112 protein-coding genes and 4 pseudogenes (2 of these 116 only partly in view) are annotated in these 110813 nt (G+C 71.7%); 54 read left to right on the top strand and 62 right to left on the bottom strand.

Translation table 11 applies throughout. From position 1 onward, the window contains the following. On the top strand, nt 1–1233 hold the 3' portion of the coding sequence (locus tag ASC56_RS03095) for a peptide-N4-asparagine amidase (protein WP_079102236.1). It extends 417 nt beyond the left edge of the window; the window shows 1233 of its 1650 coding nt (coding positions 418–1650); the start codon falls outside the window, past its left edge; its stop codon occupies nt 1231–1233. 62 nt (nt 1234–1295) lie between these two features. Here the strand turns inward: ASC56_RS03095 and ASC56_RS43040 are convergent, their stop codons facing one another. Continuing rightward, nucleotides 1296–1607 carry a hypothetical protein gene (locus ASC56_RS43040; RefSeq protein ID WP_159039586.1) on the bottom strand — a complete coding sequence of 104 codons (312 nt, stop codon included), beginning with the start codon at nt 1605–1607 and terminating at the stop codon, nt 1296–1298. Between the two features lie 19 nt (nt 1608–1626). Continuing rightward, nucleotides 1627–2094, bottom strand: coding sequence for a MarR family winged helix-turn-helix transcriptional regulator (locus tag ASC56_RS03090; RefSeq protein WP_055489536.1), 468 nt, complete (start codon nt 2092–2094; stop codon nt 1627–1629). Nucleotides 2095–2247: 153 nt separating this feature from the next. Between ASC56_RS03090 and ASC56_RS03085 the strand changes: the two genes are divergently transcribed. After that, nucleotides 2248–4050, top strand: coding sequence for an ABC transporter ATP-binding protein (locus ASC56_RS03085; RefSeq protein WP_055489535.1), 1803 nt, complete (start codon nt 2248–2250; stop codon nt 4048–4050). A 43-nt stretch (nt 4051–4093) separates the two neighbouring features. After that, complete coding sequence (mltG, locus tag ASC56_RS03080; RefSeq protein ID WP_055489665.1) at nt 4094–4927, top strand: endolytic transglycosylase MltG; 834 nt, start codon at nt 4094–4096, stop codon at nt 4925–4927. A gap of 80 nt (nt 4928–5007) precedes the next feature. On the opposite strand, the gene ASC56_RS03075 is transcribed toward mltG, so the two are convergent. The 5 genes from ASC56_RS03075 to ASC56_RS43035 all read right to left on the bottom strand — a co-directional run bounded on the left by ASC56_RS03075 (nt 5008) and on the right by ASC56_RS43035 (nt 9060). After that, a complete protein-coding gene (locus tag ASC56_RS03075) occupies nt 5008–6093 on the bottom strand; it encodes an NAD(P)-binding domain-containing protein (RefSeq protein WP_055489534.1) in 1086 nt (361 codons plus the stop codon). A gap of 80 nt (nt 6094–6173) precedes the next feature. Then, nucleotides 6174–7217: an ABC transporter substrate-binding protein gene (locus ASC56_RS03070; protein WP_055489533.1), complete on the bottom strand. Its 1044-nt coding sequence runs from the start codon at nt 7215–7217 to the stop codon at nt 6174–6176. 46 nt (nt 7218–7263) lie between these two features. Continuing rightward, complete coding sequence (locus tag ASC56_RS03065) at nt 7264–8019, bottom strand: ABC transporter ATP-binding protein (RefSeq protein WP_055489532.1); 756 nt, start codon at nt 8017–8019, stop codon at nt 7264–7266. After that, a complete protein-coding gene (locus ASC56_RS03060; RefSeq protein WP_055489531.1) occupies nt 7992–8870 on the bottom strand; it encodes an ABC transporter permease in 879 nt (292 codons plus the stop codon). The genes ASC56_RS03065 and ASC56_RS03060 overlap by 28 nt, the downstream gene beginning before the upstream one ends. Before the next feature lie 106 nt (nt 8871–8976). Further along, nucleotides 8977–9060: a putative leader peptide gene (locus ASC56_RS43035; protein WP_313884353.1), complete on the bottom strand. Its 84-nt coding sequence runs from the start codon at nt 9058–9060 to the stop codon at nt 8977–8979. 122 nt (nt 9061–9182) lie between these two features. On the opposite strand from ASC56_RS43035, the gene ASC56_RS03055 reads away from it, so the two are divergent. Further along, the gene (locus ASC56_RS03055; RefSeq protein ID WP_055489530.1) at nt 9183–9605 is read left to right on the top strand and encodes a secondary thiamine-phosphate synthase enzyme YjbQ; all 423 of its coding nucleotides are present in this window, start codon (nt 9183–9185) and stop codon (nt 9603–9605) included. Between the two features lie 190 nt (nt 9606–9795). Here the strand turns inward: ASC56_RS03055 and ASC56_RS03050 are convergent, their stop codons facing one another. Then, nucleotides 9796–10080 (bottom strand): hypothetical protein, encoded by a 285-nt coding sequence (locus tag ASC56_RS03050; RefSeq protein WP_055489529.1) that lies wholly within the window; start codon nt 10078–10080, stop codon nt 9796–9798. A 78-nt stretch (nt 10081–10158) separates the two neighbouring features. Beyond that, a complete protein-coding gene (locus ASC56_RS03045) occupies nt 10159–10419 on the bottom strand; it encodes a hypothetical protein (protein WP_055489528.1) in 261 nt (86 codons plus the stop codon). Nucleotides 10420–10675: 256 nt separating this feature from the next. On the opposite strand from ASC56_RS03045, the gene ASC56_RS03040 reads away from it, so the two are divergent. Next, nucleotides 10676–11158: a DUF5994 family protein gene (locus ASC56_RS03040; protein WP_055489527.1), complete on the top strand. Its 483-nt coding sequence runs from the start codon at nt 10676–10678 to the stop codon at nt 11156–11158. Nucleotides 11159–11324: 166 nt separating this feature from the next. Here the strand turns inward: ASC56_RS03040 and ASC56_RS03035 are convergent, their stop codons facing one another. The 8 genes from ASC56_RS03035 to ASC56_RS03000 all read right to left on the bottom strand — a co-directional run bounded on the left by ASC56_RS03035 (nt 11325) and on the right by ASC56_RS03000 (nt 16700). Continuing rightward, nucleotides 11325–11777 carry a DUF5994 family protein gene (locus ASC56_RS03035; RefSeq protein ID WP_055489526.1) on the bottom strand — a complete coding sequence of 151 codons (453 nt, stop codon included), beginning with the start codon at nt 11775–11777 and terminating at the stop codon, nt 11325–11327. A 248-nt stretch (nt 11778–12025) separates the two neighbouring features. Beyond that, nucleotides 12026–12403 (bottom strand): hypothetical protein, encoded by a 378-nt coding sequence (locus ASC56_RS03030; RefSeq protein WP_055489525.1) that lies wholly within the window; start codon nt 12401–12403, stop codon nt 12026–12028. Between the two features lie 52 nt (nt 12404–12455). Then, nucleotides 12456–12743 (bottom strand): SCO5918 family protein, encoded by a 288-nt coding sequence (locus ASC56_RS03025; protein ID WP_055489524.1) that lies wholly within the window; start codon nt 12741–12743, stop codon nt 12456–12458. A gap of 55 nt (nt 12744–12798) precedes the next feature. Then, complete coding sequence (locus ASC56_RS03020; protein WP_371330023.1) at nt 12799–13197, bottom strand: CBS domain-containing protein; 399 nt, start codon at nt 13195–13197, stop codon at nt 12799–12801. 93 nt (nt 13198–13290) lie between these two features. After that, a complete protein-coding gene (locus ASC56_RS03015) occupies nt 13291–14763 on the bottom strand; it encodes a DEAD/DEAH box helicase (RefSeq protein ID WP_055489523.1) in 1473 nt (490 codons plus the stop codon). Between the two features lie 215 nt (nt 14764–14978). Then, nucleotides 14979–15182 (bottom strand): cold-shock protein, encoded by a 204-nt coding sequence (locus ASC56_RS03010; RefSeq protein ID WP_055489522.1) that lies wholly within the window; start codon nt 15180–15182, stop codon nt 14979–14981. 219 nt (nt 15183–15401) lie between these two features. Then, a complete protein-coding gene (locus ASC56_RS03005) occupies nt 15402–15740 on the bottom strand; it encodes a MerR family transcriptional regulator (protein WP_055489521.1) in 339 nt (112 codons plus the stop codon). A 348-nt stretch (nt 15741–16088) separates the two neighbouring features. After that, nucleotides 16089–16700: a TetR/AcrR family transcriptional regulator gene (locus ASC56_RS03000; protein WP_107309161.1), complete on the bottom strand. Its 612-nt coding sequence runs from the start codon at nt 16698–16700 to the stop codon at nt 16089–16091. A gap of 277 nt (nt 16701–16977) precedes the next feature. Between ASC56_RS03000 and ASC56_RS02995 the strand changes: the two genes are divergently transcribed. From ASC56_RS02995 to ASC56_RS02980, 4 genes are read left to right on the top strand one after another with little or no spacing between them, the layout of a single operon-like run. After that, complete coding sequence (locus ASC56_RS02995; RefSeq protein ID WP_055489519.1) at nt 16978–17556, top strand: (2Fe-2S)-binding protein; 579 nt, start codon at nt 16978–16980, stop codon at nt 17554–17556. Further along, nucleotides 17553–18545: a xanthine dehydrogenase family protein subunit M gene (locus ASC56_RS02990; RefSeq protein WP_055489518.1), complete on the top strand. Its 993-nt coding sequence runs from the start codon at nt 17553–17555 to the stop codon at nt 18543–18545. Before ASC56_RS02995 ends, ASC56_RS02990 begins: the two co-directional genes overlap by 4 nt. Then, nucleotides 18542–20680 carry a xanthine dehydrogenase family protein molybdopterin-binding subunit gene (locus ASC56_RS02985; RefSeq protein WP_055489517.1) on the top strand — a complete coding sequence of 713 codons (2139 nt, stop codon included), beginning with the start codon at nt 18542–18544 and terminating at the stop codon, nt 20678–20680. The genes ASC56_RS02990 and ASC56_RS02985 overlap by 4 nt, the downstream gene beginning before the upstream one ends. Further along, nucleotides 20673–21815: an XdhC/CoxI family protein gene (locus ASC56_RS02980; protein ID WP_055489516.1), complete on the top strand. Its 1143-nt coding sequence runs from the start codon at nt 20673–20675 to the stop codon at nt 21813–21815. The genes ASC56_RS02985 and ASC56_RS02980 overlap by 8 nt, the downstream gene beginning before the upstream one ends. On the opposite strand, the gene ASC56_RS02975 is transcribed toward ASC56_RS02980, so the two are convergent. Together ASC56_RS02975 and ASC56_RS02970 are read right to left on the bottom strand one after the other, a co-directional pair. Further along, nucleotides 21759–22175 carry a hypothetical protein gene (locus ASC56_RS02975; protein WP_159039585.1) on the bottom strand — a complete coding sequence of 139 codons (417 nt, stop codon included), beginning with the start codon at nt 22173–22175 and terminating at the stop codon, nt 21759–21761. The two genes, ASC56_RS02980 and ASC56_RS02975, sit on opposite strands and share 57 nt — an antisense overlap. 28 nt (nt 22176–22203) lie before the next feature. Beyond that, nucleotides 22204–24081 (bottom strand): glycoside hydrolase family 15 protein, encoded by a 1878-nt coding sequence (locus ASC56_RS02970; RefSeq protein WP_055489514.1) that lies wholly within the window; start codon nt 24079–24081, stop codon nt 22204–22206. A gap of 272 nt (nt 24082–24353) precedes the next feature. On the opposite strand from ASC56_RS02970, the pseudogene ASC56_RS02965 reads away from it, so the two are divergent. The 7 genes and pseudogenes from ASC56_RS02965 to ASC56_RS02935 all read left to right on the top strand — a co-directional run bounded on the left by ASC56_RS02965 (nt 24354) and on the right by ASC56_RS02935 (nt 29793). Then, a pseudogene (locus ASC56_RS02965) lies at nt 24354–25148 on the top strand (SDR family oxidoreductase). Nucleotides 25149–25262: 114 nt separating this feature from the next. After that, nucleotides 25263–25598, top strand: coding sequence for a hypothetical protein (locus ASC56_RS41055; RefSeq protein ID WP_199835889.1), 336 nt, complete (start codon nt 25263–25265; stop codon nt 25596–25598). 255 nt (nt 25599–25853) lie between these two features. Then, nucleotides 25854–26531 (top strand): HemK2/MTQ2 family protein methyltransferase, encoded by a 678-nt coding sequence (locus ASC56_RS02955; protein WP_055489512.1) that lies wholly within the window; start codon nt 25854–25856, stop codon nt 26529–26531. Continuing rightward, nucleotides 26515–26766 carry a CDGSH iron-sulfur domain-containing protein gene (locus ASC56_RS02950; protein ID WP_055489511.1) on the top strand — a complete coding sequence of 84 codons (252 nt, stop codon included), beginning with the start codon at nt 26515–26517 and terminating at the stop codon, nt 26764–26766. The genes ASC56_RS02955 and ASC56_RS02950 overlap by 17 nt, the downstream gene beginning before the upstream one ends. Next, entirely contained in the window at nt 26763–27857 is a 1095-nt protein-coding gene (locus ASC56_RS02945; RefSeq protein ID WP_079102235.1) for an iron-containing redox enzyme family protein, read from the top strand. The genes ASC56_RS02950 and ASC56_RS02945 overlap by 4 nt, the downstream gene beginning before the upstream one ends. Next, the gene (locus tag ASC56_RS02940; protein ID WP_055489510.1) at nt 27857–28045 is read left to right on the top strand and encodes a hypothetical protein; all 189 of its coding nucleotides are present in this window, start codon (nt 27857–27859) and stop codon (nt 28043–28045) included. Before ASC56_RS02945 ends, ASC56_RS02940 begins: the two co-directional genes overlap by 1 nt. Nucleotides 28046–28329: 284 nt before the next feature. Continuing rightward, nucleotides 28330–29793 carry a ubiquinol-cytochrome c reductase cytochrome b subunit gene (locus ASC56_RS02935; RefSeq protein WP_107309171.1) on the top strand — a complete coding sequence of 488 codons (1464 nt, stop codon included), beginning with the start codon at nt 28330–28332 and terminating at the stop codon, nt 29791–29793. On the opposite strand, the gene ASC56_RS02930 is transcribed toward ASC56_RS02935, so the two are convergent. Together ASC56_RS02930 and ctaD are read right to left on the bottom strand one after the other, a co-directional pair. Next, nucleotides 29720–30109 carry a cytochrome c oxidase subunit 4 gene (locus tag ASC56_RS02930; RefSeq protein ID WP_055489509.1) on the bottom strand — a complete coding sequence of 130 codons (390 nt, stop codon included), beginning with the start codon at nt 30107–30109 and terminating at the stop codon, nt 29720–29722. The two genes, ASC56_RS02935 and ASC56_RS02930, sit on opposite strands and share 74 nt — an antisense overlap. Continuing rightward, nucleotides 30106–31779, bottom strand: coding sequence for a cytochrome c oxidase subunit I (ctaD, locus tag ASC56_RS02925; protein ID WP_055489508.1), 1674 nt, complete (start codon nt 31777–31779; stop codon nt 30106–30108). The genes ASC56_RS02930 and ctaD overlap by 4 nt, the downstream gene beginning before the upstream one ends. Nucleotides 31780–32062: 283 nt before the next feature. Between ctaD and ASC56_RS02920 the strand changes: the two genes are divergently transcribed. Beyond that, on the top strand, nt 32063–32425 hold the full coding sequence (locus tag ASC56_RS02920) for a DUF6479 family protein (RefSeq protein ID WP_234376821.1): 363 nt from the start codon (nt 32063–32065) through the stop codon (nt 32423–32425). Between the two features lie 92 nt (nt 32426–32517). On the opposite strand, the gene ASC56_RS02915 is transcribed toward ASC56_RS02920, so the two are convergent. Further along, on the bottom strand, nt 32518–32934 hold the full coding sequence (locus ASC56_RS02915; protein ID WP_055489507.1) for a DUF5997 family protein: 417 nt from the start codon (nt 32932–32934) through the stop codon (nt 32518–32520). Nucleotides 32935–32992: 58 nt separating this feature from the next. Here ASC56_RS02915 and ASC56_RS02910 point away from each other — a divergent pair, with 58 nt between their 5' ends. Then, on the top strand, nt 32993–33754 hold the full coding sequence (locus ASC56_RS02910) for a LysR family substrate-binding domain-containing protein (RefSeq protein WP_055489506.1): 762 nt from the start codon (nt 32993–32995) through the stop codon (nt 33752–33754). A gap of 116 nt (nt 33755–33870) precedes the next feature. On the opposite strand, the gene ASC56_RS02905 is transcribed toward ASC56_RS02910, so the two are convergent. Then, nucleotides 33871–34569 carry an HAD family phosphatase gene (locus tag ASC56_RS02905; protein WP_055489505.1) on the bottom strand — a complete coding sequence of 233 codons (699 nt, stop codon included), beginning with the start codon at nt 34567–34569 and terminating at the stop codon, nt 33871–33873. A gap of 62 nt (nt 34570–34631) precedes the next feature. Further along, nucleotides 34632–35108, bottom strand: a complete 477-nt coding sequence (locus ASC56_RS02900; protein ID WP_055489504.1) for an Lrp/AsnC family transcriptional regulator — start codon at nt 35106–35108, stop codon at nt 34632–34634. Between the two features lie 239 nt (nt 35109–35347). On the opposite strand from ASC56_RS02900, the gene ASC56_RS02895 reads away from it, so the two are divergent. Next, nucleotides 35348–36835 (top strand): FUSC family protein, encoded by a 1488-nt coding sequence (locus ASC56_RS02895; protein ID WP_055489503.1) that lies wholly within the window; start codon nt 35348–35350, stop codon nt 36833–36835. A gap of 94 nt (nt 36836–36929) precedes the next feature. Continuing rightward, nucleotides 36930–37952 (top strand): lactonase family protein, encoded by a 1023-nt coding sequence (locus ASC56_RS02890; RefSeq protein ID WP_055489502.1) that lies wholly within the window; start codon nt 36930–36932, stop codon nt 37950–37952. A gap of 153 nt (nt 37953–38105) precedes the next feature. On the opposite strand, the gene ASC56_RS02885 is transcribed toward ASC56_RS02890, so the two are convergent. From ASC56_RS02885 to ASC56_RS02870, 4 genes are all read right to left on the bottom strand, one after another. Beyond that, complete coding sequence (locus ASC56_RS02885) at nt 38106–39029, bottom strand: sirohydrochlorin chelatase (protein ID WP_107309160.1); 924 nt, start codon at nt 39027–39029, stop codon at nt 38106–38108. A 167-nt stretch (nt 39030–39196) separates the two neighbouring features. Then, complete coding sequence (locus ASC56_RS02880; protein ID WP_055489662.1) at nt 39197–40177, bottom strand: BadF/BadG/BcrA/BcrD ATPase family protein; 981 nt, start codon at nt 40175–40177, stop codon at nt 39197–39199. A gap of 47 nt (nt 40178–40224) precedes the next feature. Beyond that, nucleotides 40225–40902, bottom strand: coding sequence for a uracil-DNA glycosylase (locus ASC56_RS02875; RefSeq protein ID WP_055489500.1), 678 nt, complete (start codon nt 40900–40902; stop codon nt 40225–40227). A gap of 155 nt (nt 40903–41057) precedes the next feature. Next, entirely contained in the window at nt 41058–42143 is a 1086-nt protein-coding gene (locus ASC56_RS02870) for a sialidase family protein (RefSeq protein WP_055489661.1), read from the bottom strand. A 292-nt stretch (nt 42144–42435) separates the two neighbouring features. Here ASC56_RS02870 and ASC56_RS02865 point away from each other — a divergent pair, with 292 nt between their 5' ends. Then, nucleotides 42436–43035: a hypothetical protein gene (locus tag ASC56_RS02865; protein ID WP_234376820.1), complete on the top strand. Its 600-nt coding sequence runs from the start codon at nt 42436–42438 to the stop codon at nt 43033–43035. Nucleotides 43036–43239: 204 nt separating this feature from the next. Here the strand turns inward: ASC56_RS02865 and ASC56_RS02860 are convergent, their stop codons facing one another. Together ASC56_RS02860 and ASC56_RS02855 are read right to left on the bottom strand one after the other, a co-directional pair. After that, on the bottom strand, nt 43240–43569 hold the full coding sequence (locus ASC56_RS02860; protein ID WP_055489499.1) for a TfoX/Sxy family protein: 330 nt from the start codon (nt 43567–43569) through the stop codon (nt 43240–43242). Nucleotides 43570–43655: 86 nt separating this feature from the next. Then, a complete protein-coding gene (locus ASC56_RS02855; protein ID WP_055489659.1) occupies nt 43656–44732 on the bottom strand; it encodes an NADH:flavin oxidoreductase/NADH oxidase in 1077 nt (358 codons plus the stop codon). 97 nt (nt 44733–44829) lie between these two features. On the opposite strand from ASC56_RS02855, the gene ASC56_RS02850 reads away from it, so the two are divergent. Beyond that, on the top strand, nt 44830–45225 hold the full coding sequence (locus tag ASC56_RS02850) for a helix-turn-helix transcriptional regulator (protein ID WP_079102232.1): 396 nt from the start codon (nt 44830–44832) through the stop codon (nt 45223–45225). Here ASC56_RS02850 and ASC56_RS02845 read toward each other — a convergent pair. Continuing rightward, nucleotides 45145–46527: a nucleobase:cation symporter-2 family protein gene (locus ASC56_RS02845; RefSeq protein ID WP_055489498.1), complete on the bottom strand. Its 1383-nt coding sequence runs from the start codon at nt 46525–46527 to the stop codon at nt 45145–45147. The genes ASC56_RS02850 and ASC56_RS02845 overlap by 81 nt on opposite strands. Before the next feature lie 106 nt (nt 46528–46633). Next, the gene (locus tag ASC56_RS02840) at nt 46634–47977 is read right to left on the bottom strand and encodes an FAD-dependent oxidoreductase (RefSeq protein ID WP_055489497.1); all 1344 of its coding nucleotides are present in this window, start codon (nt 47975–47977) and stop codon (nt 46634–46636) included. A 214-nt stretch (nt 47978–48191) separates the two neighbouring features. On the opposite strand from ASC56_RS02840, the gene ASC56_RS02835 reads away from it, so the two are divergent. Continuing rightward, nucleotides 48192–48653: a DUF6214 family protein gene (locus ASC56_RS02835; protein WP_055489496.1), complete on the top strand. Its 462-nt coding sequence runs from the start codon at nt 48192–48194 to the stop codon at nt 48651–48653. A 49-nt stretch (nt 48654–48702) separates the two neighbouring features. Here the strand turns inward: ASC56_RS02835 and ASC56_RS02830 are convergent, their stop codons facing one another. Both ASC56_RS02830 and ASC56_RS02825 read right to left on the bottom strand, forming a co-directional pair. Then, nucleotides 48703–49386 carry a TetR/AcrR family transcriptional regulator gene (locus ASC56_RS02830; RefSeq protein ID WP_055489495.1) on the bottom strand — a complete coding sequence of 228 codons (684 nt, stop codon included), beginning with the start codon at nt 49384–49386 and terminating at the stop codon, nt 48703–48705. A 130-nt stretch (nt 49387–49516) separates the two neighbouring features. Next, nucleotides 49517–50209: an NAD(P)H-binding protein gene (locus ASC56_RS02825; protein WP_055489494.1), complete on the bottom strand. Its 693-nt coding sequence runs from the start codon at nt 50207–50209 to the stop codon at nt 49517–49519. A gap of 90 nt (nt 50210–50299) precedes the next feature. On the opposite strand from ASC56_RS02825, the gene ASC56_RS02820 reads away from it, so the two are divergent. Both ASC56_RS02820 and ASC56_RS02815 read left to right on the top strand, forming a co-directional pair. Further along, nucleotides 50300–50923, top strand: a complete 624-nt coding sequence (locus tag ASC56_RS02820; RefSeq protein WP_055489493.1) for a TetR family transcriptional regulator — start codon at nt 50300–50302, stop codon at nt 50921–50923. A 44-nt stretch (nt 50924–50967) separates the two neighbouring features. Next, nucleotides 50968–51213, top strand: a complete 246-nt coding sequence (locus tag ASC56_RS02815; protein WP_055489492.1) for a DUF2630 family protein — start codon at nt 50968–50970, stop codon at nt 51211–51213. Nucleotides 51214–51226: 13 nt separating this feature from the next. Here the strand turns inward: ASC56_RS02815 and ASC56_RS02810 are convergent, their stop codons facing one another. The 4 genes from ASC56_RS02810 to ASC56_RS02795 all read right to left on the bottom strand — a co-directional run bounded on the left by ASC56_RS02810 (nt 51227) and on the right by ASC56_RS02795 (nt 54322). Beyond that, the gene (locus ASC56_RS02810; protein ID WP_055489491.1) at nt 51227–51925 is read right to left on the bottom strand and encodes an HAD family hydrolase; all 699 of its coding nucleotides are present in this window, start codon (nt 51923–51925) and stop codon (nt 51227–51229) included. 32 nt (nt 51926–51957) lie between these two features. Next, nucleotides 51958–52674: a phosphatase PAP2 family protein gene (locus ASC56_RS02805; protein ID WP_055489490.1), complete on the bottom strand. Its 717-nt coding sequence runs from the start codon at nt 52672–52674 to the stop codon at nt 51958–51960. 65 nt (nt 52675–52739) lie between these two features. Continuing rightward, nucleotides 52740–53675: a M56 family metallopeptidase gene (locus tag ASC56_RS02800; protein WP_055489489.1), complete on the bottom strand. Its 936-nt coding sequence runs from the start codon at nt 53673–53675 to the stop codon at nt 52740–52742. A 101-nt stretch (nt 53676–53776) separates the two neighbouring features. Further along, on the bottom strand, nt 53777–54322 hold the full coding sequence (locus ASC56_RS02795; RefSeq protein WP_055489488.1) for a DUF5134 domain-containing protein: 546 nt from the start codon (nt 54320–54322) through the stop codon (nt 53777–53779). A 174-nt stretch (nt 54323–54496) separates the two neighbouring features. Between ASC56_RS02795 and ASC56_RS02790 the strand changes: the two genes are divergently transcribed. After that, a complete protein-coding gene (locus ASC56_RS02790; RefSeq protein ID WP_055489487.1) occupies nt 54497–56134 on the top strand; it encodes an FUSC family protein in 1638 nt (545 codons plus the stop codon). Further along, nucleotides 56131–56691 carry a MarR family winged helix-turn-helix transcriptional regulator gene (locus ASC56_RS02785; protein ID WP_055489486.1) on the top strand — a complete coding sequence of 187 codons (561 nt, stop codon included), beginning with the start codon at nt 56131–56133 and terminating at the stop codon, nt 56689–56691. Before ASC56_RS02790 ends, ASC56_RS02785 begins: the two co-directional genes overlap by 4 nt. 129 nt (nt 56692–56820) lie before the next feature. On the opposite strand, the gene ASC56_RS02780 is transcribed toward ASC56_RS02785, so the two are convergent. Further along, on the bottom strand, nt 56821–57585 hold the full coding sequence (locus ASC56_RS02780) for a VOC family protein (protein WP_055489485.1): 765 nt from the start codon (nt 57583–57585) through the stop codon (nt 56821–56823). Nucleotides 57586–57662: 77 nt separating this feature from the next. After that, entirely contained in the window at nt 57663–58055 is a 393-nt protein-coding gene (locus tag ASC56_RS02775) for a VOC family protein (protein WP_055489484.1), read from the bottom strand. Between the two features lie 73 nt (nt 58056–58128). Here ASC56_RS02775 and ASC56_RS02770 point away from each other — a divergent pair, with 73 nt between their 5' ends. Beyond that, entirely contained in the window at nt 58129–58692 is a 564-nt protein-coding gene (locus tag ASC56_RS02770; protein ID WP_055489483.1) for a GNAT family N-acetyltransferase, read from the top strand. A 3-nt stretch (nt 58693–58695) separates the two neighbouring features. Here ASC56_RS02770 and ASC56_RS02765 read toward each other — a convergent pair whose 3' ends face one another. Next, on the bottom strand, nt 58696–59379 hold the full coding sequence (locus tag ASC56_RS02765) for a glycerophosphodiester phosphodiesterase family protein (protein ID WP_055489482.1): 684 nt from the start codon (nt 59377–59379) through the stop codon (nt 58696–58698). Between the two features lie 488 nt (nt 59380–59867). Between ASC56_RS02765 and ASC56_RS02760 the strand changes: the two genes are divergently transcribed. The 5 genes and pseudogenes from ASC56_RS02760 (at nt 59868) to ASC56_RS02745 (ending at nt 64043) form a co-directional block, all read left to right on the top strand. Beyond that, entirely contained in the window at nt 59868–61265 is a 1398-nt protein-coding gene (locus ASC56_RS02760; RefSeq protein WP_055489481.1) for a DUF6421 family protein, read from the top strand. A 56-nt stretch (nt 61266–61321) separates the two neighbouring features. Then, nucleotides 61322–62074 carry an SDR family NAD(P)-dependent oxidoreductase gene (locus ASC56_RS02755; RefSeq protein ID WP_055489480.1) on the top strand — a complete coding sequence of 251 codons (753 nt, stop codon included), beginning with the start codon at nt 61322–61324 and terminating at the stop codon, nt 62072–62074. Beyond that, entirely contained in the window at nt 62071–63141 is a 1071-nt protein-coding gene (locus tag ASC56_RS02750) for a low specificity L-threonine aldolase (protein WP_055489479.1), read from the top strand. The genes ASC56_RS02755 and ASC56_RS02750 overlap by 4 nt, the downstream gene beginning before the upstream one ends. A gap of 79 nt (nt 63142–63220) precedes the next feature. Continuing rightward, a pseudogene (locus tag ASC56_RS41585) lies at nt 63221–63343 on the top strand (transglutaminase); the annotation flags it as partial. A 7-nt stretch (nt 63344–63350) separates the two neighbouring features. Next, entirely contained in the window at nt 63351–64043 is a 693-nt protein-coding gene (locus tag ASC56_RS02745) for a B3/4 domain-containing protein (RefSeq protein ID WP_055489478.1), read from the top strand. A 6-nt stretch (nt 64044–64049) separates the two neighbouring features. On the opposite strand, the gene ASC56_RS02740 is transcribed toward ASC56_RS02745, so the two are convergent. Further along, nucleotides 64050–64778, bottom strand: a complete 729-nt coding sequence (locus ASC56_RS02740) for a 1-acyl-sn-glycerol-3-phosphate acyltransferase (protein WP_055489477.1) — start codon at nt 64776–64778, stop codon at nt 64050–64052. A gap of 372 nt (nt 64779–65150) precedes the next feature. On the opposite strand from ASC56_RS02740, the gene ASC56_RS02735 reads away from it, so the two are divergent. The 4 genes from ASC56_RS02735 to ASC56_RS02720 all read left to right on the top strand — a co-directional run bounded on the left by ASC56_RS02735 (nt 65151) and on the right by ASC56_RS02720 (nt 68358). Then, nucleotides 65151–65561 (top strand): thioredoxin family protein, encoded by a 411-nt coding sequence (locus ASC56_RS02735; RefSeq protein ID WP_079102231.1) that lies wholly within the window; start codon nt 65151–65153, stop codon nt 65559–65561. A 289-nt stretch (nt 65562–65850) separates the two neighbouring features. After that, a complete protein-coding gene (locus tag ASC56_RS02730) occupies nt 65851–66360 on the top strand; it encodes a flavin reductase family protein (protein WP_055489475.1) in 510 nt (169 codons plus the stop codon). Nucleotides 66361–66553: 193 nt separating this feature from the next. Continuing rightward, complete coding sequence (locus ASC56_RS02725) at nt 66554–67339, top strand: electron transfer flavoprotein subunit beta/FixA family protein (protein ID WP_055489474.1); 786 nt, start codon at nt 66554–66556, stop codon at nt 67337–67339. 56 nt (nt 67340–67395) lie between these two features. Further along, nucleotides 67396–68358 carry an electron transfer flavoprotein subunit alpha/FixB family protein gene (locus ASC56_RS02720; protein WP_055489473.1) on the top strand — a complete coding sequence of 321 codons (963 nt, stop codon included), beginning with the start codon at nt 67396–67398 and terminating at the stop codon, nt 68356–68358. Between the two features lie 66 nt (nt 68359–68424). Here the strand turns inward: ASC56_RS02720 and ASC56_RS02715 are convergent, their stop codons facing one another. Then, the gene (locus ASC56_RS02715; protein ID WP_055489472.1) at nt 68425–69330 is read right to left on the bottom strand and encodes an endonuclease/exonuclease/phosphatase family protein; all 906 of its coding nucleotides are present in this window, start codon (nt 69328–69330) and stop codon (nt 68425–68427) included. A gap of 218 nt (nt 69331–69548) precedes the next feature. Here ASC56_RS02715 and ASC56_RS02710 point away from each other — a divergent pair, with 218 nt between their 5' ends. Continuing rightward, nucleotides 69549–70853: an aldolase/citrate lyase family protein gene (locus tag ASC56_RS02710; protein ID WP_055489471.1), complete on the top strand. Its 1305-nt coding sequence runs from the start codon at nt 69549–69551 to the stop codon at nt 70851–70853. Nucleotides 70854–71016: 163 nt separating this feature from the next. Here ASC56_RS02710 and ASC56_RS02705 read toward each other — a convergent pair whose 3' ends face one another. Then, on the bottom strand, nt 71017–72093 hold the full coding sequence (locus ASC56_RS02705) for a LacI family DNA-binding transcriptional regulator (protein WP_234376819.1): 1077 nt from the start codon (nt 72091–72093) through the stop codon (nt 71017–71019). Between the two features lie 220 nt (nt 72094–72313). On the opposite strand from ASC56_RS02705, the gene ASC56_RS02700 reads away from it, so the two are divergent. Then, on the top strand, nt 72314–73273 hold the full coding sequence (locus ASC56_RS02700; RefSeq protein ID WP_055489470.1) for an ROK family protein: 960 nt from the start codon (nt 72314–72316) through the stop codon (nt 73271–73273). Between the two features lie 171 nt (nt 73274–73444). Here ASC56_RS02700 and ASC56_RS02695 read toward each other — a convergent pair whose 3' ends face one another. Then, complete coding sequence (locus ASC56_RS02695) at nt 73445–75478, bottom strand: NPCBM/NEW2 domain-containing protein (RefSeq protein ID WP_234376818.1); 2034 nt, start codon at nt 75476–75478, stop codon at nt 73445–73447. Between the two features lie 372 nt (nt 75479–75850). Between ASC56_RS02695 and ASC56_RS02690 the strand changes: the two genes are divergently transcribed. Continuing rightward, on the top strand, nt 75851–76054 hold the full coding sequence (locus tag ASC56_RS02690; RefSeq protein WP_055489468.1) for a hypothetical protein: 204 nt from the start codon (nt 75851–75853) through the stop codon (nt 76052–76054). A gap of 152 nt (nt 76055–76206) precedes the next feature. After that, nucleotides 76207–77247 (top strand): NUDIX hydrolase, encoded by a 1041-nt coding sequence (locus tag ASC56_RS02685; protein WP_055489467.1) that lies wholly within the window; start codon nt 76207–76209, stop codon nt 77245–77247. 278 nt (nt 77248–77525) lie between these two features. Here ASC56_RS02685 and ASC56_RS02680 read toward each other — a convergent pair whose 3' ends face one another. Then, nucleotides 77526–78881, bottom strand: coding sequence for a dipeptidase (locus tag ASC56_RS02680; protein WP_055489466.1), 1356 nt, complete (start codon nt 78879–78881; stop codon nt 77526–77528). Between the two features lie 192 nt (nt 78882–79073). On the opposite strand from ASC56_RS02680, the gene ASC56_RS02675 reads away from it, so the two are divergent. Beyond that, nucleotides 79074–80306 (top strand): geranylgeranyl reductase family protein, encoded by a 1233-nt coding sequence (locus ASC56_RS02675; RefSeq protein ID WP_055489465.1) that lies wholly within the window; start codon nt 79074–79076, stop codon nt 80304–80306. Here ASC56_RS02675 and ASC56_RS02670 read toward each other — a convergent pair. Beyond that, nucleotides 80296–80757 carry a nitroreductase family deazaflavin-dependent oxidoreductase gene (locus ASC56_RS02670; protein WP_055489656.1) on the bottom strand — a complete coding sequence of 154 codons (462 nt, stop codon included), beginning with the start codon at nt 80755–80757 and terminating at the stop codon, nt 80296–80298. The genes ASC56_RS02675 and ASC56_RS02670 overlap by 11 nt on opposite strands. Before the next feature lie 283 nt (nt 80758–81040). Here ASC56_RS02670 and ASC56_RS02665 point away from each other — a divergent pair, with 283 nt between their 5' ends. The 3 genes from ASC56_RS02665 (at nt 81041) to ASC56_RS02655 (ending at nt 83722) form a co-directional block, all read left to right on the top strand. Beyond that, the gene (locus ASC56_RS02665) at nt 81041–81730 is read left to right on the top strand and encodes a TetR/AcrR family transcriptional regulator (RefSeq protein ID WP_055489464.1); all 690 of its coding nucleotides are present in this window, start codon (nt 81041–81043) and stop codon (nt 81728–81730) included. A gap of 91 nt (nt 81731–81821) precedes the next feature. After that, on the top strand, nt 81822–83060 hold the full coding sequence (locus ASC56_RS02660; RefSeq protein WP_055489463.1) for a sensor histidine kinase: 1239 nt from the start codon (nt 81822–81824) through the stop codon (nt 83058–83060). Beyond that, on the top strand, nt 83057–83722 hold the full coding sequence (locus ASC56_RS02655; RefSeq protein WP_055489462.1) for a response regulator transcription factor: 666 nt from the start codon (nt 83057–83059) through the stop codon (nt 83720–83722). The genes ASC56_RS02660 and ASC56_RS02655 overlap by 4 nt, the downstream gene beginning before the upstream one ends. A gap of 194 nt (nt 83723–83916) precedes the next feature. Here the strand turns inward: ASC56_RS02655 and ASC56_RS02650 are convergent, their stop codons facing one another. The 6 genes and pseudogenes from ASC56_RS02650 to ASC56_RS02630 all read right to left on the bottom strand — a co-directional run bounded on the left by ASC56_RS02650 (nt 83917) and on the right by ASC56_RS02630 (nt 91218). After that, complete coding sequence (locus tag ASC56_RS02650; protein ID WP_055489461.1) at nt 83917–85398, bottom strand: MFS transporter; 1482 nt, start codon at nt 85396–85398, stop codon at nt 83917–83919. 104 nt (nt 85399–85502) lie between these two features. Next, entirely contained in the window at nt 85503–86237 is a 735-nt protein-coding gene (locus tag ASC56_RS02645) for a maleylpyruvate isomerase family mycothiol-dependent enzyme (protein ID WP_055489460.1), read from the bottom strand. A 152-nt stretch (nt 86238–86389) separates the two neighbouring features. Then, nucleotides 86390–86905, bottom strand: a pseudogene (locus tag ASC56_RS37510) (cytochrome P450); the annotation flags it as partial. A gap of 48 nt (nt 86906–86953) precedes the next feature. Further along, on the bottom strand, nt 86954–88123 hold the full coding sequence (locus ASC56_RS02640; RefSeq protein ID WP_055489655.1) for an MFS transporter: 1170 nt from the start codon (nt 88121–88123) through the stop codon (nt 86954–86956). 119 nt (nt 88124–88242) lie between these two features. Next, nucleotides 88243–90078 (bottom strand): glycoside hydrolase family 15 protein, encoded by a 1836-nt coding sequence (locus ASC56_RS02635; protein ID WP_055489459.1) that lies wholly within the window; start codon nt 90076–90078, stop codon nt 88243–88245. 360 nt (nt 90079–90438) lie between these two features. After that, on the bottom strand, nt 90439–91218 hold the full coding sequence (locus ASC56_RS02630) for a DeoR/GlpR family DNA-binding transcription regulator (RefSeq protein ID WP_055489458.1): 780 nt from the start codon (nt 91216–91218) through the stop codon (nt 90439–90441). Nucleotides 91219–91353: 135 nt separating this feature from the next. Here ASC56_RS02630 and ASC56_RS02625 point away from each other — a divergent pair, with 135 nt between their 5' ends. Both ASC56_RS02625 and ASC56_RS02620 read left to right on the top strand, forming a co-directional pair. Continuing rightward, a complete protein-coding gene (locus ASC56_RS02625; protein ID WP_055489457.1) occupies nt 91354–92256 on the top strand; it encodes an SIS domain-containing protein in 903 nt (300 codons plus the stop codon). 12 nt (nt 92257–92268) lie between these two features. After that, nucleotides 92269–93147 carry a class II fructose-bisphosphate aldolase gene (locus ASC56_RS02620; protein ID WP_055489456.1) on the top strand — a complete coding sequence of 293 codons (879 nt, stop codon included), beginning with the start codon at nt 92269–92271 and terminating at the stop codon, nt 93145–93147. 193 nt (nt 93148–93340) lie between these two features. On the opposite strand, the gene ASC56_RS02615 is transcribed toward ASC56_RS02620, so the two are convergent. Continuing rightward, the gene (locus ASC56_RS02615) at nt 93341–94483 is read right to left on the bottom strand and encodes a methyltransferase (RefSeq protein WP_199835868.1); all 1143 of its coding nucleotides are present in this window, start codon (nt 94481–94483) and stop codon (nt 93341–93343) included. Between the two features lie 94 nt (nt 94484–94577). Here ASC56_RS02615 and ASC56_RS02610 point away from each other — a divergent pair, with 94 nt between their 5' ends. Then, nucleotides 94578–95267, top strand: a complete 690-nt coding sequence (locus ASC56_RS02610; RefSeq protein ID WP_055489455.1) for an alpha-ketoglutarate-dependent dioxygenase AlkB — start codon at nt 94578–94580, stop codon at nt 95265–95267. Further along, nucleotides 95264–96502 carry an ROK family protein gene (locus ASC56_RS02605; RefSeq protein ID WP_055489454.1) on the top strand — a complete coding sequence of 413 codons (1239 nt, stop codon included), beginning with the start codon at nt 95264–95266 and terminating at the stop codon, nt 96500–96502. The genes ASC56_RS02610 and ASC56_RS02605 overlap by 4 nt, the downstream gene beginning before the upstream one ends. Before the next feature lie 57 nt (nt 96503–96559). Here the strand turns inward: ASC56_RS02605 and ASC56_RS41570 are convergent. Continuing rightward, nucleotides 96560–96867, bottom strand: a pseudogene (locus tag ASC56_RS41570) (phosphotriesterase); the annotation flags it as partial. A 125-nt stretch (nt 96868–96992) separates the two neighbouring features. Here ASC56_RS41570 and ASC56_RS02600 point away from each other — a divergent pair. From ASC56_RS02600 to ASC56_RS02590, 3 genes are read left to right on the top strand one after another with little or no spacing between them, the layout of a single operon-like run. Continuing rightward, nucleotides 96993–97283 carry an SHOCT domain-containing protein gene (locus ASC56_RS02600; RefSeq protein ID WP_055489453.1) on the top strand — a complete coding sequence of 97 codons (291 nt, stop codon included), beginning with the start codon at nt 96993–96995 and terminating at the stop codon, nt 97281–97283. Further along, nucleotides 97280–98029, top strand: a complete 750-nt coding sequence (locus ASC56_RS02595; RefSeq protein ID WP_055489452.1) for an ABC transporter ATP-binding protein — start codon at nt 97280–97282, stop codon at nt 98027–98029. The genes ASC56_RS02600 and ASC56_RS02595 overlap by 4 nt, the downstream gene beginning before the upstream one ends. Then, on the top strand, nt 98026–100587 hold the full coding sequence (locus tag ASC56_RS02590; RefSeq protein WP_055489451.1) for an ABC transporter permease: 2562 nt from the start codon (nt 98026–98028) through the stop codon (nt 100585–100587). The genes ASC56_RS02595 and ASC56_RS02590 overlap by 4 nt, the downstream gene beginning before the upstream one ends. 50 nt (nt 100588–100637) lie before the next feature. Here the strand turns inward: ASC56_RS02590 and ASC56_RS02585 are convergent, their stop codons facing one another. Beyond that, nucleotides 100638–101162 carry an ATP-binding protein gene (locus tag ASC56_RS02585; protein WP_055489450.1) on the bottom strand — a complete coding sequence of 175 codons (525 nt, stop codon included), beginning with the start codon at nt 101160–101162 and terminating at the stop codon, nt 100638–100640. Between the two features lie 241 nt (nt 101163–101403). Beyond that, nucleotides 101404–101727, bottom strand: a complete 324-nt coding sequence (locus tag ASC56_RS02580) for a hypothetical protein (protein ID WP_055489449.1) — start codon at nt 101725–101727, stop codon at nt 101404–101406. Between the two features lie 393 nt (nt 101728–102120). On the opposite strand from ASC56_RS02580, the gene ASC56_RS02575 reads away from it, so the two are divergent. Continuing rightward, nucleotides 102121–103245: a PLP-dependent cysteine synthase family protein gene (locus tag ASC56_RS02575; protein ID WP_055489448.1), complete on the top strand. Its 1125-nt coding sequence runs from the start codon at nt 102121–102123 to the stop codon at nt 103243–103245. Here the strand turns inward: ASC56_RS02575 and ASC56_RS02570 are convergent. Together ASC56_RS02570 and ASC56_RS02565 are read right to left on the bottom strand one after the other, a co-directional pair. Further along, nucleotides 103213–103731 carry an SRPBCC family protein gene (locus tag ASC56_RS02570; protein ID WP_055489447.1) on the bottom strand — a complete coding sequence of 173 codons (519 nt, stop codon included), beginning with the start codon at nt 103729–103731 and terminating at the stop codon, nt 103213–103215. The two genes, ASC56_RS02575 and ASC56_RS02570, sit on opposite strands and share 33 nt — an antisense overlap. 82 nt (nt 103732–103813) lie before the next feature. Then, on the bottom strand, nt 103814–104644 hold the full coding sequence (locus ASC56_RS02565; protein WP_055489446.1) for a DeoR/GlpR family DNA-binding transcription regulator: 831 nt from the start codon (nt 104642–104644) through the stop codon (nt 103814–103816). A 391-nt stretch (nt 104645–105035) separates the two neighbouring features. Between ASC56_RS02565 and ASC56_RS02560 the strand changes: the two genes are divergently transcribed. After that, nucleotides 105036–107342 carry a hypothetical protein gene (locus ASC56_RS02560; RefSeq protein ID WP_234376833.1) on the top strand — a complete coding sequence of 769 codons (2307 nt, stop codon included), beginning with the start codon at nt 105036–105038 and terminating at the stop codon, nt 107340–107342. Here the strand turns inward: ASC56_RS02560 and ASC56_RS02555 are convergent. The 3 genes from ASC56_RS02555 to ASC56_RS02545 all read right to left on the bottom strand — a co-directional run. Further along, a complete protein-coding gene (locus tag ASC56_RS02555) occupies nt 107312–109750 on the bottom strand; it encodes a right-handed parallel beta-helix repeat-containing protein (protein WP_055489445.1) in 2439 nt (812 codons plus the stop codon). The two genes, ASC56_RS02560 and ASC56_RS02555, sit on opposite strands and share 31 nt — an antisense overlap. 123 nt (nt 109751–109873) lie before the next feature. After that, the gene (locus tag ASC56_RS02550; protein WP_199835866.1) at nt 109874–110479 is read right to left on the bottom strand and encodes a hypothetical protein; all 606 of its coding nucleotides are present in this window, start codon (nt 110477–110479) and stop codon (nt 109874–109876) included. A 255-nt stretch (nt 110480–110734) separates the two neighbouring features. Then, nucleotides 110735–110813 carry the 3' end of an MOSC domain-containing protein gene (locus ASC56_RS02545; protein WP_055489443.1) on the bottom strand. The gene runs 749 nt beyond the window's last position, so the window shows 79 of its 828 coding nt (coding positions 750–828); its start codon lies off the right edge, out of view — the gene reads right to left on this strand; it ends in the stop codon at nt 110735–110737.

Raw genomic sequence — 110813 nt, 5'->3', positions numbered from 1 at the left:
TGGTCCGTCGAGAAGGATGTCACCCGATACAGCGACACGTTCCGGCGCGACCGTGACGTCGAGATGCTCATCGGCAACGTCGTCGACGGCACCTACACCGGGGTCATCGACGTCAAGGTCACCCTGACGTTCTACCCGGGCAGCTCCGCCCGTGCCTCCGAGCACACGGGAAGGCCCGCCTCGGCTCCCGACCGCGTCCTCACCCTCCAGGACGGCACTCTGACCACCCCCCGCAACAGCGAACGCATCATCGCCGAGGTGTACGCCACCGGCTCGGGCGGCGGCTGCGAGGAGTTCTGGTACCTGACCGTGCCCGACTCGGCGCCGTACTCCTGCAAGGCGGCGGGCGGTCCCTATCGCGAGGTGCAGATCACGGTCGACGGCCGACTCGCCGGAATCGCGGCCCCCTTCCCGACCGTGTGGACGGGTGGCTGGTCCAACCCCTTCCTGTGGTACGTGATTTCGGGACCACGCGCCTTCGACGTCAAGCCGATCGAATACGACCTCACGCCCTTCGCCGGGATCCTCGACGACGGCCGCCCGCACCGGGTCGAGGTCTCCGTCGTCGGTGTGCCCGTGGGGCAGAGCGGCTGGTCCGTCCCCGTGAACGTGCTCGTCTGGCAGGACACGAAGAGCGCGCGTGTCACCGGGAGGCTCACCGTCCACCGGGCGGGTGACCTCACCAACTCCTCCGTCCACACGCCCGGTTCGGAACACCGGCTGAACACCGAGGGCGGTCACCGGCTGACGGTCGCCGGATACGTCGACACCTCGCACGGCCGGGTGACGACCACCGTGAGCCGGACACTGGCGAACACCTCCGTGCACCGCTGGACAGACGGCGAGAACTCGGACGGGCTCGACGCCACCTGGACGGACGACGAGTCGGTCACCGTCGACGGGTACGGGCCGGCCCGCACGAGCCGTACCCACCGCACGTACGCGATGGACGGCACCACGACGCTCGGGGCGGACGGCCGGCTGCGTACCGTGCTGACGCTCGGCGACCGCGCCACGGTCGTCGAGACCCACGACGGCCGGCGCACCGCGTGGTCACGGCTCGATGACACGTACACCGGAGACGCCGCCTACACGTCCAACGTGCCGCGTGAGCAGCGCCATGCGGTCGGCACGACGAGCGAGCGCTACCGGCTGTACGGCTCGGAGGGCTGCTACGACCGCCGGCTGACCACGGTTCAGGGGGTGCTCACGGAGGACCGCGACGGCTGGTGAACGGGACCGCGTGCGACGCGTCATGCGGTGCCGGCAGATCACCGTGGTCCTGGTGCTCGTGCTCAGGACTCGATGCGCGTCGCCACCGACCTGCTGGGCAACTGCGTCGCCGTCTTCGGGGTGTCGCGCTGGGAGGGCGCGCTGGACGCCGTACGGGCGAAGAAGGTCCTGGACGGTGAGACCGCGTTCGTACCGGAGGCCGAGGAGCCGGTGGCTGCCGCCGCCCCGAAGGTGGGGGTTCCCAGTCCGGGCGGCCAAGGAGCCCGCCCTCGAGGTCGGCTGACGGCATGCCACGGACGGGCCGCGCCCACCGCCCCCACCACCATGGAGCGGTGGTCGCGGGCCCGTCGTGGTGTTTCCGGGCGTCCTTCCATGCGGCGTGACAGGCCGCCGTCAGCAGTGCCGCTCCGGGGTGGCCGCCGGAAGTTCGCCGCCGTCGATCAACGTGTCGAGCAGACCGCCGAGGACCTCGCGCTGTTCATCCGTCAAGGGGGCCAGGATCTCCTCGGCCGCGGATCTGCGCGCGGCGCGCAGTTCGCGCAGCGCCTCCCGGCCCTCGTCCGTGATCTCGATCCGGATCACCCGCCGGTTGGTGGGATCGGGCACCCGGCGCACCCTGCCACTGGCCTCCAGGCCGTCGACCAGCGTGGTCACCGCCCGCGGCACCACCTCCAGACGCTCGGCGAGGTCCGCCATGCGGGGCGGTGAGCCGAAGTGCGCGAGAGTGCGCAGCAGCCGGGACTGGGCCGGCGTGATGCCCAGCTCGCGCCGCTCCAGATGGCGTTTCTGGATGCGGTGCACTCGGCGGGTGAGCCGCAGCAACTGCTCGGCGAGCAGGCCGTCGGGATCCGGGGTGGTCATGCGGGAACAATATCAGGACATCATTCATTGTGAGTATAGGTAACAATGAGCTAGGATCCGTGAATCATCGTTCTGTCATCGCCCGGCCGTCACCGGCGTGCCGTCCGCAGTGTCACCGATCGGTGTTCCGCTGCCTCACCTCCGTAGGAGCCCATGCATCCCGACCAACCCACCTGGACCCCGTCGCCCGGCGGCTCGCCGGAGCAGCCGCGGCAGGTCCGCCGCATCCTGCGCCTCTTCAAGCCGTACGGCGGCCGACTGGCGATCGTCGGCCTGCTGGTCGGCGCCTCGTCGCTGGTCTCCGTCGCGACCCCGTTCCTGCTCAAGGCGACCCTGGACATAGCGATCCCCCAGGGCCGGACCGGACTGCTGAGCCTGCTCGCGCTCGGCATGATCCTGAGCGCCGTCGTCACCAGCGTCTTCGGCGTGCTGCAGACCCTGATCTCCACGACGGTCGGCCAGCGCGTCATGCACGACCTGCGCACCGCCGTCTACGGCCGGCTGCAGCGCATGTCTCTCGCGTTCTTCACCCGCACCCGCACGGGCGAGGTCCAGTCCCGCATCGCCAACGACATCGGCGGCATGCAGGCGACGGTCACCTCGACCGCCACCTCCCTGGTCTCCAACCTCACCAGCGTGGTCGCCACCATCGTCGCGATGGTGGCCCTCGACTGGCGGCTCACCGTCGTCTCGCTGCTCCTGCTGCCGTTGTTCGTGTGGATCAGCCGGCGCGTCGGCAACGAACGCAAGAAGATCGCCACGCGGCGCCAGAAGCAGATGGCCGTGATGGCCGCCACGGTCACCGAGTCGCTGTCCGTCAGCGGCATCCTGCTCGGCCGCACCATGGGCCGCGCCGACTCGCTCACCAAGTCCTTCGAGAGCGAGTCCGAGGGTCTCGTCGACCTGGAGGTGAAGTCGAACATGGCGGGCCGCTGGCGCATGGCCGTCATCACCATCGTGATGGCCGCCATGCCGGCCGTCATCTACTGGACCGCGGGGATAGCTCTGCAGTTCGGCGGGCCGTCGGTCTCGATCGGCACGCTCGTCGCGTTCGTCTCGCTCCAGCAGGGCCTGTTCCGGCCGACGGTGAGCCTGCTGTCCACCGGCGTGCAGATCCAGACCTCGCTCGCGCTCTTCCAGCGCATCTTCGAGTACCTCGACCTGCCCATCGACATCACCGAGCCCGACGACCCGGTCCATCTCGACAGCGTCAAGGGCGAGCTCCGATTCGAGGGCGTCGAGTTCCACTACGACGACAAGAGCGGGCCCATCCTGGAGGACATCGACATCACTGTCCCGGCGGGCGGGAGTCTCGCCGTGGTCGGTCCCACCGGTTCCGGGAAGTCGACGCTCAGCTATCTGGTGCCACGGCTGTACGACGTCACGGGCGGGCGGGTCACGCTCGACGGCGTCGACGTACGGCACCTGGACTTCGACACGCTCGCCCGTGCGGTCGGTGTCGTCTCCCAGGAGACGTACCTCTTCCACGCCTCGGTCGCCGACAACCTGCGCTTCGCGAAGCCGGACGCCACCGACGAGGAGCTGTACGCGGCGGCGAAGGCCGCCCAGATCCACGACCACATCGCGTCACTGCCCGACGGGTACGAAACGGTCGTCGGCGAGCGCGGCCACCGCTTCTCGGGAGGCGAGAAGCAGCGGCTCGCCATCGCCCGCACCATCCTGCGAGACCCGCCGGTCCTCATCCTCGACGAGGCGACCAGCGCCCTCGACACGCGTACCGAGCGGGCGGTCCAGGAGGCCATCGACGCCCTTTCGGCCAACCGTACGACGCTCACCATCGCCCATCGGCTGTCCACCATTCGGAGTGCCGACCAGATCGTGGTCCTCGACTCCGGGCGCACGGTCGAACGGGGCACGCACGAGGAGCTGTTGGAGCTGGACGGCCGGTACGCGGCCCTGGTCCGGCGGGACGCCCAACTGGAGCCGACAAGATGAAGATATGCCGGGTTTGTCGCGTTTGGCGGGTTACCGTGCCCGCATGCAGACGAACCCTCCGCCACACAAGCCGGTCCACCTGACACGCCGCGGCCGGGTCGCGCTCGTCGCGACCGGAGCCTTGGTGGCGGCCACCGCTCTGGCCGTGCCGTTGCTGAGCCTGCGTCACGGCGAGGCGTCCCGCACCGCCTCGCTCCTCATCCCGGAAGGCTGGCGCGCGGGCCAGGTGTACCAGGCCGTCGACAAGGCCCTGCGACTGCCGCCGGGTGCCACCAGGAAGTCCCTGGCGAAGGCCCACCTCAAACTGCCGAACGACGCGCAGGGCAACCCGGAGGGCTTCCTCTTCCCGGCCACGTATCCGCTTCGGGAGGAGGCGACTCCGGAGTCCCTGCTGCGGTACATGGTCGACACGGCGAACAAGAGGTTCGGCGGCGGCAGGATCACTGCGGGCGCCCAGCGCCATGCGATGAACGTCTACCAGGCCGTGACGGTCGCGAGCATCGTGCAGGCCGAGGCGGCGACCAGGAGCGACATGGGCAAGGTGGCCCGGGTGATCTTCAACCGTCTGCAGCGGGGCATGCCGCTGCAGATGGACTCGACCGTCAACTACGCCATGAACCGCTCCACGCTGGACACCACCAGGGCCGACACGAAGATCGACAGCCCCTACAACTCGTACCGGCGCATGGGCCTGCCTCCGACGCCGATCGCCAACCCGGGCGAGGACGCGATGCGCGCCGTGCTCAACCCGACACCTGGGGACTGGCTGTACTTCGTCACGGTCAAGCCGGGCGACACACGGTTCGCGGCGAGTTACGAGGAGCACCAGAAGAACGTCGAGGAGTTCAACCGGCTGCGCGCGAACAGGCCCCAGTGATACGGGGACCGCGTACGGCCTCGCACGGGCCGTGGCGAGGACCGGAGCGCCACCTCATGCGACGGCGACCGGAGCCCACATCATGCGACGGCGGCCGATTCTCCCGCGAGCAGCCGCCTGATGTCCCGTACGGCCGCGCGGCCCGCCCGGTTGGCGCCGATCGTGCTGGCCGACGGGCCGTATCCGACCAGGTGGATCCGTGGGTCGGAGACCACCCGCGTGCCCTCGATCCGAATGCCGCCGCCCGGCGCGCGCAGCCGCAGCGGAGCCAGATGGTCGATCGCGGCGCGGAAGCCCGTCGCCCACAGGATCACGTCGGCGTCGACGTGCCGCCCGTCGTCCCACTCCACGCCGTCCGGCACGATCCGGTCGAACATCGGCTGCCGGTCCAGGACTCCGTCCGCGATCGCCCGGCGGACCGCGTCGTTGAGCGGCAGCCCGGTCACGGACACCACGCTCCTCGGCGGCAGCCCCTGCCGCACCCGCTCCTCCACGAGCGTCACGGCCGACCGCCCCACCTCCTCGGTGAACGGACCCTCGCGGAACACCGGCGGACGCCGGGTCACCCAGGTGGTCGCGGCGGCGTACGGGGCGATCTCCATCAGATGCTGGGTGCCGGAGGCGCCGCCACCGACGACGACCACCCGTTGTCCGGCGAATTCCTCGGGGCCGGGGTACTGGGCCGTGTGCAACTGCCGTCCCCGGAAGTCCTTCTGGCCGGGGTAGCGGGGCCAGAAGGGCCGGTCCCAGGTGCCCGTGGCGTTGATCAGCGTCCGCGTCGACCATGTCCCGGCCGACGTCTCGACCAGCAGCCGCCCGTCCGCACCCTCGTGCACGGTCCGGACGTCGACCGGCCGTCGTACGCGCAGCGCGAAGGTGCGCTCGTAGGTGTCGAAGTACTCGACGATGACCTCGGACGACGGGCGTGCCGGGTCCGCGTCCGTCAGCTCCATGCCCGGCAGCGCGTGCATCCCGTGCACCTTGCCGTACGTCAGAGACGGCCAGCGGAACTGCCAGGCCCCGCCCGGACCGGGGGAGTGGTCGAGGACCACGAAGTCGCGGTCCGGCTCGAAACCCGTGCGCCGCAGGTGATAGGCGCTGGACAGTCCGGCCTGACCAGCGCCCACGACGACCACGTCGACTTCGCGTACCCCGGTGTTGTTCACGCCTCCACCAACCGCACCGGGGCCGTGGATCTTCCCGAACGGTCAGCGCCCGCGGCGTCGAGCGCCGCTGCTCGGCCGAGTCACCGCCGGTCGAGCAGTTCCCTGGAGGCGCGGGGTGCCGACGTGGACGGTGGCAGGCCGCCGTTGAACTCGGTGTCCACGAAGTCCCCGAAGGTCACCTTGCGCGGGATGAGCTTCAGGCCGGTGAAGGTGTCCGCGATCTGCTGCTCGGAGGCGATCAGCGGCTTGTCCACCGCCACCGGGACCCGGGAGGCGTTGGTGCGCTTCACCGAGGCCAGCGCTACCTCATACGGCAGACCGGTGTCCTTCGCCCACACCTTGGCCCACGCCTCGGGGTGTGAGTGGACCCAGTCCTGGGCGCGGCGCAGTCGCCCCAGGTAGTCCTTGATGGCCCCGGCCTTGTTCCTGTCCTTCAGGGCGCTCGGTGCGGCCACCTGGAAGGAGAGACCGTTGGTCACGCCCTCGCCGGTGGTGAGGATCCGGCCCTGCTTGGCCTGCAGGATCTGCGAGGTGTACGGGTCCCACACCGCCCAGGCGTCCACCTTTCCGCTGGTGAACGCGGCCAGCGCGTCCGCCGGCTGCAGATACTCGACCTTCACGTCGCTCAGCTTGAGCCCGGCCTTCGCGAGCGAGGCGACGAGTTGGTAGTGCGCGGACGAGCCCTGCGCGACGGCGACGGACCTGCCCTTGAGCTGTTCGGGCCCGGTGAGCTTCGAGCCGTTCGGCACGAGGAGGGCGTCGCCCTTGGACGTGCCGTGCCAGGCCGCCACCACCGTGATCTTCGAACCGGCTCCTGCCGCGAAGACCGGCGGGGTGTTGCCGACGCCACCGATGTCGACGGCCTGGGCGTTGATCGCCTCCAGCAGTGGCGGACCAGAGGTGAAGGTGGACCACTTGATCTTGTAGTCGAGGTTCTCGAGCTCACCGGCGGCCCGCAGGACCGCTTCCGAACCACCCTTCTGGTCACCGACGTCGAGCGTGAGTGAGCCCTTGCCGTCGGTGCGCCCGCCCGTCGAGGTCTCGGCGGCCGAGTTCCCGCCGCAGGCGGTGAGCAGGAGGGCGAAGGGGAGGAGCAGCGCGGCGGGGACGAGGCGTCGTCGCATGGCGGATCCGTTCGTTGCGTGGGGATTCGGGGGGTTGCGGGGAGCGTCAGGCGGCTTCGGCGGCGGTGTCGACGCCGAGTCGTTCCAGCAGCCCGGCGCGCAGTTCGGCGAACCGGGGATCGGCGATGTCGCGCGGGCGGTGGAGGTCGATGTCCTGTTCGTGCGCGATGACGCCACCGTCCATCACCAGGACGCGATCGGCGAGCAGCACGGCCTCCTCGACGTCATGCGTGACCAACAGCACGGCACAGCCGCGGCGTTGCCAGAGTTCGCCCACCAGGCGCTGGGCCTTGATGCGGGTGAGCGCGTCGAGCGCGCCGAACGGCTCGTCGAGCAGCAGCAGGTCGGGCTCACGCACCAGGGCACGGGCCAGGGAGGCGCGCTGGGCCTCGCCGCCGGAGAGGGTCTTGGGCCAGGCGTCGGAGCGGTGGCCGAGCCCGACCTCTTCCAGGGCCCGTTCGGCGAGGGCCCGCTGGGGCTTGCCGGGAAGGCCGAGCAGTACGTTGCGCCACACCTTCTTCCACGGCATCAACCGGGGCGCCTGGAAGGCGACCGCCTTGCGGCGCGGCACGAGGACGGTTCCCTCGATGTCGCGGTCGAGGCCGGCGAGGATGCGCAGCAGCGTGGACTTGCCGCAGCCGCTGCGGCCGAGCAGGGCCACGAACTCACCCGGCCGGACGTCGAGTCGCAGGTCGTCGATGACGGCGCGGCCGTCGAAGGAGCGGCTCAGCCCCTGGACATGAACCGCCTGCGATGCCCGGGACGCCTGGGGGCTCACCGGCCGGTGAACGTCGGTCGCCATTGCAGCAGCAGCCTTTCGAGGGAGCGGACGATGAAGTCGGCGAGCAGACCGAGGAAGGCGTAGACGATCAGGCAGACCACGATCACATCGGTCTGCAGGAAGTCGCGTGCCTGCACCATGAGGAAGCCGATCCCGGCGTCCGCGTTGACCTGCTCGGCGAACACGAGCGCGAGCCAGGCGATGCCCAGGGAGTAGCGCAGACCGGTCATGGCGCCGGGCATCGCGCCCGGCAGGACGACATGCCGGACCAGCCCCCGGCGCGAGAGCCCGAGGGACTCCCCGGCCTCGATCAGCTGGGCGTCCACGCCGCGGATGCCGGCGTAGACATTGAGGTAGAGCGGAAACGTCACACCCAGGGTGATGATCGCGACCTTGGGGGCCTCGCCGATGCCGAACCAGATGATGAACAGCGGGATCAGGCCCACGAACGGGACTGTTCTGAGCATCTGGACGGGAGCGTCCACGAGGTCCTCACCGACGCGGAACAGCCCGGAGACGAGGGCGAGTCCGGTGCCGATGAGAGTGCCGAACAGCAGACCGAGGGCGACCCGTTGCAGTGAGGTGGCCATCGCGGACGGCAGGGAGCCGCTGCCGACGAGGTCGCTCGTGACCTGCGCGATCCGGCCGGGTGAAGCCAGGACATCGGTGGTCAACACCCCGGTGCTGCTGAGGAGTTGCCACAGGGCGAGCAGCAGAAGCGGGCCGGAGGTGCGGCGCAGCCAGCGAGGCACGACGGTGCGGCGGGCGGAGGCGGGAACGAGGGGTTCGAGCTCGGGCGGAGCCTGCTCGCTCTTGGATATAACCGAAATGTCGTCTTTGGGGGAGTCGGGTGGCGCATGGCTGATGCTCATGAGTGCTCCACGGGAGGAGAGCGGCCGGAGGGGGCACGCCTCGGCGCCGCCGCGTCAGAGTGGACTCGGACGTGCGGGTGGGGCGGGCGAAGGTGGGAGAAGGGCGTCAGCGGCCGCGGCGACACGCGGCGGAGGCCACCCGCAGCAGGTCGATGTGACCGCGCGTGGTGAGCAGGGCTGAACGCAACATGCCGGTGAAAGTAGCCAGATGGGCCATGCCAGGTCAACGGTGTCTCGCGCAGTGGACCCTCGGTATCACCGAGCGGATGGCCGGTCAGGTGTGAAGACGGTCGCCTGGGTGAGTATGGAGACATGTCCGATGCCTTCAGCACCCGAATCCTCCACATCGCCACCGGTTCCGCGGAGACGGTCGCCGATCTCACCCAGGAGTGTGAGGCCTTCGTCCGCGAGGTGTCTCATGGCCGCGACGGCCTTCTGAACGTCTTCGTTCCGCACGCCACCGCCGGAGTGGCGGTCATCGAAACGGGTGCCGGCAGCGACGACGACCTCCTCGCCGTGCTCCACACACTGCTCCCCGCCGACGACCGCTGGCAGCACCGTCACGGGAGCCCGGGCCACGGTCGCGACCACGTCCTTCCCGCCTTCGTGCCGCCGCACGCCACCCTGCCGGTGATCGGTGGCCGGCTGGAGCTCGGGACGTGGCAGTCGGTGTGCCTGGTGGACACGAACAAGGACAATCCCAACCGTCAGGTGCGGCTGAGCTTCCTTGGCTGATGCATGTGACGGAACTGCGGCGCCGAATTCCGGTCGCACCGAATACTCCTTGGCCCGTCAGCGCGGCTGGCGCTGGCCCAGGTCAGAGGCGAGGCTCCGAGGGTCTGGCACGGGGTGGGGAGGACCGGCTCGGCGAGCGGGTCGGCTCCCCGTCGTCTCCCGGGAGGTCCAGTGGGAGACGACTGGGCGCCTAGTCACCCTGAGGGGGTGCATCCGATTCTTCTTCTTCCTCCATGAAGCGGATGCCCTCATGTGTCAGCGAGACGGTGGCGGGGGTCTTGTGGGACGTCCAGTCGACGGTGATCAGACCCTCGCCGGCCAGATAGGCGCAGGCCGCGGAGAGGTCGTCGTCGGGCATGTCCAGTTCGTCGCGGAGCGTCGCTCCGCTGACCTCGGGCCGGTTGCGTTCGACGCCTCCGTACAGAGATCGGAGAACCGCTTTCCGATAGGTCTTGCGTTCACGGAGTGTCGTCATGGCTTTCGCTCTCGGGCTCGTGGCCGCCGGTGCGGGCACTGAGGGGATGGACGGGCGGCGCGGCTGATCACTGTCCGGTCACCCCTCGTCCGCGGGATCGTGGTCGTCGAAGGACGGTTCGGTGGATGCCAGCCAGGACCGCGCGGGCTGCGCGGCGTGCGTGGTGTCGATGGTGAGATAGAGCCGGGTCGCCCCTCCGCGGCCGGCCGGGTAGCTGCGCTGCTCGGTCGACGCGAAGCAGCACCGCAGCACCTGGGCGACACGACGCGCGACATCCGGCGTCGCTGCGACGATGCGGACGTCGGCGTGGCCGCCGGAGGGCAATGGCTCGTCATCCATGGCGTCGTACCTCCTGCGGGCGATGCTGAGGACGTGCGCGGCCGCCGCTTGGAACGTCCGAGGTCAGGGGTGCACGCCGCGCTTCCACGCTCGCCCCTTCCCTGAAGCGTATGCCCGCGTGTGTGGTCCCTGCCCCTCGAACCGGGCACCGGGATCATGGTGGTGCCGGAGGGGTCGGCACTCGGTGCACGCGGAGTAGCGTGGTACGAGCGAATCCCGGGTTCGCATCGAACTTCGAAGACGGGCGGTCCCCCTCATGACCGGTTCGGACACACAGTCTGGATCCCCGCATCTGCCCAGTGGCGTTCATCAGGCCGTGCGGCCAGGGTGCGCGCTGCTGAGGCTGGAGACGACGGAGTCGCGTGAGGGCGTTCTCGACGGTGCGTGGTGGCCGCGGTCGCGTGACCTCGGCGCCGAACTGCCCGCTCTGCTGAGCGCCCTCACCGAGCACCTCGGCCCCGTCACCCGCGTCGGGCTGGACGCCGGGGCGTGGGAAGCGCTCCCCACACGCATGGTCGTCGATGACCGCGTGGTGCACATCGACTCCTTCCCGGTCGGTGACGACACGGTCCTGATCACCCGAGGTGACGGGGACCTCTTCTCGCTGCTGGTGGTTCCACCGAACGCGAAGCCCGAGGCCGCACACGCCGCCATGGCCCAGGCCGTCCGTGCCGACAACATCACCCAGGCGGAACAGATCCTCATCGACACCGGAAGCGGGCGGGGGCCGGCGAACTGACGGACCCCGTCGGCCGGACCCGCCGTCGACCGGCCGGCGCCGTGGCATGCCCCGTTGGCAGGGCTGACCAGCCGACGCGTGCCACGGCGGCATGGACCACCATGAGGTCGCCTAGTGCCACGGCGGTCATGGACCACCATGGGGTCGCCTGTCCCTGCCAGGCATCTCAGACGATTCCGGACCCTCCTTCCGACTCCCAGGTGGCTTCCCTGTCCAGGTCGGTCTCGGCGAGAGCCAGCATCTGCGGGGCGGTGAGCGGGTTCCCGGGATCGGCGGCTGCGGCAAGCATTCGGGTGGCCGCTCCGCCAGGCTCGTCCGGCGGGATGACCAACAGCTCCCAGCGCCCCACGGTGCCGCAGTCCAGGGTGATGGCATGCGCCTCGGTATCGACGTCCGTCAGGACCACCTCGATCACGTGGTCGGGCGTCATGACCGTACGCGGGGCGTCGGGCCAGGCGGCGGTGTCCACGGTGACACGGGTGACGGTGCCGAAGCCCGGGTCCAGCGAGCCGACGAGCGCGGGCAGCTCCAGTTCCAGCGCGTCACAGCGTGGCCACCAGGCTCCGTCCAGCGGGCCGTGGCTCACGTCTCGCGTGAGGGCCAGGCGGGGCAAAGGCATCCGGTAGGTGTGTGCTCGACCGGGTGACGGGCCCTCGGCGGACACTCTTCCGACGTCCATCATGCGATCCGGTCCCGGGCGGTCTTCGGCTGCCCGTTTTCATGGTTCGCCGGGAACGGCACCGCCGTGGTCGCGCTGCGCGAAATGCTCTCGGTGAAGCCAGCGTACGTCCGACCGCAGGCGAAAGGCATTGTCGCGGCGGAGCCGCGCGCACCTGAACCCGCGAACGACACAGCCACAACTTCGGCTCACTGATCCGAGTAGCCGATGTCCCCGACGCTCCAGGCGCTCACATCCTTGAGAGCGACGCGGTACATGCCGCCCGTGTCGGGAATGCCGAAGCTGCCCTGGAGGATCCGGGCGACGTGGAAGTGGAGGTGCGTGGGCCGGCCCGCGGGCATCGGCGAGTCGCCGCCGCCGTCGGATGTGGTGAAGGCGGCCGAGAAGCGGCGCAGATGCTCGGAGTCCCGCAGGACTTCTGCCACGCGCTGCTTCCACATGACTTCGGGGGCCAGCCGTCCCGTGATGACGGCCCCGGGCACCACCACGGTCAACGACATCCGACTGCTTTGCTCCGACTCCACCATCGCGGCGACTTCGACGAGCAGATCATCAGGGTGTGACATGCCTGCGGAGCCTAGCCCAGCGGGGTGGCACCGCAGAGGAGGAAACGAGGGGTTACGAGCTCTGCGGACCGTGGTCGGCTCGTACATCCCATGTCGGCGTGCCCGCGGGAGCGTTGTGGCAGGTGAAGCCGAGCCGGGTCAGCGCCCTGCGCATCTCGCCCACGGTGAAGTCGCGGCGGTCCTGCTTGGTGATCACTTCCCCGACCTGCTTGACGGGGTAGGTGCGGCGGCCGATGGTCACGGACACTCCGATGACGGGTTCGGGCCTGACGCCCTCCATCGACTGCTCGACCTCGCTCTTGATCAGGTCGAAGGGGAAACGTGCGATGACACAGCGCATGATGCCTCAACAGGGGTTGTGGGGAGAAGCGGAGAGGCCTACCGCACGAAGGCGGTCAGGGCGTGAGAGCGAGAACGCCCAGGGCGTAGCCCTGCTCGTCGACCACGGGGGACACGTCCAGCGTCCGGACCCGCATGGCGGCCTCGGCGTCGCTGAGGACCGCCGCGGAGGAAGTGAACGGTCCCCGGTCCAGTGGGATGTCCCGCAGCCGTGTCCGGTCGCTGTACCACGAGCCCCCGCGGTGGGCGGTGAGCTGAGACCGGGTGACCAGGCCGGTGCACCGTCCGTCCTCGTCCCGCACGAGCAGGTGCGCGACACGGGCGCCGATGAGAACGGACAGCGCCACGTCGACCGCCATGTGGTCGTCGACCTGCGGTCCGGGAGCGTGCATCGCGTCACGGGCGGTCAGGCCGGTGCCGTCGGTGTGGTGGCACAGGGGCGGAATGGGCGTCAAGGGCTTCTCCTCTTCGATGGGGTTCGATGAAGGCAGGCATGACGAGCGGACGTTCGCCCGAACCGCTGGGCCGCGGAGATCCGTCAGAAGGGCCTAGGAAGGACGGCGGCTCCGTCCGCCTCGACCGCGGCCGGAGGATCCGGTGTGCCGGGGACGTTCGACGACCGGCGCGGTGACGGTGACGGGTACACCGGAGGGTGTCCGGGCGCCGGTGATGCGGTTCAGCTCGGCTTCGCCCGGGCGGACCCGTGAGGTCCGCGGGGTGATGCCGGCGTCGGCCATCAGGCGGTCCACCGCGCGACGCTGGTGCGGCAGAACGAGGGTGACGACGGTGCCGGACTCACCGGCGCGGGCGGTACGGCCGCCGCGGTGCAGGTAGTCCTTGTGGTCGCCGGGAGGGTCGACGTTCACGACGAGGTCGAGGTTGTCGACGTGAATACCGCGGGCCGCGACGTTGGTGGCCACCAGGACCGTGATGTGGCCTTCCCTGAACCGGGCGAGCGTCCGCGTGCGCTGAGGCTGGGACTTGCCCCCGTGCAGGGCCGAGGCGCGCACACCGACGGCCAGCAGATGCTTGGCCAGCCGGTCCACCGCGTGCTTGGTGTCCAGGAACATGATCACTCGACCGTCACGGGCGGCGATCTCGGTGGCGGTGGCGTGCTTGTCGGCGTCGTGCACGTGCAGCAGGTGGTGCTCCATGGTGGTGACGGCGTCCGCTGCCGGGTCGACCGAATGCACCACGGGGTCGTGGAGGTAGCGGCGTACGAGGAGGTCGACGTTGCGGTCCAACGTGGCCGAGAACAGCAGACGCTGGCCTCCGGGCCTCACCTGGTCGAGCAGCGCGGTCACTTGCGGCATGAAGCCCATGTCGGCCATCTGATCGGCTTCGTCCAGGACGGTGACGCCGATGCGATCCAGTCGGCAGTCGCCCCGGTCGATGAGGTCCTTGAGACGGCCGGGTGTCGCGACGACGACCTCGGCACCGTCGCGCAGAGCGCGCGCCTGCCCGCCGATCGACACACCACCCACCACCGTGGCGAGCCGCAGGCGCAGGGCCCGGGCGTAGGGCGCGAGCGCGGTGGTGACTTGCTGGGCCAGTTCCCGGGTGGGTACGAGGACGAGGGCGAGCGGCTGCCGGGGTTCGGCCCGCTGCCCGTCGAGACGGGCCAGCAGGGGCAGGCCGAAGGCGAGCGTCTTGCCCGAACCCGTGCGCCCGCGGCCCAGGACGTCGCGGCCGGCCAGCGCGTTCGGCAGCGTCGCCGCCTGGATCGGGAAGGGCACGGTCACGCCTTGGGAGCGAAGCGCGGTCAGCAGACGCCCGGGCATGTCGAGGTCGGCGAACGACTCGACGGCCGGCAGCGCTTCGGTGAGGGTGGTCGGCAGGGCGAACTCCCCGCGATGCGCGGCGGGCCGCGCTCCTTGGCCACTCTTCCGCCCGGCGGCCGGACGCGTGCCTTGGCGGCGAGTCTCCTGAGGACGGAAGCGACTGCCCCGAGCGGAGCCCGTGGAGGTTCTGTCCGCGCCGGAGCGGGCGGGGTTGTTGCCGGTGCGGCGGGCGCGGTGCATGGGGCGAACCTTCCTCGATGCGGCACGTATCGAGGAATTCCTCCCGGCGGTGGAGAGCCGCACGAGGAACGGCGGTGTGAGAGCCGCACGAGGATTCACAAGAATGAGCCGAAGATAATGCGAAAGAGTCGGGCCTGCTCAGTAGTGCAGGAAGACAACGGACTGGGGCCCGCACCCCAGGAGTGCGGGCCCCAGCCACATGGTTCGCGTCAGCGTCAGGCGGGAACGATATTCTCGGCCTGCGGACCCTTCTGGCCCTGCGTGACGTCGAAGGTAACCTTCTGGCCTTCCTGAAGCTCGCGGAAGCCGGAGGCGGCGATGTTCGAGTAGTGGGCGAACACGTCAGCGCCGCCGCCGTCCTGCTCGATGAAGCCGAAGCCCTTTTCCGCGTTGAACCACTTCACGGTGCCAGATGCCATATTGAATCTCCCTTTGGGGCAGTGCCGGAATCCGCACTTTGCGGACCCCGAGTCGCCGCGATGATCACCCCTCCGGAAAGACCCCGGAAAGCTCCGCAAAGAAACAAGTCTCTGGTAACCAAAACTGCAACTGGTGAGAGGCTAACACAGGTCGGTCGAAAACCCCATGCGCTCCGGAATGCTCATCCTGCCGGAGTGTGCGTTTCTACATCGGCGGCGCTAGATATTCGCGCCGCGGTCGTCCAGCTTCCTCCGCATCTCCTCGTTCAGGCGGAGGGCCTCGTCGAGTTGGTCCTCGAGGAGGATGATGCGGCACGCGGCTTCGATGGGGGTGCCCTGGTCGACGAGTTCGCGGGCGCGGCCGGCAATGCGCAACTGGCGGCGGGAGTAGCGGCGGTGGCCGCCCTCCGAACGCAGAGGGGTGATCAGCTCCGCCTCGCCGATGGCTCGGAGGAAGGCAGGGGTGGTGACGAGAATGTCGGCGGCTCGCCCCATGGTGTAGGCCGGGTAGTCGTCATCGTCGAGGTTGCCGACGGCAGGGGAGTTCTCAGCGGGCATAGCACCTTGGTTTCGGGGACGCGACGGGTGGCCGGGCGCGCTCGGCACCCGTGCTCCGAAGGCTTCAGCACCATCTGCCGGGTGCACCAACCCTAACTCCCGGGGCGCGGATATGTGCTCCGGCTGTGACAGATTCCCACCTGAGTGCGGGATCCGGGTGGTGCGCATCGATTCGTTCCCGGTCGGCCCGCCGGTCCGGGCATGCCTCCGAAGCTGTCCTGGGCTACGGCGGGCGTCGAAGCCCAAGGCGCTGAGTGTGCCTCGGCGCCTGCCCGTCGGGCGGCGCGGGTAGTTCGGCGTCAGGTCGTATGAACGGGGCGCCCTGCGCCGTGGGCGTGCGGACCGGTGTCAGTCCTGATCTCCGGCGTGGCCCGGGTGGCGCTCACCGCCGGGCGCGCCCGAGCGCAGCCCGTCCATGACGAGGTCCAGGAGCCGGTTGGTGCGGGCCTGCCACTCCTCACCGGGTTCGATCTGCCAGAGGCCGGCTATGGCGAGGAAGAAGTCGTCCGCGGTCACTCCCGGACGGATGGTGCCGGCCTCCTCGCCGGCGCGGAGCAGGCGTTCGGCCGCGGAGGTCACCGGGCCGTGGCCCGGTTTCGCCGGGCTTCCCGGTGTGCTCGTGGCCTGACGGATCGCGTCCGCCAGGCCGACCTTGGCGATGGCGAACTGCGCGAGGTGGTCCATCCATTGGCGCAGGGCGCGGTCGGGTTCCCGGCTCCGCAGCAGCTGGGCCGCGCTGTCGGCCACCTGCTGCACCTCGTGGCGGTAGACCTCCAGGACGAGCGCCTCACGGTTGGGGAAGTTGCGATAGAACGTCCCCTGTCCGACGCCCGCCTTCTTGGCGATCAAGCTCAGCGGGGCGTCCGCGGAGCGCGTCAGCTCGGCCAGTGCGACTTCCAGAATGCGCTCGCGATTCCGTTGCGCGTCCGAGCGCTGAGGCGGGTCCTTCTTCGCCTGCACGTGTCCTCCTCGCGGGCTCATGGCGCAAACCCGACCTTGCTAACCGGACAGCTGTCCGTTACGTTTTCCAGTAGCGGACAGCTGTCCGGTCAGGTCCACCATAGCGGCGGATGCGGTCGGCGCGGGCGACCGGTGACCGTCGTCACCGGCGCCGCTCCCTCGCATCCTGCATGTATCCCACGCGACATCGCTACGTACAGCGCCATCTCCCTGTTTCCCGCATCGTCTGTCCGCCGGATCCCCTCGACGCGTTCCGGCTACGCGAAAGAAGCTGATCATGGCCCCATCGACGTCCAGCGCCATCACCCTGAACATCAATGGCGAGAAGTACACGCTGTCCGTCGACCACCGCACCACCCTGCTCGACGCACTGCGCGAGCGCCTCGATCTGACCGGCACCAAGAAGGGCTGCGACCAGGGACAGTGCGGTGCCTGCACCGTCCTGCTCGACGGGCGCCGAGCCGTCTCCTGCCTGCAACTCGCGGTGGCGGCCGAGGGGCGCGAGATCACCACCATCGAAGGCGTGGCCGAGGGCGAGCGGCTGCACCCCGTGCAGCAGGCCTTCCTCGACCTCGACGGCTACCAGTGCGGCTACTGCACGCCGGGGCAGATCTGCTCGGCCGTCGCGATGATCGAGGAACACGCGGCGGGCTGGCCGAGCGCGGTCACCGACGACATACGGCCCGAAGCGGGGCCACCTCCGCTGACCGCCGAGGAGATCCGTGAGCGGATGAGCGGCAACCTGTGCCGCTGCGGCGCCTACGTGTCGATCGTCCAGGCGGTCGCCCGCGCGGCCGCGGGCGAGGCGGCGGCGAAGCCCGGTATCGAGGCCGAGGCCACGGAGGCGGCGGCATGAGGGAGTTCGGCTATCAGAGGGTGTCCGACGTCGCCGGCGCGCTGGCAGTGCTCGGTGCCGATCCGGACGCGCGCTTCCTCGGCGGCGGCACCAATCTCGTGGACCTGATGAAGACCGGCGTCGAGCGGCCCGCCCGTCTCGTCGACGTACGGGAACTCCCCCTGGACGGAATCGAGTCGACGAAGGACGGCGGCCTGCGCATCGGTGCGACCGTCACCAACAGCGAGCTCGCCGCCCACCCCGAAGTCCGCCGCCGCTACCCGGCGTTGACCCAGGCGGTGCTGGCCGGCGCCTCCGGGCAACTGCGCAACATGGCCACGGTCGGCGGGAACCTGCTCCAGCGCACCCGATGCGGCTACTTCGCCGACGTGACCAAGCCGTGCAACAAGCGTGCCCCCGGCAGCGGTTGTCCCGCCATCGCGGGAGAGCACCGCAACCACGCGATCCTCGGCGCCTCCGACCACTGCGTGGCCGTACACCCCTCGGACATGGGCGTGGCGCTGACGGCCTTCGACGCCGTCGTCTCGTACGAGACGACCACCGGGCCGGGGGAGTTGCCGCTCGCCGACTTCTATCTGCCCGTGGGCGACACCCCGCACCTGGAGACCGCCCTGCCGTCGGGAGCGTTGATCACCGGCGTCACCCTGCCGCCCGCTCCGGTCGCCGCCCTCTCGCGCTACCGGAAGGTGCGCGAGCGTGCCTCGTACGCGTTCGCGATCGGCTCGGTCGCCGCCGCGCTCGACGTCCGCGACGGCGTCGTACGCGATGTGCGCCTGGCCCTCGGCGCGGTCGCGTCCCGGCCGTGGCGGGCCCGCGCGGCCGAACGGGTGCTGGCCGGGGCGCCGGCCGACGGCGAGACGTTCGCCGCCGCCGCGGACGCCGAACTGGCGGCGGCCGAGCCGCTGCCCCACAACGGATACAAGGTGACACTGATGCGCAACCTCGTGGTGGCCGTGCTGACCGAACTCGCCGAGGAGGCCACCCGATGACCACCGCCACGACCGGGACCACGGCGGCGAAGGGTGCCGTCGGTACCGCGCACACCCGTGTCGAGGGCCGGGACAAGGTCACCGGAGCTGCTCGGTACGCGGGAGAGATCCCCTTCGCCGAACTCGCCCACGGCTGGCTGGTGCTGTCCACCGTCGCCCGCGGCCGCATCCGCTCGGTGGAGACCGCTCCCGTCCTCGGGATGCCGGGCGTTCTCACCGTCCTGCACCACCACAACGCCCCGCGTGTGGAGACCGACTTCGTCGGCATGCTGGGAGTCCCGCCGGACCAGACCTGCGCCGTCTTCCAGCACGACCGCGTGCCGCACTTCGGCTGGCCGGTGGCGCTCGTCGTCGCAGAGACCTCCGAGCAGGCCCGGGAGGCCGCCGAGGCGCTCGTGGTGCACTACGAGGAGGAACCGCACGACGTCACGTTCTCCGGCGAACACCCGGACGCCTACCCGCTGGACAGCCACATGCCGGCGGTGGCGGAGAAGGGGGACCTGGAGGCGGAACTCGCCGCGTCCTCCGTCGTCCTGGACGCCGAGTACACCACGCCGGAAGAGCACCACAACCCGATGGAGCCGCACGCGGCGACGGCCCGCTGGGACGGTGGGCGACTCGAAGTCGTCGACTCCAACCAGGGCGCCACCTGGGTCGTGGGCGAACTCGCGAAGCTGTTCTCGCTCGACCCGGCCTCGGTGCGGGTGCGGTCCGAACACGTCGGTGGCGGCTTCGGCAGCAAGGGTGTCCGCGCGCACCAGGTGGCCGCGGTGATGGCCGCGACCGTGCTCCAGCGCCCCGTCCGCGTGGTCCTCACCCGCCGCCAGATGTTCTCGCTCGTCGGCTACCGCAGCCCCACCACGCAGCGCATCAGGCTCGGCGCCCACGCCGACGGGCGGCTGCGCGCGCTGGAACACCGCTCGCTGAGCCTCACCTCGACCGTGCACGAGTTCATCGAACCGGCCGCCGGAGTCGCACGGGTGATGTACGACGCCGACGCCCACCACACCGCCAACCGCGTCGTGCGCCTGGACGTGCCGACCCCGACGTGGATGCGCGCGCCGGGCGAGGCACCCGGCTCGTTCGCCCTCGAGGCCGCGCTGGACGAACTCGCCGAGAAGTGCGGGATCGACCCGATCGAGCTGCGCCTGCGCAACGAGCCCGAGAAGGGCCCCGTCTCCGGACTGCCGTTCAGCAGCCGCAACTTGCGCGCCTGCTTCCGGGAGGGCGCCCGCAGGTTCGGCTGGGCGGAGCGGGACCCGCGTCCCGGACAGCGCCGCGACGGGCGATGGCTGCTCGGCACCGGCACGGCGGCCGCCTCCTTCGGCGTGGGAGTCGGACCCTCCACGGCGGTCGTGACGGCGCAGGCGGACGGAACCTTCACCGTCCGGATCGCCGCGGCGGACATCGGAACCGGGGCGCGGACCGCGCTCACCCTGGTCGCCGCGGACGCGCTGGAGGTGACCCCGGACCGCGTCCGGGTGCGCATCGGGGACAGTGACTTCGGGCCAGCGATGATCGCGGGTGGTTCGATGGGCACCCGTTCCTGGGCGTGGGCCGTGATGGCCGCGGCCGGCGAACTGCGCGAGCGGCTCGCCCTGGGCGCGGACATCCCTCCGGAGGGAATCACCGTACGGTCGGACACCACCGCGGCCATCGGCGCCCTCGCCCAGAAGGAACGGCACTCCTTCGGCGCGCAGTTCGCCGAGGTCGCGGTGGACACCACCACGGGCGAGGTGCGCGTACGGCGCATGCTCGGGATGTTCGCGGCGGGCCGGATCGTCAACCCGCTCACCGCACGTAACCAGTTCCTCGGCGGCATGATCTGGGGCATCTCCATGGCCCTGCACGAGGAGGCGGTCCGGGACCGGGCCTCGGGCGGCCACGTCGGCGCGGACCTCGCGGGCTATCACGTCGCCACACACGCCGACGTACCGCTCATCGAGGCGGACTGGGTCGACGACCCGGACCCGGACGACCCGGTCGGGATCAAGGGCATCGGCGAGATCGGCATCGTGGGCGCCTCGGCGGCGATCGCCAACGCGGTCTGGCACGCCACCGGTGTCCGTCACCGGAACCTGCCCATCCGGCCCGACCGCGTCCTGCTCGCGGACACGGGAGCACGGGATGCTTGACATCGCCGAGGAGCTCAACCGCTGGGCCGAGGAGGGCCGGGACTTCGCCGTCGCCACCGTGGTGGCCGTCGGCGGCAGCGCGCCCCGCGGCCCGGGTGCCGCCCTCGCCGTCGACAGCGAAGGCACGGCCATCGGCTCGGTCTCCGGCGGGTGCGTGGAAGGAGCGGTGTACGACCTGTGCGTCCAGGCACTCCAGGACGGCGAGACCGTCCTCGAACGGTTCGGCTACAGCGACGAGGACGCCTTCGCCGTCGGGCTGACCTGCGGCGGGGTCCTCGACGTCATGGTCACGCCGGTCGCTGCCCAGGCGCCCGTCAGGACGGTGTTGCGGTCGGCGCTGTCGGCCGCGGCCCGGGGGGAAGCCGCGGCCGTCGCCAGGGTCACCCGAGGCCCGGTCCAACTCCTGGGCAATGCCCTGCTGGTGGGCCCCGACGGGGCGTACGAAGGCGGTCTCGGCGGCCGTTCGGAGCTGGACCGGACGGCGGCGGCCGTCGCCCGGGCCATGCTGGACACCGGACGCTCCGGCACGGTCGAACTCTCGGAGGACGGCTCGCACTGCCCCGGCGGACTCACGCTGTTCGTCGAGTCGAAGGTGCCGCCGCCTCGCATGATCGTCTTCGGCGCGATCGACTTCGCCTCGGCGCTCGTGCGTGTGGGCAAGTTCCTCGGCTATCACGTGACCGTGTGCGACGCCCGCCCCGTCTTCGCCACGCGGGCCCGCTTCCCGGAGGCCGACGACATCGTGGTCGACTGGCCGCACCGCTATCTGCGGCGCACCGCGACCGACGGGCGCACGGTCCTGTGCGTGCTCACCCACGACGCCAAGTTCGACATACCCCTGCTGAAGGCGGCCCTGCGGATGCCGGTCGCGTTCGTCGGCGCGATGGGCTCGCGCCGCACGCACGACGACCGCAACCGGCGACTGCGTGAAGCCGGTCTGAGCGAGCGGGAGCTGGCCCGGTTGAGGTCACCGATCGGGCTCGACCTCGGTGCCCGCACGCCCGAGGAGACCGCCCTGTCGATCGCGGCGGAGATCGTCGCGGTCAGGCGTGGAGGGACGGGCGTTCCGCTGACCGGTTCACGGACGCCGATTCACCGGGCCGGGGAGGAGCGGGGCACCATAGCGGCCGCCTGACGGTCGGACCGGCGCCCGGCCCGGAGCGAGCGGACGGTGGGGGCCGGGGCCGACCTCACAGGACTGCCTCTTGTGGCTGTCGACGGCGCTGTGCACGTTGATCGCGAAGCGGTCCCGGGTGAAGTGCACCGCTTCGCGGGCCTCTTCGATCGGGAGGGGAGCGGTGAGCCGGTGCCGGGCGGGGTCGGGGGCGTCCGGCACCTGCCGGGTGTCCACCGGCGCTGCCATCGACACGGTGCGGCCTGTGCGGACTTCGCTCGCCGCCGCCCGCACCTCGTCCGGCGTGATGCGCTCCGGTGCCCCTCTGGCCGCCGTGCCGGATCCGGTCGCGGTGTGCAGGTGCAGGTACAACGCCCGCAAGTCGTCCCGGCTCAGCCAGGGGGACCGGTCATGCCCGCCCGATGCGCCATGGGAGTGCCTCCTCGTCCTCCCTCCGGCGCGGCGCCCGGTCCACGGCCTCATCTAGGGCGGTGTCGAGGGAGACGGCGGCCATGATGAGCGCGAGATGGGTGAAGGCCTGCGGGAAGTTGCCCAGTTGCTCGCCACCGAAACCGATCTCCTCGGCGAACAGGCCCACATGGTTGGCGTACATCTGCATCTTCTCGAACGCATAGCGCGCCAGGCGCAGTTGTCCCGCGCGGGCCAGCGCGTCGACGTAGAGGAAGGTGCAGAGACTGAAGGTGCCTTCGCAGCCGCTCAGGCCGTCGGGCGAGGCGGCCGGGTCGTAGCGGTGGACGAGGCTGTCGGAGACCAGTTTGCGGTCGATGGCGTGCAGTGTGGTGAGCCAGCCCGGACTCAGCGGGGCGAGGAAGCCGAGCCGCGGGAGCAGGAGCAGCGAGGCGTCCAGGACCTCACCGTCGTAGTGCTGGACGAGTGCCTGTTCCTGCTTGCTCCAGCCGCGTTCCATGACCTGTTCGAGGATTGCGTCGCGGGCCGCCGTCCAGCGCGTCGTGTCGGCCGGACGACGCCATTCCTCCGCCAGGCGCAGTCCGCGGTCCAGCGCCGTCCAGCACATCACGCGGCTGTATGTGAAGTGCTTGCGGCCGCCGCGGGTTTCCCAGATGCCCTCGTCGGGGCGGTCCCAGGCGTCGCAGAGCCAGTCCAGGGTCCGGCTCAGCCCCTGCCAGCCGTGGTAGCCGATGTGCATGCCGACCGCGTGGTTCTCCGACAGGGCGTACATCGCCTCGCCGTAGATGTCGAGTTGCAGCTGGTCGGCCGCGGCGTTTCCGGCACGGACCGGGCAGGAGCCCCGATAGCCCTCGAAGTGTTCCAGGACCTCCTCGTTCAGCTCCGGGTCCCCGTCCACCCGGTACATGATCTGGAGCGGCTCCCCGCGCGGCCCCGCCTGGTCGTGCAGCCGGTCTCCCAGCCAGCGGGTGAAGGCGGTCGCCTCCTCGACGAAGCCCAGGTCGAGCAGGGCGCGGACGGACAGCGAACCGTCCCGGATCCAGGTGTAGCGGTAGTCCCAGTTGCGCTCGCCGCCCACCTGTTCGGGCAGTCCCATCGTGGCCGCGGCGATCGGGGCACCGGTGGGGGCGTAGGTGAGCAGCTTCAAGGTGATGGCCGACCGGTGCACCATGCCCGGCCACCGTCCTCGATAGCGGCTGGTACGCACCCAACGCTGCCAGAAGTCGATGGTGCCCCAGACCTCGTCGGAGACCTGTTCCTCAGTGGGCGGTGGGGGCGCGGGCCCGCCCGGCCGGCAGACGGTGAAGACCGCGGCGGCGACCTGGCCCTCCCGTAGCGTCACCTCGCCCGTCGCGTCTCGGCCGTCGCGCCGGAGCGGGAAGGTGCTCTGCAGATGGGCGGTGATGTCGGGGGCGTGGAAGGCCGCACCCTCCGGACGCGGATCGAGGTCATGGCCCGCGCGGGCGTAGTCGAACCGGGGACGGCACTCCAGGGCGAAGCGGATCATGCCGCGCACGGTCCGCGCCACCCGGATCAGTGTGTGACGGTCGCCGGCCTGGGCGGATCGGTGCACGGGCATGCAGTCGACCACCTCGCCCACGCCGTCGGGCGACATGAACCGGGTCACGAGTACGGCGGTGTCCGGATAGTAGAGCTGCCGCCAGGTCCCGCTGTCCCCGCCCTCCGGCGCCAACCGGAAGTATCCGCCGCGGTCGTGGTCCAGCAGCGACGCGAAGACACTGGGTGAGTCGAACCGTGGAGCGGCGAACCAGTCCACGACGCCCTTCGCGGAGACCAGGGCGGCGGTCTGCAGATCGCCGACCAGCCCGTGATCGGCAATCGGCGGATAGCGATCCATGTCTCCAATGTGCGGCATCGGGAGCCTCCACGCGCGGCGAGCCGTGCGGCGCTGCCGGGGAGGCGGTCGCGGCTGGGCCGTTGGTCTGACATGAGGTCCCGGTCGGCCTACAAACGGGTTTCGCGGCACGCCCGGCGGTGCGGCAGGTGGTGTGGTCAGGGCTGATCGGCCCGGACGACCTCACGGTCCCGGGCCGTGTTCCGGGGCAGTACCGACGGGAGGCAACCGTGGGCACGAGTGTGATCGAGGATCGGCAGATCACCGCTTTCCCGCTGCTGAGAGGACAGAAGGCGCTGGTCACCGGCGCCAACTCCGGGATCGGCAAGGCCACCGCCATCGGCCTGGGGCGGATGGGCGCGGACGTCGTCGTCAACTACGTCGCCGACCGCGACTCCGCGGAGAAGGTGGTGCAGGAGATCGAGAGCTTCGGGGTGCGCGCCTAGGCCCACGAGGCGGACGTCTCCCAGGAGGACCAGGTCGTGCGGATGGTGTCCCGGATGGTGGAGGAACTGGGCACCATCGACATCCTGGTGGCCAACGCAGGCCTGCAACGGGACGCCCCCATCACCGATATGACCCTCGAACAGTGGCACAAGGTCCTGGACGTCAATCTGACCGGGCAGTTCCTGTGCGCGCGGGAGGCGACCAAGGAGTTCCTGCGCAGGGGAGTGGTCCCCGAGGTGTCGGCGGCCGCCGGGAAGATCATCTGCATGAGCTCGGTCCACCAGATCATCCCCTGGGCGGGCCATGTGAACTACGCGGCATCCAAGGGCGGCGTACTGATGCTGATGCAGACCCTGGCCCAGGAGCTGGCACCGCACAGGATCCGGGTCAACGCGGTGGCGCCGGGCGCCATCAGAACGCCGATCAACCGCGGCGCCTGGGAGACCCCGGAGGCCGAGGCGAACCTGTTGAACCTCATCCCGTACCACAGGGTGGGCGATCCCGAGGACGTCGCGCGAGCGGTCGCCGTACTGGCCTCCGACCTGCTCGACTACGTCGTGGGCACGACGCTCTACGTGGACGGCGGCATGACGCTGTTCCCGGGCTTCGCCACCGGAGGGTGAGCGTGAGCGGCCCGGCAGCGCCGTCCGCCGCGTCTGCCCTGTCGCACCACCGAGGACTGCAGGGGCGACCAGGTCGCCCTGCTCCTCGCCCGGCGCTGGTCGGCGGTGATGGCCGTGCGGTTCGCCGTGGGCGTCGTCACCGGCACCGACCGGGCCGCGTTCGGGTGGGCGCGCGTGGCCGCCGTCGCCTGCGTGGCCGCGGTCGTCCTCGCCCGGGGCGTCGCCCAGCGCGCCTGTCCGGTGCCCACCTCGCTCACCGTGTCCGGGGCCGCGGGAGCCGCCACGACCTTGCGCTGGCTGCTCGTGGTGACCGTCGTCGCCGCGGTGGTGGTCGGGCCGGCGCTGGTGCTGCTGTACCGCCTGGACACCCGGGGAGGACTCGAAGCACTCACCGATACGGACCTGCGACGCCCCGCGGCCGCGCGCGACACGCCGCCACCGACGGTCTGACCGGCGGCAGGGGCGTCGGGCAGCGGTCTCCGGAGCCGTCGTGCACCGGGCGCCGGAAGTGAGGGGTGCCGCCCGCCGACGGGGTCGACGGCGGGCGCCCCGGCTCGACGGCATCGACGGCTTGATCCGAGGTCCCACGTGTCGATCACATGCAACGGGGGACTCGGGGGCGCAGACATGGCATCCGCACCTCGCCGCGGCAGGAAGCGCCGCGGCGAGGTGGATGCAGCTGTGTGTCCACGCACGGAGGAGCAGATGACCGTCGAAAGCCCCTGTCCGCCCACGGAGTCCCCCGCGTGGACCCCGCCCGGCGTCTACGAGCCGCAGTACGACACCTGGCTCCTGACCCGGGCCCTGCACCGAGAGAAGGTCACCCCGGGGACGGACGTCCTTGACCTGGGTACCGGCACCGGAGCCCTGGCGCTGGAGGCCGCGCGGCTGGGCGCGCGCGTCACCGCGGTCGACATCTCCCGGCGGGCGGTGCTTGCGGCCCGGGTGAACGCGCTGCTCAGCGGCCAGAGCATCAGGGTGCGCCGCGGTGACCTCACCTCGGCCGTACCCGGACACCGTTTCGACCTGGTGATCAGCAACCCTCCGTACGTGCCGTCCCCGCGCCATGGAACCGCCCGCGGCGCGGCGCGCGCCTGGGACGCCGGCTGGGACGGGCGGCTGCTGCTGGACCGTATCTGCGGTGCCGCGGCCACGCACCTGCGCCCGCACGGTGTCCTTCTGGTGGTGCACTCCGCGCTGTGCGGGGTGGAGGACACTCTGGCCCGGCTGTCCGAGGCCGGGCTCAGCGCCGCGGTCACGGACCGCGCGCTGGTGCCCTTCGGGCGTGTGCTGCGGTCCCGGCTGGCCTGGCTGCGGCAGCGCGGTCTGCCGACCGACGACATGGTGGAAGAGCTGGTGGTCGTCCGTGCCGTACGAGCGTGAACGGATCTGCCGCATCCGTGCCGACCGCGACGGTCCGCTGCTGGTGGAGGGGCCGGTGGAGGTCATCGGCCCGGACGGCGAGGCCGTCGTCAGCCGGCGGTTCGTCGTCGCGATCTGCACCTGCCGGCGCAGCCGCACCTATCCCTGGTGCGACACCAGCCACCGTCGCCGGGGCAAGGCGGCGGACGAACCCCGTACCGAACCTCCCACCGGACGAAGGGAGACCCCCGAGTGACGACGAGCCGACTCGAACCACGCCGGTCCAGCCCGCCCCTGCCGTCGGCCAGGGGGCCGCTCTCCCACGGTGTGGTCAGCGCGCTGTGCGAGAGGGGCAGCCCGCTGTCGCTCGCCTCGCTGACCGACAGCGATCCCTACGGTGACGACCTGCAGCTGGCCCTGTACGTCCTGTACGAACTCCACTACCAGGGTTTCGAGGGGGTCGGCGACGACCGGGAGTGGGACCCCGCCCTCCTCACGTTCCGTCGCGCGCTCGAGGACCGCTTCCTCAGGGCCCTGCGTGACGACGTCCCCGTCGGGTCCGGCGCGCTGGAAGCGCTGGACGAACTGCAGATCGAACCGGTCGGCGACGACGGCACCGGCGTCACACACTTCCTGCGGAACGTGGGCCGCCACGACCACCTGCGGGAGTACGCGGCGCTGCGGTCCCTCTATCACCTCAAGGAGGCCGATCCGCACGCCTGGGTGATCCCCCGGCTGCACGGCAGGGCCAAGGCGGCCATGGTGGCCGTGGAGTTCGACGAGTTCGGGGCGGGGCGGGCCGAGGAGATCCACGCGGGCCTCTTCGCCGACCTGATGGAGGACCTGGGCCTCACCACGGCCTACGGCCACTATCTGGACGTCGCGCCCGCCGAGATGCTCGCCACCGTCAACCTGATGTCCCTGTTCGGTCTGCACCGCAGCCTGCGCGGAGCGCTGACGGGCCATTTCGCGGCCGTTGAGGTCACCTCCTCCCCAGGCTCGCGCCGCCTGGCCGAGGCCCTGCGCCGGGTGGGCGCGGGCGATGCGGCCGCGCGCTTCTACGACGAGCACGTGGTGGCGGACGCCGTCCACGAACAGGTGGTACGCCACGACGTGGTCGGCGGGCTGCTGGAGAGCGAACCCGACCTGGAGGCGGACGTCGAGTTCGGCATCCGGGCCACCGGCTTCCTGGAGGACCGGCTCGGCGCCCGGCTCCTTGCGGCCTGGCGCGGTGGGCACACCGCCCTGCGCGTCCGGAAAGCAGCGGCGCAAGAGGCTGCATCTCCGGGCGCGAACGGGGAACTCGCCCCGCGGCAAGCACAGAAGAACACCTCGGAGGAGTTCTGATGGCCGACCACGCACGCGACGAAGAGTTCTACACCCGCGACCGCCCCGCGCACCCGACGCTTGCCGAGGACCGGCCCCGGGGAACGGCACCCAAGGCACCCGCGAAACACCGCGGGCCCTGGGTGACGGTGGCGATCGTCGCGGTGCTCGTCCTGCTGGTCGTCCTCGGTATCGCGCTCTTCCCCTGACGACGGGGCGCCCACGGGGCGGGACCCGTGCACATCCGAACGGGTGCACCGCCCGGGGCGCGCGAGTGTTTCACGGTGGTGGCGCGGTCGCCCGGCCGCCCCGGGGCAAGGCATGGCAGAGAGCGGTGAGTGAGAGGCGGCAGAAGGAGGACGTCCGTGGACCGGGACCAGTGTGAGGGGCCGGCCGACCACGACGTGGACGCACGGTGAGTGAGGAGCCCAGGCCACCGGCTCCGGCGCGGACCTCCGAGGCCCGCCGTCCCGGAGAGCGGTTCGCCGACGCGCTGGACGGCCGGCTGCCGGTCCTGGACGGCGGCGGACGGCTGCTGCGCAAGGCCTTCCCGGAGCACTGGTCGTTCCTCCTCGGGGAGATCGCGCTCTACAGCCTGGTGGTCCTCCTGCTGACCGGTGTGTGGCTGACGTTCTTCTTCAAGCCGGAGATGCGGGAGGTCGCCTATCAGGGCCCGTATGTGCCGCTGCGCGGTGTCCTCATGTCGGAGGCCTTCGACTCGACCCTGCACATCAGCTTCGACGTGCGCGGCGGGCTTCTCGTCCGGCAGATGCACCACTGGGCCGCACTCGTGTTCGTCGCCGCGATCGGTGTGCACCTGCTCCGTATCTTCTTCACGGGTGCCTTCCGCAGGCCGCGGGAGGTCAACTGGGTCATCGGCGTGACGCTGTTCATGATCGCTCTGGCCGAGGGCTTCGCGGGGTACTCGCTCCCCGACGACCTGCTCTCCGGCACGGGGTTGCGCATCGCACAGGGCATCATGCTGTCCCTGCCCGTCGTGGGGACGTACGTGAGCATGTTCGTGTTCGGGTCCGAGTTCCCCGGCCAGGACGTCGTCCCCCGCCTGTACGGCATGCACATCCTGCTGCTGCCCGGGGCTCTGATCGCCCTGGTCACCGTGCACCTCATCCTGGTCTTCTACTTGAAGCACACCCAGTGGCGGGGCCCGGGCAGGACCAACCGGAACGTCGTCGGCAAGCCGCTGTTCCCGCAGTTCACGGCGTCCTCCATGGGCCTGTCCCTCACCGTCTTCGGCGTGCTGGCGCTGATCAGTGCCCTCGCCCAGATCAACCCGGTGTGGACCTACGGGCCCTACCGGCCGGACCTGGTGTCGACCGGCTCTCAGCCCGACTGGTACGTCGGCTTCCTGGAGGGCGCGCTGCGGCTCGTACCACCGTGGGAGACCGTCGTCGCCGGCCACACCATCATGTGGAACGTCCTGCTGCCCGCGGTCGTCCTGCCGGCGTTGTTGTTCCTCGTCCTGTACGCGTACCCGTTCGTCGAACAGTGGCTGACGGGCGAGTGGCGCGAGGAACAGCACCTGTGCGACCGGCCGCGGGAACGCCCCGTGCGCACCGGACTCGGTGTCGCCGGCATCACCTTCTACGGCGTCCTGTTGCTGGCCGGCGGCAACGACATCGTGGCGGAGACCTTCCGGTTCTCCCTGAACACCTTGACGTGGGTCCTGCGTATCGCCCTCGTGGTGGCGCCGGTTGTCGCCTTCCTCGTCACGCGGGCGCTGTGTCACGCCCTGCAGGAGACGGAGCGGGAACGCCTGTCCGAGGGGGAGGAGACCGGGGAGGTGCGCCAGACCGTGGAAGGCGGATATGTGAGCGACCACCGGCCCGTGACCAGGTTCCCGCCGGGAGCGCCCAGGAGGCCGATCAGCGCCCGCGAGTCGCGTACTGGAACACCAGACCGAGAACTCCCCGCGCGAGCACCCCGACGCCGAGGATGAACAGCCACAGCCCGTAGACCACTCCCGTGGCGGCGACGGCGAAGCCGAACGCCGTGACCACGGGCCACGGGCTGTGGGGCGGGAAGAACTCCAGGGGCCCGGTGGCGTCGGCGACTTCGGCGTCGGGACGGTCCTGGGGACGGATCCCCCGGCGCCGGTACTGCACCGCGCAGAAGAAGGAGACCACCGCGGCCATCCCGAACGCGACGATCAGCACCGCGGTGCCGGCGGGGTCGCGCGACCACCAGCCGTACAGCGCCGCGGAGCCCCCGAAGAACACGGCGACGCCACCGAAGAGCAGTGCCTCGACCTTCACTGCAGTCCCTCCTCCACCGCCTGCCGGACGACCTCGGGATGGTGCAGGTCGAAGGCGGGCGACTCGGACCGTACGCGGGGCAGGGCAAGGAAGTTGTGGCGCGGCGGCGGGCAGGACGTCGCCCACTCGAGCGAGCGGCCGAACCCCCAGGGGTCGTCCTCCATGACCCGCTCGCCGTGCCGGGCGGAGTACCAGACGTTGTACAGGAACGGCAGCGTGGACACACCGAGCAGGAACGCCCCGATGGATGACAGGGTGTTGAGCAGCGTGAAGCCGTCCGCCGGCAGATAGTCGGCGTACCGGCGGGGCATGCCCTCCGCGCCCAGCCAGTGCTGCACCAGGAAGGTCAGCTGGAAGGCCGGGAACAGCAGCCAGAAGTGCAGCTTGCCCAGCCGTTCGTCCAGCATCCTGCCGGTGAACTTGGGCCACCAGAAGTAGAAGCCCGCGAACATCGCGAAGACCACGGTGCCGAAGAGCACGTAGTGCAGGTGTGCCACGACGAAGTACGAGTCGGTGACGTGGAAGTCGAGCGGCGGGGAGGCGAGGAGCACGCCGCTCAAGCCACCCAGCAGGAACGACACCAGGAACCCGAACGCCCACAGCATCGGTGTCTCGAACGACAGCGACCCCCGGTGCATCGTGCCGATCCATGCGAAGAACTTGATCCCGGTGGGCACCGCGATCAGGAACGACATCAGGGAGAAGTACGGCAGCAGCACGGCACCCGTGGCGAACATATGGTGCGCCCACACCACCGCGGACAGCATCGTGATCGCGATGGTCGCCCCGATCAGCGGCAGGTAGCCGAACAACGGTTTGCGCGAGAACACCGGGATGATCTCCGTGATGATCCCGAAGAACGGCAGAGCGACGATGTAGACCTCCGGATGGCCGAAGAACCAGAACACGTGCTGCCACAGGATCGCGCCGCCGTTCGTCGCGTCGAACACATGTGACCCGAACTTCCGATCCGATTCCAGGGCCAGGAGCGCTGCCGTGAGCACGGGGAACGCCGGCAGCACCAGGATCGAGGTGAACAGGATGTTCCAGGTGAACATCGGCATCCGGAACATGGTCATGCCGGGCGCGCGCAGGCACATGATCGTGGCGATGAAGTTGACCGCGCCGAGTGTCGTCGACACACCCGTCACGACGAGCCCCATCGCCCACAGGTCGCCGCCGGCCCCGGGCGAGCGGTACGCGCTGTTCAGCGGGGCGTAGGCGAACCAGCCGAACGCGGCGGCGCCGCCGGGCACCAGGAAGCCGGAGACGACCATCAGGCCGCCGAAGAGGTACATCCAGTACGACAGGGCGTTCAGCCGCGGGAAGGCCACGTCCGGCGCGCCGATCTGCAGCGGCATCACCGCGTTGGCGAACCCGGCGAACATGGGGGTGGCGAAGAGCAGCATCATCACCGTGCCGTGCACCGTGAAGAACTGGTTGTAGAGGTCCTTGGACATGAACTGCAGCCCGGGGCGGGCCAGCTCCGCCCGCATCCCCATGGCCAGCAGCCCGGCGAAGAGGAAGAAGCAGAAGGCCGTGACCATGTACAGACGGCCGATCACCTTGTGGTCGGTCGTCGTGGTCCAGCGCAGCAGCGCCCGGCCGAGAGAGGACGTGGGGGTGGTCTTCCGCCGGGCGGCGGTGGGGCGTTGCGACAGTTCCGTCATCGTCCTCCTCCACGGGCCTTCGCCCCCGGGCGTCGCGCCCACGGCGCGGGCCGCACGACACGTGAGCGCATCGCGGGTGTCCCGGTCGCGCCGAGGGAAACCGTTCGGGTGAAGAAGGGGCCACGGCGCGGTCCCGCGCCCCGGCTCGGGCGCGGCGCGACCGCAGGTCCGGATCATGACCGTCTGCGGCGACGCTATCGCCGAGGTCCCGTGGGCGCCCTTGCGCCACGCCCGACGGGGGGTGGTTCACATTCCCCGACAGGGGTACTTGGGGGAAATGCTGATGATCTCTGTGGACATGGCTGCTTCGAGTGCCGCGTGGGGCATGCTGGGTGCCCTGATCGGCGGTCTCGTCATCGCGGGTGCCCTGGTGTGGGCGGTCCGGCTCGGCATCAAGGTGCGCCGCCGGGAACCGGGCCCCCCGCGGCGCTCCGACCATCCGGCCCCGCCGCCCTCCGGCCCCGTCATGGAGTCCCGGGAGGTGAGGGAGCCGAACGAGATGCCGCGCGCCGAGGACGAGAGCGAGCGCCTCACTCCGCACGAGATCCACGCCTCGGGAAGCAAGCGCAGCGAGGATCAGCGACGGCCCCGGTGGAACTCAGGCTCCAGCGGCTCCTTCGGCAGCGGCGGCTCCGGGGCGAGCTGAACCCGGAAACGGCGCGCGACGCCTTCGGGGCCGAGGTGACGGCCCCGCCCCGGAAGTCCCGTGGGCGGGCTCCTCATCGCCGACGGCGGACGTCAGGAGCGCTGCTCTCGGCCCTGGTCGGCGGCCTGCTCGGCACGCTCGGCGTTCTTCTGCTTGACGCGCGCCGCTTCCTTGCGGACCTCTGCCTGGGTGGCGCGCTCCTTCTCCAGCCACTCGGGCCGGTCGTTCTTCAGCGCCTCGATCTGCTCGGTGGTCAAAGGCTCCGTGATCCCGCCGCGGGAGAGGCCCGAGATGGAGACGCCCAGCTTCGCCGCGACCACCGGGCGGGGGTGCGGGCCGTTGTGTCGCAGCTCCCGCAGCCACTCGGGCGGATTCGCCTGGAGCTGGTTCAGCTCGGCGCGCGAGACGACACCCTCCTGGAACTCGGCGGGGGTGGCGGGGAGGTACACACCCAGCTTCTTCGCCGCGGTGGCGGGCTTCATCGTCTGGGTGGTCTGGTGCGACTTCATGGTGTCCAGAATATCGGCCGTGTGCGGGCCGGCCGACCACGCCGGGTAACCTGGCGGGGTGACAGGCTCGGAAGTACCCCCTTCGTTCCGGCTCGCGTACGTCCCCGGGGTGACGCCCGCGAAGTGGGTGCGGATCTGGAACGAGCGCCTGCCCGACGTCCCCTTCACCCTGGTCCAGGTGCCGGCCGCCGAAGCGTCCGACGTGCTGCGCGGCGGCGAAGCGGACGCGGGAATTCTGCGGCTGCCGGTCGACCGTACGGTCTTCAGCGCGATCCCCCTCTACACCGAGACGACGGTGGTGGTGGTTCCCAAGGACCATCTGGTGACGGCGGCGGAAGAGGTCTCCCTCGAGGACCTCTCCGACGAGGTCGTCTTCCACCCTCTCGACGACGTCCTGGGCTGGGAACAGCCGCCCGGGGAGCCCGCGTTCCAGCGCCCGGCCACGACGGCGGACGCCATCGAACTCGTGGCGGCGGGCGTGGGCCTGCTCCTCGTGCCCCAGTCGCTGGCACGTCTGTACCACCGCCGCGATCTGACCTACCGGCCGGTCGTGGACGCTCTCCGGTCGAGCGTCGCGCTGTCCTGGCCCGAGGATGCGACCACCGATCTGGTCGAGCATTTCATCGGCATCGTCCGCGGCCGGACGGCCAACAGCACACGTGGGCCCGCCATGCCTGCGGCCCAGCCGCAGCGCAAGCAGCCCGACGCGGTCGCGGCACGGCAGAAGCCCGCGGCGAGGAAGTCGACGAGCAGGAATCCAGGGAGCGGTTCCGGCGGCCCCAAGGGCGCCCGACGCGGCAAGCCCCGGCGCCGGTCCTAGGTGCACTCGGTCATGACTTCGGTGACAGTCGGCTGATCGGTGGCCGGCCGTCGAGCGCAGTGTGTGGGCGGCCAGTGTTGCCCGGGTCGACGGCATGGACCAAGCCTTGGTGCGGACTACGAGGATGCCGCAGCCGGGGCCGTCAGCCAGTCGTGTGCCGCCCGCGCCGTGAACTCCGCCTGCCCGCCGCGCACCAGCAGCCCCGCCGTGGCGAACGCGGGGTCGTCGGCCTGCGCGGCGACGTACGGGATCGCGATGCACCGCATTCCCGCGGCGTGCGCGGCGGCGGCACCCGGCGCGGCGTCCTCCAGGACCACACAGTCGGCGGGGCAGGCGCCGAGGCGGCGTGCGGCCTCCAGGAAGACGTCCGGGGCCGGCTTGCCGTGGGCGACCTCGTCGGCCGAGACGGCCGTGGTGAACCAGGACGCCAGTCCCGTGCCCGACAGGATCGCCTCGATGGCCTCCGGCGACGAGCCGGACGCCACGGCCATCGGGACGCCCTCGGCGGCCAGCAGCTCCACGAACGTGCGCATCTCCGGGTAGACCTTGGTGGAGGCGCGGGCCAGGTCGAGATAGCGGCGGTTCTTCTCGGCGAGCAGCTCCTCCAAAGGCGCCCGCAGGCCATGGCGCTCCTTCAACAGGGCCAGCGTCTCGCGGGTGCTGATGCCGACGTACCGCTCGTGATCCGCCCAGGTGTAGTCGGTGACGCCCTGCTCGGCGAGGAGCTGCCGGCCCGCCTCGAAGTGGTTGGGCTCGCTGTCCACGAGTGTTCCGTCGAGATCGAAGATGACCGCGGTGATGCCGGGAGTGGTCATGGGCTCCAGGATGCCAAGCGGTGGTCGGCGGGGGATCGGCGGGCGGTGCCCCGCGCGGGGCCTCAGTTCGCGGCCGTGCGGCCGATCGACTCCACCAGCGGCAGCAACCGGTAGGGCACGCGCTCCCGCAGCGCCACCTCCGTGCGGGTGCGGACGACTCCGGGCAGGCTGATCAGCGTCTGGATGACGTCCTCCAGGTGCTCGTTGTCCCGTGCCACGACCCGGGTCATCAGGTCGCCGCCCCCGGTGATCGAGAACGCCTCGACGATCTCCGGTACGGCCGCCAGCGCCTCGCCCACATCGTCCAGATGCCCCTGGGTGACCTCGATGTGGACGAACGCGAGCACCGGGTGGCCGAGCGCGGCGGGGGACAGGGAGGGACCCGTGCCGGTGATCACTCCATCCCGCTCCAGCCGGTCCAGCCGGGCCTGCAGAGTGCCGCGGGCGATGCCCAGGATGCGCGCGTACTCGCGCACGCTCGTGCGCGGCTGCTCCAGCAGCAGCCGCAGGATGCGGGTGTCGAGTTCGTCCACGGCCATGGTCCGTTGGCCTCCCTGTCGCACAAGTGGATCCCCCTCGACTGTACCAATGGCCCAGTGCAGAGTGAGCCGCTTGAGCCACTGACGTACTGATGCTTTCCTTATGCGTATCAATGGCGCCGCGCAGCGCAGGACGGTGATGAAGCCGGAATCCGTGCCGCGGCGCCATTCCCATGTCCTGGCGTTGCGACGACATCTGGTTGACATCTAGTGGGGGCGGGCTTCCGACGGTGAAGAAGATGTTCACGGCTCCGGATCCGGGGCTGTTCCGGCTGCGCATCTCGTTGCGTGCGGTCCTCGGCATCGGCCTGGCCGTGACCGTGTGCGAGACGGCCGGACTGTCGCTGCCCGCCTCGATCACCGGCGGGCTCGCCGCGCTCCTCGCGCTGTTCACGGTCGCCGACCCGACCGTGCGCGGCCAGGCGGTCACCACCGCACTGTTGCCCGTCGTCGGCCTGCCCGTCCTCGCGCTCGCCACCGCCCTGCACGGCGTGCCGGCGGCGCGGAACACCACCTGGCTCGCCGTGGTCTTCGCCGGGGTGTACGCCCGCCGCTTCGGGCCACGGGGCCATGCGCTCGGCGTCTTCGCGTTCATGACGTTCTTCATCGCGCAGTTCCTGCACCCCGTCCCGGATCGGCTTCCCGAGCTGTGCGCGGCGGTCGCCCTGTCGCTGGCCGCCACGTCGGCGGTGCGGTTCGGTATGTGGTGCGTCGAGCGCCGTACGCCGCTGCCCGCCGCGCCCGCGCCGCTGGACGGACGGGGACTCGCGCGGCCCGCCACCCGCCAGGCCTGCCAGGCGACCGCCGCCTGCGCCTTCGCCATGATCGCGGGTCAGATGCTGTCGCACGAGCGCTGGTACTGGGCCGTCGGCACGGTCTGGTGGATCTTCGTGAACACCGCCTCGCGCGGCGAGACACTCGTACGCGGCTTCCGGCGCCTTCTCGGCACGGTGACCGGCATCGTCGCCGGACTGCTGACAGCCGTGCCGCTGCACGGGGCTTCGGCACCCACGGCCGCGCTCCTGGCCGTCTGTGTGTTCGGCATCTTCTACACGGCGGCGCCGTCGTACAGCTGGATGATGTTCTTCGTCACCGTCATGGCGGGCCTGCTGTACGGCCTCCTCGGCGTCCTGCGTCCCGGGCTGCTCGGCCTGCGCCTCGCTCAGACGGGCGTCGGGGCGCTGGGGGCCGCGCTCGCCGTCGCGCTCGTCCTGCCGATCACCACCCACACGGTCACCGACCAGTGGGTGCGCCGGGCCCTGCACGCCGTGCACGGCTGCACCGCCGCCGCGGCCCGGCGGCTCGCGGGCGACGCGGAGGCGGACCCCGCCGCCCGGGCGGCAGAGCTCGAAGCGCTGCTGGGCCGCGTCCGGATGGCGGTCGCTCCCCTGGTGCATCCACTGAATCCGCTGCGGGCGCGCAAGGCGCGGGCACGCGAGGTGCTAGCCCTGCTCGACGAGTGCGCCCGTCAGGCGCGCGGCCTCGTCGCCGTCACCGCCGACCCGGACGCCTCGCACGACGCCCGCCTCACGGCCGCGTGCCGACGCGTCGAGGTCGCGGTCGAGGCGTTGCTCGGCGTGGTCCCCGAACGCGCCCTCACGCTCCGGACGGGCGTCCCCGGCCACCACCCCGGCGCCGAGCAGGCCCTCAGCCACCTCCACGGCCTGGAACGGGCCCTGGTCGCCCTGGCCGCCCCGCTGCGCCACTCGTCACCCGCCCGGGCCTGACCCCGGCGCGAACGGCGCCTGGCCGGGCCGAGGCGCCTTGGTCTAGACCTGCTGCTACCGTCGTCCAGCAGGGCGTCGGCGGGAGGGGACGGCAGTGGGGGACGGCGGCAGGCGGCGGGCGTACATAGGTTCCTTCACGACGGCGGGAGGGCGCGGCGTCCTCACGGCGGCCGTGGACGCGGACAGCGGTGCGCTGACCGTCCTGAACGCCGTGGACGCGGTGCCCGATCCGTCGTATCTGGCTCTGGCCGGCGACATGCTGTACGCGGTCAGCGAGACGGAGGACGGCGCGGTCGCCGCGTACCGGCTCGACGGCGACACGCCCGAACTCGCCGGTCCGCCCGTTCCCGTCGGCGGCAGCGGGCCCACGCATCTGAGCGTGCACTCCGGGCATGTCCTGACCGCCAACTACGGCTCCGGCAGCGTCACCGCCGTGCCCCTGAGCGGCGACGGAACCCTGGCGCACGGTGTGTCCGCCGTGCTCCGGCACGAGGGCTCCGGGCCGCTCCCGACGCGTCAGCGGGGTCCGCACGCGCATCAGATACAGCCCGACCCGAGCGGCCGCTGGGTCGTGAGCGTCGACCTCGGCACCGATTCCGTCCGCGTCTGCGCGTTGGAGGGCGGCGTGGTGCGGCTCCGCCGCGAGATCCCGCTGCGGCCGGGTTCCGGGCCGCGTCACCTCGCCTTCCATCCGGACGGGGACCGCGCGTACGTGCTCAACGAACTGGCCCCGACCGTCACTGTCTGCCGCTGGGACTCCGACAGTTGCGTCCTGGATCCGGTGACCGAGACCCCCGTGCTGCCGGAGCCGCACGCAGGCGACGCCTACCCGTCCGGGATCGTCGTCTCGTCCGACGGGGGCTTCGTCTGGACGGCGACGCGCGGGCAGGACGTGCTGTCTGTGCTCGCGGTGGAGGGTGATGGGTTGAGGCGGGTGGCCACGGAGCCGTGCGGGGGCGTCTGGCCGCGCGCCATCGCCCTGTCGGAGGGGTTCCTGTACGTCGCCAACGAGCGGTCCGGCGACGTGACCTGGTTCGCGGTGGATCCGCAGACGGGGGCGCCACGGCGGAGCGGCTCGGTGCGGGCGCCCGCGGCGTCCTGTGTCGTCTTCGGCTGACGGGGCCACAGGAGCCGCTGCCGACCGGCGGCCCGCGGGAGCCGTCGCCAACTGGTGGCCCGCGGGAGCCGTCGCCGGCCGTGGGTCCGAGGCGAAGGGCCCGCTCCGGAAGAGGAGCGGGCCCTTGGTCGTACGAGTGCGGTCAGGCGAGGCTCAGCGGACCGGGGCGCCCTGCGGCTGCGGCGGGGCGATGCCCAGCGCCGTCGTGTACTTGGCGAGCGCCAGCTTGCCGATCGCCGGGTACGGGCCGAGCGCCTCGGCGGCGGGGCAGCCGGCCTCCGTGGCGGCCGCGTCCAGCAGGCCCGGGTCGAGCTCAGGGCCGATCAGGTACGGCGCGAGCGCCAGTTGCTGCGAGCCCGAGGAGCGCAGCTGCTCGGCGACGGCCGCGATCGAACCCTCCTGGTCCAGCGCCGCGGCCATCACCGGCACGGCGAGCCGCGCGGCCAGCAGCATGCCCGTGATGCCGGCGGCCTGCACGGCCTCCTCGCCACCCACGGAGGCAAGGATGATGCCGTCCGCGGCCGTCGCGACTGTGAACAGGCGGGCGCGGTCGGCGCGGGCCAGACCGGCCTCGGACAGGCGTACGTGCAGTGCCTCGGCGAGCAGCGGGTGCGGGCCGAGGGCATCGGTCAGATCGGCGGCGACACGACTGTCCATGACTGCCTGGCGGACCCGGCGCAGCAGCGCGCTGTCCGGACCGGCCAGCAGCGGCACCACCACGGCGACCGGCCCGTCGGGCTCCTTCGCCTCCACGCCGGCGGCGACGGCCTGCTCGTAGCGTGCCGTGCGCTCCTCGGCGGTGCGCGTCAGGACGGACTGCAGCGTGGGGAACTCGGAGTCGCCCCCGTCCAGGTAGCCGATCCGTGCGTCCAGGCCGGGCAGCTCGGAACGCGCGATGCTCACGACCTCCTCGGCCAGGCTGCGCGTGGCGGCGCTGGGCGTGCCCGGCACCGCGAGGACGAGCGCGGGCGCGCCTTCGGGAGCCGCCAGGGGTTCCGGACGGCGGTGCCGGCCGGGCTGGCGGGGTCGCGGCATTCGTACGGGCAGGCCGGATGCGGGCCCAGTGGGGGAGCTCATGGCGCCGCATGCTACTGGCTTCGTGGGCTCCCCTGTTCGGGGAGGGGGCAGGTGAGCGGTATCCGTCCGGTTTTGTCTGATGAGTTACGTACGGAGGAGAAGCGAGCGGTACGATCCGACTTCTCCGTCTCGTGATCGGGCCGGCTTCCCGCTCCCGGCACAGGGTGTCACCCGCCCTGGCCGGTCACGACATACAGCAACCGGTCGTCGTACGGCAGTTCGAGCGCGCTGTTCGCGAGAGCAATCGCGATGCGCATGGCACCGTGCAGTGGGCCGCCCTCGGCGGGGACCGGGAGCGCCTGTGGCAGCTGCCGCGCCAACTCGTTCCGCAGCGGTGCGAGAAGGGGGTCATCCATCTGGAACAGCCCCCCGGTGAGAGCGACCCGGGGCTCGCCCGCAGTGGGACACACGGCGGCCGCGGACTCGGCGATGTGCCGGGCTGCGGCACCCAGGATTCCGGCGGCCACCGGGTCGCCGGCGGCGCAGGCGGCCACTTCGGGCGCGAACGAGGCCAGCACCGCGGGCCGGTCCGCCCGCGGGTACAGCAGGCCGGGCAGCCCGGAGACCGGGCCGAACACCGCCTCGGCCCGCGCCAGCAGCGGGGCCGAACCACCGGGCCGTCCGTCGTGGGTGCGCAGCGCCGCCTCCAGACCGGCCCGGCCGATCCATGCGCCGCCGCCGCAGTCGCCCAGCAGATGGCCCCAACCGTCGGCCCTGCGCCAGCGCTTGAGGTCCGTACCCAGTGCGACCAGGCCGGTCCCCGCCGCGACCACCGCCCCGGGCCGCGCGCCGAGCGCGCCCACGTAGGCGGTGACGGCATCCGCGACCAGCGCGACCCTGCGCACGCCGAGCTCACGGGCCAGGGCGGCGGGCAGCTCGGCGCGCAGATGGTCGCCCAGGGTCGCCAGACCGGCCGCGCCGATCGCGACGGCCCCGAGCTGAGGGCCCCCGGCGTCGGCCTGCAACCGCCGTGCCATCGGCAGGAGTTGCCCAAGAAGGTGACCGGCGTCGATCCCTCGGGAACCGGTGCGCACCGGCTCCCGGGACGTGAGCGGGGCCGTCGCGGCCGAGGCCGGACCACCGCGCGGGGCGAGGGCCACCCGCAGGCCGGAACCTCCGGAGTCCACGGCGAGGACAGCCTCCCGCACCGGGCCGTGTGCGCCCGCCTCCGGGGCGTCCACCGGGCCCGAGGACGTCACGGCAGGCGCCAGTCCACGGGCTGCGCGCCCTGCCTGACCAGCAGGTCGTTGGCCCGGCTGAACGGGCGTGAGCCGAAGAAGCCCCGGTCCGCCGACATCGGGGACGGGTGTGCGGACTCGACCGACGGCAGATCACCCAGCAAGGGTCGCAGATTGCGGGCGTCGCGGCCCCACAGGATGGACACGAGCGGCGTGCCACGTGCGGCGAGTGCCCGTATCGCCTGCTCGGTGACCTCCTCCCAGCCCTTGCCCCGGTGTGCCGCGGGACGGCGAGGAGCCGTGGTGAGCGCCCTGTTGAGCAACAGCACGCCCTGCTGGGTCCACGGTGTGAGATCGCCGCTGGACGGCTGGGGCAGTGCCAGGTCGGTGTTGAGCTCCCGGAAGATGTTGATCAGGCTGCCAGGCAGTGGCCGTACCTCCGGAGCGACGGAGAACGACAGCCCCACCGCGTGTCCCGGTGTCGGATAGGGGTCCTGACCGACGATCAGGACGCGGACGTCGTCGAACGGCTGCTGAAAGGCCCGAAGGACGTTCGGTCCCGCCGGGAGGTAGGTGCGCCCCGCGGCGATCTCAGCGCGCAGGAAGTCGCCCATCTCGGCGATCCGTCCGGCCACCGGTTCCAGGGCCTTCGCCCAGCCGGGTTCGACGATCTCATGCAACGGTCGTGGTGCCACGGGCGTCACCCTACTGCCGTGCGCACGCGGACGATCAACCCGTGGCCCGAGGGCGACCGGGAATGATCGTCTGGTCGACGAAGAGGGCGCGGTCCGTCGGGAAGCGACCATCCTCCGTGCCGGTCCCGGCCGTTCCCCCACGGACGGGCCGCGGCTCAGGCGATCACCGCCGCCCGTACGCACAGTACGTCCGGCAGATGGGACGCGAGCTGCCGCCAGCTGTCGCCGTCGTCCGCCGACGCGTACAACTCGCCGTTGCGATTGCCGAAGTACACGCCTGCGGGGTCCGCGTCGTCCGTGCACAGGGCGTCCCTCAGCACGGTGCCGTAATGGTCCTCGGCGGGCAGGCCCGCCGTGAGCGGCTCCCAGCTCCTGCCCGCGTCCGCCGTGCGGAAGACGCGACATCGGTGGCCGGCCGGGACACGGTCCGCGTCCGCGTTGATCGGGAAGACGTACGCCGTCTCCCCGCGGTGCGGATGGGCGGCCGCGGCGAATCCGAACGTCGAGGGAAGACCCCCGCCGATGTCCGTCCAGTGGGCGCCCCCGTCGTCGCTTCTGTACACCCCCCAGTGGTTCTGCAGATACAGCCGGTCCGGACTCGCCGCGTCCTGGGCGATCTTGTGCACACACTGGCCGAACTCCGGGCTCGGATCGGGCAGGAACACCGCGGAGACACCGGAGTTGGACGGCTCCCAGCTCGCGCCGCCGTCCAGTGTGCGGAACACCCCGGCCGTGGACACGGCGACCGCCACCGCCTCCGGGTCCCGCTTGTCGGTGACCACGGTGTGCAGACCCTCACCGCCTCCGCCCGGCACCCACTTGTCGCGCGTCGGATGCTCCCACAGGGGGCGCACCAGACCGAAGCTCTCGCCCCGGTCCTCGGAGCGGTAGAGCGCGGCCGGCTCCGTGCCCGCGTACACCACGGTCGGCTCGGCGGCCGCCGGGTGCAGCTGCCACACGCGCTCCAGCGAAGCGCCCGTGTCCTTCGGGAACTTGATGGCGGGCTGTGCGGGCTCGGTCCAGGTGCGGCCGAGGTCGTCGGAGTGGAAGACGGACGGTCCCCAGTGCGAGCTGTCCCCTCCGGCCAGCAGGCGCGGGGTGTCGCCCCGGGTGTCGATGGCGACCGAGTAGACGGCCTGCGCGTTGAAGTACGGACTCTCGTCGAACTCCCAGGCGCCACTGCGTCGCCGCCCGATGAAGAGTCCCTTGCGTGTGCCCACGGTGAGCAGAACGTCGGCCATGCCGATCACCTCCGAAACGCCGGTGTTCCAGACACGGGTCAGTCTGCACCCCGGCACTGACAGTCACCTATGGACGCCTTGTTCATGCAGGCCAGGGCCGTGTCTCCGAGGCCGGAGGGAGACCCAGAGGGACTTGCCGGGCGCGCGGCCGTGGGGCCGGCGCACGGCGCCGGGGTCTGCCGCAGCGCCGAAGACCGGCGCTCCGACGAACGTCACGTGAGCAACGGGGGGCCGCTGCGCGTATGGGAGTGCGGTCGGGGGAGTCCGTGCGTGCGTGAGGAGGATGCCATCGATGAGGTGGCTGTCGTCGATGACGGCGTTCCGCGGCCCCAGGGTGTGGCTGTGGAGGTGGCGGCGCAATCCGCTGCGGCGCCGCAGTGATGTGCTGGAGGCCTGGATCGTGCTGGCGGTGTGGTCCGTGGTCGTGGTGGGCGGAGTGCTGACGGGACTGGCGGCGACGCACTCCGTGGAGCGCGGTCTGGCCCGGGAGCGTGCCGAATGGCGTCCGGTCGTTGCCCTGCTCACCCAGGACGCGCCGAAGGCGACCACCGCGACCACGGCCGGTACGGAACGGGTGTGGGCGAAGGTGCGCTGGACGGGCGAGGACGGCTCGTCCCACGCCGGCCAGGCCCGGGTCGCGGCCGGCAGCCCGACGGGCACGGCCGTCACCATCTGGACGGACCGTGACGGAGCCTTGGTGACACGGCCCGCCGACGAGTTCCAGGGGCAGGTGCGCGCCGCCATGGTCGGTGTCGTGGTGGGGCTGAGCGTGGCGGCCATCCCGTTCCTGGCCGGGCGCGTCGTCCGCGACCGTCTGGAACGGCGGCGCATGGCGCAGTGGGACCAGGCCTGGGCCCGGTTCGGGCCGACGTGGGGACGTACGGCCGGCTGACCGGGGCGCGGCCCAGCCCTCCTCGCGGCGCCGGGCCCACGTGCCCGCGCCCCGCCGCCCGCCCGCGGCTGCCCCGGGGCTGGAGGCCATGTCGGCCCACTGGGGCGGGTGGTGATCCACAGCCGGGCGCGTACGCCGACGCACGGCACCCGGCTGCTGGACCGGCCCTGGAGGCGCGGCGGTTCCAGGGCCGGTAGGGGAGTCTCACTTGGGCGGCAGGCTCCCCGCGAAGGTGCGCCCCTCGTCGACCCACTGCCCGAGCGCGTCGTCCTCCGCCACCGTGGATGCGGCGACGACGACCCAGCCGCGCATCGGACGGCCCGTCATGTCGAACAGCCGCACACCCGGACGGGCCAGGGCCGCCTCCGTGCCGTCGGGTCCGACGCGCACCAGAAGGTCCTCGCCCGTCACACCGACGGCCATGTTGCCGCGGTACAGGAAGGCGATCCCGCCGAACATCCGCTTCTCTCCGACGTCGGGATCCGCGCTCAGCCGCTGCCTGATCCGCTCCGCCAGTCCTTCGTCGTACGCCATGACGGTCCCCGTTCCGGGTGGGCTCGGTGCCGGTTCCAGGATCGCCGGGATCGCGGCCGGGCGCCCGCCGCCACACGGGCGTCCGGTCAGATCGAGCGGTGGTACTGCTCCGGTACCCGCACCTCACCGCCCAGTTCCCGGGCCGCGAGTCGGGCGAAGGAGGGGTTGCGCAGGAGTTCGCGGCCCAGGAGCACCGCGTCCGCCTCACCGTTGACCAGGATCTTCTCGGCCTGCTCGGCATCGGTGATGAGGCCGACCGCGGCGACCGGCAGGGAGGTCTCCGCCTTCACACGGGCGGCGAAGGGGACCTGGTAGCCGGGGCCCGTCGGGATGCGGACGCCGGCGGCGTTGCCGCCCGTCGACACGTCGAGGAGGTCCACGCCGTGCGTCTGGAGGTCGGCGGCGAAGCGGACGGTGTCGTCGGCCGTCCAGCCGTCGTCCAGCCAGTCGGTGGCGGAGATCCGGAAGAACAGCGGCTTGTCGTCCGGCCACACCTCCCGCACGGCGTCGACGACTTCGAGCGGGAAGCGGGTGCGGTTCTCGTACGAGCCGCCGTACGCGTCCGTGCGGTGGTTGGAGTGCGGGGAGAGGAACTCGTTGATCAGATAGCCGTGCGCGCCGTGGATCTCGACGACCTCGAAGCCGGCGGCCAGGGCGCGGCGGGCCGCGTCCGCGAACCGGCCCACGAGGTCCTGGATGTCGTCCACGCCCAGTTCGGTCGGCACGGGGTGACGGGCGTCGAAGGCGAGCGCGCTCGGGGCGAGGGGCGCCCAGCCGTATGCGTCGGGGCCGACCGGGCCACCGCCCTTCCAGGGGCGGTCGGTCGACGCCTTGCGGCCGCCGTGCGCCAGCTGGATGGCCGGTACCGTGCCCTGCTCCCTGAGGAAGCGCGTGATCCGGCGGAACGCCTCGGTCTGCGCGTCGTTCCACAGGCCCAGGTCGTAGGGGGAGATGCGGCCCTCGGGCGAGACGGCGGTCGCCTCGACGACGATCAGCCCCGTGCCGCCGGTCGCGCGCGCCGCGTAGTGCGCGAAGTGCCAGTCGTGCGGGGCACCGGTCGAGGGCCCCTCCGGCGCCGCCGAGTACTGGCACATCGGAGGCATCCAGACCCGGTTCGGGATCGTCACGTCGCGCAGGGTGAAGGATTCGAAGAGCGCGCTCACGGCGGACTCCATTCGGTGTGTGGCCGGTGGAACCCTCGTACGGTAAGCATCGTAGTACGGTGGATGTCAAACTACGATGCCTCTCGTACAATGGAGAATGCTGGATGCTCTCCCGGACCGACTGGAGCCCCCCGTGACCCCCGCAGCCCCTGCCGCCGGCAGCCGGGACCTTCCGCACCCGGCGCGCGAGGAGATCCGCCTGGAGGCCGTGCTGCACGCGCTGTCCGACCCCATGCGGCTGCGGATCGTGCGAGAGCTCGCCGCCGACGGCGACGAGCTCTCCTGTTCGCACTTCGACCTGCCCGTCACCAAGTCCACGACCACGCACCACTTCCGGGTCCTGCGCGAGAGCGGAGTGATCCGGCAGGTCTACCGAGGCACGGCCAAGTTGAACGGGCTGCGCAGGGACGATCTAGACGATCTCTTCCCGGGGCTTCTCGACACCCTCCTCATCGCCGCCACCCACCAGGCCGTCCGCCTCGGAGAGAGCTGAAGTCGCCTTCGCGGGAAGGTGATTGAAGAGCAGATTCAATACGATCGCCGTCAGGCAGCCGGCGCTGATGCCGCTGTTCATCACCGTCTGGAACCAGGCGGGGAACTTCTCGTACGCCGTCGGCACGCCGACCGGCAGCATGCCGACCGCCACCGAGACGGCCACCACCGTCAGGTTGTGGTTGCCCTTGAAGTCCACCTCGGCGAGCGTGCGCAGCCCGCTCGCGGCGACCGTCCCGAACATCACGAGCCCCGCACCGCCCAGCACCGGCGCCGGAATCGCCGCGACCACCGCGCCCAGCTTGGGCAGCAGGCCCAGCAGCACGAGCATGCCGCCGGAGGTCGCGACCACCCAGCGACTGCGCACCCGGGTCATGCCGACCAGTCCGACGTTCTGCGCGTACGCCGTGTACGGGAAGGTGTTGAACACACCGCCGAGGACCGTGGACAGCCCATCCGCGCGCAGGCCGTCCGCCAGGGACCGCGGCTCGGCCTTCCGCCCGGTCATCTCTCCCACCGCGATCAGATCACCGGTCGTCTCGGTCATCGTCACCAGGGCCACCACGAGCATCGACGCGATCGCCGAGGCATGGAAGGACGGCGTGCCGAAGTGGAAGGGGGTGCTGATCCCGACCCAGTCCGCGTGCCCGACACCGCTGAAGTCCGTGAACCCGAACGGCACCGCCACCGCGAGCCCCACCGCGATGCCGATCAGCACCGCGACCCGGCTCAGGAAGGCCGGCGCGAACCTCTGCACGCCGAGCACCACGGCGAGTACGAAGGCCGCCAGCGCCAGGTTCCGGGGCTCCCCGAAGTCCTTGGCACCCTGACCGCCGGCGGCCCAGTTGCCCGCCACCGGCAGGAGCGAGACGCCGATGATCAGGATCACCGTGCCGGTGACGAGCGGCGGGAAGAAGCGCAGCAGTCTTCCGAAGGCCGGCGCGAGCAGCACGATCGCGAGCCCGGCGACGATCACCGAGCCGTAGATCGCGGGCAGTCCGCCGCCGGTCGTCCCGATGAGCACCATCGGGGAGACGGCGGCGAAGGTGCAGCCCTGCATGATCGGCAGCCGTACACCGAACCGCCAGAAGCCGATGCACTGGATGAGCGTCGCCACACCGCACACGAGCAGATCTGCGGTGATCAGATAGGCCAGGTCCGCGGCCGACAGCTTCATCGCCCCGCCCACGATCAACGGGACGGCCACGGCGCCCGCGTACATCGCGAGGACATGCTGGAGGCCGAAGGCGGCGAGCCGGCGTAGGGGTGGAACGTCGTCGACGGGGTGCACGGGTGTCGTCATGGGCGAGACCGTAAGCCGCTTGAACAGTCTGTTGATTTCTGGTGTGTTGCCGCCGTGTGTCTTGCCTGCGGGCCGCGTGCGCCGTCGCCCGAGGCCCCCGCGCCCCTCAGAGCGCTCCCCGGTGGACGGCGGCGAGGAGGGACTGCCAGTCCGGAAGCTTCACCACTCCCCGGCCCAGCGACGCGCCGAGCTCCGCCTCCGCCCGTTCGATGGCCAGCCAGCCCGTCCACTCGACAGGCGCGACACCGTCCGCACGTAGCGCCGGGAGAGCGTCCTCGGGGACCTCCCGTCGTACGAGTCCGGGGGCGTCCTCCAACACGGAGGTCACCGTCTCCTTGGCGCACGGTCGGTTCGTGCCGATGACACCCGTCGGACCCCGCTTGATCCATCCGGCCACGTACTCGCCCGGTGAGACGGCCTCGTCGCGCAGCACCCGCCCCGCCAGATGCGGCACGGTGCCGGTCGACGCGTCGAAGGGCAGCCCCGCCAGCGGCACCCCGCGATAGCCGACCGAGCGCAGCACGAGCTGGGCCTCGATGTCCTCGTACCGCCCGCTGCCCGTGACGCCGCCGCGTCCGTCGGGGACCGTCCGCTCGAAGCGCACCGCGCCGACGCGCCCGCCCTCGGCGAGCAGTTCCACCGGTCGCAGGAAGAAGCGCAGCCGGATGCGGCGCGGGGCGTCCCGTGGCGGTGTCGCGGCCCAGCCGCGCAGCACCTCGACGTTGCGGCGCTGGGCGGCCGGCAGCCCGGACGGATCGACGTACTCGGGATCGAGCGCCAACTCGGCCTCGTCCACGACCACCTCGGTGTCCGGAAGGGCGCCCAGCTCACGCAGTTCCTTGGTGGTGAAGCGGGCCTGCGACGGGCCGCGCCGCCCCACCATGTGGATCTCGCCGACCTTGCTGGCGGCGAGCGCCGTGAGCGCCGCCTGCGGCATGTCGGTGGGGCTCAGCTCCGTCGTGCCACGGGCCAGCATGCGGGTCACGTCCACCGCGACGTTCCCCACGCCGATCACCACGGCCGTCCTCGCGCCCCGCACGAACTCCTCGGCGACCGCGTCCGGGTGCGCGCTGTACCAGGACACGAACTCGGTCGCCGACCAGCTTCCGGGCAGCTGCTCGCCCGGGACGCCGAGATGCCGGTCGGTCGCCGCACCCACGCAGTAGACCACCGCGTGGTACAGCTCGCGCAGTCGTGCGGGCGACACCCCTCCGGCTCCCACCTGGACACCGCCGAGGAACCGGATGCGCTCGTGTTCCATGACCGTGCGCAGATTGTTCTGCAGCGACTTGATCTTCTCGTGGTCGGGCGCCACGCCGTACCGCACCAGCCCGTACGGGCACGGCAGCCGGTCGAGGACGTCGACGCGCACCTCGGGATCCTGCTGGACAAGACTCTGGGCGGTGTAGACCCCGCTCGGCCCGGAGCCGACTACGGCGACATGCAGCACGGCGGAACTCCCTCACGGAGGAGATCGCTGGTGGCTCCAGCATTGCACCGCACACGGCGGGAAGGGAGGGGGTGCGGCGCTGGGCCGACGGGGTGCGGTGCGCGCTTCTTCCGTGCGTGGCTCTACGCATGGTATGTGATCACTCGCTTACGTTGCGTATGTGCTGGAAGTGTCCTTTCAGGATTTTCCTGACCGATCCCGACAAGACGGGGCGGTGTCCGTATGGCCCGCGTGGGAGGTGCGGGAGCACGGGAACGTCACGTCATGGTTCGCCGTCCGGCTCGACCTGCCGGATGAGGGATGGGTGGACGTCCTCGCCGTGGTGGCCGGCGGATGCGTGGCGATCGAGGAGGTACGGGCGCAGCCGCCCCTGTCGCTCGACGATCTGGCGGCGCTCGTCGACTGGATCGAGGAACCGCTGATGGAGGTGTGCGGCATGGGGGCCGGGCCGTCGCGCGCTCCGGTCGGGGCCACGGGGAGCGACCGCCCCGCCTGGCCGTCCGGTATCGAGGGGTGGCGCCTCGTCGCCGACGAGTACCTCGCGGCCCAGAGGGCGGGCGTCGACCCCGTCTTCGCGGTGATGGGCGCGACGGGCCGCAGTCGCCGCAGATCGCTGAGACTGATCGCGGGAGCGCGCGACGCAGGGCTTCTGACGCCCCGTCACGCACGGCGCTGAGCGGGTCCCTCACGCCGAGCCGCTGCCTGTCGCCTTGGACGAACGCCGACTACTTCGGTTGAACGCTGCCCTCCGGGGAGCGGCTCTCCGTCGCGAAGAACCGGGACAGATCCGCGTCGTACGCCTCCTCGGCTCCCTCGGGGGCCGGTGGGGCGCCCATCTCCCAGTCCAGGCCGTACCGTTGGAACAGCTCGGCCCGCAGGACGGGCAGCGGCATCGGAACACCCGGCACCAGGGCCGCGTAGACCGCTCCCATCAACAGCGCCCGCAGCATCGGGTAGTCGGTGCCGGCGTCCGTCGACCCGCGCCGGGCGACCGTGTCCCTCAGCAGCTCCGCCAACCGCTGCTGCTCGGGACACTGCACGAATCCCTCGGCCTGTAGAATTCCGGCCATGTGCTGGCGCATGAGCACCGGGTGATGGACGGTCAGACCCAGAATCGCGTCGATGGCCCGCGCCATGCGCTCCTGCCCGTCCTCGGTACGCGGCTCGCGCTCCAGCGCCTCCTCCAGGGTGCGGTGCATCATCCGGTGCACGGCCGACTGCAGGAGCTGGCGTTTGCCCGGGAAGTAGTACGACACCAGGCCCCGGGCGGAGCCGGCGCGGTCCGCGATGTCGCCGAGTGTCGTCGCGTCATATCCCCGTTCGCCGACCAGTTCGACCGCGGCCTGCAGAAGCCGCTCGCGGGAACGCCGCCGCAATTCTTCATTGACCGAGGCGCTGCGCGGGGACATGCTGGACTCCTGCGTTGACTGGCTGTCAGCCAACTATACTCAACGCGATCCCGGGCCCGTCCTCACGGGAGGGCTGCGGGTGGCGTCTGCCCTGGGCCACGCGGGGGATGGTCCAGGGCGGCCGCCGGTGCTACCGCCGGCGGACGGCCTCGCGCCAGACCATCCGGGGAATACTGGGCTTCACCTCCTTCGTGACCACTCCCATCGCCTTGCGCACAAACCGTTCGCCGGCCAGTTCCCGCAGCATGCAGGCCGCGAGATCGGCCCGTGCCGTGAACACGCCGTCCGCGCTGCCCTCGGCCACCAGGTAGCGGGTCGGCTCCGGATGGTCGAAGAGTCCGGAGGGGCGGACGACCGTCCAGGCCAGAGCGCTCTGCCGGAGCACGGCCTCCATACGGCGCATGTCGTCGTGCGCGGTGCGGGCGATCACCCGGTTCACACAAGGGTCGAGCACATGGTTGAAGAAGAACGCTCCGCTCGGCCGCCAGGCCGGGTCGAGGACGCTGGAGCTGACGGCGATCAACCGCTGCACGCCGTGCCGCCCCATCGCCTCCGAGATCGTCCGGGCTGCCGTCGAGTACAGGGTCACCGGTGCCCGCCCGGGGCGGACCCCCAGCGCGGACAGCACGGCGTCGGCGCCCTCGACCACCGCGTCGACGGCGTCCGCGTCCGTGGCGTCGGCGTCGGCGACGGTCAGGCCCGCGCGCGCGGTCACCAGATGCGGCCGACGGGTCACCGCGGTCACCTCGTGCCCGGCCGCCAGTGCCTGGGCGACCAGCTCGTGCCCGGTGGGTCCGCCGGCTCCGAAGACGACGATGCGCATGACTTCTCTCCTGGGGAAGGGTGGTTCGTCGGGAAGGGTGGTTCGTTGACGCCTTGACGCTGGCGTCCGCGGCCGGGATATTCAACGGTGATGAATAAAAACCGTGGCCGTCCGCCGGGCCGCCCCGCCACCAAGGCCCGTATCGCCCGCGTCGCCCAGGCCCTCTTCCTGGAGCGCGGCTACCAGGGCACGACCCTGCGCGCGGTCGCCGCCGAGGCCGATGTCGACGTGGCGCTCATCAGCTACCACTTCGGCTCGAAACAGGGGCTGTTCGGCGAGTCGATGAATTTGCGCTGCGGCCGGTCGAACGCGATCGTGAGCGCCCTGGAGGGCGATCCGGCCGGTCTCGCCGACCGTCTTCTGGACGCCGTCACCGCCCTCTGGGAGGACCCGTCCGGCACCGGCTTCTCGGCGATGGACGGCACGGCGCTGCGGGACGAGGACGTGATGCGGGTGTTCCGCGAGTTCCTGGAGCGCGAGGTGCTCGGCCGGATCGCCGAGCACCTCGGCGGCCGTGACGCCACGCAACGGGCCACGGCCGCGGTCGCCGTCATCGGCGGCCTGATCTTCACCCGCTATCTGAACCCACTGGCCCCGGTGGTCGCGCTGGACACGGCGGACGTACGCCGGATCCTGGGCCCGGCCCTGCGCGCCGCGCTGCACGGCCGTCCGCACACGCCCAGGCCCCCGGCACAGATGTCGCACAGCCGCTGAACCGTCCCTAGAGTGGGCACCAGCCCCGAGGAGGCGCAACGGACATGGATCAAGAGCAGATCCTGGCCAGGATCACGGCGATGGTGGACGAGGAGCGCGCCCTGCGCGAGGGGGTGGCGTCCGGCCAGGTCGACACCGAGACGGAACACGAGCGGCTCGCCGACCTCGAACGCGCGCTGGACCAGTGCTGGGACCTGCTGCGCCAGCGCCGCGCGAAGGCCGAGTTCGGCGAGAACCCGGACGACGCCCGGGTCCGCCCGGCGTCGCAGGTCGAGGACTACGAGGGCTGAGCGGCCCGGACGCTCAGCCGATCAGCTCCAGCACGGGCCGCAGTCCGTCCGGACGCTCCTCCACCGGACGGTGGTCGACGAAGTGCACCGCGCAGCCCAGGTCCGCCGCACCGCCGTCCGCGCGGCGGTCGTCGCCCACCATCAGAGTGTCCTCGGGGGCGACGCCGAGCGCGTCGCAGGCGACGGCGAACAGCCGGGTGTCGGGCTTCTGGATGCCGTGTTCGTACGACAGCACATACGCGTCGACGTACGGGTCGATGCCGTGCTCGCGGAAGATCGGCCGCAGGTCCCAGCCGATGTTGCTCACCACGCCGACGGCCACCCCGCGCCCGCGCAACGCGCCGAGCACCTCGGCCGTGTCGGGGTAGGGCCGCCAGGCGGCGGGGGTCATATGGCGGTCGTAGAGCGCCTCGTGGAGCCGCGGGTCCGGCAACGCCACCCGACGGGACAGAGCGGTGTACGCGGCCCGGTGCGCCTCGGCGCTGCGGTCCCGGACCGCCCACAGCGCGGCGAGGTCGTCGGGCAGCGGCTCCGCGGGGAAGGCGCCGCCGGCCAGCGCGCCCGCCGACTCCAACCGCTGGGCCGTGTGGACCAATTCCGCATCGGTCAGGGGGACATCGGCTTCCGTCAGCACCGCGCTCAGCCACGATGCGGCCGACTCGATGCGGAAGAGGGTCCCGGAGAAGTCGAAGAGCACGCCTTTGATCGCCATGGGGCCGATCCTTCGCGACGCGCTCCCCCGGGTCAAGGACGCGCGGAACGCCCTTCGGACGGGGCCGGTTGCTCCGCCGGCGCGCTCCACCGCTCGTACGAGGCCACCGCGATCGCGACCAGCAGAGCCCCGATCAGCCAGCCGCCCAGCACGTCCGACGGCCAGTGCACGCCGAGCCAGACCCTGGTCAGTCCGACGCCCACGACGGAGACCACGGCCACCAGGACGGCCGGGCGCCACAGGACGCGCCCGGCGCCGTACCGGTGCAGGAGCCACAGCAGCAGGCCGCACACCACCGTCGCCGTCATGGCGTGTCCGGAGGGGAAGGCCCCGTAGTGGGCGGAGTCGACGGGATCGGGCCACACGGGGCGTGCCCGGCCGACGGCCATCTTGAGGGACTGCTGCACCAGCGCGGCCAGCGCGCAGGTGGCGGCCACCCACAGCGCGAGGGGCCACGCCCGGTGCCGCCACAGCAGCCAGACCACGGCCGCCGCGCACAGGATGCGCATCGTCAGCGGGTCCCACACCCAGTCCGTCAGGATGCGGAAGGTGTGGGTGAGGCCCGGGTGGCCGATCGCCCAGCGGTGCATGGTGCGCGCGATGTCCCCGTCCAGCGCCAGGAGCGGATGCCAGGAGACGGCGACCAGGACCAGCAGCAGCACGGACGGGACGGCCAGGGCGACCGCGGTCAGCGCGGCGGCCCGCGGGCTCGGCCGGTGGAGCGGTGATGCGACAAGTGCGTGGTGCATGGCGTGATCCTGGAGGATACGAGGGGGCGGGGCCAACCAGGAACGGGTGCCCCCGTGGCCGGTCGCTATCCCAGTGCCCGCAGCCCCGGTAGGAACGTCACCAGCACCGGAATCACCGGAACCAGTGCCGCGGTCGCCGTCAGCCGCAGCCGGTGCGCCGCCGGGAGCCGGTCCGGGGGAGTGAGAAGGCGGTGGACGCGCTGCGGGACATGGGCCTGCGGGGTGGGGCAGGGCCCGAACACGCCCCGGTCCTCGTTGAGTTCCACCAGCGCGAGCGCGGTCGTGAGGCGGCCGTGGCGGCGCGACGCCATGTCGTCGGCGGCGAGTTCGACCAGCCGGTGCATCTCGTCGCGGAACGCCGCGAAGACCGGCACCTGCGGAAATCCGTTGGCCAATGCGGCGGAGGAGTGCAGCAGCCAGTCGTGCCGGGCCCGCGCATGGCCCTGTTCATGGGCGAGCACCGCGTCCAGCTGCCTGCCCTTGAGCCGACGCAACGCGGCCGTGGTGATGACCAGTTGGGGTGTGGGCCCGGTCAGCCACCAGGCGTCAGGGCGCTCCCCCTCCAGGACCACCAGCCGGTCGCCGACGGGCTTCTCGCCGGGCAACAACGGGGCCAGCAGGCGCAGTTCGGCCCGGCTCTGCCGGTGTCGTGCCCGGGCTCGGGCGATCTCCCGGACCAGCATCGCGGCGCTCCACACTCCGCCGCACGCGAGAGCCACGGCGGTGGTCGCGGCCCACGGGCTCCCGGTGCTCAGCGCATAGGCGTCCACCACCGCCTGCGGCGCGGACGCGAACACATGGCCCCGTACGGCCACCCAGGCGGCGGCCGCGCTCAGCGTCATCGACAGCGCGCAGCACACCAGTACGGCCGCCACCACGCACTGCCACATCCACAGGGCGACCACCGGTTCCCGGTCCGGCCAGTCCGCCCGGGCGAGCAGCCGCGGAGCAAGGACGGCGGTCAGGGCGGCGAGCAGCAGCAGTGCCGCGGGGACCATCATGGGCCGAAGCCTATGAGCCGGGCGGCGCCACGGGATACGCACTGTCGAGTCAAAGTGACGCACGCCACGGTTTCGTACGGTGTCGGCGCACGGCGCTCTCCTCACAGCGTGAGGAGCATCGCCAGCATCCCGATCGCCATCGACAGACGGCACGCGCGTGCCAGTTCGGGCCGGTCGCCCCAGCCGGCGGGGTGCCCGCCCCCGGCGGTGGCCACCGCCGTGACCGGCACCAGCCGCAGTCCGGACCACAGTACGTAGCCCGCGAAGTAGAGCAGGAACACGCCGGTCACCACAGGAACGCCGTCATGTCCGTGGTGTCCCGGGGAAGCGGCCATCGCCGCCGCCATGTACACCATCGCGAACGCGCCCATCAGATGGTGCAGATGGTGTGCGCTCGTGCGGGAGGCCCACAGCGCACGCACGGCCGCCACGCCGAACACCGCCCCGTAGCCGATCCAGGCCTCTCGCGGCGGTACGGCGGCTGCCGCAGGGACTGCCATCACCGCCATCCCGAACCCCATGAGCGCCTCGCCACCCGCGGCCCTGCGCTGTTCCGCCACGCTGCTGCGCATACGCAGCAGGCAGTAGGCACCGGTCGCCGCGCACAGCGCGACGAGCAGCCAGCCGGGCGAAGCCGGTCCGTGCATCGCGCACCTCCCCGCTCGACGGTCTCGGACGGTCGCAGGGGGCATGCCCGTCACGGCCGGTGCGCAAGCAAGCGCACAGGGGTACGCGGGGGGAGCGCGGGGGGTGGGGACAGGTCGAGGCATCGGGGTGAAGGCAGATTTTTTAAGAGTAAAACACATACTAAGCTTAAGGGTATGAGCAGTGCGACCTCCAGAACCTCCCGTGTGCGCCCTCTCCCCCTCTCCGGCCTTCTGCGCCTCGGCAGGCCCTCCGACATCTGGTTCAAGCCGGCCCTGAGCGTGGTCGCCGCGGTCGCCCCGCCGAACGTCACGCTGCTCGCCCTCGGCCGCCTCGACCTCGCGGTCTACACGATGGCGGGGTCCCTGTGCGCCCTCTACGCCCACCACCGCCCGTACGCGGCACGGGCCCGCGTCCTCGCAGGGGTCGTCCTCGGCATGCTCGGCGGCCTCGCCGTCGCCCTGGTCGCCGCGTCGCTCACCAGGAACGCCGTGGTGCTGGTGGCCGTCGGTGCCGTGCTCGCAGCCGTGCACAAGGCGCTCTGCGACGCCACCCGTATCGGACCGCCGGGCAATGTGATCTTCACCTTCATCACGTCGGCCTCTCTGTTCGCTCCGGAGGCCGTCGGCCACGTTCCCGGTCATCTCGCCCTGGCCGCCGCGGCGGGTGCCTGGTCCTGGATCGTGGGCATGGCCCCCGGTCTCCTGCGTCCGCACGGACCCGAGCGCCGCGCCACCGCCCACGCCCTGAGCGCGGCAGCGGCGTTCGCCGAGACCGGGGGAGCCGCCGCTCGGGCCGGCGCCGCGGCGGCCGTGCACACCGCATGGCAGTCGCTGCTGTCCACCGGCGCGCGCTCCGCGCCCCGGCGCGCCCTGGAGCGGCTCGTCGTGCGCGCCGAGGTCGCGCTCGCGGCGCCCGCCGACAGCGACCCCGAGCGGCTGCTCGGCTGGGCCCGCACCCTGCGGGGCACCGGGCCCGTGCCGCAGCCGGACGACCTCGGCGAGGCCGCCGGCGAACTCCTCGGCGTGGAGGCCGAACTCGACTCTCCGCGGCGTCCGTTGCGTCGCCGGCTCGTCCCGCTCGCCCCCATCGCCCTGCGCACCGCGCTCGGCTGCGCCCTCGCCGGATACGCCTCGCTCGCGTTCGGTGTCGGCCGCCCGTACTGGGCGCTGGTCACCGCCGCCTCGCTCTACCAGGCCAACGTCACCCTCACCTGGGGCCGCGGCATCCAGCGCGTCGTCGGCAACCTCGTCGGCGTCCTGCTGTTCGCGGCCATCGCCCCGCTCGCCCATCTCGGCCAGCCGGCCCTCGTGCTGTGCGGCCTCGCCCTCAACTTCGGCGCCGAGGCGCTGATCAGCCGCAACTACTGGCTCGGCAGCGTCTGTGTGACCCCGATGGCCCTGCTCATCACCGAGTTCGCCCGCTACCAGCAGCCCGCCGGGCTGATGGCGGACCGGGTCGTGGACACCCTCATCGGGGCGCTGGCCGGCTTCGTCGCCGCGGTCGCGGTCACCAACCGGCGCGCGGGCGACCGCCTCGAGCGCGCGCTCGCCGCCGTGGAGCACGCCCGCGCGTATGCGGCCCGGGTCGTGGCAACGGAGCGCCCCGCGCCCGGTGCCCTGGAGGCCGCACGCCGGGGTCTGGCCGCCGCGCTCGTGGAACTGCGCAGCACGGCCGACGCCGCGGCCGGGGAGTGGTGGCAGCGGGCCCTCCCGGAGGAGCGGGTGCTGCGCGCCGAACAGGCCGGACACCGTACGCTCGCCGCGACGGTACGACGGCAGGGACTGCACACATCGGAAGGCGCACGGGCATGACGGCAGCGAACGGATGGGCGGGGACCGGGAGCGGCCCGGCCGGGCGTGCCGCGGCGGACGACACGGTCGCCGCCGTGGTGCGCCAGTGGCGGGCCGTCCGCCCCGACATCGACACCGGCCCCATGGAGATCATCGGCCGCGTCAACCGCTGTGCCGCGCTTCTGCAGCAGGCCGAGGACGCGCCGCTGCGCCGCGCCGGGCTGACCCGGCCCGAGTTCGACGTGCTGGGCACGCTGCGGCGCACCGGCCATGAGCTGACTCCCGGTGAGATCGCCCGTGAGACGTTCTCCTCCGGCGCCGCCGTCACCAAACGCCTCAAGCACCTCACCGAACGCGGCCTGGTCGAGCGACGCGGTGACACCCGTGACCGACGCGTCGCCCACGTCCGTCTGACGGATGCGGGGCGCGACCTCGTCGACGCGATCCTGCCCGAGCAGCTCTCGTACGAGTCGGCGGTGCTGTCCGGCCTCGACGACGAAGGACAGCGCCAACTCGCCACACTGCTCGGCGAGTTGCTCATCCAGCTGGAGGGGCGGCTCGGCGTCCCGCGCGGCTGACCGCGCACGTCGGTAACTTCGCGATCTTCGGCCGTCGACACCGGCCGGAGGGCGCACCTTCTTTCACGCCCTCCGTCAGCGTCACCGGCAGCGACTGGCAGGAGGCGAGGAATCCCCGGCCGGCGGCCCCTAGCCCTCCTGGCCCGCGACATGGATGCCGAACACCGCGCCCTGCGGGTCCTTGAGAACGGCGATGCGCGGGCCGTCCGGGACCGAAGTCGGTTCCATCAGGACGCTCGCACCCGCCCGTGTCGCGGCGGATGCCGTGGCGTCCACGTCCTCGACCGCGAAGTACGGCAGCCAGTGCGACGGCACCTCGGGCGGGAACCGGTCGCCCATGACCAGCATGCCGCCGAAGTCGGCACCGTCGATTCCCCACTGCGTGTAGTTCTCGGAAGCGTTCACGGTCCAGCCGAAGACCGTCGTGTAGAAGTCGGTGACCCTCTCCGGCTCGCGGGTCAGCAGCTCCACCCAGCCGAGCGAACCCGGCGCGTTGAACACTCCCGCGCCGGGAAACGTCCGAGGCTGCCACAGCTGGAAGGCCGCGCCGCCCGGGTCGAGCGCGACCGCGAACCGGCCCGCGTCGAAGACGTCCATCGGACCCAGGACCAATGTGCCGCCGGCCGCCCGCACCGCCTCGGCCGTCGCGTCCGCGTCGGCCACCGCGAACGACACGTTCCAGGCGACCGGCTGCGGCTCCTGGTACAGCGGGCTGAGGGCCGCGACCGGAGCGTCGCCGAGGTACGCGATCGTGTAGCCTCCCGCCTCCTGCCGCGGGTCGGTCTCCGGGCGCCAGCCGAACAGATCGGCGTAGAACCGCTTGGCAGCCTCCAGATCGCTGGTGCCGAGCTCCGTCCAGCAGGGTCCGCCGGTCACCGGCTTGTCGAGCTTCATCAGGTGCCTCCCACCACAGGTGCCTCCCACCACGAGCGTCCCCCTCAGCAGGCTAAGCCCGCGCCTGGTCGGCGGCATCAGATACCCGGGCGGTAGCGCAGGGGATGGTCGGCCGGGATCTCCACGAGCACGATCTCCGTACCGTCCGGGTCCTCGATCCACATCTCGATCAGACCCCACGGCTCCTTCACGGGCGGCCGCACGATCGCGACCCCGGCGTCGGCCAGCTCCCGGTGCGCGGCTTCGACGTCCGGCACCTGCAGCCAGAGCTTCAGCGCGGGGGAGGGCGGAGCGTCGCCGCGGCCGGCCACCTCCAGGAAGCCGCCACCGAGGAAGTACACGGTCCCGCGCTCGGGCCCCGTCCCGAACTCGCGGTAGACCGGGAGGCCGAGTTGCCCGCCGTAGAAGGCGCGGGAGCGCTCCGGGTCGGTGGGCCGCAGGAGGGTGCGGCTGCTCAGTACGTGGACCATGCAAACGCACCCTAGCGGGAGGGTTACCCTCGACGATGCCCGCGCCGCGCGACCGAACTGGAGAAGCAAGCTCATGCACAGAGCCGTCGCCACCGCGACGACCGGACCGACCTTCCGTGACGCCACCGACGCCGATGTCGACGCGCTGGTCGAGCTGATCGAGTCGGCGTACCGCGGCGACTCCAGCCGGGCGGGCTGGACCACCGAGGCGGACATCCTGAAGGGGCAGCGGACCGACGCCGAGGGCGTGCTCGAGGTCATCAAGGCGCCCGACAGCCGGCTGCTCACCGTCGAGCGCGACGGGACGATCGTCGCCTGCTGCCAGCTCGAACACCGGGGTGAGCACGCGTACTTCGGCATGTTCGCGGTCAGCCCCGCGCTCCAGGGCGAGGGCCTCGGCAAGGCGGTCATCGCCGAGGCGGAGCGGGCGGCCCGCTCCGCCTGGGGTGTCTCGGAGATGCACATGACCGTGATCTCCGTACGGGACGACCTCATCGCCTGGTACGAGCGGCGCGGCTACCGCCGTACGGGACGGATGACCCCCTTCCCGTACGGCGACGATCGCTTCGGCGTCCCGCAGCGCGACGACCTGCAGTTCGAGCTGCTGGTCAAGCCGCTGGTGCAACCTCGGGCCTGACGTTCACGCGGTGAAGCGGCCGGTGCGCTTGATGTCCGGGTAGTCGGTGGTCGCACCGTCGAGCTGCAGGGCGCGAACCAGCCGCAGGTCGTCCTGGGTGTTCACGACCCAGCCCATGACCCTCAGGTCCGCCTTGCGCGCGTGCTCGACGATTTCGAGGGTCAGCCTGCGGATGTTGAGGCAGAGGGTTCCGGCACCGGCGCCGACGGCGCGCTCCACGACCTCGGTGCCATAGCGACTGGCGACCAGCGCGGTGCGCACGCCCGGTACGAGCCGCGCGATCTCGGCGATCGCCTCGTCGTGGAAGGACAGCACCTCGACCCGGCCGACCAGGTCCCGGCGGTGCATCACCTCGGCCAGTGTCCGCGCCGCCGCCACGTCCTTGATCTCCGCCTGGAGCGGGGCCTTCACCGCGTCCAGAACCTCCTCGAAGACGGGGACGCGTTCACCGCCGCCCGCGTCGAGCGCGCGCAGCTCGGCGAGGGTCTTCTCGGCGATCGGCCCCGTACCGTCGGTCGTCCGGTCCACCTCGGCGTCGTGCATGACCACGAGGGCGCCGTCCTTGCTCAGATGCAGATCCAGTTCGATCAGGTCGAGGCCCGCGCGCTCGGCGGCGACGAAGGACCGGAGGGTGTTCTCGGGTTCGACGCCCATGACTCCGCGGTGACCGATGGTGAGGAAGTTCAAGGTTCATCTCGCTTCCGTCGACGGCGGCTCGGCTGCCGCGCGGCGCTCCCGTACCGGCGCGGCTCGGCCGCAGCCTAGTGGCCCGGCCGCGGGCTGAACCCGCTCGTACACGCGGCAATGGGCGCACGGCGCGGCGCGAATCAGCACCGCAGGGCCGACCGTGCGTCACCCCTGGGTGGGCGCGTCACGTAGGTGTTGACCGCGCCGCCTGACGGCGCCGATGGCCGAACTTCGACCGTCTGCCGTCCGCCACTTCGTGGCCATCGGCCGCCCCGCTCCGGCGCGCGGGAGCCGCTCGTACGGCCGTCGAGCGGCTCCCGCACGGCGCCGCGGCATGAAGTGGATGTCGTCGAGTCCGCGGCGCCCGGCAGGAAAATGGGCGGTGTCGCCGGTGTCGGACAGGATAATTTCCCGATGGTCCTCTTGCTGGGAGAAAGCTCGGACGCATACGGTGTCCGTACGAGAGGTACTCCCGTGGAGGATGGGTCATGACGGAAATTCTTGTGCAGGTGGCTTCGGAGGAGCAGGTTCCTCCCCAGGACAGGGTGGTCGAGCACCCTGCTTGGCACGTGCTCAAGGATGCCGTGGAACAGATCCGGCCATGGCAGACCAAGGACGGCTCCATCGCCTTCGATGCCGAGGACGCGCCGGACCCCGCGGACGCCGAGCTCGCCGTACGTCGTGTGGTGCACGCCGTGGAGGAGCTCTCCCCGCTGCTGCCGCACGACGCCGCCTATCACGAGGCGCTGGTGAAGGATCTGCGCCGGTGGGCCGACGAGGGCTTCGAGGTGCCCGACTTCCTGGACTCGCTGCTGGCCTTCCAGCCCGCTGCGAACCGCCGGGACGGGCTCCAGCACCTGGTGGTCTTCCCGATGTACACGCAGAACGGCAACCCCGACCGCAACCTGGAAGCGGTCGTCCTGCGTATGGTCTGGCCCGACTGGCTCGCCGACCTGGAGGCCACCCGGTACGACAACCCGCTGTTCTGCGGCATCACCTTCGAGGACTTCACCGCCGGCTACGACACCAACTCGGCCGTCCTCTTCCCGGAGACCATCGCCGTGCGCGAGGCCCCCGAGCGCTTCACCTGGGGCGGCATCTTCTGCGACCGCGAGGCCGCCCGCTTCCGCCGGGTCACCGCGGCCGCCGTCGACATCCTGGGCCTTGACCTGCCCGAGGACATCGCCGCGATGGTCCACGACCAGGAGCGCTGCCAGCAGGCCTTCGTGCTGTGGGACATGGTGCACGACCGCACCCACAGCCATGGCGACCTGCCGTTCGACCCGTTCATGATCAAGCAGCGCCAGCCGTTCTGGATGTACGGCCTGGAGGAGCTGCGCTGTGACCTCACCGCCTTCAAGGAAGCCGTGAAGCTGGAGGCCGACGGCTTCCCGCAGGGCCGTGACGTGCAGTACGCGGTGCTCTTCGACCGCATGTTCCGCTTCCCGGTCACCGGTGAGCGGGTGCGCAACTACGACGGCCTCGGCGGCCAGTTGCTCTTCGCCTACCTGCACAAGCACGACGTCGTCCGCTGGACCGACAACAAGCTCTTCATCGACTGGCAGCGCGCCCCGCAGATCACCAACCAGCTGTGCGGTGAGATCGAGACGCTGTACCGGGAGGGCATCGACCGCCCCAAGCTCGTCCACTGGTTCAAGGCGTACGAGCTGGTCTCCACCTACCTCGCCCCGCACCCGGCGTCCCGCTGGGCCAAGGGCCCCGACGCGCTGGACCTGACCCAGCCGCCGCGTAAGCTCGTGGACGACGTGCTTGCGGACGAGTTTCCGCTGAGCATGTTCTATGAGGCGCTCGCCAAGAAGCTCAAGAACGTGATCGCCTCCACCAAGGGCATCACCGCGGACTCCGCCGAGCGGGTCGCCGCGTGAGCGCCCGCGCCGTGCGTACGGGTGATGCAGCGGACGCTGCTCGGGAGGCGAGGACCATGGGGAACGGGAACGGGGCACTGAGTGGCGCGGTGATCGCGGTGGCCGGCGCGGGGGGACCCGCCGGCCGGGCGGCGCTGCAGCGGCTGGCCGACGCGGGCGCGACCGTCGTCGGCTCGGACAACGACCCGCAGCGGCTGGCGGAGGCCGTGGACGCGGCACGCTACGCCCACGGCGGCGCCACCGTCGTGGGGGAGACGGTCGACCTGCTCGACCTGCAGTCGACCCGCGACTGGGCGGGCCGCATCGAGAAGGACTTCGGTCGCGTGGACGGCCTGGTCCATCTCGTCGGCGGCTGGCGCGGCGGCGCCTCCTTCACGGACACCGAGCTCGCCGACTGGACTCTGCTGGAGAAGCTGCTCATCCGCACCGTGCAGCACACCTCGCTCGCCTTCTTCGACGCGCTCCAGCGCAGCGACCGCGGCCGCTATGTCCTGATCAGCGCCGCCGGCGCCACCAAGCCGACCGCCGGGAACGCGGCGTACTCCGCCGCGAAGGCGGCCGCCGAGGCCTGGACACTGGCCATGGCCGACGGCTTCCGCAAGGCCGGGGGCGAGGGCGGCCCGACCTCGGCGGCCACCGTCCTGATCGTCAAGGCGTTGGTGCACGACGCGATGCGCGCCGAGCGCCCCAACGCGAAGTTCGCGGGCTTCACCGACGTCAAGGACCTGGCCGAGGCCATCGCCGGAGTCTGGGAGAAGCCCGCCGCCGAAGTGAACGGAAACCGCCTGTGGCTGACCGAGAAGCCGTGAACCCTCCCAAGACCGACGCGCGTCGCCATCACGACCCGGAGGTCCGCGGTTTCGCCAGTGACAACTACGCCGGGGCCCACCCGGAGGTGCTCGCCGCCCTGGCCGTGGCCAACGGCGGCCATCAGGTCGCCTATGGCGAGGACGCGTACACGGACAACCTCCAGCAGATCGTCCGCAGCCACTTCGGCGCCACGGCGGAGGCCTTCCCGGTCTTCAACGGCACCGGTGCGAACGTCGTCGCGCTCCAGGCGGTCACCGACCGCTGGGGTGCGGTGATCTGCGCCGAGAGCGCGCACATCAACGTCGACGAAGGCGGCGCCCCCGAGCGCATGGGCGGCCTCAAGCTGCTCACCGTGTCCACCTCCGACGGCAAGCTCACGCCTGAACTGATCGACCGGCAGGCGTACGGCTGGGAGGACGAGCACCGCGCGATGCCGCAGGTCGTCTCGATCGCCCAGAGCACCGAACTGGGCACCGTCTACACGCCCGACGAGATCCGTGCGATCTGCGAGCACGCCCACGCGCACGGGATGAAGGTCCATCTGGACGGCTCCCGGATAGCCAACGCGGCCGCCTCCCTGAACGTGCCGATGCGGACGTTCACCAACGCGGTCGGCGTCGACATCCTCTCCCTCGGCGGGACGAAGAACGGCGCGCTCTTCGGTGAGGCGGTCGTCGTCATCAACCAGGACGCCGTCAGCCACATGAAGCACCTGCGCAAGCTCTCCATGCAGCTCGCCTCCAAGATGCGCTTCGTGTCGGTGCAGCTGGAGGCCCTGCTCGCCAAGGACCTGTGGCTGCGCAACGCCCGCCACGCCAACGAGATGGCGCAGCGGCTGGCGGAGGGCGTGCGCGCGGTGCACGGTGTGGAGATCCTCTACCCGGTGCAGTCCAACGGCGTCTTCGCGCGCCTGCCGCACGACGTGAGCGAGCGCCTGCAGAAGCGCTTCCGCTTCTACTTCTGGGACGAGGCCGCTGGCGTTGTCCGCTGGATGTGCGCCTTCGACACGACCGAGGAGGACGTGGACCGGTTCGTGGCGGCACTCAAGGACGAGATGGCTCGGTAGGCGCCGGCGTACAGCATCCGGGATGACCGCATAGGTATGCGGCCGATCGAAAAGTCATTGACTGTCGGTCGGTCGCATTCCGCAGTCCAGTGAGGTGGACTACCCAGTCCTGTACGCTGAACTTCATCCGGTCGTGCTGAGCGTCCCCAAGGCCGCGCCCGACCGGCCGACCCTCCGGAAGACGCTTCCCACCGCACTCTAGGCAGGCCATGACACTCACCCTGACCGTGTCCGACGAGGTGCGCGCCCTCGCGCCCGGCTTCGCGCACGTCGCGATCGAGGCGAAGGGACTCGTCAACGGGCCCAGCTCCGAAGGTACTTCGGCCCTGTTGGATGACGCCGCTCGCCGGCTCGCCGCACGTCTGGGCGGGCGCGCCCCGCACGAGGACCCGCACATGGCGGCGTGGCGCGCGGTCTACACGGCCTTCGGGGCCAAGCCGTCCCGCACCCGCAACTCGGCCGAGGCGCTGGCGAAGCGGGCCCTGTCGGATGCCGGTCTGCCGCGGATCAACGCGCTCGTCGACGTGTACAACGCGATCAGCGTCGCCCATCTCATCCCGGTCGGCGGCGAGGACCTCGACCGCATCCAGGGCGCCATGCGCCTCGTGCGGGCCACGGGGGAGGAGGACTTCGTGACCGTCGCGGCGGGCGAGGAGACCGTCGAGCACCCGGACGCCGGTGAGGTGGTCTGGCGTGACGAGACAGGTGTGACCTGCCGCCGCTGGAACTGGCGCCAGGGGCCGCGCACCCGGCTCACCGAGGAGTCCACCTCGGCGCTCTTCCTGTTGGAGAGCCTCGCCCCGATGCCGGTGGCCGAGGTCGAGAAGGCCGGTGCCGAACTCGCCAAACTGCTGGAGAAGTTCAGCCCTGGGGCGCGGATCACCGTCCACGCCCCCGCCTGACGTACGTCAGTGCGCCTCGGCGGCGCGCAGCTGCTCCACGGTCGGCGCGGTGCCGCCGAGGTGGGCCGGCATCCACCAGGTGTCGTCCGGGCCCTTGGGGCGTACCGGGTAGGCGCGCTGCGCGGCCTCCAGCAGCTCCTGGACGCGCTCGCGCAGCTGGCGGGTGAGGGCGCCCGCGTACGTGTCGCGCGGGGCCTCGATCGCCTCGCCGACCCGGATCGTGATCGGGGTGTGGCTGCGCTTGAAGTTGCGCGGTTGGCCCTTGGTCCACAGCCGCTGCGTGCCCCACACCGCCATCGGCACCAGCGGCACGCCCGCCTCCTGGGCCAGGCGCACGGCCCCCGACTTGAAGCCCTTCAGCGTGAACGACTGGGAGATCGTGGCCTCTGGGAAGACCCCGATCACCTCGCCCGACCTGAGCGAGTCCAGCGCGTGCGCGTACGCCGTCTCTCCCTGCTTGCGGTCCACCGGAATGTGCTTCATGGCGCGCATCAGCGGGCCGGAGATCCGGTGCCGGAAAACGGATTCCTTGGCCATGAAGCGCACCAGCCGCTTCTGCGGGAGCGCCGCCAAACCGCTGAAGATGAAGTCCAGATAGCTGATGTGGTTGCTCACCAGCACCGCACCGCCCGAGCGCGGGATGTTCTCCGATCCCTTGCAGTCGATCTTCAGGTCCCATGCCTTGAACATCGTGAGGGCGAGACCGATGACGGGACGGTAGACGAGCTCAGCCATAGACGGGACGGACCCTTCTCTCTGCCTGGGAAGGGACTCCCGGCGGGAAGTTACGCAGCCGTAGGTTTACGGCTTGTCGCAGATCGTGCCCGAAGAACGGACGCGGGGCCAGTCCTGGTGCCCCTGAGTGGCGAGATCCTCGTCACGTCAGCCGTATGAACCACATCGAGCCCTGATTCCCCTCAACGCGTGCGTACCGCCACCCCCCGTAGGAGCAGACACACCTCGCATCCCACGCAGTTTCGGAACGCGGCGTTCAGCAAGGCGACGGCGAGCGCGGCCCCCATGTCGATGTCCATGAAGAGCATTCCGCAGCCGAATCGATGCGGGGAGTCGGGAATCTCTGCAGTCTCAGGAACGCTGGAGCAGAGGATGACTGGACTTGTGGGGTGCGTGGCCGACGCGCGGGCGAGCGCGTACGGCGTGCTGCACCGGCGGTACAGCGGGAGAGTGAGAGTGCGCGGTCGGGACGACGGGAAGCGGCTCGGCGCGGCCGAGTTGGGCCGGGGCCTTGGCGAACGGGCGACGCTGGTCCAGTTCTCCAGCGCCTTCTGTGCCCCCTGCCGGGCGACGCGGCGGGTCCTCACGGAGGTGGCCGCCATGGTGCCCGGCGTCACGTATGTGGAGATCGACGCCGAGCAGCGGCTCGAACTCGTCCGTGAACTCCATATCCTGAAGACACCCACCGTGCTCGTCCTCGACGCGGACGGGCGGATCGTACGGCGCGCGACGGGGCAGCCCCGCAAGGCGGACGTGATCGCCGCCCTCGGTGAGGCCGTCTGACGCCTTCTCGGCCCGTGTGCCTGGCCCCGTCCCCCAGCCCGTGAGGTGACCGTGAGGCAGCCGATGACACATCTCGCACATGCCGGAACGCACTTGACTGCACCCACCACCTATCGTCAGCCTGACCGCATGCCACCGGAACTCCTTCTCTTCGAGCGTGTCCACGTGGACCTGGCCCGCACCGCGAGCGCGCGCTGTCCGGCGTGCTGAGCAGCCATGGACCCGCCCCCACTCCCGGCTTCGCCCGAGCGGGGGGCCACCACGTCACCTCTCGCAGAAGGACAACTCCATGACGGCCACGCCCGGCCTCGGCACCCCTCGGATCGCCTCTCCCGATCTGCTCCGCTCCGTCTTCCGGCGCCACGCGGCAGGGGTCGCCGTGATCACCGCCCAAAAGGGAGGCAGCCCGGTCGGCTTCACCGCCACCTCCCTCACCTCCGTCTCCGCCGAGCCCCCTCTCGTCTCGTTCGGCATCGGCCTCGGGGCCTCCAGCTGGCCCGCCATCTCCGAGGCCGACCATGTCGGTGTGCACATACTCGGCGAGCACCAGGAAGCCCTGGCCGGTACCTTCGCCCGGAGCGGGGCCGACCGCTTCGGCGCACCCACCCGCTGGCGCGAGGGGCCCGAAGGCGTCCCGGTCCTTAACGACGTGCTCGCCTGGCTCGTCTGCCGTGTGGTGGCGCGGGTCCCCGCCGGAGACCACCGCATCGTCGTCGCCGAGGTCGTCCTCGGCGATCCCTCCGGCGCCGGACGTCCACTCGTCTACCACCAGGGACGCTTCAACGGGCTGCGAGACTGAGGCGCGCGGCCGGTTACACAGCGTTGTCAAGGTCACAGTTCAAAGCGCTTGCTTAGCGGGCATTCAGTAGGTGTACTGACGAGTAATATTTCGTTCGGAGCGCGGTGCCGCCCCGACCGGGATCGGCCGCTTCAGGCGCCTATGCTGCCTGCAGAAGGCAGCCCAGAAATGACGATGCAGTAGGAGAGCCGGCGTGAGCTTGAGGATCGTTGTCACTGTGAAGTACGTGCCCGACGCCACTGGCGACCGGCACTTCGCCGATGACCTGACCGTCGACCGGGATGACGTGGACGGTCTGCTCTCCGAGCTCGACGAGTACGCGGTCGAGCAGGCGCTGCAGATCGCGGAGGACGCCGGCGACGCCGAGATCACCGTCCTGACGGTGGGCCCGGAGGACGCCAAGGACGCGCTGCGCAAGGCGCTGTCCATGGGTGCCGACAAGGCGATCCACGTCGAGGACGACGACCTGCACGGCACGGACGCCCTCGGCACCTCCCTGGTGCTGGCCAAGGCGATCGAGAAGGCGGGCTTCGACCTGGTCATCTCCGGCATGGCCTCCACCGACGGCACCATGGGCATCGTCCCGGCGCTGCTGGCCGAGCGCCTGGGCGTGCCGCAGGTGACCATGCTCTCCGAGGTCTCCGTCGAGGACGGCACGGTCAAGGGCCGCCGTGACGGCGACGCCGCCTCCGAGCAGCTGGAGGCGCAGCTTCCGGCCGTCGTCTCCGTCACCGACCAGTCGGGCGAGGCGCGTTACCCCTCCTTCAAGGGCATCATGGCGGCGAAGAAGAAGCCGGTGGAGTCCTGGGACCTGTCCGACCTGGAGATCGAGGCCGAGGAGGTCGGTCTCGAGGGCTCCTACACCACGGTCGACTCCGTGGCCGAGCGCCCGGCCCGCACCGCGGGCACGATCGTCAAGGACGAGGGCGAGGGCGGCAAGCAGCTCGCTGAGTTCCTCGCGAGCCAGAAGTTCATCTAAGGCTCAGCAGCCTGACCGCCCCTCAGACTTCGTAATCCGCAAGGAGATCCGTTCCCATGGCTGAAGTTCTCGTCTACGTCGACCACGTGGACGGTGCCGTCCGCAAGCCCACTCTGGAGCTGCTGACCCTGGCCCGCCGTATCGGCGAGCCGGTCGCCGTCGCCCTCGGCGCGGGCGCCGAGAACACCGCGTCCACGCTCGCCGAGCACGGCGCGGTGAAGGTCCTCACCCACGACGCGCCCGAGTACGCCGACTACCTGGTCGTACCGAAGGTGGACGCGCTGCAGGCCGCCCACGAGCAGGTGTCCCCGGCCGCCGTCCTGGTGCCGTCCTCCGCGGAGGGCAAGGAGATCGCCGCCCGTCTGGCGCTGCGCATCGGCTCCGGCATCATCACCGACGCCGTCGACCTGGAGTCCGGCGACGAGGGCCCGGTGGCCACCCAGTCGGTGTTCGCCGCGTCCTTCACCACCAAGTCCCGTGTCTCCAAGGGCACCCCGGTCATCACGGTCAAGCCCAACAGTGCGGCCGTCGAGGCCGCTCCGGCCGCCGGTACGGTCGAGGCCCTGTCGGTCACGTTCTCCGACAAGGCCACCGGCACCAAGGTCACCGGCCGTACGCCGCGTGAGTCGACGGGCCGTCCGGAGCTGACCGAGGCCGCGATCGTGGTCTCCGGCGGCCGTGGTGTCAACGGCGCGGAGAACTTCGCGATCATCGAGGCGCTCGCCGACTCCCTCGGCGCGGCCGTCGGTGCCTCGCGTGCCGCGGTGGATGCGGGCTGGTACCCGCACACCAACCAGGTCGGCCAGACCGGTAAGTCGGTCTCGCCGCAGCTGTACATCGCCTCGGGCATCTCGGGCGCGATCCAGCACCGGGCCGGTATGCAGACCTCGAAGACGATCGTGGCGATCAACAAGGACGCCGAGGCGCCGATCTTCGACCTGGTCGACTACGGCGTGGTGGGCGACCTGTTCCAGGTCGTCCCGCAGCTGACCGAGGAGATCAAGACCCGCAAGGGCTGAGCGACTTCCGGGGAGAGGGCCTCGTGACCGCACCGGCGGTCATGGGGCCCTCCGTCGTGCCGTCCGTCAGCCCAGGGTCAGCGACGCCTGCACCGGCAGATGGTCGCTGGGGAACCGACCCTCGTGCGCGTAGGTGTTCACCGACGCCCAGTGCGCGCTCACGCCGGGCGTGGCCAGGATCCAGTCGATGCGGTCGCCGTGGGGTCTCAGCGGCTGGAAGCCGTGGAAGGTGCCGTACGGGGCAGTGCGCTCGGCCGCCGTGTCCCATGTGTCCACCAGGCCGGCGCCGAGGAGGATGTCGTAGACCGGGTTCCTGTGGGCCGGGGCGTTGAAGTCGCCGGTCACCACGAGCGGCAGGGAGCGGTCGAGCCCGGCGACACGGTCGGCGATGAGGGATGCGGCACGCGCGCGTGCGTACTGGCTGGCGTTGTCCAGATGGGTGTTGAGGACGTAGAACTCCCGCCCGGCGTGCCCCAGGTCGCGAAAGCGGACCCAGGTGACCATGCGGATGCAGGCACCGCCCCAGGTGTTCGAGCCGATGACGTCGGGGGTGCCGGAGAGCCAGAAGTGGTCGTACTCCACCGGGGCGAGTCGCCGCGTGTCGTAGTAGACGGTGACGAACTCGTCGCGGCTGCCGCCCGCGCGGCCCGTCCCGATCCACGCGTAGTCCGCCCCGAGGTCGGCCGCGATGTCGCGCACCTGGGTGTAGAGGCCCTCCTGGGTGCCGATCACATGCGGTCGCTCGCGGTGCAACAGCGTGCGCATCACCGGGCGGCGTACGGCCCAGCTGTTCGGCTCGGCGGTGCCGGCGTAGCGCAGGTTGAACGACATGACCTCCAGATGGCGGTCGTGCTCGTCCGCCGCCGAGGCCTGCTGCAGGGACAGCGCTGTACTGGACAGGGGCAGCGTGACCGCGGCCGCCACGGCGGTCTTGAGGCCCAGGCGGCGCGTGACGCGGCTGTGGTGGGGCACGGCGGGCTCCTTCTGTGGCGGGTGCCGGGGCGAGGTGCCACCCGTAGCGTGACAGAGCCGGATGAGATGACCGTGACATGGCAAAGGTGGGCGTTGTCCCTTCATGGAAGGTGAGGAGCGCCCTGGGCGCAAGAGGGTGTTGACCGTCCGCAAGATCCATGGATAGCTTCGCTCTACGGATTGTTGATTCCGTGAAGCGGAAAGTGGGAGGGTGTGGGATGGGTCAGGGCCAGCAGGAGAGGGTGACGACCAGCCTCTCGGGCGCCGTCAGCGAGGAGATCAGCGCCTCCCTCGCCCCGGTCGACGCCGAGTTGGAGCGCCGCTACCCCGGCGACCCCGGCACTCGTCAGCCCGTCCACACGGTCTACGTCCCCGGTGACGTCTTCGCCGCCGGCACCATCCGCTCGTGGGGCGACCAGGCCCTCGCCGCCCTCGATGAACACGCCCCCGACGCCGCGTCGTTCGCGGCCGTCCTCGGCCTCGCGGACGACCTGGCCGGGCCCGTCCACGACCGTGTGCGCGCGAAGCTGGAGCGCGAGCCGGTCGAGGACCTGCGCGTCGACTTCGAGGACGGTTACGGCCCGCGCCCGGACGCCGAGGAGGACGAGACGGCGGCCCGTGCGGCCCGCCTGATCGCGGAGGCGTACGGGAACGGCACGGCCGCCCCGTACATGGGGATCCGTATGAAGTGCCTGGAGGCGCCGGTACGGGACCGGGGCATCCGCACGCTCGACATCTTCCTGACAGGGCTGATGGAGGCCGGCGGTCTGCCGGGCGGGCTCGTGCTCACGCTGCCGAAGGTGACGTACGCCGAGCAGGTCGGCGCCATGGTGCGGCTGCTGGAGGAGTTCGAGAAGGCCCGTGGGCTCGAAGCCGGGCGCATCGGTTTCGAGATCCAGATCGAGACCAGCCAGGCCATCCTGGCCACCGACGGCACCGCGACCGTGGCCCGCATGATCCAGGCCGCCGAGGGCCGGGCCACCGGACTGCACTACGGCACCTTCGACTACAGCGCCTGCCTCGGTGTGTCCGCCGCCCACCAGGCCGGAGACCACCCCGCCGCCGACCACGCCAAGGCGATCATGCAGGTCGCGGCCGCCGGCACGGGCGTACGCGTGTGCGACGGATCCACGAACGTCCTGCCGGTCGGCCCGACCGAGAAGGTCCACGACGCCTGGCGGCTGCACTACGGGCTCACCCGGCGGGCGCTGGCCCGCGCCTACTACCAGGGCTGGGACATGCACCCCGGCCACCTCCCCACCCGGTACGCGGCCGTCTTCGCCTTCTACCGCGAGGGCTTCGAGCAGGCCGCGGCGCGCCTGGCCCGCTACGCGAGCCGCACCGGCGGCGACGTCATGGACGAGCCGGCCACCGCCAAGGCGCTGAGCGGCTATCTGCTGCGGGGACTTGACTGCGGAGCCCTCGACATCGCCGAGGTCGCCAGGGCCACCGGCCTCACCCGAGCGGACCTGGAGGGATTCGCGGCGCCCAGGCGGGGGGACCTGACGGCTTCGGCCAAGTGACGCGCGCACCCTCTCAGGGGTTGGCGGAGCCCGGGACCGATGTCTGCGGGCGTGTGGTGCTGCCGGAGCCGTCCCGTGGGCGGCGGCTGCCGGGTGCCGGGCCCCGAGCTTCTCGGTGGTCGGCGCGCGGCGTCCGATGGGTGGTGCCGTGCTGCCGGGACTCTCAGTCGGCCGGCGGCAGCTCGCCCGAGCCGCGGGTGATCAGCCGGGTGGGCAGTTCGATGCGCTCCGGGGTGAGGAGCGCGCCGTCGAGCTGGCGGAAGAGGCGCTCGGCGGCCGTGCGGCCGAGGGCTGCGGCGTCCTGGGCCACGACCGTGACACCGGGCCGGAGAAGGTCGGCCAGCTCGATGTCGTCGAAGCCGACCAGGGCCACCGGGCGGTCGCGCTCGGCGAGGACGCGGACGACGGTGACCGTCACTCGGTTGTTGCCCGCGAAGATCGCGGTGACCGGGGCGGGGCCCGAGAGCATCTCCTCGGCCGCCCGGCGCACCCGCTCCGGGTCGGTGACGCCGAGGGACATCCAGGACTCCTCGACGGGTATGCCCGCGTCCTCCATGGCGGCCCGGTAGCCGCGCAGCCGCTCGGCCGCGGTGTGGATGCGGGGCATGTCGCCGATGAAGCCGATGCGGCGGTGGCCGTGCGCGATGAGGTGGGCGACTCCGTCGCGGGCCCCGCCGAAGCTGTCGGACAGCACCACATCGGCGTCGATCTTCCCGGCGGGGCGGTCCACGAACACCGTGGCGACGCCCGCCCTGATCTCGGGCTCCAGATAGCGGTGGTCGTCCCCGGCCGGGATGACGACGAGCCCGTCCACGCGGCGCGCGCACAGCGCCAGCACCAACTCCTGCTCACGGTCCGGGTCCTCCGCGCTGGAGCCGTTGATCAGCAGGGCGCCGTGGGCCCGGGCCACCTCCTCGACCGAGCGGCTCAGCGGCCCGTAGAACGGATCCGCGAGATCCTCCAGGACCAGACCGATGCTGGCGGTACGCCCCTTGCGCAGCACCCGCGCACTGTCGTTGCGACGGAAGCCCAGCGCCTCGATCGCCTCCTGGACCCGGCGCTCGGTGTCCGGGGTGACCCCGGGTTCACCGTTGACCACGCGCGAGACCGTCTTCAGGCCGACCCCGGCGCGCGCTGCCACGTCCTTCATGGTCGGACGGTTGCCGTAGCGGGTTCCGGAGAGGCGGTCTGCTCGGCGGGCGGTCTCGGGCACGATGCGCTGTCCTGTCCTGTCGTCCACGGGATGCGGCGGTCCATGGGGTCGTATGAGGATGTGTGGCGTCGAGCATAGAGCCTGGACAACGTTGTCAGATGCGGGGGAGACTGTCCACCGCAATCTCCGGCCCGTGCCTTCCCCCCGGGGCGCCTCCTGCCCGTTCGCGGCCGGAGGCCCGTACCCGCGTCGGCGGCCGCCGTACGACGGGACCGGTACGACTGAAGCATTGGGAGATCTGACACTGATGCACACCGACCTCGTGGCCGCGCTCGACATCGGCGGCACCAAGATCGCCGGAGCGCTGGTGGACGGCCACGGCCGGATCCTGCTGCGCGGGCAGCGTGCGACGCCCGCGCAGGAGGACGGCGACACCGTGATGGGGGCCGTGCACGACGTGCTGGGGGAGCTGAGGGTCTCCCCGCTCTGGGCAAGGGCACGGGCCGTCGGCATCGGCAGCGCGGGTCCGGTGGACGCCTCCACGGGCACGGTGAGCCCGGTCAACGTTCCGGGCTGGCGTGACTATCCACTGGTCCGGGGGGTCCGGGCGGTGGCCGGGGAGCTGCCCGTCGAGCTGATCGGCGACGGCGTGGCCATCACCGCCGCCGAGCACTGGCAGGGCGCGGCCCGCGGTCACGACAACGCACTGTGCATGGTGGTCTCGACGGGCGTGGGCGGCGGTCTGGTCCTGGGCGGACGGCTGCATTCGGGGCCGACCGGCAACGCCGGCCACATCGGACACATCAGCGTCGACCTGGACGGCGACCCGTGCCCCTGTGGCTCGCGCGGCTGCGTCGAGCGCATCGCGAGCGGGCCGAACATCGCCCGCCGCGCGCTGGAGGGCGGCTGGCAGCCCGGGCCCGACGGCGACACGTCGGCCGCCGCGGTGGCCGCCGCCGCGCGTGCGGGGGACCCGGTGGCCGTGGCCTCCTTCGAGCGCGCCGCCCAGGCGCTGGCCGCCGGGATCGCGGCGACCGCGACGCTCGTCGAGATCGACATCGCGGTCATCGGCGGGGGAGTGGGCAAAGCCGGCGACGTCCTCTTCACACCGCTGCGCAGGGCTCTGGCCGACTACGCCACGCTGTCCTTCGTACGGCGCCTGACGGTGACGCCCGCGCTGATGGGCACGGACGCGGGCCTGGTGGGCGCCGCTGCGGCGGCCCTGCGGCACCGGGACAACACTCCGACGGCGGGCGTCGTGACCTGAGCGCCACACCGGCCTGCCCCAGGGCGGGGCTGTGGCCTGTCCCCGGGCGGGGCTGCGGCCGGGCTCCGCTCACCCGGCTCCGACCCCCTGAACGCCGGATCCGTCCGACGCGGCGCACACGGTCGCCGGCGTCCCCGGGGGCGGGCTCCCCGGGGACGCGCACGGGGGCCGTCAGCAGCTCAGCTTCGCGTCCGCCCAGTCCGCGTGGTCCGAGTCGATGCCGTCTCCGCCGTCGGTGACGACCAGGTGGACGACCCGGGCGCCCGTCACCTGAGCCGTCAGCGGCTGGGCGGGCATCGCGTTGGTCAGCACCCCGGTCGAGGCCACCTTCGTACCGTCCGCCCAGATCTCGAAGGCGACCGTGCCCTTGCCTCCCTTCTCGTCGTCCACGCCGACCTCCGCGGTGACCGTTCCACACGCCCCGCCCGTGTAGTACGCGACGTCGCTCTCCGCGTGCGCACCGAGCCCCTTGGCGTGGACGATCCCGCCGATGGTGATCGGATGGCCGTCGCCCGCGGCACTCTCCCCGTTGCTCGTGTCCCGCTCGACCGGCCCGTATCCGTTGACCGCCGAGAGCCACGGCAGATCGCTGAGGTAGGAGACCCCGGAGGGCGGCGGCACGACCACGGTCGCCGTGATCGGCACCACGCTCTGCGCCCGCGCACCCGTCGGCGACCGGTAGGCCGTCCTCAGCGTCAGCTCGTACGACCCCGTCGCCGTGCCCTGATCGGTCGTCACCTGCCACGATGTGCGCAGTGACCGTCCCGCAGGCAGGGACCGCGCGGTCGTCCCGGACGTCGCCCTCACCGTCCAGCCCTTGGGAGCGGTCAGCGACACGGACACGTGCCCGGCCGGCGTACGGCCGAGGTCGGTGACCGTCGACGCGAAGTTCGCCGGCCTGCCCGACTCCACCAACGGGCTTCCGTCGAGGCCGAGTTCGACTGCGGGCGGGTGCTTCGCCCAGCGCCGGTCGGCGGTGACGCGGACGAGGACAGTGCCGTGGGCGGGCACCGTCGCCGCGATCATGCCCGCGGTGTTGTAGCTCCGGTGCTGCCACAGGTCGCGCAACGAGTACGCCGCTGCCCGCGGGAGTCCGACGTCCACGGCGGTCGTCGCGATCCGCTGGGCGCCGCCCGTCTCGTTGAAGAGGGCCACCGTGCGGCTGCCGTCCTTCATCTCCTTGGTGACCACCCAGCGCCCGCCCTCGGACGAGACCACCGTGCCCTGTCTGCCCAGTGGATCCTGGTCGGCGGCGATGACCTCCTTGTTGCCGAGGATGTCGAACGTCGCCCGGGTCGCCTTGCGCAGATCGGAGCCGATGAGCAGCGGCGCGGCCATCACCGACCACATGGAGAAGTGGGTGCGGTACTCGGTGTCGGTCATGCCGCCGTTGCCCACCTCCAGCATGTCCGGGTCGTTCCAGTGCCCGGGACCCGCGTACGGAGCGAGCGTCAGGTTCTTCTTGAGGATCGACAGCATGGAACCCCAGGTGTCACTGATGTCGCCCGTGGTGCGCCACAGATGTCCGACGTCCGAGGCCCACTCCCAGGGCTTGTTCTCGCCCCACTCGCAGATGCTGTAGACGATGGGGCGACCTGTGGTCCGTGCGGCGGCCTTGAGGGCGTCGCGCATCGTCGTGTAGCGCAGCTTGGCGTCCACGCCCTGGTTGTTGCAGTTGTCGTACTTCAGATAGTCCACGCCCCAGTCGGCGAACTGCTGTGCGTCGCTGTACTCGTGGCCGAGCGCGCCCGGGAATCCCGCGCTGTTGCATGTCTTCGTGCCCGCACTGGTGTAGATCCCGAGCTTGAGTCCCTTGGAGTGCACATAGTCCGCGACGGCCCCGATCCCGTTCGGGAAGCGCACCGGGTCCGGCACGAGCCTGCCGTTCATGTCCCGCGAGGGCAGGGCCCAGCAGTCGTCGAGGTTCACGTACTGGTAGCCGGCGTCCTTGAGGCCCCTCGCGACGAAGAGGTCCGCGATCCCCTTCACCATCGACTCGTTGAACTCCGCCCGGCAGTGCGTGGAGTTCCAGTTGTTGAAACCCATGGGCGGGGTGAGGGCGAGGCCATCGGCGAGCGCCGGCGAGGCCTGGTGGGCGCCGGGGGCGGCCAGGGCCGGCGCGGCGAGCCCGGTCGTGCACAACAGTCCTGCGGCGAGCGCCCCGAGCACGCCTCGACGGGTCGTGCGGGCGAGAAGGTGACGCACCGTTACGTTCCTCCGCCCTCGCGAAAGGTTGGATGTCTGCATGTTCGCGTCAACCGTGCGCGCCAACGGTAGACTGTGTTGGACTGTGGTGGAAGAGGAGGCGCAACGATCGTTCGATACCCCGTCATACCCCTTGACTACGAGCCAAGTTGGGAGTGAGATCCAAGCCTCACGTTCGGTTGTGTTGAGTGGCACCCCGAAGAGGGGGACATGGCACGGTCATCGTTGGGGGGCCTTGGTATGGACAGAGGCGTGCCAGGACATCGGATGTCCCGGCGGAGCCTCTTACAGTGTGCGGCCGTCGGGGCCGGTGCGGTCACGCGACACGACCCGGTGACCGTGACCCCAGCCGCGATTCGCAGTTGAACGGGCATGAAGAAGCGCAGCATGCTCGCCATCGCCTCCCTCGCCACCGGATTCGTCGTGGCCGCCGTCAGTCCGTCCCACGCCGCCGACCACGAACCGCTCGGCGATCTCCACGTCAAGGACACGCTCAGCACCCTCGACTACACCCTCGGGCAGGACACCCCCACCGCGGACGCGGCCGCCCCGGGGCAGAGCGGTCAGAACGGCTGACGCGAAGAGCACGTCGTGGTGCCGGTGTCCCGGACGAACAGGGGCACCGGCACCACGGTGCGTCGGCCGCCGGACGCGCCCTCATCAGCGCCGGGTTTCCGTGGCAGGGTGGAGCGGGCAAGCCACAGGGGGCCAACAGAAGAGGGGGAACCGTGATCGTCTGGATCAACGGTGCGTTCGGTGCGGGAAAGACGACCACCGCACGGGAACTGATCGAACTGATCCCGAACAGCACGCTCTTCGACCCCGAGGTCATCGGCGGAGCGCTCGCGCACCTGCTGCCGCCCAAACGCCTCGCCGAGGTCGGCGACTTCCAGGACCTGCCGATCTGGCGACGGCTCGTGATCGACACGGCGGCCGCGATGCTCGCCGAGCTGGGCGGTGTCCTCGTGGTTCCGATGACCCTGCTGCGCCAGGAGTACCGCGACGAGATCTTCGGTGGCCTCGCCTCCCGGCGCATCCCCGTATGCCATGTCCTGCTCGCTCCGGCCGAAACGATCCTGCGTGAGCGAATAGCCGGACGGGACGTCCCGCCCGACCTCCCGGACGGCGAGATGCGGATCCGCCAGTGGTCATACGACCACATCGAGCCCTATCGTGCCGCCCTCGCCGCCTGGCTCACGGCCGACGCGCACCCCGTCGACACCAGTGCTCTCACCCCCTACGACGCCGCCCTGCGGATCGCCGCCGCCGTCCGTACCGGTGACGCGCCCGTCTGCGACATCGTGCAGACCCCCGAACCGACCGGCGAGACCCTCGCCGCCGGTGTGCTCCTCTTCGACGAGCACGACCGGGTGCTGCTCGTCGACCCCACCTACAAGGCCGGCTGGGAGTTCCCCGGCGGAGTCGTCGAACCTGGAGAGGCCCCCGCCCGTGCCGGCATGCGCGAGGTCGCGGAGGAGACCGGGATCACGCTCGACGAGGTACCCCGGCTCCTGGTCGTCGACTGGGAACCGCCCGCGCCGCCCGGCTACGGCGGCCTGCGCCTCCTCTTCGACGGCGGCCGGCTCGACAGCGGCGAAGCGGGCCGCTTCCTGCTGCCCGGACCCGAGTTGCGTGACTGGCGGTTCGTGACGGAGGAGGAAGCGGCCGACCTGCTGCCGCCCGTGCGCTACGAACGGCTCCGCTGGGCGCTCAGAGCCCGCGAACGCGGCGCGGCGCTCTACCTGGAGGCCGGGGTGCCCGTCGGCTGAAGCCCCCGGACCCCTGACCCCACGCGGAAACGGTGCATGAGTGTCGTAGGCGCCCTGGAGCGCCTCGTACGGGTACGGGGTCTGTCGGCTCTCGAACTGGAGCCGTCGGCTGAAGTCGGTCCGGGCGACGGCGAGCGGCGCGTGACGCATGAGATCCGGGGTGGAAGACCGGAAAGCGCAGGAGGGCAAGGCGCGGAAGGAGTTCGATGACGTCCATGGCAGGACCGTAGAAGGGGCCCCGCCCGCGGGCGAGGACCCTTCGCTGTCGGCAGAGCGGCTCAGCTCGCCGCGTAGTTGCGCAGGAACAACGCCTCGGCGACCGACAGGCGTTCCAGCTCCTGCGGGGACACGCTCTCGTTGACCGCGTGGATCTGTGCCTCCGGCTCGCTCAGACCGATGAGGAGAATCTCCGCCTGCGGATAGAGCGACGCGAGGGTGTTGCACAGCGGGATGGAACCGCCCTGGCCCGCGTACTGCATCTCCTGGCCCGGGTAGGCGGCCGCCATCGCCCCGGCCATCGCGCTGTACGCAGGGCTGGAGGTGTCCGCGCGAAACGCCTGCCCCTGCCCGATCTGCTCCGTCCGCACCCGGGCCCCCCACGGCGTGCGCGCCTCCAGGTGGGCCTGGAGCAGCTTCGTCGCCTCGGCGGCGTCCACGCCCGGCGGCACCCGCAGGCTGATCAGCGCGCGGGCGCTCGCCTGGACCGAGGGGGTCGCGCCCACGACCGGCGGGCAGTCGATACCGAGAACGGTCACGGCCGGACGCGCCCAGATGCGGTCGGCGACCGAGCCGGAACCGATCAGTTCCACTCCGTCGAGCACCTTGGCGTCCTTGCGGAACTGCTCCTCCGCGTACTCGACGCCCGCCCAACGCGTCTCGGCGGCCAGCCCGTCGACGGTCGTCGAGCCGTCCTCGGCCCGCAGCGAGTCCAGTACGCGGATCAGCGCTGCGAGCGCGTCGGGCGCGGCTCCGCCGAACTGGCCCGAGTGCAGGTTGCCTTCGAGCGTGTCGACCTGTACCCGGACCAGGGTCATGCCGCGCAGCGTCGAGGTGACCGTCGGCAGGCCCACGCGGAAGTTGCCCGCGTCCCCGATCACGATGGCGTCGGCCGCGAGGAGGTCCGGGTGTTCCTCGGCGTACCGTTCCAGACCACCGGTGCCCTGCTCCTCGGAGCCCTCGGTGATGACCTTGACGTGCACGGGCACGCCGCCGTTCGCCTTGAGCGCGCGCAGTGCCAGCAGGTGCATCATGACGCCGCCCTTGCAGTCGGCGGTGCCGCGCCCGTACCAACGGCCGTCGCGCTCGGTCAGCTCGAACGGCGGGGTGGTCCAGCCGGCCTCGTCGAGCGGCGGCTGCACGTCGTAGTGCGCGTACAGCAGGACCGTCTTCGCGCCCTCGGGACCGGGCAGGTAGCCGTAGACCGACTGTGTCCCGTCCGGGGTGTCCAGCAGCGCCACGTCCTGGAACCCCTCGGTGCGCAGCGCGTCGGCGACCCACCGGGCAGCGCCCTCGCTCTCGCTCTTCGGGAACTGGTCGAAGTCCGCCACCGATTTGAAGGCCACCAGTTCGGTGAGCTCCTCCTTCGCCCTGGGCATCAGCGAGGCGACGGTATCGGCGACCGGATTCGACGACATGGGCACGCTCCTTGTAGGTGCGACGTTGTACTGATGAGTACTTCCGTATACGTGTTGATCGTGTGTGCGTAGGCGCGTACTGGTGTGCAGTGCGCATACGCTGCCGATCCTCCCACAGCGGCCTGCGCGGACGCCGCCGTAGGATGCGGGAGACAGGTGCGGCAGCGGCTTGATCGGGAGCAGTAGACCATCGTGAGCAGCGAGAACTCTTCGGCGGACGGCGTGCGGCGGGTGTGGGACGTCGTCGTGGTGGGCGCGGGACCCGCGGGGGCCTCGGCCGCCTATGCGGCGGCGGTCGCGGGACGCAGCGTCCTGTTGCTGGAGAAGGCGGAGCTGCCTCGCTACAAGACGTGCGGCGGCGGCATCATCGGCCCCTCGCGCGACAACCTGCCGCCCGGCTTCGAGCTTCCGCTGCGCGACCGGGTGCACGCGGTCACCTTCTCGAACAACGGCCGCTTCAGCCGCACCCGTCGCTCCAAGCAGATGCTGTTCGGGCTGATCAACCGCCCGGAGTTCGACCAGCAGCTGGTCGAGCACGCGCAGAAGGCGGGCGCGGAGCTGCGGACGGGTGTGACGGTCTCCCGGGTCGAGCAGCACGGCTCCGCGGTCCCGGACCGGCGTACGGTCGCTGTCGTCCTGCAGGGCGGCGAGACCCTCCTGGCGCGTGCCGTCGTGGGCGCGGACGGCAGCGCGAGCAGGATAGGAGCGCACGTCGGCGTGAAGCTCGACCAGGTGGATCTGGGCCTGGAGGCGGAGATCCCGGTGCCCGGGACCGTCGCCGAGGACTGGAGGGGCCGGGTGCTCATCGACTGGGGCCCGATGCCGGGGAGCTACGGCTGGGTCTTCCCCAAGGGCGACACGCTGACGGTCGGTGTGATCTCCGCGCGCGGTGAAGGCGCCGCCACCAAGCGGTACTTGGAGGACTTCATCGCCCGGCTCGGGCTCGCCGGCTTCGAACCGAGCATCTCCTCCGGGCACTTGACCCGCTGCCGCGCCGACGACTCGCCGCTGTCACGCGGGCGGGTGCTGGTGTGCGGGGACGCGGCGGGGCTGCTGGAGCCGTGGACCCGTGAGGGAATCTCGTTCGCGCTGCGGTCGGGACGGCTCGCGGGGGAGTGGGCGGTGCGGATCGCGGAGGCGCACGACGCGGTGGACACGCGTCGGCAGGCCCTGAACTACGCGTTCGCGATCAAGGCCGGCCTGGGCGTCGAGATGAGTGTGGGCAAGCGGCTGCTGATGGTGTTCGAGCGCCGTCCCGGCCTGTTCCACGCGGCTCTGACCGGCTTCCGTCCCGCCTGGAAGGCGTTCAAGGACATCACCCAGGGCTCCACGTCCGTGGGGGAGATCGTCCGTACCCACCCGATCGCCCAGCGCGCGCTGACCGCGCTCGACCCGGGGCCCGCGGGCGACGAGGTCAGTTCCTGACGGTGATCCGGAAGACGGGGTGGTCGGGGGCCGCGGCGACGATCTCCTCGTCGGTGGACCTGGCCGTGACTCCCTTGAAGTACTGGTTGACCTCCCAGCCCCACTTCTCCAGATAGGCGCGCAGGATCGGGAGCTTCTCCTCGTCGGGAAGCTCCACCGCGGTGAACTCGCGGACCTTGCGCCCCACGCGCAGCTCCCCACCGCCCGCCACCCGCATGTTGCGCACCCACTGGGAGTGCCCGCGGGCGGAGACGAGGTACTGCTCGCCCGCCTGCGTGTGTGGATTGACCGGGATGCGCTGCATCTGCCCGCTCTTGCGGCCGCGCACGGACATCTCCGCCGTGCCGGCGATGCTGAGCCCGTGGCGGGCCAGCCAGCCGACGGCGTTGTTGAACCGGACGGCCAGTGGGCTGCCCTTGAGGTAGTACGGCGACGACGAAGACGTCGACATGGTGACCCCCACCGAATCGGGAGAGCGGCGCTCTCACCCATGGTTCGAGAGCAGTGCTCTCGCTCGATGAACAGTGTGGGGGAGATCGGTGATCCAAAGCAAGAGCGGCGCTCTTGTATTTGTGCGGTGCTCTCACTCTCCTGTGCGCTGCCCTTGCCCTCCTGTGCGCTGCCCTTGCCCTCCTGCGGTGCTCTCGCCCTCCTGTGTGGTGCAAGCCGCCCCCTGGGAGTGAGCACCGCTCCGTAACGTGTGCAGTGCTCCAGAAGCGTGGCACACTGCCCGCATGAGCACCCCACAAGGAGCCCGCGCCCGTGCCCGGATGGAAGTCACCGCCGCCATCAAGGACGAGGCGCGCAGACAGCTCGCCGCTGAGGGCGCCGCCCGGCTCTCGCTCCGCGCCGTCGCCCGGGAACTCGGTATGGTCTCCTCCGCGCTGTACCGCTACTTCCCCAGCCGCGACGACCTGCTCACCGCGCTCATCATCGACGCCTACGACTCCCTCGGCGAGGCGGCCGAGACAGCGGCCACCCAGGCCATGGACGCCGCCCCCGCGCAGCGCTGGCTCGCCGTCTGCGAAGCCGTGCGCGGCTGGGCGCTCGCGCATCCGCACGAGTACGCGTTGATCTACGGGTCCCCCGTGCCCGGGTACTTCGCGCCCGAGGCGACCATTCCGCCGGCCTCCCGCGTGGGCGTCCTGCTGATCGACATCGTGCGCGAGGCGTACCGGCAGCACGGAGGGGCTCCCACCCCGCTGCCCGCGGAACTGGAACCCGAGGCCCGGCGCATGGCCGCCGACCTGGCGCCCGACCTCCCGGCGGAGCTGGTCACGGCCATGGTCGCCGCCTGGGCGCAGCTGTACGGACTGGTCGGGTTCGAGGTGTTCGGGCAGTTCAACAAGGTGGTGGAGGATCGTGAGGCGTTCTTCCGGCACGCTGCGGCGCGACTGGCGGATGGCCTGATGGCGCAGCGGTGAGTACGCCCGGTGACGTACTCCCCGGGGAGTACGCGTGATCACCTCGCCGGGCTGACGTCGTCCCCCGCAGGGGACGTCTAGCGTGAACCCCATGGAGGAGCAGCGCACATCCGTCCCGTGGCGGTGGCACGGGACGCCATGGTGGAACCGCTGGGAGGACGAGCGCCACGGCTCCCGTCTGCCCTGGCGTTCCACTCTGCTGCTCACCGCCTTCGTCGTCATGGGCACACACTTCGCCGCCCGCAGTCAGCAGGGCGACCGTGTGCCCCTCGACGCCTTCGCCTATCTGCTGCTGCTCGTGGCGTCGGGGGTGCTGCTGTGGCGGCAGCGGCATCCCGTGCCGGTCGCGTTCGTGACGGCTGCGGTCGCCACGGTGTACCTGGGCGCCGGATACCCGTACGGCCCGGTCTTCTTCACCGTCGCCGTCGGCTGCTTCAGCGCCCTCGCCGCCGGGCGCCGCAAGGCCGCGTGGGCGGCCTTCGGGATGTTCTGGGCCGGGCACGCCCTGGTGTCGCACTGGCTGTACCGGTGGCTGCCGCCGCCCGGGGACTCGGCCGCCTCCTGGGGGCAGGAACTGGTCATCGCCACCTGGGTGGTGGCGATCGTGGCGCTGGCGGAACTGGTGCGCATCCGGCGCGAGCAGTGGGCGCGCGAGCGGGCCGAACGGGCGCAGGCCGCACGGCGGCGCGCCGACGAGGAGCGGCTGCGCATCGCCCGGGAACTCCACGACGTCCTCGCCCACAGCATCTCCGTGATCAACGTCCAGGCGGGCGTGGGCCTCGCGCTCCTCGACTCCGACCCGGAGCAGGCGCGCACGGCGCTCACCACCATCAAGGCCGCCAGCAAGGAGGCGCTCGGGGAGGTCCGCCAGGTGCTCGACACCCTGCGCACGCCGGGTGACGCGCCCCGCGCGCCCGCGCCCGGCCTCGGCCGGCTGCCGGAGCTGGTCGAGCAGGCCGCGAGCGCCGGTCTGACGGTCACGGTCGAGGGCGAGCCGCCGAAGCTGGCGCCCGGTACGGATCTCGCCGCGTTCCGCATAGTCCAGGAGGCCCTCACCAACGTCGTACGGCACTCGGGATCGCGGCACGCGCGCGTGCACGTCGAGCGCGCGGAGGGCGTCCTGAGCCTGCGGGTCGACGACGACGGGCCCGCGACCGGCGCCGACGCGGGCGGCAGCGGCAACGGTCTCGCCGGGATGCGGGAGCGGGCCACTGCGCTCGGTGGCACGATCGAGGCGGGTCCGCGTGCCGACGGGGGTTTCCGGGTGCTCGCCGTACTGCCGCTGAAGGTACCGTCCCAGGAGCCGCCCGAGCGCAAGGAGGACCGGTGATCCGCGTACTGCTCGCCGACGACCAGTCGCTGGTCAGGGCAGGGTTCAAGGCGCTGCTCGACGCCCAGCCGGACATCGAGGTGGCGGGGGAGGCCGCCGACGGCGAGGAGGCGCTGCGCGGGGTGTCCGAACTGCGGCCCGACGTCGTGCTGATGGACATCCGCATGCCGCTGGTCGACGGGCTCACCGCGACCCGACGCATCACCGGGCAGCCGGGTCTGCAGGGTGTGAAGGTGGTGATGCTCACCACCTTCGAACTCGACGAGTACGTCTTCGAGGCGATCCGCTCCGGTGCCTCCGGCTTCCTGGTCAAGGACACCGAGCCGGACGAACTCCTGCGCGCCGTACGGGCGGTGGTCGAGGGCGACGCCCTGCTCTCCCCGAGCGTGACACGGCGGCTCATCTCCGAGTTCGCGGCCCGCTCCAAGGAGCCCGCGACCGTCGCGTCGCTCGCCGAACTCACCGAGCGGGAGCGGGAAGTGATGGCCCTGGTCGGCATCGGCCTGTCCAACGACGAGATCGCCCGCCGCCTCGTCGTCAGCCCGCTCACGGCGAAGACCCACGTCAGCCGCACGATGGTCAAGCTGGGCGCCCGCGACCGTGCCCAACTCGTGGTGCTCGCCTATGAATCGGGACTGGTACGGCCGGGCTGGCTGGGCTGAGCCGCGACGCCGCGCCCGGGGCGGAGCAGCGCGCCGACCACACGGGCCACGCAGACCGTCTCGACGGTGATCGCGTCCCGCTCGGCCTGAGTGCGCCGCGTTCGCCCGCCGCCGTACTCCATCCCCCCGAGTCCGACAGGCGTGCGCCCGGCGGGGCAAGGAACCCCGCCGGGCGCACACGAGGAGGCGTCCCCCTAGTCGCGGACCGCAACGGGATCCGCGTCCGCCTCCTGCAGAAGGGACCTGGCGACCACGACGGACCGCTGTGTCCGGCGGGTGCGCAGTCCCGGGAGTGTGACCAGCAGGCCCGCCAGGGCGATGGCGGTGACCACGATCAGACCGGGCCGGTAGCTGTCGAGGACGGCCTGCGGCGAGAGGTGCGCCGGTGCGTTCGCGGTCACGGCCGCTGTCACCACCGCCAGGAAGATCGCCCCGCCCACCTGGACCGAGGTGTTGAGCAGACCGGAGACCATGCCCTGTTCGTGGTCCTCGACGCCGCTGGTCGCCTGGATGTTGAGCGAGGGGAAGACCAGCGCGCAGGCCGCGCCGATCAGCAGCATGCTCGGCAGGATGGCCGCCGCGTACACCGGGTCGAGGCTGACGCGCAGGAACAGCGCATAGCCCACGACCATCAGGGCGAAGCCCGCCGCGATCAGCCGCGGGGTGCCGACGCGGTCGACGATCGCGCCCACCTTCGTCGAGGAGACGGCCACCAGCGCGCCCGCGGGCAGGAAGGCGAGCGCCGTGTGCAGCGCCGACCAGCCGAGCAGCGACTGCATGTACAGCGTGACCAGGAACTGGAAGCCGACGTAGGACCCGAAGAAGGCCATCGCGCCGAGCTGGGCGCGGATCTGGCTGCCGGAGCGCAGCACGCCGAGCCGGATCAGCGGACCGGTCGAGCGCCGCTCGACGCGGACGAAGACGGCGAGGAGCACGGCGACGGCGAGGAAGGACAGCAGCGTGCGGGCGGACGCCCAGCCGACGTGCGGCGCCTGCACGACGGTGAAGACGAGCAGCAGCATCGAGACGGTGCCGATGACGGCGCCGGGGATGTCGTAGCCGTTGTGGTCCTTCTCGCGTTCGCCGTGCGGCAGCAGCTTGAGACCCGCCAGCAGGGCGATCAGCGCGATGGGCGCGGGCAGCAGCATGGTCAGGCGCCAACTGGCCTCGGTGAGCAGGCCGGAGAGCACCAGGCCCATCGAGAAGCCGGTGGCCGCGCAGGTGGTGTAGATCGAAAGGGCGCGGTTGCGCAGCGGGCCCTCGGCGAAGGTCGTGGTGATGATGGACAGGCCGGCCGGCGCGGTGAACGCGGCGCTGAGGCCCTTGACGAAACGGCTGGCGATCAACAGCGGACCCGAGTCCACGAGCCCGCCGAGCAGTGAGGCGAGTGCGAAGACACCGAGGGCCACCAGGAAGACCTGGCGGCGGCCCAGCAGGTCCGCGGTGCGTCCGCCGAGCAGGAGCAGCCCGCCGTATCCCAGGATGTAGCCGCTGACGATCCATTGCAGCGTGGAGGTCGTCAGATGGAGATCGGTCCCGATGGACGGCAGGGCGACGCCGACCATCGACACATCGAGCGCGTCCAGGAACATCGCGGCGCAGAGCACCAGCAGGGTGCCCCACAGCCTGGGTGTCCAGCGTCCCTCGACCGCGGGGGTGTTGAGCGGAGTGGTCATGCCCCAGAGGCTTACATGCGCATGCATTTGATGCAAGTGCATTTAACTTCCCCGCAACAAGGATGGCCGATGTCGCGGATCGGCGCTCCCCTTCCGGCTGGGCTTCAGCCGATGGCGGACTTCTCACGCCACAGGGCGGCGACCGATGCATCACCCGTCACCTGGGGGAACGGCAGCCGGTTCCACAGCGCCAGACACAGCTGTGCGGCCGGTCCGCTCACCTCGCAGTCCGCGTCGGCGCGACCGTCCCGCTCGGTCACCGGCGGCTCGGCCGACAGCCGTACGGTCCACACGGCGCCGTCCACGTCCGTCGCCCGCACCCGCAGTACGCGCGGCTCCTCGCTGCGGACCCGGCTCCTCGGGCGGGCGTGGAAGCCGCGCAGCAACTCGTCGATGCCGTCGAGCGCGAAGGCCGGGCCGATCGCGGTGGGCGTGCCGCCACGCGCGGACTCCGCGTCGACCCGGTGCACGGCCGTCTCGTGCGCCTGTCGCCGGGCCCAGAAGGCCAGGGGCGAGGGCGCCGGAAGGAAGTGCCAGCACCGTACGTCGGGCGCGGCGGTGGAGAGGGTGCGGACGAGGTACCGGTGGCCCTCGCGGAACCAGCCCAGGAGCTCGGCCCCGTCGAGGTCCGGCAGCCCCTCGCCCGGGCGGTACGCGGTGTATCCCTCGGCGACGAATGCCGCCGCCCAGCGGTGCACCGTGCCGGTGTGGCGCAGCAGATCCCGCACCTGCCACCCCTGGCAGGTCGGCACCGTGGCGTGGGTGCCCGCCTCCTCGGCAGCCGCGGCCAGCAACCGGCCCTCTCGGTCGAGGGTTTCGATGAACTCGGCAGTCTCCATGGGGCGAGTGTGCCTGATGGAGCTGGCTCCGGGGCCCAGAGCCGCACCGGCAGCCGCAGCAGCTGAAACCCCTCGCCCGGCCGGTGCCCGAACTCCAGCTCCTCCCGGGCCACCGCGAACGCGGTGTCGGGACGGCGGACGAGCACCCGGCCGAGTACGACCGGGACCAGGAGGCGGCCGAGCGCGGCGCCCGGGCAGGAGTGGGCACCGTGGCCGAAGGCGAGATGCCCGTCGCCGCGGCCGAACTCCCGTATGACGTCGAGGTGTTCGGCACCCTCGCCGTACTCCAGTGGATCGTGATTGGCGACGAGCAGGGCCACGGTCACCCTCTCGCCCTTCATCAGCGGGGTCCCGGCGAACTCGAAGTCCTCGGGGGTGTACATCGAGGCCCGGACGCGTACGAGGCTTACGTGGCGGAGGAGTTCGGGCACCGCGTGCTCCAGCGTCGGGCTCCGCGCGGAGCCGGGCGAGCTGGTCCGGGTGGTCGAAGAGGGCCAGGACCGCGTGGCGAGGAAGGGGGCGGGCGGGGTGATGCCGGTGTTGGTCGGAGTCGGTCCTGCGAGTGCAGGTCGGCGTAGGCAACGGCCGGGTTCTCGACGAGCTCGGGGGCAGGCGGACGGGCAGGCGCAGGCGCAGGCGCCGGAGGTGGTGATGTGGTGTGAGGTCATGCCGCAGAGCGTGCGGGTGGTCGCCTGCACGGTGGTCTCCCCGCGGTTTCACGTCCGGTCGGAGGCCAGTCGGCGGGTCGCGTATCCGATCGCGGAGGCGACCGCCGCCAGCGCCGCCACGCTGGTGAGCGCGGTGGGCAGCGAGTACCGGTCGGCCATGAGACCGATCGCGGGCGGGCCGAGGAGCATGCCGCCGTAGCCGAGTGTCGAGGCGACCGCGACCCCGCCCGGGCCCGCGAGCGCACCGGCGCGTTCGACCGCGACGGGGAAGAGGTTCGCGAGCCCGAGCCCGGTGACGGCGAAGCCGAGCAGGGCCGCCCACACGGACGGGGCGAGCGAGCCGAGCAGCATGCCGGCGGAGGCTGTGGCGCCGCCCGCCACCACCGTACGGACCCGTCCGAGCCGTTCCAGGAGCGTCGTACCGGAGAGCCGGCCCGCTGTCATGGCGAGCGCGAAGCCGGAGTAGCCGGCCGCCGCGACGCCCGGGTGGGCGTGCAGGTCCTGTTCCAGGTGGAGTGCGCCCCAGTCCGCCAATGCGCCCTCGCCGTAGGCCGTGCACAGGGCGATCAGGCCGAAGACGGTCACCAGGCCACGGGTCCGGGTGTCCGGGCGGCGCGGCGCGGACTCCTCGGGCCGTACGCGATCCGGTGGCAGCGGGGGCTCCTGACGCAGGAGCGTGCGCCCGGCGACCGCGGTCACCAGCAGACCGATCACGGTGAGCCCGAGCAGGTGCAGGGCGGGGGACAGGGACCCGGCGACCAGCCCGCCGAGCCCGGCACCCACCATGCCGCCCAAGCTGAACGCCGCGTGGAAGCCCGGCATGATCGGCCGTCGCAGCGCGGCCACCAGGTCGACGGCCGCGCTGTTGAACGCCACGTTGATGCCGCCGTACGCCGCGCCGAAGACCAGCAGGACGCCTCCCAGCGCGGGCACCGAGTGCGTCAGTGGGGGCAGCGCCACGCTCAGCGACAGCAGGACCCCGCACACCACCGTCACCGGATGGCTGCCGAACCGGCGGCAGAGCCGTCCGGTCAGCGTCATCGTGATCACCGCCCCGGCGGACACCCCGAGCAACGCCAGCCCGAGGGCGCCGGCCGAGGCGCCCGTCTGCTCCTTGATGGCGGGGATGCGGACCACCCAGCCGGCGAAGACGAAGCCGTCCAGGGCGAAGAAGGCGGTGATGGCCGTGCGGAGTCGGGTGAGGTCGCTGCCCGGCACCACGCTGTGCGATCGGGATTTGTTTATGAGCGGCACAAATTCAGGCTAGGTCGCTGACAGGGGTAGGGCAAGGGAGCCGAGGCAGGCGCTCGTCCTCACCGCGGTGTTCGACGGTGTCGTCAGCCCAGGGCCCGGTCCAGGTTGAACGCGGCACTGATCAGCGCCAGATGCGTGAACGCCTGGGGGAAGTTGCCCTGTTGCTCGCCGGTGTGGCTGATCTCCTCCGCGTACAGGCCCAGATGGTTGGCGTAGGTCAGCATCTTCTCGAAGGCCAGCCGGGCCTCGTCGACGCGGCCGGCGCGCACCAGCGCCTCGACGTACCAGAACGAGCAGATGGAGAAGGTCCCCTCGTCGCCCCGCAGGCCGTCCGGGCTCGCCTGCGGGTCGTAGCGGTAGACCAGCGAGTCGGAGACCAGGTCCTGGGTGAGGGCGTCGAGTGTGGACAGCCACTTGGGATCGGTGGGCGCGATGAACTTGCCCAGCGGCATCATGAGCACCGCCGCGTCGAGGACGTCGTCGCCCTCGTGCTGGACGAAGGCCCGGCGTACGTCGGACCAGCCCCGCCGCATGATCCGGCGGTAGATGGTGTCGCGGGTCCGCAGCCAGCGGGCCAGGTCGGCGGGCAGGCCCCGGCGGTTGGCCATCCGGATGGCCCGTTCGATCGCAACCCAGCACATCAGCCGCGAGTACAGGAAGTTCTTGCGCCCGCCGCGGGTCTCCCAGATGCCCTCGTCGGGCTGCTCCCAGTGGTCGCAGACCCAGTCCACCAGCGCGCAGACGTCGTCCCACTGGTCGCTGGAGATGGGCTGCGCCCACTTGTCGTAGAGGTAGATCGAGTCGATGAGGGCGCCGTAGATGTCGAGTTGGAGCTGGTTGGCGGCGGCGTTGCCGATCCGGACCGGCGCGGATCCCCGGTGGCCCTCCAGATGGCCGAGTTCCCGCTCGGGCAGGTCGGTGCGGCCGTCGATCCCGTACATGATCTGCAGCGGGCCCGAGGGCCCGCCGTCGCCCGGGATGATGTGCCGGGTCACGAACTGCATGAACGCCTCGGCCTCACCGCTGAAGCCCAGCCGTAGCAGGGCGTAGACGCAGAAGGCCGCGTCGCGTACCCAGACGTACCGGTAGTCCCAGTTGCGTTCGCCGCCGATCTGCTCGGGCAGACTCGTGGTCGGCGCGGCGACGATCGCGCCGGTCGGGGCGTAGGTGAGCAGCTTCAGCGTGAGTGCGGAGCGGTGGACCATCTCCCGCCAGCGGCCGCGGTAGCGCGAAGCCTGCAGCCAGTGCCGCCAGTAGGCCACCGTGGTGGAGAACTGCCTCTCCGCCTCGGCACGTGCGCACATACGGGGCGCCAGCTCGGCACCCACCTGGTCCAGCGAGAACACCGCCGACTCGCCCTCGGCGAGTTTGAAGTCCGCCCACACGTCCATGTCGTCGCTTTCGAGGGGCAGGGTGGCGGTCAGGGCGAGCGACATGTCGGGGCACTCGAAGACCGCCACGTCGCCGAGCTGCCGGACGGTGTGGGGCTGGGCGCCGTAGTCGAACCGCGGTGCCACCCGCACCCGGAACGGGATGGAACCGCGCACGCACAGGACCCGCCGGATCAGCCGGTGGCGTTCGGCCTCCACACAGCCGGCGCCGATGGGCATGAAGTCCTGTACCTCGCCGACGCCGTCCTCGGTGAAGAACCTCGTGATCAGGACGTTGGTGTCGGGGAAGTAGAACTGCTTGGTCCGCGCCGGTACGGTCGCGGTGAGCTCGAAGCACCCGCCGCGCTCCGCGTCGAGGATCGCGGCGAAGACGCTCGGGGAGTCGAAGGACGGGGCGCAGTACCAGTCGATGGTGCCGTTGGTCCCCACCAGGGCCACGCTGCGGAGATCACCGATCAGGCCGTGCTCGGCGATCGGCAGGTACCGGGGGTCCCCGGTGATGTACGGGTAGCTCGGCGTCTCGGCCATCGCAGCCCTCCTTGACCACCCGGCACGCGCACCGCAGGTACCAGCTTAGGCACACGGGGAGGTCGGAGCGCGGGGAAGCGGCGTCCGGAACCCGACCGGGCCGCGTCCGGCTCCGGCTGTGGCGGAGCGGGAGGCGCCGGGATGCCTGTCCCCGCGCTCCGTCGCGCGGCCCGCTCGCCGGTCCGTGAGCCCGTGCCGGCCGGCCGTCTCCTGCGAGCAGGGCGAGCCATGGCCCGTGGAATGCGTTCGTCCGAGTGTGTGGGCTCCATTCGAGGGTGCGCCCGCGGAGCCCGGCCGTCTGCGTTCGGGCCCGCGGGCCCATGGCGCCCCAGCCGCCTCCGTCGGGAGGTCGTGGTCGGGTCAGACCGTGAGGACCCGGATGCCCGCCTCCTCGAACCGCCGCACCATGTCCGCCCCCGCCGCCGTGTCCGTGACCAGCGTGTCCACCGACTCCGCCGGGCAGATCCGTGCGAACGCGCGCTGCCCCAGCTTGCTGGAGTCCGCCGCGACGACCACACGCTCGGCGCGCTCGCACAGCAGGCGGTTGATCGCGGCCTCCGCCTCGTCGTGCGCCGCCGCGCCGTGGGTGACGTCGAGCGCGACCACGCCGAGCACGGCCACGTCGAGGGTGATCTGGCCCAGCACCCCGTCCGCGAGCGGCCCGATGAGTTCGTACGACTGCGGGCGCGCGACCCCGCCCGTCACCACGATCTTGAACTGGGGGCGCACGGCCAGCTCGTTGGCGATGTTCAGCGCGTTGGTGACGACGGTCAGCGCGGGGGAGCCCGACGCCAGGTCGGCGCGTACCGCCAGGGCCCGCGCCACCTCCGTCGTGGTCGTGCCCCCGGTGAGGCCCACCGCCTCGCCGGGTGCGATCAGATCGGCCACCGCCCGCGCGACGCGCTGCTTCTCGGAGGCGCGGCGCGCCGTCTTGTAGCGCAGCGGCAGCTCGTAGGAGACACCGTGCACCACCGCGCCGCCCCGCGTCCGTACCAGCATCTGCTGCTCCGCCAGCTGGTCGAAGTCACGGCGGATCGTCGCGGCCGACACCGCCAGCTCGGCCGCGGCCTCCTCGACATCCAGCCGGCCCCGCTCGACGAGCAGGTCCAGCAGTGTCTTCCAGCGGGCGTCGCGTGACATCCGCACTCTCCGTTTCCTCGGTCTCCGACCCTAGCGCACCTCACTCGGGCTCCTGTGCTTGATTGTGCTTGAAAGCTCGCTATATCGTGCAAGAACACGCATGACGGAGTCATGCGCACAGCGGGAGGGCAGGGCATGACGCACGTCGAGGACGAACTGAACAGTCAGCCGGAATGCTGGACCCGCGCGGCCGCGGACGCCGGTGCGCACAAGGGGGCGCTTCCCGCGGCGGGCGAGCGGGTCGCCATCGTGGGATGCGGGACCTCGTTCTTCATGGCGCAGTCCGCCGCAGCGCTGCGCGAAGGCTGCGGGCAGGGCGAGACGGACGCCTTCGCCGCCTCCGAGTTCCCTTACGGGCGCCCGTACGACCGGGTCGTCGCCCTCACCCGGTCAGGTACCACCACCGAGGTTCTCGACCTCCTCGACCGGCTGCGGGGGCGGACCCGGACCACCGCCATCACCGCCGACCCGCACACGCCCGTGATGCATTGTGCCGACGAGGTGGTCGTCCTCGGCTTCGCCGACGAACGGTCCGTCGTCCAGACCCGGTTCGCGACCACCGCGCTCACCCTGCTCCGTGCCCACCTCGGTCTGCACCGGGACGCCGTGGTCTCCGACGCACGCGCCGCGCTCAACTCACCGCTGCCCGACGGGCTCGTCGACTGCGCGCAGTTCACCTTCCTCGGCCGCGGCTGGACCGTCGGGCTCGCCAACGAGGCCGGGCTGAAGATGCGCGAGGCCTCGCTGGCATGGACGGAGGCCTACCCGGCGATGGAGTACCGGCACGGCCCCATCAGCATCACCACCCGAGGAACCGCCACCTGGATGCTCGGTGAGGCACCCGAGGGCCTCGCCCGGCAGGTGGCGCAGACCGGAGGGCTGTGGGTGGCAGGCGCCCTCGACCCGCTCGCCGAACTCGTCCGGGTCCAGCGGCTCGCCGTCGCCGTGGCCGCCGCGCGCGGGCTCGACCCCGACCGGCCGCGCCATCTGACCCGCTCGGTGGTCCTCACCCCCGCCGGCGATCCGGGCGACCGGTGAGAAGGAGGAGTCGTGCCCCTCACAGCCACCGGTGAGCTGATCGCCGCCGCCGCCGCGTCGCGCGGAGCCGTCGCCGCGTTCAACGTCATCACCCTGGAGCACGTCGAGGCCGTGATCGCGGGCGCGGAGACCGTCGGCGCGCCGGTCGTGCTCCAAGTCAGCGAGAACGCCGTCAAGTTCCGCTACGGACGCCTGCTCCCGCTCGCTCGTGCCGCCGCCGCGGCCGCCCAACGCGCCGCCGTGCCCGTCGCCCTCCATCTCGACCACGTCCAGAGCGACGACCTGCTCCGCCAGGCGCCCGGCGCCGGGTTCAGCTCCGTCATGTACGACGCGGCCCGACGGCCCTACGAGGAGAACCTCGCCGCCACCCGTGCCGCCGCCGACTGGGCGCACGCCCACGGGCTCTGGGTCGAGGCGGAGTTGGGGCAGATCGGCGGCAAGAACGGCGAACCGCCGCCCGACCCGCACACCCCCGGCGCCCGGACCGACCCGAGTGAGGCCGCCGCCTTCGTGGCCGATACGGGAGTCGACGCCCTGGCGGTCGCCATCGGCAGCACCCATGCGATGACCACGCGCACCGCCGCCCTCGACCACGGCCTGCTGAAGCGGCTGACCGCCGCGCTCGACGTGCCGCTCGTGCTGCACGGCTCCTCGGGACTGCCGGACGACGAGCTGACGGCGGCCGTGGCGGGCGGCATCGCGAAGGTCAACATCGGGACCGCCCTGAACGCCGCGATGACCGGTGCGATCCGGGAGTTCCTCGCGCAGCACCCCGAGGCCGTCGACTCGCGCAAGTACCTCGCCGTCGGAAGGGAGGCGATGGCCCGCACCGTGGCCCGTCTGGTCACCGTGCTGCGGAACGGTGGTACGTCGGCGCCCGAGTCACCGTAGGCGCCGCTGGTGGCTTCCCACCGCCCGGGAGACGGAGATCCACCTCGGTGAACCGCCCGTCGTCGTGAACATCGGCGTCGGTGTGCACGGCGTGGCGAGCCGCACGGACGTCTTCATGCTTCCGCGGCTGTGGCAGTCGCCACGCGCCGTGCGGGGCACCATGGGATCCGCAGCTTCCTGACGGCCTTCGGGATCACTTCTTGACGGCCTTCAGGATCACGAACTTCGGGTCGCTCGCCACGACTTCGCTGTTGCCGAACATGCGTCGCAACTTCACGTGGTAGCCCAGGTGACGATTGCCGATCACCCACAGCTCGCCCCCCGGCCGCAGGGCGCGCCGCGCCCCGTCGAACATGCGCCGGGCGGTCGCGTCCGTCGTCGCCTGGTGGGAGTGGAACGGCGGGTTGTTGAGGACGAGGTCGACGCTGGCCGCTGGCACTCCGGAGAGGCCGTCGCCGACCCGGAACTCCGCCGTCCCCTTCGCGTTGTCCCGGTACGTCGCCTCGGCCGAGGCGACCGCCTGGTACGACTCGTCGACGAACAGCACCTCGGCCTCGGGGTTGGCCAGCGCGGCCGCCAGACCGACCACCCCGTTGCCGCAGCCCAGGTCCACGACCCGCTCGGCGCCCCGGCCGCGCGGCAGGTGCCGAAGGAGGAACCGGGTCCCGATGTCGAGACGGTCGGCACAGAAGACCCCCGCGTGGTTGGTGACGGTCCGGCCGGACAACGGACCGATGTCATCCGGGAGTCGATAGCGGTACGGCCACGGGTTGGCGCCCCGTTCGAGCCCGGGGTCGGGGGTGCAGAAGACGAGCCGGGCCTTCTGCTCGGCGAGCGAGGTGCGGGTCGGGCCGAGGACCCGCTCGAACAGCTTCAGCGTCGAGGTGTGGATCTCCTTGACCATTCCCGTGCCGACCACCACCGTCCCCTCGTGCACACCGGGCGCCAGCCGGTGCAGCTGATCCTCCAGCAGCGCAAGGCTCTTGGGCACCCGGACGAGGAGGACGTCGATGCGGGACGGCGGGTCGTCCTGAGTGGTCAGGAGCCGGACGGCATCCGCGTCGACGCCGTTGCGTACGAGATTCGCCCGGGCCGCCTCGCGGGCCAGGAACGAGTCGGTGATCTGCGTCGGGCGGTGCGCCGCGAGCGCCGTGGTCAGCGCGCCCCACCGGTCACCGACGACCACGACCGCGCCGCTCAGCGGAGTGCCGCTCGCCGCGAGGTGCCGCAGCAGATACGCGTCGGACGCGTCCCAGGCGCGCAGCCGGTCGCGGGGATCCTCGGGGAAGCGGGTCAGCGCGTACTCGCCCCAGGGCGTGGTCAAACGGTCGTTCATCGTGCGTCCAGGCTAGCCGAGCCGCAGCTCAGCCCCCGTCCCGGGCCGTTGCGCGCGGGCCCGCGGACCGGGCCGGATACGTGATGATGGGGCCATGGACGCCGAGCTGTTCCCGCGATGCCGCAGGGAGGTGGCACCCGGCGCGGTCCATGTGCCGGACTGGCTGGACGCGGGCCGCCAGAGGCGGCTGCTGGAGGCCTGCCGGGAATGGGCCAGGCCGCCCGCCGGTCTGCGGACCGTGCACACTCCCGGCGGCGGCACGATGACCTCCCGGCAGGTGTGCCTCGGCCACCACTGGTACCCGTACGGGTACGCCCTCACGGTCGTCGACGGCGACGGCGCCCCCGTCAAGCCGATGCCGGACTGGCTCGCCGGGCTGGGCCGCGAGGCGGTCGAGGCCGCTCTCGGCCCGCGGGCCCTGCCGCCGGAGCCGTACGACATCGCCCTGATCAACTTCTACGACGCGGGCGCCCGCATGGGCATGCACCGCGACAGCGACGAGCAGTCCGACGCCCCCGTGGTGTCGCTGAGCCTCGGTGACTCCTGCGTCTTCCGCTTCGGCAACAGGGAGACCCGGGCGCGCCCGTACACGGACGTCGAACTGCGCAGCGGGGACCTGTTCGTCTTCGGTGGCCCGGCGCGGCTCGCCTATCACGGGGTGCCGCGGGTGCATCCGGGGACGGCACCGCCCGCGCTGGGGCTGACGGGGCGGCTGAACATCACGCTGCGGGTCAGCGGCTTCCCGCCGGCCGTGGAGCGGATCATGGGAGACTCACCCTCATGAACGGCAAGGCGGGCCCCAAAGCGGCAGGGGAAGGGAACACACGGACGCGGCTGGACCGTGGGCGCGGCGCACTCGGACCCGCCTTGGAGCTGGTGCACACCGGGCGTGCGCCGACGCGTGCCGTGCTCACCGCCGAGCTGGGCGTCACCCGGGCGACCGCAGGAGCGGTGGCCGCCGAGCTGGAGGCGCTCGGCCTGATCCGGGTGGACGCGCACCCGGGTGCCGCCGCCGGTGCGCAGGGCCGGCCCTCGCACCGGCTGGAGGTCGCCGAGGACGGGCCCGTGGCGCTCGCGGCCCAGGTACACGCGGACGGCTTCCGGGCCGCGCTAGTCGGGCTCGGGGGCAGGATCGTCGCCACCGCGCCGGGCTGCGAGACCGTGGACGCCGACCCCGCCAAGGTGCTTGGTTCGGTGGTGGAAGCGGGCGCCGAGCTGCTGCGCGAGACCGGGCGGCGGTGTGTGGGCGCCGGGCTCGCCGTGCCGTCGGCGGTCGCCGAGCCAGAGGGTCTCGCGCTCAACCCGCTGCATCTGGCCTGGCCCGTGGGGGCGCCCGTGCGGGAGATCTTCGCCGAGCGCGTGTGCGCCGCGGGCATCACCGGGCCCGCCTTCGCCGCCAACGACATCAATCTGGCCGCCCTCGCCGAGCACCGGCACGGCGCGGGCCGGGGCTCCCGGGACCTGCTGTGTGTGGCCACCGGGCACCGGGGCGTGGGCGGCGCGCTGGTGCTGGACGGGCGCCTGCACACCGGCAGTTCGGGGCTCGCCCTTGAGGTGGGGCACCTCACCGTCAACCCCGAGGGCCGTCCCTGCCACTGCGGCAGCCGCGGCTGTCTCGACGTGGAGGCGGACCCGCTGGCCCTTCTGGAGGAAGCCGGCCGCGAGGCGGGGCCCGAGGTCTCCCAGCTCCAGCAGGCGGACGACCTCGTCCGCACGCTCCACCGGACCGACCCGGTCGTCCGCACCGCCGTCGAGGTACTGATCGACCGGCTGGGTCTAGGCCTCGCCGGACTGGTCAACATCCTCAACCCGGACCGCATCATCCTCGGCGGCCTGCACCGCACCCTGCTCGACGCCGACCCCGAGCGGCTGCGTGCCGTGGTCGCCGACCGCAGCCTGTGGGGCCGTAGCGGCGGCGTCCCCATCCTGCCCTGCACGCTGGACCACAACAGCCTGGTGGGAGCCGCGGAACTGGCCTGGCAGCCCGTACTGGACGACCCACTGGCGGCGCTCGCCTGACGGTCCTCGTGGCCGTCCGGTGCGCATGCGGCGCATCACCGGAACCGATGCCCCTCCGCCGCCAGCGGCACGCTGCGCCCCCCTGCGCCGAGCCGCCCAACCTGCCGCTGCGGCTTGTTCGGAGACGGAGGCGTCGGCGAGCCGGCCGCGCAGCCGGGCGAGCGCGCCGCCGTCGTGGTGCAGGGCCTGGTGCAAGCCCGTCGCGGCCACCACGTGCACGCCCGTCTCCCGGACAGTGCCGGCAGATCGGCGGCACGACGGCCCAGCCCGTACGGCGTCCACTGCAGCACGCCGCCACCGCCCTGCTCGCGGAACGCGGTCGGCTCGGCCCGGGCGGCGGACACGTCGAGCTCTCCGGGGAGCAGCCGTCGGCCGCCCGCCTACTCCCGGAGAGGTACCCGCACTGCCGCTGCCCGTACGACGACCCGGACCCCCTCGCGGCGCGACTCTCGAGACATCACCGCACACCCCACCGAGGAGATGACCCGAGATGCAGACGCTGGCCCACTGGGACGGCGGTCCCGGTCCGTGGATCCTGTTCTTCCCCCTGTTCTGGGCGGCCGTCGTGTTCGGCGCCGTCACCGTTCTGCGCCGCACCGCCTGGCGCCGACGCGGCGCGCCCTGGCACGGTGTGGACGCCCGTCCGACGGGCGACTCGCCCATCGACGTGCTCGGTCGTCGCTTCGCCTCCGGCGAGATGGACGAGGACGAGTACTGGCGTCGGCTCTCCGTCCTGGACGAACGGTTCGGCCGCACGGGCGGCAAGGGCGGTGCCGTATGAGCATCGCCGCCGCGACGAGGACGGCAGCGGGGGTCGCCGACGCCGTCAAGGTGTACGGCGGCGGCGACACCGCCGTACGGGCCCTGGACGGGGTGAGCGTCGACTTCCCGGCCGGCCGCTTCACCGCGATCATGGGGCCCTCGGGTTCCGGCAAATCGACCCTCATGCACTGCGCGGCGGGCCTCGACACGCTCACCTCCGGCTCCGCCTTCATCGGCGACACGGAGCTGAGCACCCTCGACGACCGCCGCCTCACCCTGCTGCGCCGCGACCGGATCGGCTTCGTCTTCCAGGCGTTCAACCTGGTGCCGACGCTCACCGTGGCGGAGAACATCACGCTCCCCATCGACCTGGCCGGTGGCCGGGGCGACCGGGAGTGGATCGATGCCCTCGTCGACGTCGTCGGACTGCGCGGCCGGCTCCACCACCGGCCGGCCGAACTCTCCGGCGGTCAGCAGCAACGCGTCGCCGTGGCCCGGGCGTTCGCCGGTCGGCCCGACGTCGTCTTCGCCGACGAGCCCACCGGCAACCTCGACTCCCGCTCCGGTGACGAGGTGCTGGGCCTGCTCGGCCGCGCGGTGCGCCAGATGGAACGCGCCGTCGTCATGGTCACCCACGACCCGGTCGCCGCCGCCCACGCCGACGAGGTCGTCTTCCTCGCCGACGGGCGCCTGGTGGACCGTATGGAATCGCCGACGCCCGAAAGGGTCCTCGACCGGATGAAGGCCTTCGAGGTGAGGTCGTGAACGCCTCACTGCGTCTGAGCGTCTCCTCGCTGCGCGCCCACCAACGGCGCTTCGCGGGTACCTTCCTCGCGGTGTTCCTCGGCGTCTCCTTCCTCGCGGGCACGCTCGTCATGGGCGACACGCTGCGCGCGAGCTTCAGCGCCATGTTCGGGGACGCGACGGCCGGGACCGATGCCGTCGTGCGCAGCGCCGACACCATCACCACACCCGGTGAGAGCCAGGGCGTGCGACAGCCCGTCGCCACCTCGCTGGTCCCCGTGATCGAGAAGGTTCCCGGTGTCGCCGCGGCGGCGCCCAGCATCCAGGGCAGGGGTCAGCTCCTGGGCGCCGACGGCACGCCCGTCGGCGGCCAGGGCCCTCCCACCCTCGCGGGCAACTGGATCACCGACCCGCAGCTGAACCCGTACCGGCTCGCCGAGGGCCGGGCCCCGGCAAGGAGCGGCGAGGTCGTCGTCAACCGGGGCGCCGCCAAGAAGGGCCACCTTCGCCTCGGTGACACGACGACCCTGCGCACGCCCGATCCCGTCAAGGTCACCATCGTCGGCCTCGCGACCTTCGGCGGTGCGGACGGCATGGGGCAGGTGACCTTCACCGGCATGACCGAGACCGACGCCGGGAAGTACCTCACCGCCGAGCCCGGTCAGGCCGCGAGCATCCAGGTGCGCGCGGGTCCTGGGGTCGGCCGCCAAGCGCTCGTCTCCGCGCTGACTCCGGTGCTGCCCAGGGGAGTCGAGGCCATCACCGGCCAGGAGTCGGCGCGGGAGAACACCGACATGGTCTCCAGCCAGTTCCTGTCCCTGTTCACCTCCTTCCTCCTCGTGTTCTCCGGTGTGGCGCTGCTCGTGGCGACCTTCTCCATCCACAACACGTTCGCGATCGTCGTCGCCCAGCGCACCCGTGAGAACGCCCTGCTGCGTGCCCTCGGCGCGTCGCGCCGCCAGGTCACCGTCGCGACCCTCGTCGAGGCGAGCGTCGTCGCCGTCACGGCCTCGGCCGCCGGCCTCGCGGGCGGCATCGGCATCGCCGCCGGACTGCAGGCCCTCTTCCCGGCCGTCGGATTCCCCTTCCCCGAGGGCGACTTGGTGATCGGCGCGCTGTCCCTGCTGCTGCCCCTCGCGGTCGGCATCGTGGTCTGTCTGGGCTCCGCCCTGCTGCCCGCGGTACGCGCCGGACGCACCGCACCCCTGGCCGCGTTGCGGGAGGCCGCCGTCGACCAGTCGGGCGCCTCGCGCACACGCGTGGTCGTGGGTGGCTCGCTCGCCGCGTCGGCCGTCGCGAGCACTCTGGCCGGGGTCCTGGTGACCCCCTCCCTGTGGCTCGCCGGCCTCGGGGCGGTGCTCGCCCTCGCGGCCTTCGTGGTCCTCGGCCCGGTGGCCTCCTCGACGGCCGTCCGTGCCCTGGGCGCCCCCCTCGACCGGCTGCGTGGCGTCACCGGCGCCCTCGCCCGCCGCAATGCCCTGCGCAGCCCCAGGCGGACCGCCGCCACCGCGAGCGCCCTGATGATCGGCGTCGCCGTCGTCTCGCTGTTCACGGTCTTCGCCGCGTCGCTCAAGGCCACCATGGACCAGACCGTCTCCCGGTCCTTCGCCGGTGATGTCGCCGTCAGCTCGCCCTCGTTCGGCGCGGGCGGCAGCGGGCTGAGTCCGAAGCTGGCCCCCGCGATCGCCCGGGAGCCCGTCGTCGCGCACGCCGTCGGACTGGGCCGCGGAGTGGCGAAGGTCGACGGCGGCGGACGGGCGCTGACCGTCACCGACCCCGTCACCCTCGGCGAGGTCTTCGACCTCGGCACGCTACGTGGCTCGCTCGACCACCTCGGCACCGACGGCCTCGCGATCACCGAGAAGGAGGCCGACCGGCAGCACCTGTCCGTCGGCGCCACCGCTCGTCTCACCTTCACCGACGGCACGACGCAGCCCTTCACGGTCCGCGCGGTCTACGGCCGGTCCGAACTCGCCGGGGACTACGTCATCACCCGCGCCGCCTGGGCCCCGCACCGCACCCAGGACTCCGACACGATCGTCGCCGTCTCCTTCAAGCCGGGCGTCCGCACGGCCGAGGGCAAGGCCGCGGTGCGGAAGATCGCGGCACAGTACGGGAATCCGTCGGTGCAGACTCGCGACGAGTACGCCAAGTCCTCAGCGGGAGGGATCGACATGATGCTCACCCTCGTCTACGCGCTCCTCGCCCTCGCGGTGCTCATCGCCCTGCTCGGCATCGCCAACACCCTCACCCTGGCGATCCATGAGCGCACCCGTGAACTGGGCCTGCTCAGGGCGGTCGGGCAGACCCGCTCCCAGCTGCGGGCCATGGTCCGCTGGGAGTCGGTCCTCGTCGCCGCCTTCGGCACGACGGGCGGGCTGGTCCTGGGGGCCTTCCTCGGCTGGGTGCTGGTCAAGTCGTCCGACGGCGCTTCCGGTACCGCCTTCGCCTTCGCGGTGCCGCCCGCGCGCCTGGCCGTGGTGGCGCTCGTGGGCCTCGCGGCCGGTGCCCTCGCCGGGCTGCGTCCGGCCCGGCGGGCGAGCCGCCTGGATGTGCTGCGCGCCATCGCGACGGAATGACGCCGGGGACGCCCGCTCAGGGGCGTGCCGAAGGTGGGGTCACCGCCCGGTCAGCCGGCAACGGCGGACCGGGCGGGAGCGTGTTGCGTCCTGCGCTCGTCGACCGCGAGCGCCCGGGCCGGTGCCTCGAGGGCCTTCTCGTACGGGGTGAGGCTCGGCACCGGTCGGGTCGGCACCGACGAGGTGGCGGGCAGCGTGAACCAGACGACCTTGCCCGAGTCGCCGTCCGGGCGCACGCCCCAGCTGTCGGCCATCGCGGCGACCATCGCGAGGCCCCGTCCGCTGGTGGCGGAGCAGTCCGCCTCGCGCAGCTGCGGAAGGCGCGGGTCGTGGTCGCGCACCGAGACGGTGAGCCGGTCGAGCAGGAGCTCCATCTCCACGGTGCACGTCTTGTCGGGCTGGGCATGCAGGTGCACGTTCGTCAACAGCTCCGTCACACCGAGTGATGCCCGGTCTATCAAAGGATCGAGGTGCCAGTAGCGCAAGTGCGCCGATACGATTCTGCGGACCTGGCCGATCCGCGACGGCAGGGCTTGGAGCTCCACCGTGCAGTGCCTGCTTGGCTGGCTGATCACGGCTGCGACTCCCCGAATTGAGGTCCGGAAGAAGACGGAGAACGGATCCAGCAGGAGGGCTGGGCGTACCGCCGCCTGCTGCGCGGCTGAGTACTCCGGCCGCTTGGTGCGGTACGGCTTCGTACGGGGGCCGCCCGCTGTCGTGACCGGCGGCTGGTTCTTCAGCGTTATCGCCGGTAAACCCAGAGTGATGTGCAACCAGCGTGACCCAACGGGTCACGTCCCGCAACTCGCGCCGGAATCAGCGGCCGCGCCCGGCCGCCTTGCGGACCGCCTCGATGAACCGTCGTGCCGACGGCGTCCCCGGCTGCCCCGGCGCGGGATCGTGGTCGCCGAGAGTCAGCGAGTAGCGGGTGCCGTTCAGATCGGCCAACGCCCGGTCCTCCGGCGCGAACCAGGGCTTCGACGCCCGCACCGCCTGCACCGGCGCGCTGTCGATCTCGCTGCCGTAGCTGGTGAGCAGCCGCAGCCGGCCGTCGCTGATGCGAACCTGTCCGGCCCGGGTGAGCGAGCGCAGTCTCTTCCCGATCCGCACACCTGTGGCCGTGAAGTCCGGCTCCGCCATGATGCCCTGCCCCCTTGTACGTTCGACTGTGCCCGGTCCGGATCCCGGAATGAACCGCGATCCGGCGTGGCCCTGATCGGGTCCGGTCGTGATCCAGTGTGCATCCCCGTACGGAGGCCCGCGTCCCGGCGCTGCCCGGCTGCCCGACCGGCGTCCCGCCGTGCAGTCTGCCCGCACCCGGCGGCTCGCACCAGTGCGCAAGCGGAGGTCGCACCGGGTATCCGGCGCACTCACGCGGATGCGCCCCCCTGGTCCTGCGCCGTTCACCAGGGTCGCCTTTGAGCTGCTCAAAGACGCGTTTATGCAGGTGAGAAGCGTTGCGAAAGCTGTCTATGATCGAGGCGTCCAGACGCGTGAACCCGGCGTCGGCGCACCTCGGTAAGGAGTCCCGCCGTGAGCACCCCCCAGATCACCCGCCCCGGCGAGACGCTCGACGTCGACCGGAGCGACGCCGAGTACCGCACCTGGCTCAAAGAGGCCGTCCGCAAGGTCCAGGCCGACGCCAACCGCTCGGCAGACACGCATCTGCTGCGCTTCCCGCTGCCCGAGCACTGGGGCATCGATCTGTATCTGAAGGACGAGTCGACCCACCCCACCGGCAGCCTCAAGCACCGCCTCGCCCGTTCCCTGTTCCTGTACGGACTGTGCAATGGCTGGATCCGGCCGGGTCGCCCGGTGATCGAGGCGTCCAGCGGTTCGACGGCCGTCTCCGAGGCGTACTTCGCCAAGCTCATCGGCGTCCCCTTCATCGCGGTCATGCCGCGCACGACGAGCGCCGAGAAGTGCCGCCTCATCGAGTTCCACGGTGGACGGTGCCACTTCGTGGACGACCCGCGGACGATGTACGAGGCCTCGGCCGCCCTGGCGGCGGAGACCGGCGGCCACTACATGGACCAGTTCACCTACGCCGAGCGGGCCACGGACTGGCGCGGCAACAACAACATCGCCGAATCCATCTTCCGCCAGCTGGAGTTGGAGCGCTTCCCGGAGCCCGCCTGGATCGTCGCCACCGCGGGCACCGGCGGCACATCGGCGACCATCGCGCGGTACGTGCACTACATGCAGTACGACACCCGCGTCTGTGTCGCCGATCCGGAGAACTCATGCTTCTTCGAGGGCTGGACGACGGGCGATTCGGACGTCACCTACGACTGCGGCTCGCGTATCGAGGGCATCGGGCGGCCCCGGATGGAGCCCAGCTTCGTGCCCGGCGCGATCGACCGGATGATGAAGGTCCCGGACGCGGCCAGTGTGGCCGCCGTCCGAGCCCTGGAGGGGGCGATCGGGCGCAAGGCGGGCGGCTCGACCGGCACGGGGCTGTGGAGCGCGCTGAAGATCGTCGCGGAGATGGTGGCCGAGGGGCGCACGGGCAGTGTGGTCACCCTGCTGTGCGACCCGGGCGACCGCTACCTGGACAAGTACTACTCGGACACCTGGCTCGCCGAGCAGGGCCTGGACATCGCGCCCTACACGACGGCTGTCGAGTCACTGCTGGCGACCGGGGTGTGGCCGGACTGATCCCGGGCCGGAACCGCGGGACGCCAGCCGCCGGTCCAGTGCCGTCACCGCGCCGCCGAACGCCCGCCCCAGACCCCAGCGCGCCCCCTTCAGCAGGAACCGGAAGACCGCGGAGCCGTCGGCCGCGAAGGTCCACTGCACACGGGTGCCCGTGCCGGCGGGCGCGAGCCGCCACTCCTCCAGGAGCGCGTGGACCCCGGGCACGCCTGCCTCGTCCACCCGGTACGCGTACACCTCGTGGGGCTCGGCCGCCACGACCGTCTCCCGGTAGCGGGTGCCGCCCATGAGGCGCACCTCGCGCCCGGCCCCCTCGTCGACGGTCCGGGCGGAGGTCACCGCGGCGAACCACTCGCTCCAGCCGGGAACGTCCTCGGCGAGGGCCCGGAACACCGCCTCCGGGGGTGCGGCGATCTCCCGCGCGAACACCAGCCGCACGGGAGCGGTACGGGCGAAATCCAGTCCCACCGGACGCAGACGGCGTGCCATGGACGCAACCTCCTCGCGGGAGACGGACCTCCCGCACACAAGCGGTGGTGCCGAGGACGGCGTCACCATAGCGGGCGGCCCGTCAGGTGTCTGTACCGTCTCCGTCTTCCCCGGCCACCACCAGCCGCCTGAGGTGTTCCGAGACCTCCGCCCGCGCCCCGGCCGGCAGCCCCGCGTCGGTCACCAGCGTGTCGACCTGCTCCAGCGCGGCGAACGAACTCAGGCCCACCGTGCCCCACTTGGTGTGGTCGGCGACCACCACGACACGCCGCGCGGACTGCACGAGCCGCCGGTTGGTCTCCGCCTCCGCGAGGTTCGGCGTCGACAGGCCCGCCTCCACCGATATCCCGTGGACACCGAGGAACAGCACGTCGAAGTGGAGGGACGCGATCGCCTGGTCGGCCACGGGCCCCACGAGCGAGTCGGACGGCGTCCGCACGCCACCGGTGAGCACGACCGTGGCAGCACCCTGCTGCCGGCCCGAGGTCCGCTGCGCCGAATGGAAGACGTCGGCCACTCGCACCGAGTTGGTGACGACGGTCAGATCCGCCACGTCGAGCAGGTGGTGGGCCAGCGCATACGTCGTCGTCCCGCCGGACAGCGCGATCGCCGTGCCCGGCGCGACCAGCTCGGCCGCGGCTCGCGCGATGTCCTCCTTGGCCGTCAGCTCCAGACCCGACTTGGCCTCGAACCCCGGCTCGTGCGTGCTGGCCTCCACCAACGGCACCGCACCGCCGTGCACCTTCTCCAGCACGCCCTGACGGGCGAGCGCGTCGAGATCGCGGCGGACCGTCATGTCGGAGACGCCGAGCTTGCGCGTCAGCTCGTTCACACGGACGCCGCCGCGCCGTCGTACCTCGTCCAGGATCAGGGCACGGCGCTGCTCCGCGAGGAGGTTCTGATTCTCGCTCACGTCCGCACCGCTCCCTTTCGCCCGATCACATCCGACATGCCGTCCGTACCGGCTCCGACGAGGTCATTCACCCGCCACCGGTCGGCCGCCGAGGATGTCCCATCCTCGCACGGGTCGTCACGAGTGGCGCCACCCCCGTCCCTCATGGACCACCACCCGCTGTCCACCGCTGTCACTCGTATCGGGGAGATTCCGTGACAACGCGTGTGCACATCCGCTCCTGTGGAGATCCTCAGCGTGCCCGGGACACACCGGCACGGGGGAGGTACAGATCAGTGGAGCGTGCGCGGGAACGCACGGGGGGCGCGGCAGCGCCGGGCAGCGGTCCACGGCGGCCGGGGCGGCCCTGGAGCTCCTGGTCCACGGAGTGGGCGGCACCACGCCCGAGCAGATGCTCGGTGATCCACGGACGGTCCGGATCACCGGTGACGAGACCGCCGCCGTGTACCGGCGCGCCGACGACACCGACGCGGAGCGGCAGCCCGAGGACCACCCCGGCCGTCCCGTCCCCGAGGCATACGTCTGGTGCAACCTCACCTCCGGGAACGCCGCCCGAGCCCTGTGGCTGTTGCTTCTGCCGTTCATGGTGGCCAACCTCGCGCACTGGATGCGCCCCACGACGACCGGTCGGCAGCGCACGGTCCGGCTGTACGGGCTGATCGTCCGGCTCGTCGGGCTCACGCTCACCGTGCTGCTGGTCGCGGCCGCCTGTGAGGTGGCGCTGGACCTGGCGGCCTGGCAGTGCGCGGGCACACCCGCGTGCGCCGGCCGGCACACATGGCTCGGCTTCCTCTCACCCGTCGGCTCCGACCACGGCTGGTGGAGCCTGCCGGGGCGGCGGCTGGCCCTGGCCTCGCTGGTCCCCACCCTGCTCACCGGCCTGCTCTGGTACCTGTCGCACCGCACCTGGAGCGCCTACGAGTCCCAGCAGCCGATCCCCCGCCGCGACGAACCCGACGACGAGCCCGGCTCCACCGGGCTCGGCCGCCCCGGCTTCTGGTACGGACGCCGACTGGTGGCCCGGTTGCGCGCCGCGCACACCGCCGCCGGCTTCCTCACCGTCGCCGCCGTACTCGGGACCGCCGCCGCCCGCCACGACCGCCACCACGGCTCTGTCCAACTCGAAGCGCTGAGTTGGCTCCTGGCCGCGACTCTCCTCGCGGGCGCGGTGGTTGTGGTCTGGGTGGTGTGCCGTAGGGGCCGCACCGAGAACCGGCTCGACCAGGAACTCGACCGCACACTGGTGCGCCGGCTGCCCGCGGGCGCGCTCGCCGTGCTCGTCCTGACCATGGTGTACGCGGGCTGGTCGCGCCCCGGCTGGCGGTCGGCGGGCCGGCTGCCGACGGCCACGGCGTTCGGCGGGCTCGCCATCGCCCAGGGGCTTCTCGTGATCGCCCTCGGTGTCGTGGCCCATGTCCTGCACCGTGTCCATCCCAGTCCGCGCACCGCGGTTCGCGGACTGGCCGGGCCCGCCGTCGCGGTGCTGGCATGTGCGCTCGGCGGCGTGATGTCCGGAGGCGTGGCCCAGCGGTTCGCCGACTGGCTGGACGGCACGGGCCACACCATCGCCGGCCCGCCCGTCCTGCTCACCTGGCAGGCGTCCACGATCCCGCCGCTGCTGCTCGTACTGCTCGTCCTCATCGCGGTGCTGGCCCGGCGCACCTGGCTGCTTCGACGCGCCGAGACGCCCGCCGTAGAACTCGACCACCCGGGCGAGCCCAAGGACACGTCCCGTACCCTGCGCATCGCGGGCACGCGCGCGATGGCCGCACTCACCGACCGGGCCCCGCTCGTCGTCGGCGTCACGTCGGTGGCCACTCTGCTCCTGGGCGCGGTGGCCCTGGCGGGGGCCTTCGCCACCGACGACACGCCGGAGGGGGCCGTGCGGGGCGCGCCCTCCTTCGTCCGGGGCGCCGTCGAGACCGCGCAGACGCTCGGCTCCTGGCTGATCGGCGTCGGCTTCCTGCTCTTCGTCACCTGGGGCCGCCGCGCCTACAAGGACCCCGCCGCACGCCGCACCATCGGCATCCTGTGGGACGTCGGCACGTTCTGGCCGCGCGCCGCCCATCCCTTCGCCCCGCCCTGCTACGCCGAGCGCGCGGTACCCGACCTGACCTGGCGCATGGCCGCCTGGACGCGCATCACCGGCGGGCGGCTCGTCCTGTCGGGTCACTCCCAGGGCAGCGTGCTGGCGGCGGCCGCGGCCTGGCAGGTGAAGCCCGCCGTACGCAGGCGGGTGGCCCTCCTGACCTACGGCTCGCCGCTGGAGCGGCTGTACGGGCGCTGGTTCCCGGCGTACTTCGGCCCCGCCGCGCTCAGCGCTCTGCACCGCGAGGTCGACTGCTGGCGCAATCTGTACCGCCTCACGGACCCGATCGGCGGTCCGATACGGCTGCCCGGCGACTGCGGCCCACAGGTGGACCGCGCACCCCTCAAGGACCCGCTCGCCTACGGCCGCACCGACAGACAGCCCCTGCCCGCACCCATCCTCGGACACGGCGACTACCAGGCGGACCCCGCGTTCGCCGAGGAGCGTGAGCGCCTGCTGGCGAGACTGCGGCGGGGGCTGCCCGCACCGCGGCCCGGAAACACCCCGCCGGAGACCGCCGGTACGCAACCCGGGCAGGACCCGTCGGAGGCCGGTGAGGAGCCCGGAGGTGGCGCGGCTCAGGGCAGTTCCGGCAGGTCCTCCGGGTAGAGCAGGGTCAGGTCGTCCGTGTTCGGTTCCGCCAGCTGGGCGACCCGGCCCGCGTGCCGCTCCACCATCGCCTCGAAGGTCTGGCGCGCGGTGCGGCCGTTGCCGAACGTGGGTCCCTTGGGGATCGCCGTGAAGTACTTCAGCAGTGCCTCGACGGTCCCCGGACCCAGCCGGTACTCGTGCTCCTCGGCCTGCTGCTCCACGATTCGCAGCAGCTCCTCGGGGCCGTAGTCGCCGAAGGTGATGGTCCGTGAGAAGCGGGATGCCACACCGGGGTTGACCGACAGGAACCGCTCCATCTCGGCCGTGTAGCCCGCGACGATCACCACGACCGCCTCCCGGTGATCCTCCATCAGCTTCACCAGCGTGTCGATGGCCTCGCGCCCGAAGTCCCGCCCGGAGTCCTCCGGCGACAGCGCGTACGCCTCGTCGATGAACAGCACTCCGCCACGCGCCCGGTCGAAGGCCTCCTGGGTGCGGATGGCGGTGGAGCCGATGTGCTCGCCGACCAGGTCGACCCGGGAGACCTCGACGAGATGGCCCTTCTCCAGGACGCCGAGCGAGGCCAGGATCTCGCCGTAGAGACGGGCGACGGTCGTCTTGCCGGTGCCGGGGGAGCCCGTGAACACCAGATGCCGTCGTGCGGATGCCGCCTTGAGGCCCGCCTGCTGCCGGCGGCGGCCCACCTCGATCATGTCCGTCAGGGCGCGCACCTCGCGCTTGACGCTCTCCAGGCCCACCAGCGCGTCGAGCTCCCCGAGCACGTCCTGTGACGTACGCGCGGGCTTCTCCGGCTCCGGGGCGGCCGTGAGGAGGGGTTCCTGCTCGGTGGTGCGCTGGCTGGGGATGCCCAGCAGGCCGGGGGACTGGGCCGTCGTCTGCACGGCGGTCTCCTGCGCCGCGACGGACCGCAGCCCCGCACTCTCGTCGCTGGTGCAGTCCTCGACGATCGCACCACCACCGCCCGCGCCTCCCGGACCACCGTCCGCGAACTCGTAGCCACCGCGCGCGCACCGCTCCGTACGGCACTTCTTGAGCGTGGCACGGCAGCCGTCGATCACATGGAAGCCGTAGCCGCCGCTGCCCGTCACCCGGCAGTTCAGGAAGCTGCCCCGGCCGCCCGCCGAGACGTAGAAGCCCGCCTCCGCGGGGGAGGTCACCGTGCAGCGCTCGATGGTGGGGTCGGCGCCCTTGGTGACGATCACGCCCGTCTGGGTGCCGTCGATGGTGCAGCCGGACAGCGTGCCGCCGCTGCCGTGGTCGCGGAACCAGGCGCCCGTCGCAGCGTCCCGGATCCGGCAGTCGTCCAGCTGCGCGGTGGCCCCGTCGCTCACCGACACCGCGGTGTTGCGCACCTGCGTGAGGTCGCTGTCCACGACGTCCGCGCGCGAGCCGCGGTCGAGGACGAAGAGGGCGTCCGGCACGTCGTGCACCCGGCACGAGTCGAGCACGGCGGTCGCGCCGTCGCTGACCCACACCGCCGGGTAGTCCCCGGTGCTGTCGAAGATCTCGCACTGATTGGCGTCCACGCGCGTGCCCGGGTCCCACACCGACAGGCCGTTGCGCCCGAACTGCCGCACGCTCGTGCGGGTCAGGGTGAGCACCGAGCGGGAACGCAGGTCGACCGCGTTCTCCGGGATGTCGTGGATGCGGCAGTCGGCGAGCGTCAGCACCGCGTCCGTGTCGAGCGTGACGCCGTCCGCGGTCGTGCGGTGCACATCGCAGTCCGTGAGGTGCGCCGTGGCCCGCCCGGTGACCTGGACACCGGACCCTCGGACCTCGTACACCTCACAACCGACCGCCTCCAGCGCGGAGTTCTCCCCGGTCGCCGACAGGCCCGCGCCCGAGGTGTGGTGCACCCGGCAGCGCTCGAGCCGTGGGTGCGCGCCGCCACGGACCGCGACGCCCGACTGGGCCGCCGCCACGACCTCGCACTCCTCGAACACCCCGCCGCCGCCGTCCACGACGGCGATGCCGATGCCGGCCGGGTTGTCGACCGTGCAGCGCCGAGCGGTGGGGCGCGCGCCGCCGCGGACCTCGATACCGGCCGAGGACCGCGTCATGATCCGTACGTCCACCAGTTCCGGCGCGCCCTCCTCGACGAGCAGTGCGGGCGCGGACGCGTCCTGGCCCTCGATGTGCAGGTCCTGGACCACGGCGGAGGCCCGCACGGTCAGCGGGACGCCGTCCACCGGTGCGATGCGCACCGAGCCCGGGGAGCCCTCGGGCCCGCGCAGCGTCACCGCCCGCTGGACGACGAGGTTCTCCCGGTAGGTACCGGGAGCGATGGTGAGGACGTCCCCGTCGCCCGCGGCCTCCAGGGCGGCGGCGAGCGACGCGTACTCACCCGTGCGGCGCCGCCACCGCGATGTGCCGGTGTGCGTCACCTGGACCGTGCCCTGTGCCATGGCGCTACTGTGCCCCCACCTCGTGTAACGCGGGTTCTCGCGAAGATGCCGGACAACCGAACAGCCCGGTCGGTCCACCGTAGCGTGCGCGGAGACGGCTGGTTGACCGGAGGCCGAAGGCCGTCAACTGCCCGTGCCCGTCCGGCCCCAGTCCGGGCCCGCCCTGTCCCATGCCTGGTCCCAGCGCGCGTACCGGCGCAGGAGCATACGCCAGACGATCAGTCGGCGGCCGCCTTCGACGAGTCCCGCGGTCATCGCGGCGGCACCGAAACCGGCCAGCACGGCATGCGTCGTCGCGGTGCCGCTGTCCAGCGGACGGGCCGCTATTCGGCCGTGGTCGTCGGCCCAGAGGTCGAAGTGGTCGCCCCGGCGCGGGGACTTGAGGTCGGCCAGGACGGTGCCGTGCTGTGCGGAGCCGTCCGGTGCGCTCCAGTCGGCGAGCACCTGGCTGCGCGCGTCCCGCATCGTCGAGGACTCCGGATCCGGCTCCAGCGGACCGCGGTTGAGCTTCCTGACGACCGTCGCCGTCACCAGGTGGCGGGAGCGCTGCTGGTCCCGCACGGACTTCTGCAGGGAGGTCTGGGCGATCGATCCGATCACGGCCCCGGCCAGGGGCGCGGCGGCAAGGATCAGCAGCAGGGTGACCAGCGCGACCCAGGCCTCGACGAGATCGGTCGTACGGCGCAGCGGATTGTGCCGCCAGCGCCAGAGACCGCCGATTGCTCGCACCGTCCCGCACCCCCTTCCGCCTCCGTGACAACCCCCGCGCAGGCCGTTCATCTCCGAGGCCGGGGACGAGAGAGCGAAATCACCGCTCTCACGCCCCACCGGCCTCTTGTGAACTTCTCACGCAGACTCAACGGCCGCGCCGGTCGCCGGGGTTCCCCGCCCGCGAGTCGAGTTGTCGAATCGAGGATCTCCCCGGCCGCCGGTCCGCGGGACCGCATTCCGGTAAATGGCGCGGGAAGGGCCCTTCGGGCTGGGCTATTCGAGGATCGTGACCGGATCGGCGATGCGGAGCGTCCCGGGCGTCTGCGGCACAAGGTTCTGTCCGAAGGCCAGT

It is taken from the genome of Streptomyces sp. TP-A0356, from assembly GCF_001417775.1.
Taxonomy (GTDB): Bacteria; Actinomycetota; Actinomycetes; order Streptomycetales; family Streptomycetaceae; genus Streptomyces.
The sequence above is the reverse complement of the archived record's forward strand: the minus strand, read 5'-3'. Positions and strand labels throughout refer to the sequence as shown.

Excerpts from the sequence above, each read along its gene's own strand:
- ASC56_RS43040 (WP_159039586.1), bottom strand. The coding sequence starts at position 1,607 with ATGGAAGGACGCCCGGAAACACCACGACGGGCCCGCGACCACCGCTCC.
- ASC56_RS03090 (WP_055489536.1), bottom strand. The coding sequence starts at position 2,094 with ATGACCACCCCGGATCCCGACGGCCTGCTCGCCGAGCAGTTGCTGCGG.
- ASC56_RS03085 (WP_055489535.1), top strand. The coding sequence starts at position 2,248 with ATGCATCCCGACCAACCCACCTGGACCCCGTCGCCCGGCGGCTCGCCG.
- mltG (WP_055489665.1), top strand. The coding sequence starts at position 4,094 with ATGCAGACGAACCCTCCGCCACACAAGCCGGTCCACCTGACACGCCGC.
- ASC56_RS03070 (WP_055489533.1), bottom strand. The coding sequence starts at position 7,217 with ATGCGACGACGCCTCGTCCCCGCCGCGCTGCTCCTCCCCTTCGCCCTC.
- ASC56_RS03065 (WP_055489532.1), bottom strand. The coding sequence starts at position 8,019 with ATGGCGACCGACGTTCACCGGCCGGTGAGCCCCCAGGCGTCCCGGGCA.
- ASC56_RS03060 (WP_055489531.1), bottom strand. The coding sequence starts at position 8,870 with ATGAGCATCAGCCATGCGCCACCCGACTCCCCCAAAGACGACATTTCG.
- ASC56_RS43035 (WP_313884353.1), bottom strand. The coding sequence starts at position 9,060 with ATGTTGCGTTCAGCCCTGCTCACCACGCGCGGTCACATCGACCTGCTG.
- ASC56_RS03055 (WP_055489530.1), top strand. The coding sequence starts at position 9,183 with ATGTCCGATGCCTTCAGCACCCGAATCCTCCACATCGCCACCGGTTCC.
- ASC56_RS03050 (WP_055489529.1), bottom strand. The coding sequence starts at position 10,080 with ATGACGACACTCCGTGAACGCAAGACCTATCGGAAAGCGGTTCTCCGA.
- ASC56_RS03045 (WP_055489528.1), bottom strand. The coding sequence starts at position 10,419 with ATGGATGACGAGCCATTGCCCTCCGGCGGCCACGCCGACGTCCGCATC.
- ASC56_RS03040 (WP_055489527.1), top strand. The coding sequence starts at position 10,676 with ATGACCGGTTCGGACACACAGTCTGGATCCCCGCATCTGCCCAGTGGC.
- ASC56_RS03035 (WP_055489526.1), bottom strand. The coding sequence starts at position 11,777 with ATGCCTTTGCCCCGCCTGGCCCTCACGCGAGACGTGAGCCACGGCCCG.
- ASC56_RS03030 (WP_055489525.1), bottom strand. The coding sequence starts at position 12,403 with ATGTCACACCCTGATGATCTGCTCGTCGAAGTCGCCGCGATGGTGGAG.
- ASC56_RS03025 (WP_055489524.1), bottom strand. The coding sequence starts at position 12,743 with ATGCGCTGTGTCATCGCACGTTTCCCCTTCGACCTGATCAAGAGCGAG.
- ASC56_RS03015 (WP_055489523.1), bottom strand. The coding sequence starts at position 14,763 with ATGCACCGCGCCCGCCGCACCGGCAACAACCCCGCCCGCTCCGGCGCG.
- ASC56_RS03010 (WP_055489522.1), bottom strand. The coding sequence starts at position 15,182 with ATGGCATCTGGCACCGTGAAGTGGTTCAACGCGGAAAAGGGCTTCGGC.
- ASC56_RS03005 (WP_055489521.1), bottom strand. The coding sequence starts at position 15,740 with ATGCCCGCTGAGAACTCCCCTGCCGTCGGCAACCTCGACGATGACGAC.
- ASC56_RS02995 (WP_055489519.1), top strand. The coding sequence starts at position 16,978 with ATGGCCCCATCGACGTCCAGCGCCATCACCCTGAACATCAATGGCGAG.
- ASC56_RS02990 (WP_055489518.1), top strand. The coding sequence starts at position 17,553 with ATGAGGGAGTTCGGCTATCAGAGGGTGTCCGACGTCGCCGGCGCGCTG.
- ASC56_RS02985 (WP_055489517.1), top strand. The coding sequence starts at position 18,542 with ATGACCACCGCCACGACCGGGACCACGGCGGCGAAGGGTGCCGTCGGT.
- ASC56_RS02980 (WP_055489516.1), top strand. The coding sequence starts at position 20,673 with ATGCTTGACATCGCCGAGGAGCTCAACCGCTGGGCCGAGGAGGGCCGG.
- ASC56_RS02970 (WP_055489514.1), bottom strand. The coding sequence starts at position 24,081 with ATGGATCGCTATCCGCCGATTGCCGATCACGGGCTGGTCGGCGATCTG.
- ASC56_RS02955 (WP_055489512.1), top strand. The coding sequence starts at position 25,854 with ATGACCGTCGAAAGCCCCTGTCCGCCCACGGAGTCCCCCGCGTGGACC.
- ASC56_RS02940 (WP_055489510.1), top strand. The coding sequence starts at position 27,857 with ATGGCCGACCACGCACGCGACGAAGAGTTCTACACCCGCGACCGCCCC.
- ctaD (WP_055489508.1), bottom strand. The coding sequence starts at position 31,779 with ATGACGGAACTGTCGCAACGCCCCACCGCCGCCCGGCGGAAGACCACC.
- ASC56_RS02920 (WP_234376821.1), top strand. The coding sequence starts at position 32,063 with ATGATCTCTGTGGACATGGCTGCTTCGAGTGCCGCGTGGGGCATGCTG.
- ASC56_RS02915 (WP_055489507.1), bottom strand. The coding sequence starts at position 32,934 with ATGAAGTCGCACCAGACCACCCAGACGATGAAGCCCGCCACCGCGGCG.
- ASC56_RS02905 (WP_055489505.1), bottom strand. The coding sequence starts at position 34,569 with ATGACCACTCCCGGCATCACCGCGGTCATCTTCGATCTCGACGGAACA.
- ASC56_RS02900 (WP_055489504.1), bottom strand. The coding sequence starts at position 35,108 with ATGGCCGTGGACGAACTCGACACCCGCATCCTGCGGCTGCTGCTGGAG.
- ASC56_RS02895 (WP_055489503.1), top strand. The coding sequence starts at position 35,348 with ATGTTCACGGCTCCGGATCCGGGGCTGTTCCGGCTGCGCATCTCGTTG.
- ASC56_RS02885 (WP_107309160.1), bottom strand. The coding sequence starts at position 39,029 with ATGAGCTCCCCCACTGGGCCCGCATCCGGCCTGCCCGTACGAATGCCG.
- ASC56_RS02870 (WP_055489661.1), bottom strand. The coding sequence starts at position 42,143 with ATGGCCGACGTTCTGCTCACCGTGGGCACACGCAAGGGACTCTTCATC.
- ASC56_RS02865 (WP_234376820.1), top strand. The coding sequence starts at position 42,436 with ATGAGGTGGCTGTCGTCGATGACGGCGTTCCGCGGCCCCAGGGTGTGG.
- ASC56_RS02860 (WP_055489499.1), bottom strand. The coding sequence starts at position 43,569 with ATGGCGTACGACGAAGGACTGGCGGAGCGGATCAGGCAGCGGCTGAGC.
- ASC56_RS02850 (WP_079102232.1), top strand. The coding sequence starts at position 44,830 with ATGCTGGATGCTCTCCCGGACCGACTGGAGCCCCCCGTGACCCCCGCA.
- ASC56_RS02845 (WP_055489498.1), bottom strand. The coding sequence starts at position 46,527 with ATGACGACACCCGTGCACCCCGTCGACGACGTTCCACCCCTACGCCGG.
- ASC56_RS02830 (WP_055489495.1), bottom strand. The coding sequence starts at position 49,386 with ATGTCCCCGCGCAGCGCCTCGGTCAATGAAGAATTGCGGCGGCGTTCC.
- ASC56_RS02825 (WP_055489494.1), bottom strand. The coding sequence starts at position 50,209 with ATGCGCATCGTCGTCTTCGGAGCCGGCGGACCCACCGGGCACGAGCTG.
- ASC56_RS02820 (WP_055489493.1), top strand. The coding sequence starts at position 50,300 with ATGAATAAAAACCGTGGCCGTCCGCCGGGCCGCCCCGCCACCAAGGCC.
- ASC56_RS02815 (WP_055489492.1), top strand. The coding sequence starts at position 50,968 with ATGGATCAAGAGCAGATCCTGGCCAGGATCACGGCGATGGTGGACGAG.
- ASC56_RS02810 (WP_055489491.1), bottom strand. The coding sequence starts at position 51,925 with ATGGCGATCAAAGGCGTGCTCTTCGACTTCTCCGGGACCCTCTTCCGC.
- ASC56_RS02805 (WP_055489490.1), bottom strand. The coding sequence starts at position 52,674 with ATGCACCACGCACTTGTCGCATCACCGCTCCACCGGCCGAGCCCGCGG.
- ASC56_RS02800 (WP_055489489.1), bottom strand. The coding sequence starts at position 53,675 with ATGATGGTCCCCGCGGCACTGCTGCTGCTCGCCGCCCTGACCGCCGTC.
- ASC56_RS02795 (WP_055489488.1), bottom strand. The coding sequence starts at position 54,322 with ATGCACGGACCGGCTTCGCCCGGCTGGCTGCTCGTCGCGCTGTGCGCG.
- ASC56_RS02790 (WP_055489487.1), top strand. The coding sequence starts at position 54,497 with ATGAGCAGTGCGACCTCCAGAACCTCCCGTGTGCGCCCTCTCCCCCTC.
- ASC56_RS02785 (WP_055489486.1), top strand. The coding sequence starts at position 56,131 with ATGACGGCAGCGAACGGATGGGCGGGGACCGGGAGCGGCCCGGCCGGG.
- ASC56_RS02780 (WP_055489485.1), bottom strand. The coding sequence starts at position 57,585 with ATGAAGCTCGACAAGCCGGTGACCGGCGGACCCTGCTGGACGGAGCTC.
- ASC56_RS02775 (WP_055489484.1), bottom strand. The coding sequence starts at position 58,055 with ATGGTCCACGTACTGAGCAGCCGCACCCTCCTGCGGCCCACCGACCCG.
- ASC56_RS02770 (WP_055489483.1), top strand. The coding sequence starts at position 58,129 with ATGCACAGAGCCGTCGCCACCGCGACGACCGGACCGACCTTCCGTGAC.
- ASC56_RS02760 (WP_055489481.1), top strand. The coding sequence starts at position 59,868 with ATGACGGAAATTCTTGTGCAGGTGGCTTCGGAGGAGCAGGTTCCTCCC.
- ASC56_RS02755 (WP_055489480.1), top strand. The coding sequence starts at position 61,322 with ATGGGGAACGGGAACGGGGCACTGAGTGGCGCGGTGATCGCGGTGGCC.
- ASC56_RS02745 (WP_055489478.1), top strand. The coding sequence starts at position 63,351 with ATGACACTCACCCTGACCGTGTCCGACGAGGTGCGCGCCCTCGCGCCC.
- ASC56_RS02740 (WP_055489477.1), bottom strand. The coding sequence starts at position 64,778 with ATGGCTGAGCTCGTCTACCGTCCCGTCATCGGTCTCGCCCTCACGATG.
- ASC56_RS02735 (WP_079102231.1), top strand. The coding sequence starts at position 65,151 with ATGACTGGACTTGTGGGGTGCGTGGCCGACGCGCGGGCGAGCGCGTAC.
- ASC56_RS02730 (WP_055489475.1), top strand. The coding sequence starts at position 65,851 with ATGACGGCCACGCCCGGCCTCGGCACCCCTCGGATCGCCTCTCCCGAT.
- ASC56_RS02720 (WP_055489473.1), top strand. The coding sequence starts at position 67,396 with ATGGCTGAAGTTCTCGTCTACGTCGACCACGTGGACGGTGCCGTCCGC.
- ASC56_RS02710 (WP_055489471.1), top strand. The coding sequence starts at position 69,549 with ATGGGTCAGGGCCAGCAGGAGAGGGTGACGACCAGCCTCTCGGGCGCC.
- ASC56_RS02700 (WP_055489470.1), top strand. The coding sequence starts at position 72,314 with ATGCACACCGACCTCGTGGCCGCGCTCGACATCGGCGGCACCAAGATC.
- ASC56_RS02690 (WP_055489468.1), top strand. The coding sequence starts at position 75,851 with ATGAAGAAGCGCAGCATGCTCGCCATCGCCTCCCTCGCCACCGGATTC.
- ASC56_RS02680 (WP_055489466.1), bottom strand. The coding sequence starts at position 78,881 with ATGTCGTCGAATCCGGTCGCCGATACCGTCGCCTCGCTGATGCCCAGG.
- ASC56_RS02670 (WP_055489656.1), bottom strand. The coding sequence starts at position 80,757 with ATGTCGACGTCTTCGTCGTCGCCGTACTACCTCAAGGGCAGCCCACTG.
- ASC56_RS02665 (WP_055489464.1), top strand. The coding sequence starts at position 81,041 with ATGAGCACCCCACAAGGAGCCCGCGCCCGTGCCCGGATGGAAGTCACC.
- ASC56_RS02660 (WP_055489463.1), top strand. The coding sequence starts at position 81,822 with ATGGAGGAGCAGCGCACATCCGTCCCGTGGCGGTGGCACGGGACGCCA.
- ASC56_RS02650 (WP_055489461.1), bottom strand. The coding sequence starts at position 85,398 with ATGACCACTCCGCTCAACACCCCCGCGGTCGAGGGACGCTGGACACCC.
- ASC56_RS02645 (WP_055489460.1), bottom strand. The coding sequence starts at position 86,237 with ATGGAGACTGCCGAGTTCATCGAAACCCTCGACCGAGAGGGCCGGTTG.
- ASC56_RS02635 (WP_055489459.1), bottom strand. The coding sequence starts at position 90,078 with ATGGCCGAGACGCCGAGCTACCCGTACATCACCGGGGACCCCCGGTAC.
- ASC56_RS02630 (WP_055489458.1), bottom strand. The coding sequence starts at position 91,218 with ATGTCACGCGACGCCCGCTGGAAGACACTGCTGGACCTGCTCGTCGAG.
- ASC56_RS02625 (WP_055489457.1), top strand. The coding sequence starts at position 91,354 with ATGACGCACGTCGAGGACGAACTGAACAGTCAGCCGGAATGCTGGACC.
- ASC56_RS02615 (WP_199835868.1), bottom strand. The coding sequence starts at position 94,483 with ATGAACGACCGTTTGACCACGCCCTGGGGCGAGTACGCGCTGACCCGC.
- ASC56_RS02610 (WP_055489455.1), top strand. The coding sequence starts at position 94,578 with ATGGACGCCGAGCTGTTCCCGCGATGCCGCAGGGAGGTGGCACCCGGC.
- ASC56_RS02605 (WP_055489454.1), top strand. The coding sequence starts at position 95,264 with ATGAACGGCAAGGCGGGCCCCAAAGCGGCAGGGGAAGGGAACACACGG.
- ASC56_RS02600 (WP_055489453.1), top strand. The coding sequence starts at position 96,993 with ATGCAGACGCTGGCCCACTGGGACGGCGGTCCCGGTCCGTGGATCCTG.
- ASC56_RS02595 (WP_055489452.1), top strand. The coding sequence starts at position 97,280 with ATGAGCATCGCCGCCGCGACGAGGACGGCAGCGGGGGTCGCCGACGCC.
- ASC56_RS02580 (WP_055489449.1), bottom strand. The coding sequence starts at position 101,727 with ATGGCGGAGCCGGACTTCACGGCCACAGGTGTGCGGATCGGGAAGAGA.
- ASC56_RS02570 (WP_055489447.1), bottom strand. The coding sequence starts at position 103,731 with ATGGCACGCCGTCTGCGTCCGGTGGGACTGGATTTCGCCCGTACCGCT.
- ASC56_RS02560 (WP_234376833.1), top strand. The coding sequence starts at position 105,036 with ATGCTCGGTGATCCACGGACGGTCCGGATCACCGGTGACGAGACCGCC.
- ASC56_RS02555 (WP_055489445.1), bottom strand. The coding sequence starts at position 109,750 with ATGGCACAGGGCACGGTCCAGGTGACGCACACCGGCACATCGCGGTGG.